This window comes from Desulfuromusa kysingii (genome assembly GCF_900107645.1).
GTDB lineage: Bacteria > Desulfobacterota > Desulfuromonadia > Desulfuromonadales > Geopsychrobacteraceae > Desulfuromusa > Desulfuromusa kysingii.
In genome coordinates, this window is the sequence record NZ_FNQN01000008.1 from 66,267 (window position 1) to 177,211 (window position 110,945).

Genomic DNA, 110,945 nt, shown 5'->3' on the forward strand with positions numbered 1-110,945 from the left:
GTTTCAATCCACGCTCCCGCGAAGGGAGCGACTGTTACTTTTTATCCGACTTTATTCATTGAGGTTTTTTCGGTATTTTTGCGAACCTCTGAAGATCGACACTCGGTTAACATGCCAAATTTATGGACAGGTCAATACCTGTTACAATCATAACGTGTTACATCCCCTGCGAACCTCCCTAGGTTTTAACCACCGCTTGGGGTTCGCTAAAGGATCAGTGGCCCTTCTTGGTCGATGCTCTCTTTTGCACCAACGTGCTCAATTCTTTTGTGCCAATTTGCACCAAGAAAATAAAAACGCAAACTATCCCGTTCTTCATCTATGGCATCCACAAGCTGCTTCTTCATATTCACCCACTGCCCTGGGTCGACAATACATTCAAAAACTGAATATTGTACCCGTTGACCGTGATTGGTACAGACTTTTGCCACGCGCCGTAGTCGCCGTGGTCCGCCGGGGTCAGAGGTTGCGACATCATAGCTCACCAAAACCATCATGGTGTTACCTCCAAATAAAGGGCGGGTAGTCGTCGGTATCTCCCCGTAAAAACCGACTTAGGAGCTGTGCTTGGGCAAATAGTAACATTCCTAAGGGCATTTTTTCTTGTAAATAGGGGTGCTCAATCTCTGTCTGTTTGCGCTTTTGATATTCGACTAAAAGTGTTTTACGGGTGTCATCACTCATGGTCACCGCACCCGACTCGGTGATAGTAAAGCCCTTTCTCTTAACCTGACCTCGGTTAATTAGCGATAAAGCTAAGCGATCAGCAAGAATTGGACGAAATTCTTCCATCAAATCTAACGCTAAGCTTAACCTCCCCGGTCGGTCTCGATGTAAAAAACCCACGGCAGGATCTAATCCCACGGATTCGAGGGCTGAGCGTGCATCGTGATAAAGCAATGAATACAAAAAAGATAATAGACAGTTGACTCGATCACGGGGTGGCCGTCGATTGCGGCCTTTAAAAATAAAATCGTCCTTTGCTGAAACAATCAGATGATCAAACACGTCAAAATAGTCATTAGCCGCTTTGCCCTCAACCCCGCGTACCACATCGAGGTCATCCTCTTTTAACAGCCGGCGAATATGGCTAGTCAGGTCGTCACACCGCCGCCGCAGCGCAATAACCTCAAGTTTATCGCCATGATCGCGCAACGCTCGACTGACAACGGTACGGCTATTGGCAATTTTGCCAGCAATAAACATCTTTGCAATTTGTGCTGAGGTATTCAAGTCATCTGCCCGGCGGTATTGTTCCCTGCGGAGCAAAACATTTCCAGCCACGGGGCCCTGTACACGCGCTAAAAATTTACCGTACTCAGTCATAAAACTGATCGACACATCATTGTTAACACAGTGACCGAGCAAAAAAGGGCTACACAGCACATTGCCAAAGCACACAACTGAACCGAGGGTATGCACAGGTAAACGGATCTTTACCTCGCGATCAACCTTAACCACAACCGTTTCACCCTCTTTGTGCAAATACGCTCCCTGCGTGGTCACATACAGAGTATTGAGCATTTTTCTCATAGTTGACCTTCCAACATGCGTTGCATATAGCGCTTAACAGAGCGTCCCTTAGAGCAGTTTTTCGGCAGGCAAATATTTATGAGTGAGCACTGATCACATTTAGACTCGTAGTTAGCGGAAGGGGTCATACCTGCAACAAGCAAAGAGTGAACGTGATAGATAACCTGCTCTGTTAGCTGACGCAGTTCCTCATCAAAAGTAACAACTGTTCTGCGGCGCCGTTTACCATAGAACAATGCCCCTTCATCTATTTGCAGGGTGAGCATCTCCTCTAAACACAGGCTTTGAGCGCACAGTTGTACCTCATCACAGCGATTTTTCTTTGGCTTGCCGCGCTTATATTCAACAGGAAAAACTGTTCCGTCGTAATGAAATTCAACGACATCGGCCTGACCACTCAACCCTAAACGATGTGAGCACAGCGGCAAGGTGCGCACAATGCGCACATCACCAGCCGTATCACTTTTATTACTATCCACCCGTTCGTGCAAGACTTGCCCTTCAGCAGTATAACGATTTTCAGCCCACTGTTGTTCTAGATGAATCAACGCGCATTGGCGCGGACAGAACATATAGTGCTGCAAGGCTGATAGCATGACGAAATCGGATTCGGCGTACATCACTCTCTACCTAGACGTTTTTGTTTTTCAGTCTGCTCAAGAAAGTTATCATTTGATACAACTTTGCGACCCGAGGTCTCTTCCAACTGCTGCCGTGCATCACCAGCAACCTTGCCACCTTTATGGGCAGCATCTCTATTTTCATCAAACCCTTGGGCATCATGCGCCTTGGTAATTTCAGTTGTAGCGGCTTCGCCAAGCATGGAAAAGATCAATTCAAGATCACCCATATGGTCGCGCAGATTTTCTCGATCTAACCCTTTAAGTTGTTTATATTCAGATGGTGTTACACCAAATGCCGCTTTAGATATCTCAGCCGTGAGGATGGCATATTCACGGCTTTCACCAACCTCGCGATTTTTCCACTCTTCGGTCAATTCTGCCCGAACAGCAATACCGCGCATCCGTTTTTCAATCCATGCTTCTGAATAGCCCTTAGCTTGATACAGTTCGCGTGTACGCTTGGTTGCCAGTTCAGGATCTTCAATCTCTTGTACGCGCTCGTAACCTACTTTAGCCAACCAGCGCTTAAAGGGTTCGGCCTTAGGGGATGGGATGGATTGAATGATGCGAAAGATGCCTTCGGTATTAGCGCAATTAAGTTTTTGTTTGCCGCCTGAAGTTTCAATTGCAAGGGGGGTGGCAATTTGCCCCCACCCTTTAGCTAACTCTTTGTCTCGTCTACGCATATCCTTAATATAACCTGCGGGATTAACCGAATCGGTTAATGCAGCAACGACATCTACGATCACAAACCACCACACATTATTGTGTAAAGTACGTCGAATCTCTTTACCTTTAAAGATTGCCAGTTTGTCAGTCATCGTCCCTCTTCTTTCAATTTATAGCGGGGTACAATTTGCACCCCGCTTGACAATACTTATAGTTTTTCAATTATTTCAACACCAGATGGTGCCGCTCCAACAGTTACCGCATAATCCTTAAATGAGCGTGCTGGCCCTTCTGAACCTTCTTTCCGCTTAATAGTGACCAAATCAAATAATTGGTGTGCAGGGGCATTGCCGAGTTTATTGTCATGTTTAAAGACAAATAGCTTGCGACTACTCATCATGCCACGCGCTGCAGAACGGTCGTGTTCAAACATATTGATCAGTGCATCCCATAATAACTCTAAGTCTTTGTCGCTAAAGCCTGTTTTAGCCGCTAAAGGTGCTGAAATAAATCCGTGTGCGACATATAAGCCGTAAGGGACGATATATTTACGTCCCATAGTACGCTCTTTTTCTAAATCCTTTTCATTGGTAACCGCCATACGCGTAATGGTTACCTCTTGGGGAACAACGGGTTCGACACTTTTGGCAAAGGCGAGCTGAATTGGACCACGCACTTGACCACAATTGACCTCCGTGGTCATTACCGCACCAAAAGCACGGATATCGTAGAAATTAGAGCACATCCAACCGGTTACCCGCTGCGCATCTTCGATGCTTTTGGGCAGTTTTTTAGTAACGGGTTTTAAATCAAACTCCTTATAGGCCAACTCATTGGTGCGATTGAGAACTGCTTTTTCTTGTATGTAGATATTGAAACCGTTCTCACCATCTTTTGCTAACGACACATGATTACGAATTTTGCGCTTTAAACATACATCGGTCACTAAACCATGCCCCGTTTCAGGATCAATGCGGGGCATGTTCCCCGCATCAGGGTCACCATTGGGGTTGCCATTTTCAACATCAAAAAGAAGAACGAATTCGTAACGATTGGTAATAGCTGACATGGATTAAACCTCCTGATTTTTTTTAGTGAAAAATGCTTTACGCTGATGGTAATAACCAACCATAAACAAACCTTGTTGCTCGGCAGTTTGCGTTTTTGGAAAGATATCAAAACCATCAACAATTTCTTGAATCATTCTCTCGTAATGAATTGCCTGCCCTGTGCGTTCAGTATCCTTGCGAAGCTTGGCAATATGATTGGCTGAATTTTTTAATAGCACATGAAAAACCAAACCTGGAGTTGCTGAGGCTGAACCGATATAACGATCTTTGATCGTTGCACTGGTTCCGGGGATAGCGTCCTCTTGCGCTTTTTCTAAAACGGCAAACAGCCGCCCAAGTAAGTAGGGTGAATCTTTACGTTGCGGATCAAGTGACATGGAAACCTCCATCTGCTCGTTATTGCGAACGAGGAATGCCTTTAAAAGGGCGGCTCTGAAATAGGTCACATCGTGTTCAGCACGAATGCGGCCTAAGACTGTGGCTAATAAACTCTGCGGGTAAGGTGTGCCAGTTAGCATGGCTCGCGCTAAACCGCCAGCCAGCACAGGGGAAATATTTTCACTTTTCCCCAATGTTGCCGTTTGACACAATAATCGCCACATAGGTGGGAATTCGGGTTCGTTATCAAATTGGCGTACGATCGAAAGATCGTCAAAGTAACGACCTATCTTCTTTAACAAATTACCTAGTGAATTTGTTTCCCAAAAGCGAATGGATAAGCGTGCGGCGTTAGGCGCCAGACCTAAAAGATAAAATTGTACTGATTCGTCTAAGTTTGGAACAATATCTTCAACTCGTTTGCCATCTCGCACTGCAGTTAGAAGGCTGTGAATTTTTTGGGTTGTTTGTTGGTCATCTTCACTGGTTATTTTTTTATCCGTGACGGAAGGTGGATCAAACAGATCCGCAAAAAAATCCTCAGCAGGGCTCGCACACTCGGCCCAAAAAGCGATGGTCGTTCCACCAATGGTGATTTTTTGCTGACTTCCATGCGCTAAAATATAATTTAAAGCTGTTGAGTAATTAAATGCAGCCTCATTGCTTACAGGTGAATTGTAAGATTGCTCTTTCCCGTATGATTCGAAAGATCCTTTGTTAAATGAAACAATTGAAGCGCCAGAAGACTGAGAACCTAAAACGCCTTTAATTGACGGATGCAAGCGGGCTAAACCCATGCTCTTTTCCCCAGTCAACAAACATTGTCCAGTTAACTCTACATCTCTATGTTTAAGAACGTTCTTCCATGCAAGCCGAGCAGCAGGGCGATCATGAATAAAACCAGCAACTCCATCTAGCCTAAAAACAAGATTGGTATCGCAAATATTCTTCCAATCATTGCGATCAAGTAAGTCTCTCCATTTTTTATTTTCAAAAAACATATGAAGTGCATTAAACCCTAGGTCTGTACTGTTAGTGTTATCATTAACGCATTTGATAAATGATTTAAGACACTTATCCGTTCTGTCTTGATTGCCCTTACTATCTAAACCCAGAACATAACTTGTTGAATCCCAAAGGAAATTTGCTTTAATCCCACTCGCTTTTTTTTCTGCTGCTGGCACAGCCATTTTACGTGGGCGCAATTTTTTCCCTTCGACAACACGTAAGTCTTCAACATCCTGTAACTCTCCCTCTTGGTTAATGACAAGCGCAAAGGAAATATTTTCTATGCTGGTTCCGTAGGGCGGCATTCCCGAATTTGGATCATCGAGCATGCGGTGATAATAACCATTGAGTGCTTGCAATATCATGCGTGAACCTCCTTCGAGAACCGTGAAGGGGGTGAAATAATGCCATTTTCCATTGTTGCTCTAAAAAACATCGGGGCCATGTCGTTATCAAAATCAATATCTAGCAACATATAACCAAGATCTTTAGATTCTCCGGCATAATGCGAGGGCGGAATTTCCTGTTGCCACAATTCAAATGAAACAGGAAATTCTCGACAGCCAAAACAGGGTTGATGGAAAAACTGACCGCTTTTTGCTCGTCGATTGAAAATATCCAAATGCTTGCCAACACTATCTCCGGCACCTGCTTTTTCGGTCATTTCAAAATGCGCTTCAATGACATATTCCACATCACGTAGCAGTGTTGTAGCGCGTTGCTGGCGGTTTTTACCGTCATCTACAATAAAAAATAGTGGTTTTTTATTTGCCATGACAGTTTTTGGATTAGGCTTGGAAATCTTCGAACTGACTTCGTTACGGCGCACATTGTCAAATTTGATCGGACGTTGAACGTGAATTTTATCGATAACCCAACGGATGGCAGGCTTCCAATGGATTGCCTCCAATATCCCCCGTGCCGCAGATGGGGTCATCACGTCGTATGAGACACGTTCAACTTTCATTTCAGGGCGGGTAAAACAGGCGTAATCACCCCAGACCCGCAGTTTGATACCAAATGCCATAATCTCCTCCGTTTTAATCTATTAAATCATTCGGATTCCAGACGTCACCTATATCAACACATAAGCCTACCCTTTCATCATAAGCAGATGGATTACTTAATAATGGAAACTGATCATCTATTAGCTCTAGTGCTCCAGTTTTTAATAACTCATGAAAATCAAGGGAGCGCACGCTTACTGTGTATTGCTGTAATTTTCTCAGAACAGATCGTGGATGTTCGCTATAGCGTAATTGTTGCACTAACTTTTGCGCTTCTTGTTCAGTTTCGATAATCACTCCAGTGTTATCATCTTCAATAAATTTGAACTGCTCCGCAATCTCTTTAAAAGGTAGAATTAGTTCTGACTGTAGAGGCCTATTCAACTTAGTCATGATCTCTTTTTTGTCTAACTCTTGAATGTCGTACAACAATTCAAAATAACGGCGCATGGCATTCAAGCCGATAGGGTCAGCATTAGGGAGTGCTCTCAGTGTTTCGCTAGCACGGGTAATACACCGCTTCATCCACGGAACGGAGGGTTGTTTTTCCGTTTCAAAAACAATCACTTTTCCTAGCTGTTTCAGTAGCCCTTCTCGATTACAACGGCCTGCGGCCTGTGCAATAGAATCCAAGCCAGCCATAGCACGATAGACGACAGGAAAGTCGAGATCGACCCCTGCTTCGACCAGTGAAGTTGATACAACACGACACATCTTTCCTGCCTTTAAGCGCTTTCTAACTGTAGAGAGAACATCTCTGCGGTGATTCGGATACATGTTGGTAGAGAGATGAAAAACACCATCTTGCTCTGACAATTGTTTAAAAACAGCTCTTGCTTGTGGTTTTGTTGAAACAATGCACAAAACTTGTTTTTCGCTATTAAGCCGTTGTGCTAAACATTCATCGGTTAATGTGCCAATAAAGGAGACGTCAGTTCTCTTAAGTTGTTGATATAAGAGATGTGGCTTGTGAATGATCTCTTGAATATTTGGCAGTGCCATTCGTAGGGAACTTTTATCATCGAGAGCTGGTTGTGTTGCCGTACACAAAACAACTGTGCAATGATAATGCTCAACCAGTTCACGTAAGGCGGCTAAGCAGGGTTCTAAATAATCGGCTGGAATGGCCTGTGCTTCATCCAAAATTATGACACTATGCGCAATGTTATGTAACTTACGACAGCGAGATGACTTATTGGCAAACAGCGATTCAAAGAATTGGACATTGGTTGTCACTACTACAGGCGCATCCCAATTTTCACTGGCAAGTCCCCGTTTGCGGTCATAGGCATGATCTTCCCTTTTATCTTTTTCTTTATAGTTACAATGGTGTTCAATCACATTTTCTTTGCCAAGAATCGATTGGAACACCTCAGCATTTTGCTCAATAATGGAAGTAAAGGGGATGGCATAAATGATGCGGTTCAAGCCATGAGCAACAGCATGATCGAGTGCAAAAGAGAGAGATGAAAGGGTTTTTCCACCACCAGTAGGAACCGTAAGAGAGAAAAAACCAGCAGGCAACGTTGCTGCGCTACGGCATTGAGCCAGAATATTTTGTCTGATGGAATTAACTGTGGTTGCTTTAGCTTGTATTTGCAGCCCCTGTAAATGGTGGTCTAGTCTATTTTTTAATTGTGTTAAGGTTCTCTCGGTCGACGGAGTAAGTCGCTCTTTCGATTTTTCTGGTGAACAGAACGCTTCTGTGTCTAAAAAATCGGCATCCGTTAAACATGAAAAAATCATACGTGTGAAAAAAGCGAGGCTGAATCCTGCTGAATCTCTTGCAATTTTAAAGGGTAACTGCACTTCTGGTGTGTTCTTACACATTGACAATAATGTTACATCGGCTGGTATTTTATCGTTTTTGAGTCGGAAATGAAGCTGGGTTTCCTGAGCACCACCATCTGGCAATCCACCGTGATGTCCTGCAATCACATAGGATAAAAGCAACCCGAGTTTCCCCATTGATTGCTGTGCCTGACGAGCGCCATAGGTTGAATGATTTACTCGCTTAGGACTCCCTTCCAAGCGTTTGACAAACTGCGAGGTCGCCTTTCCTGCATCGTGCAATAAACCCGCATTTCGCCCCCACTCTCCGGCTCCGAACACTGAAGCAAACTCTGCCGCCAGGCTCGCTACCCCAGCAAGATGTTCCTCCAACGACTGCCAATCTGATTTATCCAGATTGTCAGTCGAATGTGCATAAAATTGTTGCATCAAATTCCCTCCAGTTTTCTAAAAGACTACCATCACACCATGTCAAAATAAGTCACACACCACAGACAACAATCCAACATCTGCCAATAATCCGGGCAGGACAGGTATTAGGGCTGAGCTGACCTGCACCTTGAAGATCTGGGCGAACACATAGGTTCACACCTACGAAATCATCCGGAACCGGGCGCGGCGAGCAGCGCCCCTACGGTGCACTGTTCCTTTGGTTGGTTGGGTTTTCGTTGTCGTCGTCCCATTGCGCCGGATTGTTGCGAATATATTGACGGATATTGTGCAATTCGTTTTCATTACGAATGATCCGTTCGTAATAATTTCGTTGCCATAACGGTTGGCCTGATCGGTCGAGACTTATATTCACGTTGATTGCTGAAATTGATTTAAATGCCCTTATTACATCACCCAACGTAGGGGCGCTGCTTGCCGCGCCCTGATCTGTGGTGCCGTTTTTACCGTAACCGGGCGCAGCAAGCGGCGCCCCTACAACAACAGGTGGTTGTAAAATAATAATTCCGTGAAAATGGTTGGGCATGATCACGTGTTCATCAATCGCCATATCCGGGTATTTCGCTGGCAATTCCAACCAGCTATTTTCTACCATCCGCCCTGCATCATTCAAGGTGATCACACCATCTGCAATCTCACCCAACAATGATTCTCGCCCCTGCACACAAATGGTGACAAAATAGAACCCCGCTGAAGAATAATCGTAGTCGACCATTCGGATTGATCGACGCTCATGAATCTCAGGATTAAAATTCACCTTCTTCCCCATTCTGGACGCAAAAAAAGCGCACGGAATATATCCGTGCGCTTCGATATTTAATGTTAATAACAGGTTTACTCATGGTCCCCCCTCAGGAATGATAAATCACGGTCACATTATAACTTCATTCATCTGCATTGCAATGTCGCTGGGTAAACTGCATTAATAATCATGGGGGATACCCTGTATATGCAGGGTGAGGTGGTCGTCTTCATCGAGTCCAGCGACCCAGCCGTTATTGGCATCCCTTTTATTATCCAGGTCATGAATGTAGGGCTTGATATCGAGTAGCGGAGTATTGTTAAAAACATCAAGTCCCGTAGTATAGACTTTGTCACCTTGGATTTGTTTCACTTTGACAACACTGAGGCCAATCGGATTGGGGCGAGCTGGCGAACGGCTGGCAAACAGGCCGACCTGATGTCCGGCCGCCCACGGTGGGGTAACCTCCATTTTCGGCTCAGCTTTCAAACGATCAATGAAATAGAGAACATAAATATAGTGAAAGGAATCGAGATCTTTGAGTCCGGCAACATATTCAGTATCGAGCTGCAGGTAAAATTCCTGTTCATCATTTGCTACAGGTTGATATGGGGCGCTGTTTACGTAAGGGGTCTTGATCAGTCCAATAGGGGTAAATTGTCGATTCTCCATCATATTAACGTCGTATCCGCTTCATCAGTTTGTGGTAGGTTTCAGCAACTTTGGGATCTTTTTTGGCTTTCAGCTGTAGTCTCCGCACAGCGGAACTTAATGATGAGACATCACGTCCAAGTTGCTCTCCAAGGGCAGTCATGGTGCCACATCCTGTTTCTAAATAGAGCCACGCCAGATATGCTCGTGCTTCGGAGTTGTGACGATTTTTCCCTGCGGCGGCCAATTCTTCGGCTGTAATTTTATAGTGATCAAGAACAATCTGCATCACTTTCTGTGGATTCACTTTCGGTTGATATTTCTGGCGTGAAAGTTTCAGGACACCCCGGACAAAGTCTTCATCGCCAAGAATTCGCGGATCACTTTCACTGCCGCGATAAAAATCTATGTGCGCTTCTGCCTCCAGACCTTCATTGACATACGCATGAAATCGCATCAGAGCACGAACCCCGGTCTCTTCGATCTGCAGAAACGTTCGATCCGTTGTCAGCCAGAGGACCGTTTCCCGACCGCAATAACTGCGATGGCTACTCCAGCGGTAGCGCATCGGATCATTTTCGAGTCCTAACCGGAGCGGGGCCAGATGGAGTTCTCTGACCAGATCTAACAGGTACGTTTCGGGGTTGATGAGAATCGCCTTGTAGCGCCCTTGGAACAGGTGGCCCGACTGCTGGTGCCAATCATTGAACCAGCGGGTATAACGAAACCCCAGTTGTTGCATGATCCGCGCGAGGGGGACATCACCCACTTCGATCACCAGTTGTAATTGATCTGGCAACAGACAATAGGCATGCACCTTGTGACCAAACTTCTCAATCCCCTCCTGGATCAAGAGCAGGAAGCGGGTCCGGTCGGTCACATCAATAAAGACCTGTTGATGGCTGTTGCCGTGCAAGCTGACATGGTAAACAGCCCCCGGAAAGTGTAAACGTGGTTTTCGTGCCATCGCTTCCTCCAGATGTAATATTGCAAGCCTGCCCCTACTTGATCTCAAAAATAACAGAACTTGTGTTAATTACAACTTAAATTGAGGAGAATGGAGACAATTCAATCTTTTTCTTTACTGAAATAGAGGTTCACCAGAGCCAGACAAAATGTTCCGACAATCAGCAACAGAGAGATGGCGTTGATGACCGGTGTACTACCGTCCCTGACCTGAAGATACAGGTTGATCGGCAGAGTCGGCTTGGAACCAACCAGAAACAGAGTGGTATTGAAGTTCTCAAAGCTCATCAAAAACGCGACGGCTCCTGCACCAATGACCGCCGGACGGAGAAATTTGAGGGTGATGTGCCAGATCACTTCAAGCCGGGTCGCACCAAGGTTCATCGCCGCCTCTTCAAGGGTATGATCAAACTTGCGTAACCGGGCGGAAACGACTAAGGCGACAAAGGTGGTAATAAACGAGAACTGTCCCATGACCACAAGCCAGAAACTGGGCCGGAAAAGAGCGACATCAATCCCGAAGCTGTTCTCAACAAAAGTTCCTGCGGTATTGGCCGCCAGCAACAGTGAAATCCCCAGGATGACACCGGGAATGACCAATGGTGCCAGCATCAGAAAGTAGAGCAGGTTTTTAAACGGGAAGTCTTCCTGCTCAAACAGAAAAGCAGCACAGGTACCAACGATAGTGCTAAAAATAGCAACCCAGAATGCCGTCTGAAAACTGGTCAAAATAGCCCGCAGATTCTGACTGTCATTAAAGATACCGATCCGCTCTGGACCCGAGGCCACGAACCAATCCAGACTGAAACCATACCAGGGCAAGGAGGGAAAATCAGAGTTGTTAAACGCCAAGACACAGGTCACAAACAGCGGGGCAAACAGAAATACAAAATAACAGATCATGAAGGTGCCATAGGTGAAGCTATAACGTTTCGTGTTAGGAAGAGTTCTGATCATGACGCCACCTCCCCAAGCTTCTGGCGTGACAACTTCAAGCCAATCCAGATAATCAATGAACTGAGAAGCAACAACAGGAAGCCAAATGCGGCTCCCTGGTTCCAATTAAAGCTGGCGATAAACTGATTATAAATCTGTTCCGTAAACCAAAGAGAATTCTTCCCCCCCATCAGGTTCGGAGTGAGGTAGTTCCCCAACACCAGCATGAAGACCACGATAGAGCCCGAAGTTATCCCTGGCTTGCAATGAGGCAGGATGATCTTGTACCAGATCACCAGCTTGCCGCTGCCCAGGTCGTGTGCTGCTTCAATCAAACTGTCATCAAGGCTTTCCATCGCCGAAATGATCGGTACAACCATGAATAACATCGAAGTATAGACCAGTCCCATGATCATGGTCGCGTCGTTATAGAGCATCTCTACAGGCCGATCAACCACGCCGAATTTAAGCAGAAAGTGATTGATCACCCCCGACTCACGCAGCAGAATCATCCAACCATAAACCCGCACCAACTCACTGACCCAGAAAGGTAACAGTAACATCAACACCATTGCTCCCTGGAAGCGGGGCCTAACCACTTTGACAATATAAAAAGCGACCGGCATGGCTAAGAGAAAGGTGATAATAGTGGTAATGATCGAAAAGATCGCGGTACGCAAAAAAGTATTCCAGTAAATCGGTTCGGTAAAAAAGTTGCGATAGTTTTGCAGCGTCCAGACATGCTCGCCATAATCATTCTCACCACCAAAACTCATCCGCAGCAAATCTATATGTGGCAGAACAATGAGTAACAGCAACCAACACAGCACCGGGGTGAGAAACAACCACAGCGCTGCCTTTGAAGATTTTGAGATCACCATAATTAATCTCCCGCTGCAAAGCAGACACCTGCTTCAGGGTGCCAGCCGACTTCAATTGTTTGTCCCGGTTGAATATAATCGAAGCGCCGGTTTTGTGGTAAAGCAACCAGCAATTCGTGATCCTCTGGGGTCACCGTCAACAAGCGACTGTTAGCACCGTCAAAAAGAATCGTCTTTACTGTAACGTTAAAAATATTAAGCCCTTCTTTGTCCTCCGGTTGGATACGGAGAGTCTCTGGTCGAAGAAACAGATCGGCACGCCGGCCAACCGTGACCTCCCCCTGGACCCGGCTACGGAAGATAAATCCTTCATCAGTACGGATGATGGCATCGGCCCCTGACATTTCTGTGATCTCACCCGACCAGAGATTATTATCACCAACAAACTGGGCAACAAATGGAGTGAGCGGTTGGCCGTAAAGCTCCTGCGGCGTCCCCAATTGTTCAAACCGGCCCTGATTCATCACCACAACCCGGTCCGACATCACCAGCGCTTCAGACTGATCATGGGTAATATAAACAAAGGTGGTTCCCACTTTGGCCTGAAGCTTTTTCAACTCAACTTTCATCTGTTCACGTAGCTTCAGATCTAACGCTCCCAACGGCTCATCCAGCAGCAGCACCGATGGTTCCAACACCAGACTCCGGGCAATCGCCACTCGTTGTTTCTGCCCCCCCGAGAGCTGTCCAATCTGATGCTTTGCATAGTCTGGAAGCCCAACCCGTTCCAGGATCGCTTCGATCTTCTTCTTGATGGTTGCACTGTCGACTTTGCGGCGTCTCAGCCCGAAGGCGATATTTTCTTCAACATTCATCATTGGAAACAGGGCCAGATGCTGAAATACAAGATTGACTGGTCGCAGATTCGGCCCCACTCCGGCCATATCCTTGCCACGGATCATAATGTTACCCGACGTCGGTTCTTCAAACCCGGCAATCATTCGCAGCAGGGTGGTTTTCCCGCACCCAGACGGACCGAGGATCGAAAAGAAAGAGCCCTGTGGCACAGCAAATGTGACGTTATCGACAGCCGTAAAATCGCCAAATTTTTTAACCAGATTGGATACAGACAAATCGTTATTCATGGATGGCCCCACACATCCTCCCAAGCCAGATAAACATCAGCTTGTAAGGTAAAAAAGGGGTGACCGTGGCCACCCCAATAACAAAACAAAGATTTATAGACTATTTTGCAGCTTTGACCTTATCAAGAATCTTCCCTTCCATCCGTTCCAGTTGTGCTGGAACAGGTGGGTACCACTTGATGTTGTCAATTGCGGCCTGGGGGAAAGTCCGCTCAAAGTTATTGCGAACTTCTGGGGAGATGAACTCATTAGCACCCTGAGATGCCGTCCCATATTTTTCTGTGGTGGTGAAGTAGCCGGCATTTTCTGGTTTGAGCATAAAGTTAATCCACTTATAAGCGGCATCCAGATTTTTGGCTTTTGATGGAATCGCAAAGGTGTCTATCCAACCCAGAGCACCTTCCTGCGGAGCAACAAAATCGATGGCAGCGTTGTTGTCATGCAGCTTCCAGCCACCGGCATCCCAAGCCATAGCGATAAAAACCTCCTCTGAACGCATCGATTCAAGCAACGCATCACCATTTGCCCAATAGTTTTTCACCAGAGGCTTGGCAGCCATCAGAGTCTCTGCAATTTTATCGAGCATCGCCTTGTAAGCCGTTGCGTCTGAGTAGAGGGCAAAGGGGTCATAACCGAGGGCAAAACCCATGGCGATTAACGTTGGACGCTTCAAACGGTAGCTGACCCGACCGGTATATTTATCATCCAAAAGGGCTTTCCAACTGTTAACACCTGGTGCTTTTGCCGAGTTGACGATCATCCCGGAAGTCCCCCAGCAGAAAGGGGCAGCAAAGGAGTCGCCTCCGACCTGGGTATTCTTTTTCACTGCATTCAACATCGATGGGATAAAAAGATCAGCATCAATTTTTGAATAATCCATAGCTTGATAAATTTTGTACTTTTCTTGCACTGACGAAATTCGATCCTGACTGGGTTGTGCTAGGTCAAAACCAGCTCCGCGAGTCGCCCTGAGCTTCGCGATCATCTCTTCATTGTTTGAGTAGGTCACTTCGACCTTGATTCCGGTCTCTTTTTCGAACTTGTCAACTAAAGCCTGGGGCGCATATCCCTTCCAGGTCAACAAACTCAGGGTCTCAGCCTGGGAAAAACCGGCCAGGAAAAACACCGCAAACAGTGTCACTAACGCGACTTTCTTCATCTCATCTCTCCTTCAACAGTTTAGATTCAATTAACTCCCTGTGCTCCATTTTATACGTCTTTGTACTCAAGAATAACACAATATATCTCCAATGTTAGGGCTTGATTTTTTTTTACGATTTTTGACCACTGAGAATAAAATACCGTCCCAATACAGCATAGCTCACAAACAAGCTGGCCTTGGACGATCGATAATATCAATGCACCTCTTTTCAAAGCGCAGCAAACAAAACCCCTTGTGTTTCTCGCAATTTTCACTATCCTTTAATAACAACACGTCATTCCTGCCCTGAAGAGGTCGTTCATGTCATTTGTCAGCATATTTAAAAATCGCACTGGGATCGAAAAGGAAATCGACAGTTTTTTAAATCTCGCCAGTGAATCGGGTCTCATCTTTGTGCAGGGAATCGACTCCTATCTGATGAATAAAATCGATGCCTTTACTGAGCACCTTAACCATATTGTGCAAACCGAAAAGCAAGCGGACCTGTTACGTCACTCCATCGAAGATCTCCTTTACAGGAAGACTCTGATCCCTGAATCACGGGGAGATGTCCTCGAATTGATTGAGCGGATGGATGCTTTGCTGGGACGATTTAAAGGGGTCATGTTCAGGGTAGAAATTGAACGCCCGGCAATTGCACCAAAATTTCATGAGGATTTAAAGATCCTGGTCAATTGCGTTATTCAAGCGGTTGAAGCAGCAACGTTGGCGTTACGGGCCTATTTCAAAGATATTACCCAAGCGACGGACCATATCCATAAAGTTTCCTTCTGGGAAACTGAGGCAGACCGTGCAACAACCGCGCTGCAAAAAGCTATCTTTAACGATGACGAATTAGGACTGGATCTAAAGATGCAGCTACGCGATTTGTCAAAGAGCATTGACAAAATAGCTGATCAAGCTGAAGACCTGGGCGATAGCCTGGCCATCTACGTTATCAAACGTTCACTGTAAGAAAGTCACTATGTTTCTGTTTTTCCTCTCAAGCGGCATATTTCTGGGCTGGTCTTTGGGGGCTAACGATGCCTCCAATGTTTTTGGTACCGCTGTAGGTTCACGGATGCTCCAGTTTCGGACCGCGGCCATCCTCAGCTGCATCTTCATTGTTCTCGGAGCCGTCATCAGTGGCGCCGGTGCCACTCAGACACTGGGACAACTCGGAGCAGTCAATGCCGTTGCCGGCGCTTTTGTGGTCGCCTTTGCTGCCGCTACGAGCGTCTACCTGATGACTCTGGCACGTTATCCGGTCTCTACATCGCAAGCCATTGTCGGTGCAATTGTCGGCTGGAATATTTTTTCCGGGGCACCAACAGACAGTGACGCCCTTTCCAAAATCGTGATGACCTGGGTCGCTTGCCCGATCTTGTCCGGAATCGTCGCCGTACTTTCATATAAAATCGTCACCTTTTTCATCCTCAGATGGAAGATCCACATGTTCAAGTTGGATGAATTGACCCGTTACGGTCTCTTACTGATGGGAGCATTTGGCGCTTTTGCTTTGGGAGCGAATAACATTGCGAATGTGGTTGGGGTGTTTCTTCCTGTTTCTCCGTTTACGGAGATCAGACTCTTTGGCGGACTGAGCGTTAACCCGGCGCAGCAACTGTTTTTCCTTGGCAGCGTGGCCATTGCGATTGGCGTTGTCACCTATTCAAGACGGGTTATGGATACGGTTGGCAGCGGTATTTTTAAACTTTCTCCGGTGATGGCTCTGGTCGCGGTCTGGGCTCACTCGCTGGTTCTGTTCCTGTTTGCTTCACAGCGTCTGGAACATCTGCTTCTGCACTTAGGATTGCCGACTCTGCCTCTGGTTCCTGTTTCAAGTTCACAAGCAATTGTTGGCGCGGTGGTTGGCATGGGACTATTGAAAGGCGGGCACAATATTCGTTGGCGAACCGTTGGCGGAATCGCTGGGAGCTGGGTAACAACCCCGATATTTTCCTGTCTTATCTGTTTTATCTGTCTGTTTATTATGCAGAATGTTTTCCAACAGATTGTCTACCTGCCCTGAAAATAACCGGGGCGCAGCAAGCTACGCCCCGACAGAATTAACCGACAGAGATCTCAAATTGTTCGATATGAAATCCCGGACGGGGATTAATCGAAACCGTCCGGCCAAAGCGCTGTTCCAGATCATCCAGCCCACAACGCTCTTCATCTATAAGCAGTCCGGCGACATCTGGATGAGCCAGCAAGGTCACATGCCCAGCGGGTAGATCTGCCATTTCGCGGCGTAGTTCCCTGAGGATTTCATAGATAATTGTCAATTTCGCCTTCACATAGCCCTTCCCTTCACAATATGCGCAAGGTTCACAGAGCGTGCGACCGATACTTTCCCGGACCCTCTTCCGGGTCATCTCAACCAGACCAAGTTCTGAGATCTTGAGGATATTGGTCTTGTTCTTGTCCTGCTTCAACGCCTCTTCCAACGTAGCATGGACCTTCTCTCGATGGGCTTCCTTCTCCATATCAATGAAGTCGATAATGATGAGCCCGCCGATATTGCGTAACCGGAGCTGAAATGCGATCTCTTTTAGAGCTTCTAAGTTAGTTTTGAGAATTGTATCTTCAAAATTATGCTTGCCGACATAGCGTCCGGTATTGACATCAATGGCCACCAGCGCCTCGGTTTGTTCGATAATGATGGAACCACCACTCTTCAACCAGACTTTACGCCCCAACGCGCGGGAGATTTCTACTTCAAGCCCATAAGCGTCAAAGATTGGCTCCTCGCCTTTATAGAGCTCAATACAATAGTTTAAACGGGGCATGAAGGTCCGCAGAAAGCGGACAATCTTGTCGTACTCTTCGACATTATCGACGACAATTCTCTTCACATCTTCAGTGAGGATATCTCGCAACACTTTACTGGTGACGTCCAGGTCCGAATGAATCAGGCTGGGTGCGTTAACCTCATCAAGTCCACGGCTCAGGTTTTCCCAAAGCCCGACCAGAAACTCCATGTCATGGCGCAGATCATCTTCACTTTTGCCTTCGGACACAGTGCGGACAATGAAACCGGTTCCGGGAGTCCGCATCGAATCAATGATCTGCCGTAACCGCTCGCGTTCTTCCTCGCTCTCAATCCGTCGTGAAATCCCAATGTGGTCTACAGTTGGCATGTAGACAAGGTGCCGCCCCGGTAACGAGATATGTGAGGTTATGCGTGCCCCCTTAGTGCCGATGGGCTCCTTGGAGATCTGCACCAACAGCTCCTGACCTTCGGTGAGCAGATCTTCTATCGGAGGCAAAGATGACAGCTCAGTGTTCTCCTCCTGCTCAAGCAGATCATCCTCACCTTCAATCGTCCTTTCAACCTGCTCCATCTCATCCATGACATCGGCAACATAGAGAAATGCAGCTTTTGCCAGACCAATATCGACAAATGCCGCCTGCATTCCAGGCAACACTCGGATAACTTTACCTTTATAGATATTCCCTACAATCCCCAACTGCCGATCCCGTTCAATATAAAGCTCGGCAATGTGCCCCCCTTCGAGTAAGGCGACTCGGGTTTCGTGGGAGGTGGCATTGATAACCAACTCCTTTGTCATATTTTACTCCTGTTTAGTCTATATTTATGAATCTCATAAATTAAGTATTAATGTCTTTAACATTGCTGAATTCATGCAAGGCAAAATACCGCAAAATGGGCGATCCCATACTTTTTCAATATCAACCAGCAGAGTTTCATAGCCCGTAGACGCTTGAAACAGCCTCTCATTGATCAGGATCAGGATCAGGACCAAGTCTACTCCGTTTCAGCGTCAAAAAGGATTTTAACTCATATCTTTCAGAACAATCCCGGTTTTTCTCACCCCGTATCGGCGGATCGTTTCCATATCTGAGTTGAGCAGGTAAGCCGCAACTCGCAGCGGGCTGCCCTTGGTTAACTCAATTTGCAGTTCAGCCCCGACCTGACACAATTCCAGGACTCCGGGGCGAATATCCACCTCGACTTGCCGTTCTTTTTTGATCTGTGTCACCAGGATCTGATCAGCATCAAGAAAATCTACAATGCGCTGGTGCAGATCTTCCACCACCGTCTCTGGCAAAGGAACAGAATAACGACTGGAAGCCACAGCGGCAGACGGTGAAGGGGATTTCCAAGGGATAATCTCCCCTTCAATTATTTTGAACCCTTCCGGAAGTTGAACATTAAGAGCCTGAATAACCTCGTTAACGGGGACAAAAGAGAGCAACTCCAGGTCGACGAGCTCGGCTTCACTGGAAACTCCCATCGGTAACGCCTCTAAAAAAGAGATCTTCGGCATGGGATGAAACCCTTGTGAAAAACGGATCGGCAAGTTCGCCCGCCGGACTGCGCGCTGGAACATCTTCAGATATTCAAGATGGGCAACCATTCTGGCGCGACCCAGTTTACTCAAACGCAGTCGGACTCTGGTAAATTGCTCTGGATCACCATTTTGGCACCCTTCGTCACCGCTACGAGCAGCGGTTGAAACCGCCGGGGTCGACAATCGTTGTTGCAACCTTTCCCCGTCACAGATACCACAGCTGTGACAGATGCCACCGCGACAATCTTTGGTTTCGGCGCCAGCAAGGGCTTTTTGCCGCTCTCGCACAAAGAACTGTTTCGGCACCCCGCAATCAATATGATCCCAAGGGAGAACCTCATCTTCCTGCCGCTCCCGAAGATACCAGGAGGGTTCAATGTCACAATCGGCAAAAGCCTGCTGCCAGAGGTTGAAATCAAAACACTCCCGCCAGCCATCAAAGCGGCAACCAAGCTCCACGGCTCGCTCCAGAACCGCTGACAGACGTCGGTCTCCACGGGCAAAGACCCCCTCCATAAAAGAGGATTCCGCACCATGATATTTAAAGCGTAACTTTTTCTGCCTTAACCCGTCCCGCAACAGGCGTTGTTTCCTGAGGGTTTCGTCAATCCCGATCTGGGCTTCCCACTGGAATGGCGTATGCGGTTTGGGGACGAACGTTGAGACGGCAACATTAACATCATTGCCACCCGTCCCTTTACCACTCTTCTTCACCTGTGCGGCGAGGTCCATCAGCTCCTGCAAATCGGTGTCCGTTTCCGTTGGCAGCCCCAGCATAAAATAGAGCTTGATCAAGCGCCAGCCCAGTTGAAACGCCGTCTGCGTCGATTGCAGCAGGTCATCCGTGGTGATCCCCTTGTTGATCAGTTTCCGCAGTCGCTCACTGCCAGCTTCGGGGGCGAGGGTGAAACCGCTTTTACGGACCTTTTTAACCTCTTCCATCAGCGCCGAGGTCAAAGAACCTACTCTCAGGCTCGGCAAGGAAACGGAAACGCGATCATTCGTATAGACATCCATCAACTGCTGCATCAAGGGCTCGATACAGCTATAATCACCCGTCGACAGAGAGAGTAACGACACCTCCTCAAAACCGGAGTTCTGGAGTGATTCAGCGATCAGCCGCTTGATCGTTTCGGGGCTCCGTTCCCGCACCGGACGATAGATATAGCCTGCCTGACAAAAACGACAACCACGGGTACAGCCTCGGGTAATTTCCATAGCGACACGATTATGAACCGTCTGCATAAACGGGACAATCGGTTGCGTGGGGAACGGTGCTGTTTCCAGATCTTGAATAAACCGACGCCGAACTTTATCGTATCCGGGGTGCAACGGGGTAATTTTGTCGATGCTGCCACTGGCCTGATAGCTTACGGCAAAGAATTCAGGGACATAAAAACCGTCACTGGCGGCCAATTTTTGCAACAATTGTTGCCGACTCCATTTTTCCTGTTTCCCCTGTCGCACCAGAGTTGCGAGTTCAACCACCGCCTCTTCACCATCGCCAATCAAAGCGACATCAAAAAAATCGGCGAGGGGTTCTGGGTTAAAAGCGCATGGACCACCGACCACAATCAGTGGGGCCTGATCGTCACGCCGTTCTCGTCGCAGGGGAATTCCCGATAACTCCAGCATAGTCAGCAAATTTGTGTAACTGAGTTCATATTGCAGAGTGAAACCGATAATATCAAAACTCCCTAAGGTCTGGGAGGTTTCGAGTGAACAGAGAGGCTGGTGTTGCTCACGCAACCACTGCTCCATATCGCCCCAGGGAGAATAAACCCGCTCCGCGGCCGCCCAGTCAAGGTTATTGAGAATATTGTAAAGAATAGGAAAGCCGATATGACTCATGCCAACATCATAGACATCAGGAAAAGCGAGAGCCATCCGCACTTCGATGCCAGAATCCAACTTACAGATACTACCCAGTTCGCCACCAAGATAACGGGAAGGACGGCTGACCTGTATCAATGCTTCGGTTTGATCTATGTTCACGCGATAAATCCCTATGAGAGTTATGCAAAAAGTTGAAAATTTAACACAGTTTCAAGTGGAAAAAAATTTAAAACTGAAGAGAAGGGAAAAACGAGGATCACAAGTCGAGCAACATTGCAGAGAAGCACATTGCATCTAGATTTTATCATTCAATCGAGGTGTTCTGTCGTCTGAGAAATAGGTTGTGATTCTCTGTTAACCTTTTCCTCCCCATAACCCCACATCATAAAACTGTTCACGAAGTCTTTCTTCAGGATACTGTTCAAGAAAAGCATCCTTAGAAAAATCGAAATGATAGTTACTGAGGTATTCATTGAGAATCTTATACGCTGCATTGATACTTCTGATTTTATCATTATCGGCAACTTCACCGCTGTCTGGATGATATTTACGGACAAGCTGCCGGTGTCGTTTGCGGATTCTTTTCAAGGTCACCTGTTCCGGCAGGTCAAATTCATCCAGAGCGGCCCGCAGGTCAGCATAAAGCATAGATGTTATCCTTTATCAAAAATACATCAAAACACGACAGGTTGGTTAACTACCATGTCTATTTTATAAAAGGACAAAAAAGAATGCTACCTTTTCCCAAAAAAGTTCTCTCGGTTCTACTTGATTGAATAAATAGCTGCCCTTTCCCATCAAAATTTAATCTGGATCTCACCCATAATTTCGCTGGCACGCATACCAGGACGCATCTCTCTCTGGTATTTAAAAACAGCATCAATCCCGTATTTACTCATATAATTAACTCCGAATCCCAGCTTCACCCCATCTTCTTCAACCTCTCGACCCAAAACGGTAAAGGCTCCATTGGGATAACCGACAAAACCAGCGGTTACCGTCCGGTCATCGATTGCAAAATCATGATTAAAAACCACCGAAAATTCAGGTGCAATAATTCCCGAGGTCATGGTAAACATCCCAGACAATTTGACGCCTAAATCGGCCGTCAGACTGTTTGTTGACCGTTTTTCAACCCGTAAACTCAAAGCATCAGCACCTGTTTCCGTAAAAGCATCTTCGTTAAGATAGACGTAATTCAATGCCAGATTGGGTTGAAGCAGCCAGTTTTTAAATTTAAAATTCCGGCCAACCCCACCATAAAGGGACCAGACATCTCCTTCATGTTCACTGGTTGCAAAACGGTACTCCCCCATAACTCGGGTCAGTCGGCTATTGTCATAATCTTGCCGGGCATAAGAGAAAATCCCATCGACATAATATGGGGCAACATCGTGGCTGACATACATTGCCGTCTGATAATTCTCTATTTCCCCGTCCTGACTATGGTCGTCAACATTGAGGTCGGTGCGAGAATAGCCAAGGCTAAAGCCTGCCAATGTTTGGGAATTGATCATTTTATCGTAACCCATTGTCATAACATGAGTTTTTTGCTCATATCCGGCATAATTTGAGCCCGCATCCTGATGACTACGTCGGTCAGAATAGTTGAGCCAAAGTCCTGAATCTATGTGTTTATGTTCGTCACGGTATAGCAAACGATACAACTCTGCGTCAGAACCGTTGTAGGCCAGGTGAATTCTTTCTCCGGTTCGCCTAGAAGACATTGATTCCTGCACATCTGTGGCAAAATTTTTGGCGAGATGTCGAATCTGCTGGCGCTGGAGCACAATACTATTGAATTGGCGCGTCACGTCCAACCCAACACCGGTAAAATAATCATAGGAATCGGGATTCATGTAGGAGTAGGTTTCAGCGAGTGCAGTGGCATCCGCAAGAGTGAAAATATCTGCCACAATCGGATCCATTGCAGCGGAACCACCAGCTCGCTGGATCCGGTTAAAATACTCACCAATCGATACCAGATTACCGACAAGCTCATCTGGAGAAAAATCAATTTCCAGAGCCACAGCCAGATCCTGTTCATTAATCAGATGAAGTTGATAATCAACCACTGCGGATGGATCGACCAAGAGTTCGGTGTCATCATCACTGGCCTCCAGCCCCCCATGAACCATGACAACATCCTCTTTACCCGGTAATAGATCCTCAGGATGCAGTGTGTTCAACACGATACGACCGGAAACCTGTGCCTGGCCTGCGGCATAGATTTGATCGGCATGATTTCCGTTGAAGTCAAGGTCGACCAGAAAAACTCCCGTTTCTGTTTGCAGAAAATCACCATTCAGCGTTGTCGTTTGCAGGTTATACAGATCGCCAGGGGACAGTTGACCGGCATTGGTGAGCAGATTGCCTCGACCTAACAGCGCGATTGAGCCGGTCAGCAAAAGACTATCCTCATCATTGAAAAAACTGTTCTTTCCATCACCAAGATCAATGTTGCCGATCACGGTGCCGTAGTTTTCAACCTGCTCACCACCATCACCACCGAGCAACGCCTGACCGGCAATGCCATCAAGGGTCATCAAGGTAGCATGATTTATCAGGCGATTGTTTGCGCCACCATCAATTTGCACTCCGTTGCTGTCACCAGATCCTCCGGTGACAAAATCACTATTGAGGACAACATCAATGTCACCGTTGTCAGCCCCCTCACCGCCGTCACTCTGGACAAAGACTGCCGTGGCATCAGCGCCAAAGCTGATGATGTCACCGTTCACAGTCACACCGATGTTACCGCCACTGCCGCTGCCCCCGCTGCTGCCGGAAAAACGGGTATCAACCGCTCCGCCGCCACCACCCAGACTTTGAATCCAGACGCCATAAGCACGGTCACCTAAGGTTTGAATATCACCGGTTTGAGTTAATCTGATGTTTCCACCATCACCTTGACTGTCAGAGTTGAGGATCACATCAGCAGCAACTCCATCCAGATCGGTAAAGACCGCACCACCGCCACCACCAATGGATTGCAGAAAGATTCCATGCGACAATTCCCCCTCGGTCGCAACCAAACCGGTGTTACGCAGAGCTATCGAACCACCATCTCCCGTAGCGCCACCGGTACCACCCAATTGCAGCGCGACATCGTCAAAACCAGTCAAGCGCAGTTCACCACCGCCGCCACCGATACTCTGGACAAAAATCCCTTGAGCACGCTCTCCTTCAGTGGATAAATCACCAGACATTTCCAAAGTGACTTCGCCGCCATGATGATCAATCCCTCCATCGGCACCAATTTGACCGCTGGCGGTTGCAGCAGCAGTCAGCTCCCCTTCCGTACTGCGGACCAATAATTGATTCAGACTGCCGCCTCCCCCACCAATGCTCTGGACACTGACACCCTTCCCTTGTTCGCCACGGGTGATGACCTGACCAGCGCGATCAACATTGATATCCCCACCACCAACATTGGTGCTACCGGTTGCCCCAAGGGTCAGCTCCAGTTCGATTTCATCTTCAGGTCGCAGAACAACCTCAGACACAGCCGTACCACCGCCACCGCCGATACTTTGCACTTCCAATCCGGCAGAATAATCTCCCGTTGCGAGGATATCCCCCACATGAGAACTTTCAACCGTGCCTCCAGCATTATCACGATTACCCTCTCCACCTAGTCCAACCGTCTGCTTTAACACATGGACAAGGTCCTCGGTTGCAGAGGTCACTTCATCAATATCGACGATCTCCTGATCCAGACTGGAAGCATCCTGACTCAGATCAAGAAACATATTTATTTCACCACCGCCACTGCTGATCGCCTGGGTAAACACAGCAGAACTGTTGGCCCCATTGGTCATGATTGTTCCGGTCGAATTCACCGTCACATCGCCACCGATACCAGCACTGCCCTCCTTGGCACCCAGAAGGGTAGACAAACCATCAATTGCCATCCAGAAAGGGCTGGAAAACGATAGTGCCGAAGTACCACCGCCACCACCGACACTTTGAGCAAAGATGCCGTAAGTATCGGCACCATTTGTCACAATAGAACCACTATGGTTGACGCTGACATCACCACCTAGAGCACCGTTACCAGCTGATCCTCCTATTCCGATACTCAGTAACGTCGACTGAGAAGCAAACCCGGTCGTAATACTTGGATCAATCGATGCGGCGACGGCAACACCTCCATTACCACCACCGCCACCGATACTCTGAGCTAAAATTCCATACGACTTGTCCCCAAAGGTTTCAATCGCACCGTCGTTATCGACCAGAACATTATTGCCAATATTGCCATCACCACCCGTTCCACCGATGCTGACAGCACTATTGATACCACTGTTTTCCAGCTTGCCGATCAACAGGTTTCCAGCAATACTCATGCCGCCATTACCGCCACCGCCACCAATGCTTTCGGCAACAATTCCGTGGGCCTCATCGCCATAGGTCACAACCCGACCAGCGTTCTCAACCGTCACCACCCCAGCACGGCCACCATCGCCACCATTACCGCCAATACTCAAAGCCACCGCTGAAGAAGAACTGTTGCTTTCAGTCGCTGCGGTGCCTGTAAAGACAGTGCTACCAGTCCCACCGCCACCACCAATACTTAAAGCCATGATGCCGTGAGCACCATCTCCAGAAGTTTCAATGGTGCCACTGTATGGCTGATTTCCCTGTATCAGGTTCTTGATAGTGACGTCACCTCCGCTAGCGCCGCTACCGCCGCTGCCACCGAGACCCAGCCCAAGTGTCGTTCCCCCTCCCGACTTGGAAAAAGACCCAGTGATAACTGCGCTGCCGGTTCCACCACCACCACCAATACTTTGGGCAAAAAGACCGATAGCCTCTACTCCCGTAGTAGAAATAGCGCCGTCATTGACCACCTCAACCTGCTTGCCGATTCCACCTGAGCCTCCATCACCACCGACAGAAACAAACAAACGCGCCGTATCCTCATCATTGGTGTTGAGCAACCCGTTAACAACCAAACCGCCATCGCCGCCACCACCGCCAATGCTCTGCGCCAGAACCCCATGCGAGCGCTCACCAGATGTTAACAATATGCCACTGTTATCAACACTGACTTGACCACCATCGACACCATTGCCGCCGGAACCACCAACGGTCACCTGAGCACCGGCTCCAGAGGTCACAAACCCGCCACTGTATGCGGCACCGCCAGTGCCACCACCGCCACCAACACTCTGGGCAAAAAGGGCAACAGCCTTTTCACCTGTGGTTTCTACTACGGCGCTATTATCCAAAAACACTGTGCCACCGGTGCCGCCGGTACCCCCTTCGCCACCGACACTGACACTCGCAGCAGGAGCAGTTATCCCAGCGGTATTGGCATTGCCGCCGTTGCCGCCACCACCGCCGACACTTTGAACAAACAGCCCATGGGCCTTTTCACCGGCAGTCGTGACCACCCCCTCGGCACGAAGGGTGACATCTCCCCCTTCTCCACCTTCTCCACCAGTCAGACCAACAGAGACAGACGCACCTTGTTCCGAGGAGTTGAAGCTTGAAGAGGTCACACCGCCACCAACGGCCGAACTGTTGCCACCACCACCGCCGATACTCTGAGCAAGAACTCCATAGCCGTTGGAACCCGTCGTGGTCAAAGCTCCCAAAGAGGACAGATCCACATCACCACCTGCACCTCCAGTCCCACCGACACGTCCAAGCGAAACGGCTACCCCACCACCGGAACCTTTGTTAAAAATCGTATCAAGACCAGCATTCCCACCACCACCACCGATACTCTGGGCAATAATGGCAGCAGCATTTTCACCATCACTGAAAATGTCACCAGAGTGCAAGACACTGACATCTCCCCCTTCGCCACCATCACCAGTTGCACCGCCAACTGTCAGCTTGGCAATCTTATTGCTAGGGAGCCAGCCGAAACCGACATTAAGATTAGCATTACCACCACCACCGCCGATGCTTTGAGCCAGCAGTCCATGGCTCTGGGCTCCTGCGGTATTGATATCGCCAAAGTTGGCAACCGTTGTTTGCCCTCCATCACCGGATTCTCCACCGCCGCCGCCAATTCCGACCTCAAGAGCGTAGGAATCGCTTTGGGAGGTTTCATTACTGACCGCCAACATCAAGTTCATTCCAGCATCACCACCACCGCCACCGATACTGGATGCTTCAAGACCGACAGCCCCGCTGCCGTCTGTCTGAATCATGCCTGAGAAAGAATCCACCGTGCCACGGTCTACAGTGACATCCCCACCATTTCCTGCACTGCCTCCGGAACCACCGACCCCGACCATAATCGGAGTTCCGGAACCAAAAGCAGTCATATTCAAATTGAGATCAAGATTCGTGCCGCCCATACCTCCGCCGCCACCAACACTCTGGGCAAAAACACCCCGCGCTTCGTTGCCGAAAGTGACAATGTCACCACGACTGGTCAGGGTTACATCTCCGGCATCGTTGCCACTCCCACCAGAGCCCCCGACACCGATCGTCGCTACAGCACCACCATGTGTAGCAACAGCACTGACATTGACACTGCCACTAAAGTTGAATCCTCCATTGCCTCCCCCGCCAGCTATACTCTGGGCCAGCAACCCGTGACTCCACTCCCCTGCAGTTGAGATCTCTCCCTCATGCTCAACTTCAACATCACCGCTGGCAGCACCATCCCCAGCAAAACCGCCGACGCCAATAGTCACAGAAGGCAAGGTATTTTTCTTGCTCAATATTACGCTGCCACTGACATTGACACCCCCATTACCGCCACCTCCACCAATACTCTGAGCCACAACACCCGCACTGCGGGCACCTGTCGTCTCAACGATATCGGCAAGTGCTTGCAAGAAAACATCCTCAGACCAGCCACCATCACTACCGAAGCCACCAACACCAACCGTCAATGCACCATCCGTGCTGATACCGCCACTGACATTGACTCCACCATTGCCACCACCGCCGCCAAGGCTTTGGGCCAGAATAGCGGAGCGATCATCACCAATCGCCCGAGTCACTTGATTGTCAACATCGAGTGTAACTGCAGCAGACGAACCGCCATCACCACCAAAGCCACCAACACCAAGCGTCAATCCGGCAGATGCCCCCGTTTCTGCAGCAGACGTTGTGATACCGCCACTGATATTGACGGCACCGTTGCCGCCACCGCCACCAAGGCTTTGAGCAATAATTCCGTATGACCCATCTTCCATCGCCCAATAACTTGAACCACTATCGGCGTCTTCTTTCTCACCCTCAAACCCTAAGCCAGTCGCCACAACATTACCACTGACCGCAGCTGTTACATCCCCAGCATCTCCGCCATTGCCACCAAAACCTCCAACTCCAGCAGTCACCCCGAACGATGACCCGGTACTCGCAAAAGAGACGCCTCCACTGACATTGACACCTCCGTTGCCACCACCACCGCCAACACTTTGCGCAACAACTCCATGAGCATTGGCACCGTCAGTCCTGACTGAAGATAGGGAGCTCAAAACGACAGATTCTGCCGTCCCGCCACCGCCGCTAAAACCACCAACACCGACACCCACAGAAGCACTAACACCCCCGAGAGTTCCGGAGAGATCACCCGAAATATTCACTCCACCATTGCCACCGCCGCCACCGATGCTTTGTGCTCGGATCCCCGTTGATTCATCTCCATCTGTAGCCACAATTCCTGAAGTTGTAGCAACAACAGTCGAACCATCACCGCCATCACCACCCGATCCACCAATGCCGACACCAATAACACCTCCGGCATCTTTGGTTAAAGTCACGGCACCAGTAATATTTATACCGCCATCACCGCCACCACCGCCAACACTCTGGGCAACGATCGCTGAGGACTTCTTTTCGGAGGTGGTAATGCTACTGTCATTAACGCTCAAACTGACCTGGCGACCATCACCGCCGCCTCCACCACTGCCACCAACTCCGACGGATACAGAACCACTTCCTTCCGTCGACAGCCCCACAGCGCCACTGATATTAAAACTCCCGGTACCACCGCCGCCACCAACACTCTGGGCAACAACACCGGCAGATTCTTCTCCAGCAGTTTGAATCGTTGTGTTGACGATGGCATTGACAGATTCCCCATCACCACCGTCTCCACCGCTACCACCAACTCCGACAGAAACAGCTCCAGTAGCGCCACCCGACAGAGAGATTGTGCCATCAATGTCAAAACCGCCATGACCACCACCGCCGCCGGCACTCTGGGCGGTGATCGCTGTTGACTTATCACCCGTAGTGGAGATTTCTCCGCTTACGCCAACGGTCACAGTACCGGCATCGCCACCGGCACCGCCAGCACCACCGACGCCGACAGCGACCCCTCCATTGGCGGCTGTTGCTCCAGCAATGGTACCGGTTACATTGAAACCACCATGACCGCCGCCACCAGCAACACTTTGAACAATGATACCTTCAGATTTATTACCGCTGGTGCTGACATCAGCAGTAAGAGTTGCCATCACAGCACCGCTGTTGCCTCCACCAGCCCCGGCACCGCCAACCCCCAAGGCCAGCGCACCATTGGCACCACCGGCAACAGCCAGAGTTCCACTGACATTAAAACCGCCGTCACCGCCACCACCACCAATGCTCTGAATCACTGCACCAGCTGAATTTTCACCCAAGGTATTGATGCTACCACCAAAATTCCCGTGGACATCATCACCATCACCACCGATATCACCGCTGCCACCGACACCGATTCCAATAGCCCCGCCTGCAACTCCAGAAGCGTTTATTGTCGATGAGACATTGAAGGCGCCGTTACCGCCACCACCGCCGACACTCTGAGCCAGCAACCCACCAGAATCATCACCTTGGGTTTCAAGATGACCCTGAGCATCCAAGTCAACAGTGCTACCGCCACCGCCACCGCCACCGGAGCCACCAATCCCGACATTTACAGCACCGCTGCCACCAATCCCGACGGAGATACTCGAACTGACATTAAAACCACCATTCCCTCCGCCGCCACCAACACTCTGGGCAACTAAGGCATCGGCTTTATCACCGGACGTCATGATATCGCCACGCACCGTTGAATGAACACTGCCGCCGTCACCACCATCCCCACCGCTGCCACCGACACCGAGGGTTATAGCCCCACTACCGCCACCAGACCCGCTGATTGCTGTAGACACATCAAAACCACCATTTCCTCCACCGCCACCAACACTCTGGGCAAGGAGTCCTTCGGATAAATCCCCCAAGGTCGTTACTTGACCGGTCAGGTTAGCAATAACAGCATCAGCATCACCGCCGGAGCCACCGCTGCCTCCAACACCGATAGCAACAGCCCCACCACCCGCCGGGTTAAACTGGATACTGCCTGCCACGGAGAACCCTCCGCTACCGCCGCCACCACCAGTACTCTGGGCAACGAAGCCATCGGCATCTTCCCCTGCAGTTTCAATAACAGCAGCGGCATCAACAGTGACCTCACTTCCATCACCACCCAGACCACCGCTGCCACCGACTGCGACCGAAAGGGAACCGAAAGTGCCGACACTCCCCTGGACGGCAAAGCCCCCGTTGCCGCCACCGCCGCCAACGCTTTCGGCAAAGATGCCTCGGGAACGATCTCCCGCGGTTGAAATTGACGTGAAAACCTCTTCGCCATCAACCTCGTGGGTTTCTACGCTAACGCTGACACTATCCCCAGCACCACCAGCACCACCAGCACCACCAATAGCAACCCCAGCCATCACCGATCCAGAGGCCGCACTCCCAGCGTTACCACCGCCGCCACCGAGGCTTTGGGCAAACACCGCATCAGCATCATTACCCACAGTTCTTAGATTGTTACTATTGCTCACCTCAACCGCTCCGGCATCACCCCCGCTTCCACCGTTGCCACCAACTGTGAACAACACCCCTCCGGTCGTCCCTCCATTTCCTCCGCCACCACCGACGCTCTGGGCAAAAATTGCATTGGAAAGGGCACCACTGGTGCTGATCGCTCCGGAATTCTCTATTGTCACAGAATCACTGTCTCCGGCTCCGTCACCGCTCCCCCCGAAAGTGATCAATCCACCACTGGCAGCACCATTTCCTCCACCACCACCAACACTCTGGGCAAAAATCCCGCTAGCTTTTTTGCCAAAGGTTGTTAAGCTATCGTAATTTGTCACTTGGACAGCGCCTGCTGTCGCTCCACCGGAGCCGCTACCCCCTAAGGAAATTACTCCACCACTGCCTGCACCATCACCGCCACCGCCACCAACGCTCTGGGCAAAAATAGCTTCAGAATAATTCCCCTGTGTCGTAATCGAACCGCTGCTGGAGCCATCTCCCTGAACGACTGTGACGGCTTCGCCATGCCCTGCACTGCTACCGCTACCGCCAATGGAGATAGCTCCGCCACTGCCTGCACCATCACCACCGCCGCCACCAACACTCTGCGCATAAATCCCTTCAGCACTGATACCCTCTGTTACAATGGTGCCTAAGTGGGCAACATCTACAGCACCCGCAGCACCTCCACCATCACCACTGCCACCAAGACTGATGATTCCACCCGATCCGGCACCACTGCCACCACCGCCACCAACGCTCTGGGCAAAGATCCCCTCGGAATAGTCACCAAAAGTATAAAGCGAACTGGAGCTCGTCACCGTGACGGCATCGGCTGAACCACCGGCACCGCCAGAACCTCCCAGAGAAACGGCTCCACCACTGCCACCACCTTCTCCACCACCACCGCCGACACTTTGAGCATAAATGGCATCAGCAGATTGACCGGCCGTTGCAATGGTGCCTCCGGTCTCGGTAACTGTGACTGCTCCACCTTCACCACCAGTGCCGCCGCTACCACCAAGAGACACGGCGCCACCACTGCCGGCGCCGCTGCCGCCCCCACCGCCAACACTCTGAGCAAAAATGCCTTTGGAGTAATCTCCGCTGGTCTGAAGATTTGCATTGTTTTGAGTAACCGTGACAGCACCGCCATTGCCTCCGGCGCCGGAGTCTCCTCCCAGAGAAACAATCCCACCGGAGCCACCACCGCCACTGGTTCCGTAGCCACCACCGCCGCCGATACTTTGCGCCAATACAGCCGTGGAATGTTCTACCCAGGTTGTCACCGCACCGGTATTATGAACCGTTACCGTATCGCCATCACTGGCATGACCACTGGATCCACCCAGGGAAACGGCACCACCACTGCCGGCACCACTGCCGCCACCGCCGCCGACGCTCTGGGCAAAGATGCCGCTTGAACCTTTTCCGCTACCACTGAGTATTCCCGTCGTAATATTGCCACTATTATTGATTCTTACACTACCGCCATCACCGCCATCATTACCGTTGCCACCGAGGCTGACCAGCCCGCCACTGCCGGATCCACTCCCACCACCACCACCGACACTCTGAACAAAAATGCCTTCTGCTTCGTCGCCATGGGTTCTTATGTCGCCGCTGTTTTCCACCGTTACCCGAGCACCATCACCACCGCTGCCGCCATCGCCACCCAGCGAGACAACACCGCCGCTGCTGGATCCATCACCGCCACCACCGCCGACACTTTGGACAAACAGACCTTCCGAGCCAGTTCCCCAAGTTATAAGCTCTCCGCTGTTGCTGACTTCAACCTCATCGCCATCGCCGCCACCGGAACCACTGCCCCCCAAGGACACTCCGCCGCCACTACCTGCACCGCTGCCACCGCCACCACCGATACTCTGGGCCAACACAGCTTCAGAATTGTAGCCTCTGGTGGTAATGTCACCTTGGTTATCAACCGTGACCTCTCCACCGTCACCACCACCGCTACCACTGCCACCGATGGCAACCAGTCCACCAGCACCGGCTCCATCACCACCGCCACCGCCGATGCTCTGAGCTGAAACACCCCGTGAATGATCTCCACCGATAGAAATAGTTGCTGCACTATCGACACTTACAGATCCACCGTCGCCACCGCCGGAACCACTGCCGCCAATGGCAACAGCTCCCGCTCCAAAGCTGCCGGTACCGCCACCGCCACCAATACTTTGAGCCAGCAATCCATGAGCTTTATCGCCTGAAGTTGTAATTGCAGCTGCTGCAAAGGTGACATCGACACTGCCGCCATTGCCACCGCCAGAACCACTGGCTCCCAGCCCGAACAATCCGGCACCAAAACCACCAGAACCGCCACCACCACCGATACTCTGAGCAACAATCGCATGGCTGGAAGTCCCCTCGGTTTCAACACGTGATGCGTCCGCCAATGTGACCGTGACCTTCCTGCCATTGCCACCTTCCGAAGCATCACCCCCCAGGGCATAAATTCCACCGGAGTCACCACCGTCACCACCGGTACCACCAAGGCTCTGGGCAAAAATGCCATAGCTTGCTCTACCCTGAGTGAGAATATCACCATGATGGGTCACAGTGACGCTGCCTCCATGCCCAGCCGAAAGAGCATTCCCCCCCTCACCAACAATGCCCCAACTGTCTCCACCGCTGCCCGATGCACCACCGAGACTCTGGGCAAAAATGCCGTGAGCCCCATTTCCGGATGTGCTGATGAATCCGTGGTCTCCGGTGGTCACCTGAACCGTACCCCCTTTTGCGGTATCACCACTATCGCCACCGTAACTCCAGATATAACCGCTGCCTCCATCTCCAGCCACACCGGCACGACTCTGGGCAAAAATCCCATGCCCTTCCCCGCCGCTGGTATTAACCTCCGTATCCATAGTGACAGTGACCTTACCCCCATCGCCAGCATCGCCACCATGTTCAGCATTGATGTTTCCATAGGCATCACCGCCATCTCCTCCATCTCCCCCTATACTTATGGCGGTGATTCCAGGACGATCTCCTACTGTCGTGATCAAACCGTAGCTTTGTGGGGCATCCACTGTTCTTTTCGGTCCGGTAGAGCCGTCTTCGCCGGGGTGTGGGCTATAGGCAATAGTTGTACAAATATCGGTCGATGGAATACACGTCTGGACACCATAACCATCACGTCCATCATCACCAGAGCTCCCTTTGCGGACCTTATAAATAATATTATCGCTGTCACCAGTTGCCGGTGGTGGTGGCTCGATATCAAATTCCGCTTCACCCGGAGAGCCGGAAGGATCAATCGGATCTCCATTTTCATCAACGGGGTTGCTAACATCATAATCAACAGCAACAGTCAGAGTCTGTTCCTCATACACTGGATTTTCGTCATCATCGGTTACTGGGTTTCCATCATCATCCAGCTCCTGCCGTTGCATTGAAATTTCTGTCACATAACCTGAAATAGCATCAGAGGTCGTAGCTGTAACTGTCCAGTTATGATCACCATCACCAGGAAAAATATCATCAACTTCTATTGTCGTGTAAATACGTCTCTCAGTGTCAGTCGTCACGCCGTAGGTACTATAAGCGTCTTGCAGTAAACCGGTAACAATGACATCTTCACCGGTATCAGGATCGGTGACAGTATCACCCACTTGAGAATCAGGCGTAGGTGGGTCGGCCCATGCAGAGAATGAAAAGAGTGGAAGACAGGTCAGTAAAACAGCCAGAAGAATCCAGCGGAAGGAATACTTTCTGAAAACAAAATACGAATACGTTGATTTTTCCTGCACCATAGAACCCTCCCAAGAAACTCGCCCCAAGCAGAACCAACTAACAATGGTTTAATTTAACTAATGAATCATAATATAAAAACTTGCATATTCGTGCAAGTGCAATTTGTTCAAATAATGACATGACTCTCCACACGAGGATAATTGACAGCCCGATAGTGATCAGCATAGGATGTGCCGTTATTTTTTTATCAACTTCTTGGAGGTCCTGTGGCACGCCAGAAAACCATCTACAGCTGTCAGAACTGTGGCTTTCAAAGCCCGAAATGGCTTGGCAGATGTCCCGATTGCCAGCAATGGAACACGTTGGTTGAAGAGCAGCCCACGACAACTTCTTCTCATAGTCGTGCCCTTCCGCAACCGGGAAAACCGCAGAAGTTAGCAGAAGTCAGCAGCAGCGAAGAAGATCGCTTAAGTTGTGGCATGGCAGAGCTTGATCGTACCCTGGGTGGCGGAGTTGTCCCGGGATCGCTCATTCTTGTTGGTGGAGACCCTGGAATCGGCAAATCGACCCTACTCTTACAAGCCTTTGCCCGCTTAGCTCAAAACGGCACCGCCCTTTACGTCACGGCAGAAGAGTCAACACGACAGGTGAAACTGCGTGCGGACCGTCTTGGCATCAAAACCGATCACCTTTATTTGCTGGCGGAAACATCTCTGGAGCAGATCAAGCAACGGATTAAAGAGTTGCAACCGGCATTTCTGGTGATTGATTCCATCCAGACAATTTTCACCAGTTCTCTGGATTCGGCTCCCGGCAGCGTCAGTCAGGTACGAGAATGTACCGGACAATTGATGATTCAAGCCAAGGGAGATGGGCTGCCGACGTTTCTGGTCGGCCACGTCACCAAAGACGGCGCCATTGCCGGACCGAGAGTTCTCGAACATATGGTTGATACGGTCCTCTACTTTGAAGGCGATCCGGGGCACCCGTATCGAATTCTCCGGGCGGTCAAGAACCGCTTTGGCTCCACCAATGAAATCGGCGTGTTTGAAATGCAGGAACAGGGACTCCGCGAGGTCAGCAATCCCTCTGAACTGTTTTTAGCGGAACGGCCCAAAGAAAGTGCAGGGAGCGCTGTAGTCGCTTCTCTGGAAGGGAGTCGACCACTGTTGGTGGAGCTTCAAGCGTTGGTCTCTAGCAGTTCTTTCGGCACCCCCCAGCGGACAGCGATCGGCATCGACCACAAACGAATCGCGCTATTGATTGCAATTCTGGAGAAAAAAGTGGAATTATCACTGGCGGGGCAGGATATTTTTCTTAACGTCGCCGGCGGAGTCCGTCTTGACGAACCGGCTATTGACCTTGCAGCCATCGCTGCTCTGGCGTCCAGCCACCTGAATCGCGTTATCAATCCACACCTGGTGTTGTTTGGTGAGGTAGGTCTCACAGGGGAAGTCAGGGCTGTCTCTCAGCCCGAGTTACGCGTCAAAGAGGCGGCACGGCTCGGTTTTACTCAGTGTGTTTTACCGCAGGGGAATTTGAAAAACATTGATAGCCCCGATTCTATTAAACTGATCGGTGTCAGTCATGCCAGCGAAGCGCTGGAGGTTATTTTCGCATAACGAGAAGATACGGTCTGATGCTGAACCAAATAACATCAACATGGAGAACCACAAATGTCTAAGGAACTGACTCATTTTGATATGGAAGGTCAAGCCATCATGGTTGATGTCAGCAACAAAAAGCTGACTGTTCGTGAAGCTGTCGCCAGAGGTGCAATCCAGATGCAGCCCGAGACCCTGCAACAGATTTTGGCACAACGGATAAAAAAGGGGGATGTTTTTGCAGTTGCCAGACTGGCAGGAATTATGGCAGCAAAACAGACCTCGGCCCTGATCCCTCTTTGCCATCCATTACCGCTCAGCGCCGTGGAGATTCACTTTGAAAGTGACCCGGAACAAGGCAGAGTGACTATCACCGCAACAACCAAAGTCACCGGACAAACAGGAATTGAGATGGAAGCGTTGACTGCCGTTTCCGTTGCCGCGCTGACAATCTACGATATGTGTAAAGCAGTTGACAAAGAGATGGTGATTGACGGAATCTGTTTGTTAAAAAAAACCGGTGGCAAAAGTGGCACCTTCACCCGGAGTGCAGCTGTCCCGGAAATTGGTAACAACATTTAACCTATTAGATGATTCATTCATGCTTTTGGGAGAGGTCACAATGGAAGCGCCCACTTACACAATCCGGAAAAGTTTTCTGCTTCCATTAGGGCTGGTGGTATTGCTGAGCTTCATTTTGTTGTTCAGCGCTTTGTTTTTACACCTACCCACCGCAAAAATAATCATCCTCGGCCTCTTTTTATTGCCTGCTTGTATTATCTTTGTTGAAAGTGTTTTTCGCAGAGTCTCGCTTAGAAACGATGCGATCGAGGTGAACAAATTATTGCGGCGCAAACGTTTAAGCTATGCTGAACTCACCGCTATTGATACAATCCAGATCCGTAAACGGGCTTTTATCAGCCTCAGCAGTGAAGACGATTTTCTCATTTTATCAAATAGCTATAATCATTTTGGCCTATTGTTGAAACAACTACTGGAAAAGGTCCCTCAGAATATTGTGAGTGAGGAAATCAGGGCTCTGGCTGAAGCACCACCGCAAAAATGTAGCGACGTTTTTTCAGCTTGGCTTGCAGTTGCAGTTCTGACCTTAATTATCTATGTTCAGCTTAGAGGTTTATTCTGAGCATTGCTGATATTTGAACAAGGAGAGTGGGAGGATTAATCATGGATAACAAATCTTTAGAAGAGTTCAGAACCCTGCTAAATCAGCAGTTAGAATCATTGTTAAGTGATGTGGGGAAAACGGTCTCCGAGATGACCGAAGAAAATCCTAACTTTCCAGATCCGACCGATCGAGCGTCGCTGGAGTCCGATCGAAATTTTGAATTGAGAATTCGCGATCGCGAGCGGATGTTGATTAATAAAATTCGTCAGGCAATAGAACGGATCAACGACGGTACCTTCGGCCTGTGTGAAAATTGTGAGGAACCGATCAGCGCCGAACGACTACGCGCCAGACCGGTCACAACCCTCTGCATTGACTGCAAAACCGAACAGGAACGGCAAGAAAAGATCGGCTAAAAACCACATTAGACACCAGAGACAAAGATAGATTATATTTTTCTTGGCCAGGGAGCGCGTCGCTCTTGACCGTTATAGGCTTCGCGCTTGCGGTAATCTCTCAGGCTGGCATTCTGCCTCACAATATCAACCCAGCCATCAGAACGCTTAAAGCGAATGATCTTTTCTGTCGCAATGAGGACATCAAGGACATCGTTACTGACGCTGCTTTCCGTACCATCTAAATAGACTACATCAATCATGGGGCCTCCTCTAGGAACTTTTCCACTTATATTTTTTCCAGAGTCCCACTGTCAAGGTAAAAGCGGCACAACTGTGATTGTTTTTTGGCGATAACCAGTGTATGTTTATCAGTCTCTAACTGTTTTACAGTACGTCCTTTTTTGATACAGGAGAATAGTGATGTTTGGACTTGGAACACAGGAATTATTGATTATTCTGGTATTGGTCATGATCGTCTTTGGTGCAGGGAAAATCCCTCAGGTTGGTGGTGCCCTGGGTAAAGGGTTACGCAACTTCAAAAAGGGGATCAAAGATGTTGACGATGATATTGAAGAGGGGCAAGTTGAAGAGCTAGAAGAGAAAAAAAAGACCGACGATTAAATTTAGCTATTCAAGACCAATAAAGGGGGAGATTTCAACAGATCTCCCCACTCTTCGTCAAACAGTTAAAAAGCACTTTTAAGGTTATCTTGCTGGTTAATTTACTTTCCTGAACGCCCCCTTTTTCTAGGGACCAAATACCCAACAAACACGCAAAACAAGAGGAACACAGATGAGTAAAGCACTTGGTTTAATTTCCGGGGGACTCGATAGCAGTTTAGCTGCCATGACGCTCATGCGGCAAGGGATCGAGGTCACCGGCATCTCTTTTGTCACCCCCTTCTTCAATGCCGACAAGGCCAGAGCTTCCGCTGAAGCCATCGGTTACAACCTGATCCTTGAAGACATCAGCGATATCCATCTAAAGATGGTAAAAAAACCTAAATACGGTTATGGCCGGAATATGAATCCCTGCATCGATTGCCATGCACTGATGTTTCAACTGGCGGGAGAACGGATGCTCGCGGGTGGCTTTGACTTCCTTTTTTCCGGTGAAGTCCTCGGTCAACGGCCAATGAGTCAGAACGCCAATGCATTAAAATCTGTGGCGAAACACTCTGGTTTTGCTGAGCAGGTTCTCCGCCCTTTGAGCGCAAAACTGCTACCGATCACCGCTATGGAAGAGTCAGGGCTGGTTGACCGCACGCAACTCCTTGATATTCAAGGCCGTTCACGCAAACCACAACAGGCGCTGGCCAAGGAATGGGGATTATTGGATTACCCTGGTTCGGGGGGAGGCTGCCTGCTCACGGAGGCAGGGTTCTCCAACCAGCTACGCGACCTCTTCGAACACGATCAAGAGGCAACCGTTGCCGATGTTGAGCTTCTCAAAGTGGGGCGCCAGTTTCGCCTCTCAACCACGGCAAAGCTCATCCTTGGACGCCACCAGGCAGACAACGCCGCGTTGCAAAAACAAGCCAGGCCAGAACAGATAAAGCTCCGCTGCCAAAACTTCAGCGGTCCTCTAGGGCTCTATTGTGGCAACTTTAATCAAGTGGAGCTAGAAACGGCCGCCGCAATTGTCGCGTCCTACGGGAAAGGAAAAGAAGCAACCGAAGTCGACGTTCTCTGCATCACCTCTAGCGATGAATTCGTCTGCAAAGTCAAACCTATGTCGCGTGATTTATCGCGCGACATGCTGATCCGCTAAGGGGCACTTATTCACCACCGAAAAGCTCAGTCACAGAGAACGTCAACATCTAACTGGAGAAAGATTCGTTTTTCTCGATGCCGTTTGGTGAGAAGCTTAAAGCATAAAAAAAGCCCCCGCGGGAAATTCCCGCGGGGGCTTTTTCATTGTACCAGGAGCAGGAGGAAACTACATCATTCCGCCCATACCACCCATGCCGCCCATGCCACCAGGCATGCCGCCAGGCATTCCGCCAGGCATGCCACCATCATCAGCGGCAGGTTTATCAGCAATCATGGCTTCTGTGGTCAGCATCAAACCAGCAACGGAAGCAGCATTTTGCAATGCGCTACGAGTCACTTTAGTCGGATCGATAATACCAGCTTGGATCATGTCGCAATATTCGCCACTTGCAGCGTTGAAGCCGAATGCAGCTTCACCGTTGCAAACTTTATCGGCAATAACAGCACCTTCACCACCAGCATTAATAACGATCTGACGCAGCGGAGCTTCAAGTGCACGGACCACCAATTGCACCCCAAATTGCTCTTCACCTTCAAGCTCAAGCTTAGTCAGAGCTGGGAGGCAACGGAGCAGAGCAACACCACCCCCAGGGACGATACCTTCTTCAACAGCAGCGCGAGTTGCATGCAGTGCATCTTCAACGCGAGCTTTTTTCTCTTTCATCTCAGTTTCAGTTGCAGCGCCAACTTTAACAACAGCTACGCCACCAACCAATTTCGCGAGACGCTCTTGCAGTTTCTCACGATCATAGTCACTGCTGGTTTCATCAATCTGTGCACGGATCGCTTTAACACGGCCCTCAATAGCAGCATCATCACCAGCGCCATCAATGATGGTGGTGTTTTCTTTGTCAACAACAACCCGCTTGGCAGTACCAAGCATGTCAATGGTTGCGTTTTCAAGTTTGAAACCAACTTCTTCAGAAATCAGCTGACCACCAGTTAAGATAGCGATGTCTTCGAGCATAGCTTTACGACGATCACCAAATCCTGGAGCTTTAACAGCACAAACGTTGATGGTCCCGCGCAGTTTGTTAACCACCAGAGTAGCCAACGCTTCACCATCAATATCTTCAGCAATGATCATTAATGGACGACCTTGCTTGGCAACCGGCTCAAGAACGGGGAGCAGATCCTTCATAGTACTGATTTTCTTGTCATAAATCAGAATCAAAGGTTCATCCATCGCTGCTTCCATGCGCTCAGCATCAGAAACAAAGTAGGGAGAGAGGTAGCCACGATCAAACTGCATCCCTTCAACTGTCTCCAAAGAGGTATCCATGGATTTGGCCTCTTCAACAGTGATAACACCTTCTTTACCAACTTTTTCCATCGCTTCAGCAATGATGTTACCAATCGTCTCATCACTGTTTGCTGAAATGGTGCCAATTTGAGCAATCTCTTTGTGATCTTGAACCGGTTTGGAGAGCTCTTGCAGAGCCTCAACGGCAACTGTCACAGCCTTGTCGATCCCACGCTTGATACCCATGGGGTTGTGACCAGCGGTGACCAGCTTGATACCTTCGCGATAGATGGCCTGAGCAAGTACAGTCGCGGTTGTGGTCCCGTCACCGGCAATATCAGAAGTCTTCGAAGCAACTTCTTTAACCAGTTGAGCTCCCATGTTTTCGAATTTATCTTCCAACTCAATCTCTTTAGCAACGGATACACCGTCTTTAGTGATCAGTGGAGCACCAAAAGATTTATCGATGACAACGTTACGTCCTTTAGGACCTAAAGTGACCTTGACTGCGTCAGCCAGGGTATTGACACCAACAAGAATCTTGGTGCGGGCTTCTTGGGAAAACAAAATTTCTTTTGCCATATTTCTATATCCTCCGTTATTTATTATTTAGTTATGTGACTTGTAAAAATATAATTCCAGCCGCTGCGATTTTGTGCTGCAGTACGACGTGCATGACCCGGCAACGCCACCGAAGCGCAAAAGCGGAACTTGCTTTACTCAACAACGCCGAGGATGTCGTCCTCACGCATGATCAGATATTCAACCCCATCAATTTTGATTTCGCTACCAGCATATTTACCGAACAACACCCGATCGCCCTCTTTAACATCCAGAGGCAGAACTTTACCTTCGGGAGTAACTTTACCTTTACCAGCGGCAATAATTTTACCCTCTTGAGGTTTCTCCTTAGAAACAGTATCTGGAATGATGATACCGCCAGCCGTTGTTGTCTCTTCTTCAACGCGTTCTACGATAATACGATCTTGCAATGGTCTGATGTTCATTCTTAAGCTCTCCTTTTAACGTTCAATTCTGGGCCAATGGCCGTTACATGCTTTCTCCACCAGGGAAAAGACCGACAGCAACAATTTTGAATCTGCAGATACGGTCTCAACCTTTCCAACTGTTAGCACTCAGTTGTATCGAGTGCTAACAACGTGACAATAATAGTCGTCACATGAATATTGTCAAGTGATTTTTCTGCCGGATCAATCGGCAATTAATTTATAACCATCGACGCCTGAAATAATCGTCCTGATCTCCTTAAGTGAAACTAAATTGATTCCCCCAACAGGGCACCATCAGTTCATGCCTAAAAAAAGTAGAACAGCCTCAAAAGGGGGTTTTCTCTCCTCGATCTTACTTCAAAATAACGTTCTAAATATTATATTTTTTTATTGTTAATAAATAATTGCAATTGACAATTCTACTTCTGTCAGCTATACGGTTTAAAACAAACACTTTTTTAAACACTCCAATGAGACGCAGAAATCACTATGGAATTTAACATCGGTCAAAAAATTAAAACCCTGCGAAAAGAGCGCAAATTAACCTTGCAGGACGTTGCCACCGAAACAGGTTTTTCCCCTGCTCTGATTTCACAGATCGAAAACAATAACGTCTCGCCCCCTATCGCAACCCTGTCCAAGATTGCCCGTTTCTTCGATGTTAAAATGAGCTTCTTCTTCGAAGAGGGAGAAGGAACTTCGCATTATGAGATTGTTCGCCATAACGAGCGCCGGATTGTCAGCCGAGTGATTTCCAAAGATGGCAGCAAACATGGCTACACTTACGAAACCCTCTCTTATCGAAAAAAGAATAAGAAGATGGAACCATTCCTGCTCACTGTGACCGAACGAGCCACGGAGGAAACCCTCTACAACCACGAGGGGGAAGAATTTCTGTTGATCCTCAAGGGCAGTGCCGAAATCATTCTTAACGATGAACGCTACGCCTTGGAAGAGGGAGATGCGGTATATTTTGATTCAACGGTTAAACACCGTCTGCTGTCCAAAGAAGGGGAAATGGTGCAGGTTTTGGCAGTCGTCACCCGCTGATTTTTTTAACGCAGAGGCGCTGAGAAAGACAAAACCAGAACCTTTTTGAGGAATTAAAACCTAAATAAGGTCTTAAGCCTCCCTCCATCTCTCCGCCTCTGCATTAAAATTTTGCACTTAGTTCCAATAAAGGGAAGGAATAAACCTATGAGTTCTTTCGAAAAGAAAACCATCGCCGACTGGGAAGCACAGGCAAAAAAAGAAAAAAAGACTGACGACCTCTCCAATTTCAAATGGGATACTCCTGAAGGAATTTGCGTAAAACCACTCTATACAGCAGCAGACACGGACGGGCTGGAAACAGTTAACACGCTGCCGGGCCTGGCACCTTTTACCCGTGGCCCAATGGCAACCATGTACGCTGGCCGCCCATGGACAGTCCGTCAATATGCCGGCTTCTCCACCGCAGAAGAGTCCAACGCGTTTTACAAGCGCAACCTGGCTGCGGGGCAACAAGGGCTTTCTGTGGCTTTCGACCTGGCAACTCACCGTGGTTATGATTCTGATCATCCACGAGTTGTCGGGGATGTGGGTAAGGCCGGGGTGGCGATTGATTCAGTTGAAGACATGAAGATCCTTTTCGACAGCATCCCACTGGATAAAGTTTCCGTCTCCATGACCATGAATGGCGCCGTATTACCAATACTAGCCAACTATATTGTCGCTGCTGAAGAACAGGGCGTCAGTCAGGAAAAATTAGCTGGAACCATCCAGAACGATATTCTCAAAGAGTTCATGGTCCGCAATACCTATATCTATCCTCCAGCACCATCCATGCGGATCATCGGCGACATCATCGAGTTTACCAGCCAGAAAATGCCCAAGTTCAACTCGATCTCTATCTCCGGTTATCACATTCAGGAGGCGGGAGCAAACAATGCGCTAGAACTTGCATTCACCTTAGCTGATGGACTGGAGTATGTTCGTGCCGCAATTGATAAAGGTCTTGATGTGGATAGCTTCGCTCCACGACTCTCCTTCTTCTTCGCTATCGGGATGAACTTTTTCATGGAAGCGTCAAAATTACGCGCCGCACGCTTTTTGTGGTCGAAAATGATGAGCCAGTTCAACCCCAAAAATCCTAAATCTTCGATGCTCCGCACCCACTGCCAAACCTCCGGCTGGTCATTGACAGAACAGGATCCCTACAATAATGTCATCCGTACGACCATGGAAGCCATGGCAGCAGTCCTCGGAGGCACTCAATCATTGCACACCAATGCCCTGGATGAAGCGATTGCTCTGCCGACGGATCACAGCGCCCGGATCGCACGGAATACCCAACTGGTGATTCAGGAAGAATCCGGCATCTGTAATGTTGTTGATCCTTTGGGCGGTTCATATTATGTCGAATCATTGACCAACGCTCTCATCGAAGAAGCACAAAAAATCTTAGATGAAGTTGAAGCTCTCGGAGGGATGACCAAAGCGATTGAAACAGGGATGCCGAAACTGCGCATTGAAGAATCTGCAGCAAAAAAACAGGCCGCCATTGATAGTGGTCGCGATGTCATTGTCGGCGTCAATAAATATAAACTCGCAGAAGAGAGTGACATCGACGTCCTTGATGTTGATAATGACGCAGTTCGTGAATCGCAGATTGCCCGCCTCAAAAAAATGCGTTCCGAGCGGGATGAAGCAGCTTGTCAGCAAGCCCTTGATGCTTTAACTGCTGCAGCAGAAAGTGGCAGTGGCAACCTCCTCGACCTGAGTGTTAAAGCTGCCCGCTTACGCGCTTCTGTCGGAGAAATTTCTGACGCCATGGAGAAGGCCTTTGGCCGCCATCGGGCCGAAATCAAACTTGTCTCAGGAGCTTATGGATCAATCGTGAATAATGACAGTGACTTCGCCGAGTTAAAACAACGAGTTGACGACTTTGCCGCCAAAGAGGGGCGCCGTCCCCGCATTATGGTTGCCAAAATGGGCCAGGATGGTCATGACCGCGGGGCTAAAGTTGTCGCCACCGCTTACGCTGATATCGGTTTTGATGTTGATGTCGGACCGCTATTCCAAACCCCCGCAGAAGCCGCTAAAATGGCAGTCGAAAATGATGTTCATGTGGTCGGCGTTTCCAGCCTCGCCGCCGGACATAAAACCCTGGTCCCGCAATTGGTTGCCGAGTTACACAAACTGGGGGCAGATGATATTATCGTTGTCTGCGGTGGCGTTATCCCACGACAAGATTACGACGCCCTCTTCGCTGCCGGAGCAAAAAGGATTTTCGGCCCGGGAACTTCAATCATTGCCTCCGGGAACCAAACCCTGGATGCAATTGAAGGAAAATAGAACTTTTTTAACGGAGAGACGCTGAGCTGGAGAGACGGAGAGAAAGTTCAAGATCTTTTTTGGGTTTTAAAACCGAGAAGAAGCTTTTGATTGCTCTGCTCTCCACCTCTCCGCCTCTCCGTTAAATTGCTTTTTGTCATTAAGGTTTAGATTTTGTCTGATATTCAAAAACTTGCCGACGGTGTACGCACTGGCAACATTCGTTCTCTTGCCAAAGCAATCACCTTGATTGAGAGTCGTAATCCTGACCACTCTGGTGATGCCGCATCCTTGCTTGACCAGCTCTTGCCTGACTCCGGTGATTCGATCCGGATTGGCATTTCAGGAGTTCCCGGCGTTGGCAAGAGCACTTTCATTGAAGCGTTAGGGATGAATTTGTTACAGCAAGGATATAAAGTTGCTATTCTCGCTGTTGATCCATCCTCTCAGCTCTCTGGCGGTTCCATCCTCGGAGACAAAACCCGGATGGAAAACCTTGCCCGCGAAGCGAACGCCTTTATCCGTCCATCCCCGGCTGGCAGCAATCTTGGCGGGGTTGCCCGTAAAACCCGCGAAACCATGCTCCTCTGCGAAGCCGCAGGATACAACATCATCATCGTCGAAACCGTTGGCGTCGGTCAGTCCGAGATTGCTGTGGCTGCCATGGTCGATTTCTTTCTCTTACTCCAGTTGGCCAATGCTGGAGACGAACTTCAGGGGATCAAAAAAGGGGTCATGGAGATCGCTGACGCCATTCTGATCAACAAAGCCGAAGGGGAAAATCGTCCCCGCGCTGAATTGGCAAGACAACAATACGAAAATGCCTTGCATCTCCTCCGTCCCAAAAATGACCATTGGCAAGTCCCAGCGTTGCTCTGTAGTGCCCTTCATCATCAAGGGATAGATGAAGTCTGGAATCTGATTCTTGACTTCGTTGCCACCATGAAAAAAGAACATCAATTTACCAGCAAACGGCAACTCCAAGCGACCGACTGGATGTGGACCATGGTGATGGACAACTTAAAAGACCTGTTCCTGCAGGATAAAAATGTCGCTGCCATGATCGATCAAGTCCAAACCGGCGTCAGCAATGGGACAACACCACCAAGCGTGGCAGCAAAAAGGTTGCTAGAAGCATTTAAAAGGAATTGATTTTTAACGGAGAGGGGGAAAGATGGAGAGGCTCGCAGAGAAAAGCAACAGGCTTAATCTATTAAGCGGACAAATTCTTGATGCCGCCATTGAAGTTCATCAAGTTTTAGGTGGTCCAGGTCTTCTCGAGGCTGTTTACGAAGAAGCCTTGGCCTATGAACTTAGACTACGAGATATTGGCGTTGAAAGACAAATACCCGTCCCTATAATATATAAAGAGCACAGGCTAAAGAATCCTCTGTTCCTTGATCTTTTTATAAGCAAACAAATTATCGTTGAAGTCAAAAGCGTTGAAAAATTCAACCCAGTATTCAACGCTCAGCTATTAACATATCTACGCTTGATGAACATTCCACTTGGTCTGATTATAAATTTTGGTGAAAAATATATTAAAAATGGTTTCCATAGAGTCGTAAATAACTTTCCAGGAGAATAAAGATTTTCTCTCCGGCTCTCCCCCTCAGCGCCTCTCCGTTAAAAGGAGTCAAATATGCTAAAAAAAATCAACCACATCGGTATCGCCGTTAAAAGCCTGGAAGACTCTATCCCCTTTTACCGTGATCAACTCGGGATGAACTTCGAAGGGACAGAAGAAGTCGCAGAGCAGAAAGTCAAAGTCGCTTTTTTACAGATCGGTGAAAGTCGGATTGAGCTATTAGAACCAACCAGTGATGATTCACCCATTGCCAAGTTTCTGGCAAAAAAGGGGGAAGGTGTCCATCACATGGCTTATGAAGTCGATGATGTGGCTGCAGCTCTGGAACAGATGAAACAAGAAGGGGTTCGCCTGATTGACGAGACTCCCCGTCACGGTGCCCACAACAGTTTAATTGCTTTTTTACACCCGAAAGCAACCGGCGGGGTGCTGACAGAAATTTGTCAAGCAGGGAAACATTAAGCCAAAAGCCCGTATTAATGATCAATATCACCCATTCGTAATTCTGATGAGCAGGAGTGACCAACAACACAGAACAAGCTACCAATGTGCCATACCGATTCAAATAAACCTGTCAGAACAATCATCTATAAATTATTAATAATTTTTAAATTGACTAACTTTGACAAAAAAATATACTTATTTCGCAAAAAACGAAGCCAAGGATATACCCCAAAAAAACAGTTAAAATTAATATTGCAAGCAACGGCGAAAACTAACAAAAAAATAACACAAAAAAACCATGGATCAGTTTAAGGTTGCCCACGAAATCTTAACTACCGCATGAGAGTCACATTGGTTTTAAATTATAGTGATAGTTTGGTTAAGTTGTGGTAAAAGCAACACGCTGATGTGGCAACGAAACAACAATGAGCGCTGCTAAAAAAACAGTGAGTACATGGAAACAGATAATATTCAATAGTTTCAAGCAGTTAACAGCGAGGCGAGGGACCAACCCATTTGGCACAGTTTCTGCTTCACGTTAATGATTGCAGTAACAAAGATAATACTTAAATGAAAAGATAACCGGTAAAGACCCAATAAGTTTTCTAACGCCGAATTGTCGGCAATCTTCACCTACCTAAGGAGGTAACAAGAAATGAGCAGATTTCTAAAAGTTATGATCGTCCTGCTGGCGATCGCAGCAATGGTAACACCCGCTATGGCAGAAGACCGTCTTAGCCTGAACGGCGAACTGCGTGTTCGTGGATGGTACAAGGACAACTATACAAATTTTAACGATGAAATGGGGTCAAATCAATATATCGATCAACGTTTCCGTCTTGGTGGCACCATTGCAGTTTCCGAAGGTGTGGCTATCAAATTTCAATACGACCTATTTGACAGCCAGTGGAATGGCAACAGTCATGGCACCCAAGGCCTCAATGATGGTGACAACAAAGCGTATCTGGTAATCAACAAAGGCATGTTCACCCTTAAAGCTGGTGACCAGTACTATGGTATCGCTAATGCTATTGCTATTGATACCACCGGTACCGGTTTTGTTGTAGAAATGGCTGGCCCTGTCGGTGTTGAATTTGCAGCCTTCAAACGAGTAGAAGGTGACACAAGCGAAGATGATGATGCAGATCTGTACACCTTAGCAGTAAAACACGCAACTGACCTGTACTCAGGAACTGGTTTTGTAGGTTACTACCGTAATGGTGCTGCTTTAACTGGTGATGATCCTGAAACAGCCTACGTTTTAGGTGTGGCTGCTGACTTTAACCTTGATGCTGCTAAAGTTATGTTTGAAGCAAACTACTTTGACGGTGATAATGGCATGTCAGGTGCTAACGAAGTCGACTACAAAGGTCTGCAATTCTTCGTTGACGGTTCCGTTGCTGTTAGCGAAGCGGTTACTGTTGGTGGTATCTTCACCTATGCTAAAGGCTATGATGGTGCCGATGAAGCACAAATTACTGAGTTCACCGATGACGGGAGCTTCATGCCAGAAACCTATGGCACCACGGCAACCTTGTTTGACATCTATCCTGGTTCAACATTTGACCCAACAGGTGATAGACTTGGTACTATCGGCGTCCAAGGATACTCAGCCATTAAACTGTCTGATGACCTCAGCATGAAAGCGACTATCTTCTATGCCCAACCAGAAGAAGATTACGCTTCAGGTGACACCACAACATCCAATTACGACTCGTTCCTCGGTGGTGTTGTCTCCTCAACTTATGCAATTGCAAAAGGTGCCGCCATTGACACCAGCGTTGCCTATACAACTGTCGATGCAGGGAACTCCTACACTGAAGATGATCCATCTTTGACAGCTGGTTTCCGCCTGCGCGTACGCTTCTAGGATTTTCTTCTTAGAAACCTTAAAAGCCCGTTGCTAACGCAGCGGGCTTTTTTTTTCGGAGCTGACAACGTGGTAAAACTGACACAAAAGATGCCGCCCCGACGACTTCTTAAATTCAACTTTCCATTTACCTATAAACCAGTTAAAATCACCGTTTGATTCAGATAAAGTAAGAACATTTGATCCCTAAATATAAGGCAGGCACAAATATGAAACTAGTTGCTAGATTGAGTCTCATTCTTATCCTCTGCTTTCCGCTAACATCACTAGCTCAAATTCCAGAGCAAATTAAGAATGATTTTGCACCAGTGAGTGGAACGATCATCATGCCGATTGGAGAAGAATATCTAGTTGACCTTGATGCCTCAAGCAACTTACAAGTCGGCGACATTCTAACCCTGATTCAAAGTGGTGAGAAAGTTATCCATCCGGTAACAAAAGAAACCCTGGGAACCCTCGAACTTGCCAAGGGCTTCTTACAGGTGACTCAAATCAAATCAGGATATTCATATGTCAAGCTCCTATCTGCGGAGATGACCCCACAGAAAGGGGATCAACTTAAACGGTTTACGCAAACACCGACCCGATTTGAATTTTCACAGCCTGCTGACCGAATCGCTGCAGAGTTAAAGATGGCACTTCCCCAACTGAACTGGTTGAGCGATCACGACACAACAGAGCCAGAACTAATATTTCACCTTGCAGACGATAAGCTACAAGTGACCAACAGTGCTGATGTTGTGTTACGACAATACCCATATCGCGACGGCAAACTCACGTCTTCTCTCGCAGTCGCACCCCCAAAAAACAACTTGACCTTGCAAAATGAGGAAAAATCACTGCTCAACAAAACCGTGGGAAGCCTTACCAGTGCTATTGGCATCAAAACAAAGGATAAACGGCTCGAAAATCCGGGCATCGTTCAAAGCCAGAACAGCACTGATGGCTCTTGGGTCGGCGCTGATATTGATGGCAACCCGGTCGGAATAACAGTCGCGGATTTTGATGGTGATGGACTATTGGAGATTGCTGTCGCCACAGAAAAGCAGCTGCGCATCCTGCGGAAAACAGACAGCAACCTGACCCAAGTCGCAACCGTCAACTTCTCTGTTGGTGTCCGTCTGTTAAGCCTGGATTCCCTTGACCTTGATAGTGACGGCATCCCAGAACTCTACCTGACCGCCCATTCAGACACAAAACTCAGTTCACAAGTCGTTAAATATATAAATGGTGATTATCAAACCACCATCAATCAAGTTCCCTGGTTTTTCCGTGTTGTTAACCTTGCAGGCATGGGTAAGCTTCTCCTTGGGCAAACCTTGGGCGACCTCGACACCCCTTTTTCAGAGCAACCATTCCGCGTTGAATACTCAGAAGGAAAACTCGTCAAAGGTGACAATATAAACCTGCCAAACACATACGATCCCTTCAGCTTAACCACAATCAGTGGAATCAATGACGAACTATTCTATGCGGAAATTACGTCTCAAGATACTTTGCACATCACCAGCTTAGGCGGTGAAACTGCATGGAAATCTGATGATCATTACGGTGGTACGGAAACTTTTTTCTATAACGTTGAAGAAACTGAAAGTGTGCAATCAACACCAATCAATATTCAAAAAAGACTTATTTCTCTAACGACAGGGGAATTACTTGTTGTAAAAAATGAAGGATTCCGTTTGTTTGAACGATATCACGATTATGATCAAAGCCGTGTCATTGCTTTCACATGGGACAATACATCTCTGAATGAAAAATGGCGAACTCCTGACGTAAAAGGTTATATTGCTGATTTCAGCGTCGCTGATGCTGACAATGATGGTCAAGATGAATTGGTCACAGTGATAAACTACAAGAAGGATTTTTTCATACAAAATGGGCGATCATCCGTCGTCATTTACGAACTGAATCAATAATCCATTAAAACCTCCAGCGCTGAGGTGGAGAGAAGCAGAGAAAGACTAAATCGTCTTTACGATTACAAATGCTAACAAGGCTTTCTCTGCGACCTCTCCGTTCTTTGCGTCTCTCCGTTAAAGAACTGCGGCCATAAATTATGAACATCATCTCGCTCAACCAAGTCAGCCACGCTTTTGGTGGTCCTAAACTTCTCGACGCTGTCAGCCTGCATATTGAAGCGGGGGATAGAATCTGTCTGTTGGGTCGAAATGGTGCGGGTAAATCGACCCTGTTACATCTGATTAATGGTGATTATCCTGCCGATTCGGGTGAAATTATCCGCAACCAAAAGATTCAATCTGCTTATGTTCCACAGGAATTTCCAGATCACCTAACTGGCGAATTACAACATCATCTGCAACACGTGTTGTCACAACAGGGAATGGAACCTCATCAGGCAGACGTCCAGATTGAACAGACCTTAACACAATTAGAGATGCATCCGCAGACCAAGCTGGAAACCATGTCGGGCGGGCAGAAACGACGAGCGCTTCTGGCAACAGCGCTGGTCCAGAATCCTGACTTGATCCTCCTTGATGAACCCACCAACCATCTCGACATCAATGCGATCAGCTGGTTGGAAAACTTTCTGTTACGGTTACGCAAAACGCTGATTTTTATCAGTCATGACCGCACTTTTGCGCGAAACCTCGCCAATCGCATTATTGAATTGGATCGCGGGCAATTGCAGGATTATCGCTGTGACTATGCAACATTTCTGCAACGTCGCCAAGAGGTCCTCAATAGCGAAGAGCAGGCCTGGGCCCGTTTTGATCAAAAGCTGGCGGAAGAAGAAATCTGGATTCGCAAAGGGATCAAGGCTCGGCGCTCCCGCAATATGGGTCGGGTACGCGATTTGCTCAAGCTACGAGAAGAACGCCGCCAACGACGGGACCGAACCGGTCAAGTGAAGTTACAGTTAGAGACGGGACAACGCAGCGGGCAAATGGTTTTAGAGACCGAGAATCTTAGCTTTAAATATGGTGACGAAACCATCATTGCACACCTGAACTTACGCATTATGCGCGGCGACCGGATCGGCCTGATTGGTCCCAACGGTAGTGGCAAAACGACTTTATTGAAACTATTGACCGAAGTGTTGCAACCAAGTCAGGGGCAATTGCGTCTTGGAACCAATCTACAGATCGCCTATTTTGACCAACTGCGGCAACAATTGGATGAAGACCGGACTGTGAAGCAGAATATCGCTGATGATCACGATCAGGTCATCATCAACGGTAACCCTCGCCATATCTACGGTTACCTGCAAGACTTTCTTTTCACTCCCGAGCGTGCGCGGACTCCCGTCAGAGTCCTATCAGGTGGCGAAAAGAATCGCCTCCTTCTCGCCAAACTGTTCACCCAGCCAGCCAATCTGCTGATTCTGGATGAACCGACTAATGACCTTGATATGGAAACCCTGGATTTGTTGGAAGAGCTGCTCCTTGATTACAAAGGGACGGTGCTACTGGTTAGTCATGATCGGAGCTTTCTCAATAATGTGGTGACCAGTTCACTGGTTTTCAGCGGCAACGGTGTGATCGATGAGGTTATCGGGGGCTATGATGATTGGTTAGCAACCCAGCCAAAAACAGAAACGGCACCTAAAAAAGAGAAGGCAAAACCTGCACAACGCAAACAACGTGCACGAAAATTAAGCTTTAAAGAGAAGAAAGAACTGACAGAACTTCCTGAACAGATTGACGCACTGGAGACAGAACAAGCTGATATCCATGAAAAACTGGCCGATCCAGAAATTTACAAAGATGGAGATGGCTCTCAGATCAGCAACCTGCAACAACGCTTACAAAACCTTGAGATCGAACTGGAAAAAGCTTACCAGCGCTGGGAAGAACTGGATAAAATCCCTGAATAACTTTTTTAACGGAGAGGCGCTGAGACAGAGAGACGGAGAGAAAGTCAAAACCAGACGTTAGCCACCAAGGCACCAAGTCCGCCAAGACAACCAAAATCAAAAGCGTTTTTTAAGGTTTAAAACCAAAATCAAGTTATGCTTTTTCTTGGTGTTCTTGACACCTTGGTAGCTATCTTAAAGATTGTGGTTCCCCTCTCCGTCTCTCCAACTCTGCGCCTCTGCGTTAAAAAACTATTCAAGTAAAACTTCAACCTAAACCCTATCCACCAAGGTTCCAATCCCGTCAAGACAACCAAAACCAAAAGCGTTTTTTAAGGTTTAAAACCAAAAACAAGTTATGCTTTTTCTTGGTGCTCTTGGTGCTCTTGGCGTCTTGGTGGCTATATTAAAGATTGTGTTTTCCCTCCACCTCTCCAACTCTGCGCCTCTCCGTTAAAAAACGGCTCAAGTAAAACCTCAGCCTAAACCCTATCCACCAAGGTTCCAATCCCGTCAAGACGACTAAAGCCAAAGATGTTTTTAAGGTTTAAAACCAAAACAAATCCTGCTTTTTCCTTGGTGTTCTTGACACCTTGGTAGCTATCTTAAAGATTGTGGTTCCCCTCTCCGTCTCTCCAACTCTGCGCCTCTCCGTTAAAAAACGACTCAAGTAAAACTCCAGCCTAAACCCTATCCACCAAGGCACCAAGTCCGCCAAGACAACTAAAGCCAAAGATGTTTTTAAGGTTTAAAACCAAAAACAAATCCTGCTTTTTTCTTGGTGCTCTTGGCGCCTTGGTGGCTATATTAAAGATTGTGTTTCCCCTCTCCACCTCTCCAACTCTGCGCCTCTCCGTTAAAAAACAACTCAAGTAAAACTTCAGCCTAAACCCTATCCACCAAGGCTCCAATCCTGCCAAGACAACTAAAGCCAAAGATGTTTTTAAGGTTTAAAACCAAAACAAATCCTGCTTTTCCTTGGTGATCTTGGCGCTTTGGTGGCTATATTAAAGATTGTGTTTCCCCTCTCCGTCTCTCCAACTTTGCGTCTCTGCGTTAAGTCGTTACTTTTTATCCAGATGCAGATCCGCACCACAGAATTTACAATGCTTCGCATTAACATCATGCCCTTCTGCGCTACATTCTGGACAAACTTGTGTGGAGATATGTCTCTTGAACGTTAGTTCTGCCGTCACAATCCCGGTCGGAATAGCAATGATACCGTAACCAAGAATCATCACCAGTGAAGCGATCGCCTGTCCCAAACTTGTCTGTGGCGAGATGTCCCCGTAACCAACGGTCGTCATGGTGACAACAGCCCAGTAAATCGAACGAGGGATGCTGGTAAAGCCGTTTTCTGCCCCTTCGACCAGATACATCAACGAACCAAAAATGATCATCATGAGAAAAACAGAGAGGAGAAATACGGAGATTTTCCGCCTGCTGGCCCATAGGGCACGCTGTAGAAAATTCGATTCACCTACATACTGAACCAGTTTCAAAACCCGAAACACTCGCAACAAACGCAGGATACGGATAACTAAAAAATATTTACCGCTGGGGAGCAAGAGACTGACATACGAGGGGAGAATTGAGAGCAGATCAACAATGCCGTAAAAACTGGTAGCATATTTGGAAGGACGGCCAATACAACTGAGACGGAGCAGATACTCAGCGGTGAAAATAATGGTAAAAAACCATTCAAGAAAAAGAAACAGTTGCCCGTATTTTAGATTCAGATCAGCGACACTGTCCAGCATCACCACAATGACGCTAATGATAATACTGAAGATCAGCAGGAGATCAAATAGCTTACCCGTTGGCGTGTCCGCCTCAAAAATTATCGTGTGCAGCCGATGGCGCAAATTTTGATCTGAATCGAGTTTACGTTCGGGCATTTTACCTCCAGAGAAAACCTTTTAACGGAGAGACGCTGAGGGGGAGAGCTGGAGAGAAAGTCAAAACCAAACATTAGCCACCAAGACACCAAGTTCGCCAAGACAACCAAAATCAAAATCGTTTTTAAGGTTTTAAAACCAAAAACAAGTTTTGCTTTTCCTTGGTTCTCTTCGTGGCTCTCTTTAAGATTATGTTTTCCCTCTGCGCCTCTGCGTTAAAAAACAACTCAAGTAAAACTTCAGCCACTAAGGCACCAAGCCTGCCAAGACACCCAAAGCCAAAGATGGTTTAAGATTTAAAATCAGAAAAGAGGTTTTGCTTTTCCTTGGTGATCTTGGTGTCTTGGTGGCTCTCTTAAAGATTGTGCTTTCTCTCTCCGTCTCTCCAACTCAGCGTCTCTCCGTTAAAAATACTATTCTGGCAAAACTTCCGCGACAAGATCGAGAATATGGACCACACGTTGTTTTTCATCAGCATGATTAATACTATCTTGCAGCTGCATAATACAACCAGGGCAGTCGGTGGCGACCAGTTCCGCACCGCTCTCTTTGATAAATCCTGCTTTTTTTGCGCCGATTTTTTTACTGGTGTCATAGTGGTAGACAGAGTACGTTCCGCCCAATCCACAGCACGTCCCAGCATCTTCCATTTCGACAAAATCAACTTGCGGTAACGCCTTCAGGATCGCCCGTGGTTCGGCGGTAATGCCATGGTTGCGCAGATGACAAGGATCGTGATAAGTCACCTTCACCTGATCTTGTCGTTTCGGCAGTTGAGCCAACTTGTCAGCAAATCCCTGCTCGATCAAGAACACAAAAATATCTTTGACCTTGTCTCTGAACTCGTTGAACTCCTCCCCCATTCCCGGATAGATCTGGGTTAATCCCGAATGGCAAGAGGCACAGGCAGTGACAATATAATCGTATTTATTTTGCTGGAATACTGCCAAATTTTCTTCTGCAAGGGATTCAACCGTGTTGGCCGCTCCGGCTGAGACCGCTGGCAGACCACAACAAACTTGCGCTTTGGGGATGATCACTGTCACCCCGATAAACTTGAGGGCTTTGAGTAAGGCTTCGCCCGAATCAGGGTACATATAGTTGATACCGCAACCGGTAAAGAAAAGAACTGTCGGTTTGTCAGGATCACCAGGGATAACTTCAGGATGGCGTTCCCGAAACGGCTTTGACGTTAATGGCGGCAACGTTCGGTCTGAACTGATAAATGGGGCGGGAAACCGTAGCCTTAAACCACTCTGTTCAGGGATTTTTTTGAATAATAATTTGGAGAAAGCACCGCCACCTTTTGCCAGCAGATTCATCACCCCCTGATGCTTGAGGACGGTACCAACCCCTTTACCAAAGGTCGATAACCCTTTACGATTGGCAATTTCCCGCCGGGTCGCGGCAACGATATCCTCGGTATGGACTTTATTGGGACACTGAGAATAACAACTACCACACAGGAGGCACTGGGACATATCAAGGAGAAATTTTTCCTCCAATTCAACATCCCCCTTCAACAAGGAATCCGCCAGAGCAATCTTGCCACGGGCAACACGCCCTTCATGCTTCTCAGCACCGAAAGCAGGACAATGGGCACGACAGCCACCACATTTAACACACTGGTCAATTTCGTCACGATAATCTTCTAATTTTTTTAGCTTAGCCATATTTGAAACCTTTACTGACAATTTTAACGGAGAGCCGCTGAGGAGGAGAGGAGGATCAAAACCTTTGATTTGCCACCAAGGCACCAAGACCACCAAGGAAAAACACAAAACCTTTTTTACTTTTGGTTTTAAAACCTTAAAAACGCTTTTGACTTTGGTTGTCTCGGTGTTCTTGGCGCCTTGGTGGCTATCATCTGGTTTTGACTTTCTCTCCCTCTCTCCCCCTCAGCGTCTCTCCGTTAAAAAAAATCACACATCACTAGGAAAAATTTTCCCAGGATTAAGAATATTATTTGGATCGAGGGCCCGTTTAATCGTCTTCATGTAATCAATCGTATTCGCTTTGAGTTCCATATCCAAAAACGGTGCTTTCATAATTCCGACACCGTGCTCACCACTCATGGTTCCTCCGAGTTCCAGCGCACCCTGGAAAACTTCAAACACGGCTTTTTCAGCTTTCTCATGGTCGCCAGGAGTTTTCTCATCAACCATAATATTGACATGGATATTGCCATCACCAGCATGCCCATAATTAACAATCGGGATCTGATAATGGTCGGAGATACTTTCAATCTTGCGAATCATATCCGGCACCTTAGAGCGCGGCACACAGATATCTTCGTTAAACTTATCGGGGTTGACCTGGCGCAACGATGCGGAAATAGAGCGGCGCATTTGCCAGAGAGCTTCACTCTGTTCCGGCGTATCGGCAACACGCGTTTCAACCACTCCGAGAGGCTGAACAATGGAAGAGACTTTCGCGACCTGCTTATCTAAAAATTCCCGGTCGCCATCCACCTCAATCAGTAACACGGCCCGTGCCGCAGCGGGAACATCCAGATCGGTCGCCTGACGAATACAATCGAGAGTCCGCGCATCCAGAAATTCCAAGGTCGTCGGGATAATCTTCCCACGGATAATTGCGGAGACCGCTTGTGCGGCACCATCGATGGAGTCAAACAACACCAGCATGGTTTTCTTCGCCTCCGGTTTCGGTAAAAGCTTGACAACTATCTCGGTAATAATCGCCAGAGTCCCTTCACTTCCGCAGATCAATTTTGTCAGATCGTAACCGACCACACCTTTCATAGTTGGACCGCCAGTCTTGATCACATCACCAGTCGGAGTAACAATTTCCAGACCGATAATATAATCTTTGGTCACCCCGTACTTAACGCAGCGAGGTCCGCCAGCACATTCAGCCACATTTCCGCCCATGGTGGAGACCTTCAATGACGCTGGATCAGGGGGATAAAAAAGCCCGACCTTCTCGACAGTTTTTTGAAATTCAGCGGTCACAACTCCCGGCTCGATAGTCGCGACAAGGTTCTCTTCATCGATATCCAAGATCTTATCCAGCCGTGTCAGCCCCAGAACAATCCCCCCCGCGGTAGGGACACTGCCACCGGTGAACCCCGTTCCAGCACCACGCGGAAAAACTGGAATTTTATTTTCACTCGCCAGTTTCATGATTTGGCTGATCTCTTCGGCGCTGCCGGGATGGACAACGACATCAGGAAGATACTGTTTCTGAGTCGCATCGTATGAATAACAGATCAAGTCGGCCTTATCTGTTAAAACCTGGTCCTTACCGCTGATCTGCTGGAGCTTTGTGATGATACTTTGATCAAACATGAGTCATTTCCTTTTTTTAAAAAAATACCAAAAACATCTTTAATGGAGAGGCGCCGAGAAGGAGAGTTGCAGCGAAAAGACAAACTTAGAAATGAGACAGCAAGGCTCCAAGAACTCCAGGAAAACCAAAAAAATTGGGTTTAACCCCTTATAAATGCTTTTGACTTTGATCGTCTTGGTGAATGGTGGCTATGCTTAAGATTGTGTTTTTCCTCTCTATCTCTCCACCTTTGCGCCTCTCCGTTAACAGTTTTTTTCACTGAAGGGCTGATGGCTAATTCAGACCATATTATCAAATATAATACCAAATAAGTCTACTTTGATTTCCCGAACCAACCGGTCTTTTCCACAAAGGCTTCAACCCGGTTGCGTCCTTTTTTCTTCGCTGAGTACATTGCTTTATCAGCCTGCTCAATCAGTTCAGTCTTCTTCATTAGCTTCCCGGTTCCAGAAAAAACTGAGACCCCAAAGCTGCAGGTGACCCGGTAATCATCCCCCTCGTAACGAAAGGGGTGTTGTTCTACGGCACAGCGGATCTTTTCAGCAACCAGCAGAGCATCTTCCTGACTCGTTTCTGGGAGGATAAAGACAAACTCTTCTCCACCATAGCGGGCAATTAAGTCGTATTCTCTGATGACTCCGCTGCAGAGACTCGCAACTTCCCGGAGCACATAGTCGCCGGCTTGATGACCATGAAAATCATTGAACTTTTTAAAATTATCAATATCCGCCATGATCAGACTCATCTCGTTCTCCTGCCGGATTGTCCTGCTGATCTCCCTATCAAGTGACTCTTGAAAAAAACGGTGATTATAAATCATCGTCAGCCCATCCAGGTTGGCAATCCCTTCAAGGTAAGTATTCTTCTCTTCCAATTCAGTTGTCAACTTTTCCAGCTGGACCTTCGATTGCACTAATTCCCGGTTCATCTGTTCGTAGCTCATGTTGAGCAAACTTAGCTCAATATTGGCCTGTTGGAGAATCTCAGGGATAGAAGCTGTCCCCTCAATATTCAAGCCGAAGTATTGAGCGGCCTTGGCAACGTCGCCGTTGGCTTGTTCAAGAATTTCATCGATGCTGGCGGTATCCAGCTTAAACATCTTCTGAGCGCGTTCCCGAAACGGGGCGTGATAATCAATGGGGTGACCGGAGTACATAATATTGGCCAGTAAAGCTGCCAGATGCACCACCTTGATTACTGTTTTTAACTGAGCATTATCACCTGTATAACTGTCAGGGTCATGGTGGTAGATAATGGGAACCGCTAAACTCTCCGGAAAATTCCACCGCTTCGCCGCCTCTCCACCAATATAGGCGTGGTTAGCACCGAGCCGTTCATCTTCCAGTTCCAGCAGACGCTTTTCACTGCCGGCGGCCTCTTCCAATAATTGATCATAGGTATCACCATAAGCACAGGCAAGGATCAGTTTGCCCAGGTTTTGCAACAAACTGACAGTAAAGGCCTCTTCCGGATCCTGATCGGAGACCTTGGCCATAATCAGCTTGGAAGCAACGGCCGCAGCAAGAGATTCTTCCCAGAAACGGCCATAATTAAACCCTACGCCATGCTTGGGACGCTCCATATTCAAAAATGAGAACGATAACACCAAACTGCGTACGGCATTGGTGCCAAGAATGGCTACGGCTTGCTGGATGGTCCCGACTTCGTTTGGAAAGTTATAAAATGATGAGTTCACCACCTTCAAAATCTTCGTCGACAGCGAAACATCCTGGGCAATCAACTTGGAGATGTCATAGATGGTTGTCTCTTCCTTGCCGGTGATATTAATCAGTGTCGACGCAACAGTTGAGAGGGTCGGCAAAGAACCGGCTTCGATGACATGTTGAATGACATCTTCTTTTGTTGGCATATCAAGTTCCTTTGTTTACATTTCTTAACGACAATCCCAAGGGTCCGATGGAATTTACCAAGGATGCGTAAAACAGCTGATTTCTGACGAACAATTCAGGAAAAGGTTCTGTGTGAATATCTCTGACTGCGGGGAGGTCACGGCAAAAGGTGTATAGGCCAGACGTTAATTCGCTTGTTTTCATCACCTACAGTTCTCCGCGTAAAAGGGGCCATAAATATTCCCCCCTTACAGCCTGCATTCTAACGCGTTATCTAGTTGCCAACAATAGTTAAAAAAGTTCACCAAAAAAAGCGTAACAAAGAGATATTCTTGCAGCATCGACGCTGCTGTGATAAAAAAAATACCTACCTAATTTCTATTGTCGGAGCAAACATTATGGACATCCAAATCATACCTCTCACTGCACCCAAAGAAAAATACAAAGATGAAGACAAACTAGCTTTTGGAAGACAATATAGCGATCGCATGCTGATCATGGAATATGATAGCGGCAAAGGTTGGCATTCTGCACGAATACAACCTTACGGGCCTCTCTCTCTTGACCCTGCGGCTATGGTATTTCACTATTCTCAAGAAATTTTTGAAGGGATGAAGGTTTTCCGTCGCGCTGATGGCACCCTCTCCATGTTCCGCCCAGCGGATAATATCACCCGCTTTAACCGCAGTGCCGAGCGGATGTGTATGCCAAAAGTCGATGAAAAATTCTTTTTGGATGCAATTCTGAAACTGATCCGGATGGAAGCAGACTGGGTTCCTCACAGCGAAGGGACCAGCCTCTATATTCGTCCCACGATGATTGCGACAGAACCAATGCTTGGGGTCCGCCCAGCCAACCAATACCTTTGCTATGTTATTCTCAGCCCCGTCGGTCCTTATTACAAAGGGGGAATCGCACCGGTCAAAATCTGGATCTCCGATTTTTATGTCCGTGCCACTGAAGGGGGAACCGGTGAAGCCAAAACCGGTGGTAACTATGCTGCTAGTCTTTACGCCGCCAAGGAGGCCGCAGAAAAGGGCTACGATCAGGTGCTCTGGCTGGATGCCAAGGAAAAACGCTTTGTCGAAGAGGTTGGCAGCATGAACATGCTCTTCCTCTATGATGGAAAAATCGTCACCTCACCATTACATGGTACCGTATTGGACGGCATCACCCGACGCTCAGCATTAACCTTGCTCAAAGAGATGGGTTACGAAGTTGAGGAACGGGCTTTAAGTGTCGATGAAATTATTGAAGGGGCCAATAACGGTCGTCTGCAAGAAGCCTTTGGGACGGGAACCGCAGTGGTTATCTCCCCAGTTGGTTCCTTCTGCTATAAAGACACCTGTGTTCAATTAGGAGATGGCCAACCTGGAAAACTTACCATGGAACTCTATCATAAATTAACAGCAATTCAATATGGCAAGGAACCAGACAACCATAACTGGGTCACTCTTCTTTAGTATTGTTTCCCGACCTTAGACCTGTCTGTTAATGAGCATGTCTAAGGCCGGGACATTGGCATCAAATCATCCTGCCAGATCGTGATATTCATATTCCACCCTGCAACCTCTCCAACACCATCAACTGACCATCTTCATCTTCAAGTCCAGGGTATCCACCCCAAATCATCAGTTGCTCAATCTCCTCTGCAATTGAGGCCACCGAATCGCTCTCGATGCGGGTTAAAAGCTGTCGGGTTCGCAAAGCGTCAAACCAGTCATGAAAGGCTTTCAATCTCTGCTTTGATGAGGGATGATTTTTTTGCAACTTCATCCACACCTGAGCAAAATTCAACTCTGCCAAAAATTGGTGTAACGCAGGCGATAGCAACAAAGCATTCGCCATGATTTGCTCTGCGCTTTCATTGAGATGACCTGTAATCAGCGCCAACCATTCCTTGAGGACCCGAAACCCCCGAACCGGGACAAAATGGAAAAGATCCCCTCCCCCTTCAACCTGTTCCTGAACCACTTTTCCGGTTCCGAAAGGGACCCGCTCTGAAAAACGGGGGGAGGGATGAACGACGGTTCCATGCACCATCTGAACCTGGGAGGTCTTAGCCAACTGTTGGAGAAAATAGAAATCTTCGCCACCGCAGCGGCGATTCATCCCTCCCGCCTTCACATACGCAGTCGCCGAACAGGCAAAGGCACTGCCGATGCTGTGGTATGCGTAAGGGGAACCGGCCAACTGTAAACCGAACAGATAACTCCGCAGATAGAGTTCGTAGTGACGGATGGCTTGTTCTTGAACTGGGGCTGATCCGCTGCTATGACGAAAAGGGATCACTCCCCCCCCGGCCTTAGACGTGACAAAATGGGCAAAAATCGTCGCTAGATAATTTTTCTCAACCACAGTATCAGCATCCAACGATATCAGTAACGGCTCAGTTCTCCAGTCAAATCGCTGCAAGCTGGCATCAAAACCAATTTTTCGCGCTAAGCCAACACCATCCTTGTCGGAGATTTCCAGCCCTGTCGAGCTGGCATCAATCCAGCCAAGATTGAGTTGTGGGTAAGGATCTGATTGTAGCCAATCGAGAGTCATCTGATTTTCAGCCAACAACCCCGCAGCAACATCGACACGATTGTTGACAACCACAACCACCAGGGTGGGTGCAAGAGAGTCGACAGGGTTCAGACAAAGGCTCTCAAGCGTTGCCGGGAGACTATCTCGCTCCCCTAACGCCGGGATAACAACCGCAGCCGCAAAGTCGGTCCGGTTCGTTCCAGCGATCTTCCATGGAGAAATCGAAGCACGAGTCCTCAGGTATTTTAGCAGCTGTCTCTTCAAAAAAATCCTATTGCAGTAGCAAAGATATTGACCTGAAAGTTCGTGGTATGAAACCACAACTCCGCGACGGATGCTTCACATCAACGACTGACCTATTTTCTCACACAACTCCGTAAAAACATCCCCCTCCCCATCCAGCCAACAAATATTAACTCCATTCTTCTCCATACGCCGAAAGAAAGTATCTTGCCGCTTGGCAAACTGCCCGATGGCGCTGCGCAACTTTTGCCCCATGTCGTTACGATTGATTTTCCCTTGCAGGTATTGAGCAATCAGGCGGTATTCCAGACCATAGAACTCCAGTTTTTCCCAAGGCACACCAGAATCATGCAGTTGCTGAACTTCATCGATCATTCCAGCATCAAAGCGCTCAGTTAAGCGGATCGCAATCCGCTTACGGAGAATGTCGCGCGGCCACTTAATGCCAAATATCAGGGGAGAGATTTCAGGTGGAGCAGGCAGCTCTTTGGTGACAGATCGCTCACCGAGAGCTATCTCTATGGCCCGGATAAGTCGTTCTCGTTCCACCAGATTGGTCCGATTATGTTGTTCCGGTTTGAGTTTTAATAATTTTTCCCGCAGCACATCATCACTGAAAGGTGCCAACTCTTCCCGCAATTGTGGATTCGGGGGCACAGCAACCATACGGTAACCTCTCAGAACTGCGTCCAGATACATCCCGGTTCCACCACAGACAATCGGCAATCTTTGCCGTTGCCAAAGGGCTTCAATACAAGCAAAGCAATCCCGTTGAAACTGGAATACATTATATTCACTCCCTGGCTCAGCAATATCAATCAGGTGATACGGAATCGCTCCATATTCCTGCAGATCTTTCCCTGTCCCCAGATCCATCCCGCGATAGACCTGACGCGAGTCCGCAGAAATAATCTCCCCGCCAAACCGGGTTGCCGCTTTAACTGCCAGACCTGTTTTCCCTCCAGCAGTTGCACCCAGGATAACTATGAGGTTGTATTCAACTTCCATGTTCATAATCCTCTCAGCAAGAGAGTAAGACTACAGGAAAAATTCTTCATTGACTATGCATAACCTGCTATAGTCCTGCTGATTTTAACCTCATTGTTACGAGTCATCATGGACAAAAATACAGCAACGATCATCCCTCGCAGTCAACATTGTATCTCCAGAAAACAGATTGACACAGACAGCCTCAAGGTTCTTAACCGCCTGCATCGACATGGATACAAGGCGTATCTGGTTGGTGGCAGCGTCCGTGACTTACTGCTTGGCCGCCAACCCAAAGATTTTGACATAGGTACCGATGCCACCCCCAGTCAGGTGCGCAAACTGTTCCGCAATTGCTTTCTGGTAGGGCGGCGCTTCCGTCTGGCACACATCCGTTTCGCCGGCAACAAGCTGATTGAAGTTGCAACCTTTCGCCGGCAACCTGAACCCTCTGAACTCCCTGACAACGAAGAAGAGCATTTTCATTTTGTCCAGAATGTTTTTGGTTCTCCCGAAGAGGACGCAGCGCGGCGAGATTTTACAATCAACGCCCTGTTTTATAATATTGCCGATTTTTCTGTCATTGACTTCCTTGGTGGCCTAAAGGATCTGGAAGAAAAGCGACTGCGAGTGATTGGTGATCCACAAGTTCGTTTTGTCGAAGATCCGGTGCGGATGCTGCGGGCGATCGAATTTTCTGTTCGTCTCGGCTTTACCCTTGAAAACAACACCTATCAAGCGATCGAGCAGCACAAAGAACTGTTGGCAACAGCGGCACCGGCTCGAGTTCGCGAAGAAATTATTGAGCTATTTCGCCACAACATTGCTGGCCCGGTCTTGAAACAATGTCGTGAATTAAATATGCTTCCCCACCTTTTGGCTGGCTATCCAGGGACTGATGAGGGAATTGCCCTGTTGGCAAAACTTGATCAAAGAACCGCCGCAGGAATTCCCATTGAAGAGAGTTTTGCCATCGCTGCCCTCTACCTGCGTCTGTATATGGACAGTTTTTCTCCAGCACAAAAAAACAATATGGGCGATGCCTTGCGTCAGGCAAATGAGATTATCACCCCCCATTGCCGTTATTTCAGTATCGCCAGTGGTATTCGTCATCAAGCTCGCGAGCTGCTAATCGGCTGTTTTCGTCTCGCCCGAGGTCGTGGCTTCCGAGCCGAAAACCGTTTCTTGCAACACCCCCTCACCCCCAAAGCGCTAGAACTTTTTTCTCTTTGGTCACAAGTTCGACCTGAGCTGATGCCACTGGCTGAAAGCTGGCATACGGCCATGACAACCTCTGCAACCATCCCCAAAACATCAAAACGACCAAGGAAAAGAAACTTTCGCAAAAAAGTAAAAACACATTAATTACGCTCTCAATATATTTATATCTTTAAATTAAGTGACTCATATTAAATAGTTGCAATGATTTTTCTTGTTTGCTAGGATGCCTGCTAACACTCATCTTGGATTAATATTCAACGACGTATATTTCCTTTTTGAAGAGGTAACCATGAAATTGAGCAGCATCCAAAGTAAAATCGGCGGGGCCCTTATCTTAATTCTTGTGATTATTCTTGGTATCAGCTTTACGGTTGCCGCAATTCAATCGAGAAACCTGCTCCATGAACAACAAGAACATTCTCTCAACTCTCTACATTCAAGTGCCCTGACACAGGCTCGCAGTATCTTTTCCAGTTTAGAGATCGGTACAGAGGGATCACTCGAACGTGGTGAGATGGACGTTTTTGATGAACTCCTCACGGGTCTGGGTGCTGTCCCCGGTGTTCTTGAAGTCGGCTTAGTCGATCCATCCGGGACAATAACCTATTCAAGCCAAAAGGGACGACTGGGACAAACGCCTGAACAAATAAACATTACCAACAGTCACGAAAAAATCAACATTGAAAAAGAATCTGAAAACTCATTCTTTGTCGCCAATGCCCATATGTACGAAGAAAAATGTATGGAATGTCATGAGGATGTCGAACTTGGCAGTCTCGCCGGGGTCTTGTATGTTGACTTCAGCCTCGCCGATCTCAACCAGGAGAAAGCGCTTCAACACAGCGCCCTCGCCGCAGCCAACAGCAAGAGTATGATCAGTAATCTGGCGATGGGATTGATCAGTATCATCATCACCTTCCTGGCGCTATTCTTCATGTTACGTAGACTCATCATCACCCCGCTGACTAAAATTAAAACCTTTCTCACTGAGATTGGTCAGGGGCATTTGACAAAACGGCTCGAGATGCAGCAACAGGATGAACTCGGTGAAACAGCCCGTACCCTTGATGACCTTGCAGAAAGTTTGCAAACAGAGGTCGTTGGGCCGCTGCAACAACTCGCCAACGGCGACCTGACCTTTACGGTTAATCCTCGCGATGAACAAGATACTCTGCGTCATGCCATAAAAAAGCTGGGTGAAGACCTCAATAGAATGATTGCCGATCTTCAGGTTGCCGGACAGCAAATTGACAGTGGCAGCACACAAGTCAGCGATTCATCTCAACTTCTCTCTGACGGCGCAGCACAATCGGCAGCATCTGTGGAAGAAATTGGCAGTTCCCTGCAAGAGATTGGTAATCAGACGAATACCAGCGCGGAGCATGCTCAAGAAGCCAATCATCTTTCAGCCTCAGCACGTGACGCAGCGAACACTGGCAGCGCACGGATGACTGAAATGATCGCCGCGATGAGTGAGATTAATATTGCCGGGCAAAATATCAGCAAAATCATCAAGGTCATTGATGAAATCGCATTCCAGACGAACTTGCTGGCCCTAAACGCTGCAGTTGAAGCTGCGAGAGCGGGTCAACACGGTAAAGGATTTGCTGTTGTCGCCGAAGAGGTCCGTAATTTGGCCGCCCGAAGTGCTAAAGCAGCCTCTGAAACGGCAGAACTGATTGAAGGTTCAGTCGAAAAAACCAGCAAAGGGACTGAAATTGCCGAACGAACGGGTGAAGCCCTTGAAGAAATCGTTGGCTCGATTGGCAAAGTCACAGATCTGATTGCTGAGATTGCTGCCGCGAGTAGTGAACAGGCCCAAGGGATTTCACAGGTCAATATCGGTCTGCAACAAATTGACAAAGTTATCCAGCAAAATACCGCCAGCGCCGAAGAGAGTGCCGCCACCAGCGAAGAACTCTCCAGTCAAGCAGCTGAACTTAAAAGTCAACTGAGCCGCTTTGTCCTAAAAAATTCAGCAAACGCAAACTACTCCAGCAACCTGCAACCACAGTTACCAGATAGTCGTAGTTGGTAAAACAGTCTGCGTGACCACATTGAAACCAGCGGAAGGGGATTGTTCCCTTCCGCTTTTTTTTGGCTGACATTTAAAAGCACCAATAAGATCTTGAACATTGATTTTGTTTTATGTTAAAAGTTTCAAACGGTTTTTTTACGCTTTCAACTCGTAGATGAGGAATAGACATGTTCGATAATTTTAAAATTGGGACCAAGATGTTACTGCTTTCAGGATCGGTTCTTCTGCTCCTCGTTGCAACCGTTATCTGGGCTGCTCTAGGGCTATCCCTAACAGTCAAAAATGGTATCTCAGCCGCCGATGGTAACAAATTAAGAAGTGACTTGTTGCAGTTGGAAATCAAACATGATGCCTGGGACTCGAAAGTTAGAAATTTTATTGAAGATCCCACTATTAACGAACTCAATGTGCAGTTTGATCCCAAAAAATGCAGTCTGGGTCTCTGGCTCTACGGTGAACCAAGAAAAAAGGCCGAAGCATTACTTCCTGAACTGAAATCAGAATTTACAGCACTGGAAAAACCACACAGTCAAATGCACCTCTCCGGGAAAAAAATCAAGGACGCTTACAAACCGGCAGACCCCGACTTACCCGAAGTTTTAAGCAGCATCGAAACAAAGCATAACGTCTGGGTCAGTGCCGTTCAAAATGCCCTGCTTGCCAAGCACGGCAAAATTATGGCCGAAAAAGATCCCACAAATTGCGCCCTGGGAAAATTCCTTGGGACCGAACAAGCGAAACGAGCCAGCCGGATCAGCCCCGAATTTGCCGAGTTATTAAACGACATTGTCGAGCCACACAATAAGCTCCATCATGTCGTTGTCGATATGAATGCCGCCCTGGCAGCAGCAAATCCTGAGGAAGTACAGCGCCTCTATGAATACGAAATTATCCCCACCGCGTCTGAAGTCCGTTATCTGTTGCGTACCATGCAGAGAATGGCGGTTAAAGATCTTGAAGGCCAAACACTGGCCAAGAAGATCTATCACACCGAAACAGCTACAGCATTAAAACAATTAAAACAACATCTGACCAAGCTTGCAGAAATTGCCGACGCCAACATCATTTCTGACCAGGCGATGATCAACACGGCTGAAAAAACCCGGAACGGGACGATTGTCATCGGTGTCATCGCCCTTCTCATTGGGATGATTCTGGCGTTCCTGATCAGCCGTTCACTAACGACACCAATGAAAAAAGCCATGACCATGCTTGAAGATCTCGAAATGGGTCATCTCGATACGCGCTTGCATATGGCGCGCAAAGATGAAATTGGTCAGATGGCACAAACGATGGATAATTTTGCAGAATCATTGCAAAACGAAGTTGTTTCTTCCCTCCAGCGACTCTCAAATGGTGATCTCACCTTTGAGATCAACCCCCGCGATGAGCAGGATCAGATCCGTGGCAGCTTGAAAAAGCTGGGGGACGACCTTAACCAAATCATGATGCAGATCCTCAATGCCAGCGAACAGATTGATTCCGGCAGTTCCCAGGTCAGTGAGTCAGCGCAGAGCCTCTCTGATGGGGCGGCACAATCAGCTGCATCAGTTGAACAGATCAGTAGCTCTATGAACGAAATCGGCAACCAAACTAACACCAGCACAGAAAATGCCCAACAAGCCGATCAACTATCAACCAGTGCCAGCGCCTCTGCCAATACCGGAAGCGAGCGGATGGCCGAAATGATCAAGGCTATGGCTGAGATCAATGCCGCTGGACAGGATATTGGCAAAATCATAAAAGTGATTGATGAAATTGCCTTCCAGACCAATTTACTTGCCCTCAATGCCGCCGTTGAAGCTGCCCGTGCAGGACAGCACGGGAAAGGGTTCGCGGTGGTCGCTGAAGAAGTCCGCAACCTGGCCGCAAGGAGTGCAAAAGCCGCCTCAGAGACAGCGGAGCTGATCGAAGGTTCAATTCAAAAGGCCAGCAACGGTACACACATAGCCGAACGTACGGCTGCGGCGCTCGATGAGATTGTCGGTTCGATCGGTAAGGTTTCGACTCTCGTTGAAGAAATTGCCGCTTCCAGCCACGAACAAGCGCAAGGGATCTCTCAGGTTAACATCGGGATGCAACAGATCGACCAAGTCATCCAGCAGAATACAGCCAATGCAGAAGAGAGTGCCGCGACCAGCGAAGAGCTTTCCAGTCAGGCCGCGGAATTAAAACATCAACTCAGCCGCTTCAAACTCAAAGGGGACTTCAATCAGAGCTATTCTCAAGCGGTGATATCTCAGCAAGCACTTCCGTCACAACCCCAGACAAATGGGTGGAGCGATATGTCCACTCCAGCAATACCGAAACAGAGTAGCGAAAAGATGTTTCAATGGAAGGATGAGTACAACACTGGAGTTGCATTGATGGACAAACAACATCGGCGGCTGGTTGATTTGATCAACCAATTGTTTCAATGCATGAGAGATGGTGGCGACCGGATGGTCTTGGCAGAAGTCGTTGATGAACTGGTTGACTATACGGTCACTCACTTCCGGGCCGAAGAAGATGTGATGCGCAAATACAACTACCCAGATTTCGAAGCTCATCAGCAAATCCACAAGTCTTTCGTTGAAAAAGTCGGCGTCTATGCCAACAAACTCAAGTCGGGTGAACGACTCCCGCCAGCCGACATTTACAACTTCCTCAAGGATTGGCTCATCAACCATATTGAGAAACAGGATCGCGACGGCTATGGCGAGTATTTAAAATAGTTAAGTCGAACAAGTGCCCCTATAGATTGCGCATCGAACAATCTATAGGGGCACAATTGCCTGCATTCAAGCAAAGATATAAATTCAGCAAAAACTATTTTTCCCTTTGTTTTTATTTGTTTGTTTTATATAATTAATTTTAATTTTCAAGATAAGTCAGATCGCTAACTAATTATCATTTTGAGGATCAGTGATGAGTATCCCCCTCGACGACGACCAGATTGAAATCATTCAGGAATTTGCAACCGAAAGCCGTGACATGATTGAACAGCTTGAACCGGCGATCATTGAATTGGGTCAAAATAGCGACTCTGAAATTCTCAATGCAATCTTCCGTCTGTTCCATTCAATGAAGGGAAGTGCGGGCTTTCTGGAGTTTGATCATATGACCCGGGTGGCCCATGCGGCTGAAAACCTGCTGGACTTGATTCGCAACGGTGAGGTTGAACTGGTTCCCAACCATGTCACTCTGCTGTGCGCCGCTTGTGACTTCGCCAAAGAAGCTCTCGACATGGTTGAAAGCGACTACAACGATGACGCCATGGTTGCCCCTGCTGATGCAATATCAGAGCAGCTCCATCAGGCCATTGAAGTTGCGACCGATCAAGAAGAACCACAAGTAGAACCGGCCCCGGACGCTCATTCGCCAGCACCACAGAGCGATGCAGAACAACTGACTGACGATTTTCCAGGCATAGAAATTACCGATGAGATGCGGTTGAGCTTTGTCCAGGAAGGCAATGAACTGCTACAAAGTACTGAACAAGGTCTACTCGCCTGGGGAGAGCATCCCGAAAACAATGATTCTATCGGTGAAATCTTTCGCAATATCCATAGCTTCAAAGGCAATTGTGGTTTTTTCGGATTTTCAGATATTGAAAAACTCAGCCATCAGATGGAGAACATTCTAGACCGGGTCAAATCGGGCTCAAAACTCGCTGTCGAAAACCCTGCCGATCAACTCCTGGCCTCCCTTGATATCCTGCAAAGAGCAGTCAACAATATTGCTGATAACAAAGGAGAAGAGATAGAGAATCTGGACGATCATTTAAATGACCTACAAACCCTCATTGCACCATTACTGGGCGATTATCTTGTTGAAGAAGGGGTCCAGCAAGACGCCATTTTTCACGCAGTGGAAACACAGAAAAAACCTGTTGGAGAGATTCTGGTCGAACAAGGAACAGCATCAGCGGAGCAAGTCAATTCAGCACTACAAAAACAGCAGCATAAGATTGAACAGACCAAGGCGACTGCCAAGCCTGCTTCGCGGACGAAAACTCCCGCAAAACGTCAGGATATAAGGGTTGAACTCGGAAAACTGGACAGCCTGATCAACCTCATAGGTGAGCTGGTCATCGCTGAAAATATGTTAATTCACAACCCGGACCTGAAAGGTTTGGAATTAGAAAACTTTGGTAAAGCCGGCCAACACATGTCGAAACTGGTGCGGGAACTCCAGGAAATGGCCATGACCATTCGGATGATCCCCGTCTCTGGATTGTTTCGTCGCATGATTCGTCTGGTCCATGATATTTCGGTCAAAGCAGGGAAAAAAGTCGACCTGGTGCTGATCGGTGAAGATACCGAGATGGATAAAACCGTCATTGAAACCATTACCGATCCCTTGGTCCACCTGCTGCGAAATTCGCTTGACCATGGACTTGAACCTCCAGATGAACGTTTAGCCGCGGGAAAAAGTGAAAAAGGGACCGTTAAGCTTTCGGCCCGGCATGAAGAAGGTGAAGTCTGGGTCACGATCGAAGATGACGGTCGCGGCTTAAACAAGGAGAAAATTCTCGAAAAAGCCATCAGCAAGGGGCTGATTGAGGGTGATGGCTCAGACATGACCGACAAACAGATCAATAACCTGATTTTTGCTCCGGGGTTTTCTACCGCGGCACAGATCACCGATATTTCTGGCCGTGGTGTCGGCATGGATGTGGTGAAGAAAAATCTGGAAAAGATCAAAGGCAAAATCGATGTCAGTAGCACCCCCGGTCAGGGGAGTAAAATCGTCTTACGGATTCCGCTGACACTCGCCATTATTGACGGCATGATCGTCCGCGTCGGAACCGCTACCTGTATTGTTCCAACCTTATCCATGCTCGAAGCATTCCGCCCAGAGATGAATCAGATCACGATAACCCCAGACGGTGACGAACTGGCTAAGGTTCGAGATAATTTCCTGCCGATTGTACGGCTGCATGACATTCTCGGCAAGACACCTGACTCAAAAAATCTTTCAGACGGCATTCTCATTGTTCTGGAATATCAGGAAACGCGCTTCTGTCTCTTCATTGATGAAATCCTCGGCCAACAACAAACGGTTATTAAAGGTCTATCTGACTTTATTGGCAACGTCCCTGGGGTCTCAGGATGTACCATCCTCGGTGATGGTGGAGTTTGCTTAATCCTTGACGTCGGCACCCTGGTCGACTCGGCAGAAAACAAAAAAAATAAATACGAAAATACCAGAGACGCTATATAAAGGAGGATCACGTGGCTGAAAACACAACCATGACCAATATTGAAAATGAAGATACTCAAAAAGATAAGTATCTGACCTTCCATCTTGCTGGTGAAGATTACGGTATTGAGATCCAGTATGTTATCGAGATCATCGGCATTCAAAATATCACCGATGTCCCGGACATGCCGGCGTTTATCCGTGGAGTGATCAATCTCCGTGGTAAAGTTGTCCCGATTATGGATGTTCGTGCACGTTTCGGGATTAAAAACCGGGACTATGATGATCGTACCTGCATTATCGTGGTCAACATTGATAGCACCGAAGTTGGCCTTGTTGTTGATGAGGTCAGTGAAGTCGCAGATATCCCTGAAAAAAATGTGGAACCAGCGCCAAGAACCAGTAAAAATCATGGTGATAGCTACATCCAGGGAATGGGAAAAATCAACAATGACGTCAAAATTCTCCTCGATGTTCACAAGCTGCTTTTCAGCGGGGAGATGCAGGAATTAGTTGAAACGAGTGAAGAATAGGTAGAAAGTTACTAAAAAATGACCTTGTCTACTGGCCAACAGCATCAAAACAATAGCCTTATGGCTATCTCCGACCTGGAATTTACCCGGCTCAGAGATCTGATTTATCAGCGTTTCGGGATTAATCTTACCGAACAGAAACGCTCGCTGCTGGTTGGCCGGCTACAAAAGTTAATGCGGCGTCTCAACCTGCCATCGTTCTCCGCATATTTCGAATACCTTGACCAAGACAAAACCGAGGCGGGACTCAGCGAACTGGTTGACCTGATCTCGACTAATCACACCTACTTCAATCGCGAAAAAGATCACTTTGATTACTTCTCTGAGACAGCCTTACCCGCAGTCATTGAGCGACTTAAAAAACAACACCGTAAAGACCTGCGTATCTGGTGTGCCGGTTGTTCAAGTGGCGAAGAACCTTACACTCTGCTGATGTTGATGATGGAATATTTAGGGGCAGACTACAGCTCCTGGGATGCCGGGATTTTGGCAACCGATATCTCCGACCGGGCCCTAACCGTTGCCCGCCGCGGCACTTATGCGATGGATCGGGTGATGCAACTGCCGGAACAGCTACGGAGAAAATATTTCATCCCTGCAGGTCAAGGAGAAATGGCTGTTTGCGACAAAGTTAAAAAAGAGGCAACTTTCAGACGCTTCAATCTGATGAACACCACTTTCCCATTCAAAAAGCCGTTCCAGATGATTTTTTGCCGCAACGTCATGATCTACTTTGATCAGCCGACCCGTGAAGCCCTGGTCAGTCGCTATCACCAACATACTGAACCTGGCGGATACCTTTTCATCGGTCATTCAGAAACCTTGGGCCGAACTCAAACCCGCTATAATTATTTAAAACCCGCACTCTACCAGAAGGGAGAACTCTGATGGCACGGGCTATTCGTGTTCTTGTGGTGGATGATTCTGCTTTAGTCAGGAGTATTCTCTGCCAGGGACTCTCTGCTGATCCGGGAATAGAAGTGGTGGGGACCGCACCCGATCCCTATATTGCCAGAGATAAAATCCTCGAGTTACAACCTGACGTATTAACGCTCGATGTTGAGATGCCGCGGATGGACGGGGTGGCTTTCCTGCGCAAATTGATGCCGCAATATCCGATCCCAATTGTCATGGTCAGCTCTTTGACACAAAGAGGCAAACAGATCACCATGGAAGCTCTAGAAGCGGGTGCTGTTGACTTTGTCGCCAAACCAACCAGCAATGTCGCAACCGGCTTGAATGGCATGTTAATGGAATTACGCTCCAAGGTGAAAATTGCTTCGACTGCCAATGTTTCTCATTGGAAAGGGAAAAGACCCCTCACCGCTGCGACCAATACGACAACATCATCACTCGCTGAATCAACCGATAAGGTCATCGCCATCGGCGCATCAACCGGGGGGACAGAAGCTATCCGCCGGGTAATCGAAACTTTCCCAGCAAACACCCCAGGAACCGTGATTGTCCAGCATATGCCTGCTGGCTTCACGAAAATGTTTTCTGATCGTTTGAATCAGCTTTGCCAGATGCAGGTTAAAGAGGCCGAGCATGGTGATCGGGTGCGAACAGGATTGATTCTCATAGCGCCCGGTGGAAAACAGATGCAGGTTATTCGCTCAGGTGGATTTTATCAAATAGCTCTTGGCGGCGAAGAAAAAGTGAGCGGCCATTGCCCCTCGGTCGATGTCATGATGCATTCTGTCGCTAAGCACGTCGGTGCCAATGCGGTCGCTGCCATGCTGACCGGTATGGGACAGGATGGTGCGGCTGGAATGTTGGCAATGAGACAAGCAGGCTCTCGCTGTATCGCTCAGGATGAAGCCTCGTCAGTGGTCTTTGGGATGCCTAAAGTCGCCTTTGAAAAGGGTGGTGCAGAGCGGTTGGTTCCTCTGGAGAAAATATCAACGACCCTGTTGAGTCTGATTACGGAGAAAAAATAAATGGGACAAATTGTTCTTGGCGTCGGCGATTACGGCGCGTCAAATACTCCCGGCGATGATGTAAAAACCTTTGCATTAGGATCCTGTGTTTCTGTCATTTTTCTCGATCCGAAAACCCGCACGGTTGGTATGGCTCATGTCGCCCTCCCCGATTCATCAATAAATAAAGCCAAAGCAACTGAAAAACCAGGCTATTTTGCCGACACTGCAGTTCCAGCGCTGTTAGCACTGATGACAAAATTTGGTTGTCACCCCCGTGGCAAAGGGATCGTGGTTAAACTCTGTGGTGGAGCAAATGTCATGGATACCAATGACACCTTCCAGATTGGTAAACGTAATGCACTTGCGATCAAAAAAATCCTCTGGTCATATGGTATGGGTGCTGTTTCTGAGGATCTTGGGAAAAACTACAGTCGAACAGTTTCAATTTCCGTGTCAGCAGGGCAAATAACACTCAGCTCCCCTGGAAAGCCAAACTGGCAGCTTTAGGAAGGTGACTATGACAAAACAGATAACTCAAGAAGAGTTACAGAAGATTGTTCAATCGATTCCGATGCTGTCGGCAAGCGCCAGTCAACTGCTCCAAGTTGCGTCTCAGCCCGACCACGATCTGATGGATATTGTCAATCTGGTCAGAAACGATGCTCACCTGACCGCAAGGGTGCTGAAAATTGTTAACTCTGCCGCGTTCGGTCTGGTGAACAACATTGCCTCGATTGACCGTGCCGTCTCTTACTTAGGGGAACGCGTTGTTGTCAGTATCGCGATCGCTGATTGTTCCAGTAAAGTCTTTGAAAAAGAGCTCTCTGGCTATGAGTCTGCGGGCGGGGTGTTGTGGAAACATGATCTACGCACAGCGATTGCCGCACGCGAAGTCGTCATCCAAAGCGGTGCCGATATCAACTCGGAGCTCGCGTTTACTGCGGGACTGTTACATGACATCGGCAAAGCCCTTATTTCAGACTATCTACATGGAACGGTGACTGATGCGATAGAACTCCTTACCGCTGAAGAAGATCTTGATTATCTTGACGCCGAAGAAAAGCTGGCTGGATTTGATCACACCAGAGCGGGGTATGAGCTTGCCAAGGCATGGCAACTCCCTGACGAGCTCGCAGAAGTGATACGCCACCACCACGAACCTTCAAACGCCAAGGAAGAGTTCCGCGCCCTCGTTTATGCCGTCCACCTTGGTGACAACATTGCCATGCTGGGTGGATTTGGAACGGGATCTGATAGTATGCGCTACAAACTTGACCGGAAATACACCGATTATATTGATATCGGCCCCAAAACACTTGCAACTATTATGTTGAATGTCGATATAGAATTTGAAAAGTTGGAAGGATCATTCCATAGCTCGGGAGAAAAAAACTGATGAAACGGATCATTATCGCGGACGACTCGGCCACCGCCCGGATGTTTATCAAACGCTGCTTACAGATTATTGGTCTGGGAGAGGCTGAAATTATCGAAGCAGAACATGGAAAAGAAGCATTGACGGCCGCGAAGGCTCAGGATATAGACCTGCTATTGACCGACCTGAACATGCCAGTCATGGATGGTGAAACGTTGGTCAAATGGATCAAAGCAAGCCCTAAACTCTGTGGCCTCCCGATCATTGTGATTACCAGTGCGGGAAACCCGGCAAAAGAAGCAAAATTGCTGGAACTTGGAGCGCACCGCGTCTTGAACAAACCTGTCTCTCCGCCCGTCATGATGGATGCACTTGCTGAATTCCTGGACAAATAACCACCAAAGTTATCAAGGAGATGTTGATGAAAGAACATGATCCCTTCTACCTGGCCATGATCAAGGCAGCGAGTCAAACTTTCGAGAACATGGCGTTCATGGAAGTGATGGAACACTTTAATCCGGCTTATGAAATCCCGGCAGATGAGGTTGTCTGGAATAGCCTCCAGGTTAACGATCCAGTGCAGGGAGAAATTCGTCTGGCCGTGGCGAAAACATGCTTAAAAACCCTGACTGGAACCATCTTTGGCATCGCCGAAGATGAGATAACCTCAACACAAATGAACGATATTCTCAATGAGCTGCTTAACACCATTGTCGGCTTGTTCCTGACCAATCTTTGTGCTGATGATCAGGAATATAAAATGGGGCTACCGGCACTAGGTGAGGGTGAACTCCCGGAAGTTGATGCGCAGACTGTTAGTTGGAAACTGATGAGCAGCGAAGAGGATGCCCTCCATATTTTTGCCACCGGGACCTCACTGGTGGCCTTGAATAACCACTAAATGTCATTCTGTCATAAATTAACTATCAATTATTAAATAACTAGAGGAGATTTCACATGGGAAAAACAGTCTTAATTGTTGATGACTCAAACACAATGCGTAAAATTGTTTCTCGTTCACTGCGTCAAGCGGGAATCGACTTTGACCAAATCCTTGAGGCAGCAGATGGTCAAGAAGCACTAGATGTACTCGGAGCGAATAAAGTTGATGTCGTTCTCAGTGACATCAACATGCCGAACATGACCGGGCTGGAATTTCTCAAAGCCAAAGCAGAAGATGATGCCATCAAAGATATCCCTGTCGTCATGATATCGACGGAAACCGGAGCAGACATCATTGATGAGGCAAAATCATACGGAGCAAAAGGGGCCATCAAAAAACCGTTCACCCCTGATCTCATTAATGAAACATTAGGGCCACTACTCTGATCTTCGTACCAAGTTGCAAACTTAATTCCGGTGGTGCATATACTTATGGCCACCGCGTTTTAAAGGAACATTGATGAAATACGCTCAAGATATTGCCAATGCCACTCAGGAAATTTTTTCCAGTATGATTATGCTTGATGTTGTCCCAGGCGAACCCTTCCAGCGAGATGGCACAAAGTTACTCAACGGCATCTCCGGGATTATTGGCCTCGCCGGTGAAGTCAAAGGGCTTCTCTCAATTCACTTACCCAATAAAGCATCCTTAGATATCACCACCGCCTTTTTGGGGATGGATGTTGAAGAGGTCGATGAAGATGTCTGTGACGCCGTTGGTGAACTCGCAAATATGCTCGGTGGCAGTATTAAAACCATCCTTGATCCAAGCGGGAGCAAAGTGCAGATCTCTATGCCATCAGCCATCCACGGAGAAGAGTACGCCGTTGATTGCTTAACCGACTCTGAATCCGTCGCCGTCCCCTTTACATTTAACGATCAAACCTTCACCGTTGAACTACAAATCGGCCCAAAGAGTCTTTAATCAATCTTTCGACCACCGACTAAGGAAAAATAGTGGAATTTGCTAAAAAAATCGTAGAAACGACCGAAGAGATATTTAGCACTATGATTTTTATGGATATTGCTTCTGAACCCCCTTTCGAAGAGGGAAAACAGGTTCTGGGTTGTCATGTCTCAGCGATGATTGGCCTAACTGGCAGCTTTTCAGGGATGTTGGGGATTCATTGTCCAGAAAATGTTGGCTTGGCAATTTCCGGGGCGATGCTGGACATGGAAATTGACGAAATTAATGCCGACGTTAAGGATGCTTTGGGTGAAATTGCCAATATGGCTGCGGGTGGCATCAAAGAAAGATTCGCAGCAGAAAATATTGACCTGGAACTCGCCATACCGACAGCAATTTCAGGAAAATCATATACCATTTCGTCCCCAACAAAAAGTAACAGGCTCATTATTCCTTTCAGAGTTGAGCAAGGACGATTTTTTATTGAGATGAAGTATAATCTCAATTAATTTTCCAGCAGTTAAGAGGTTAATTTGGATCAGCGGGCTATAGTTGATGTCGTCTGTAAATCAGGGATGGGAAACCTGTCTGGAGAAATCGGCGTCCTCCTTGGACAAGAGCTGACCTGTTCGGATATCCATCTCGATATCACCAGTAAAGCTGATCTGTTCAGCGACCCTGCCCGGAAAAAATCAACCCTGACGCGGATGACCATTGAAGGCGACCGGGCTGGTGATTGTTATCTCTTGTACCCAACTTCCGCCGCCGCAGTCCTTGGCGGTACTCTGATCATGCTCCCCGAAGATGTCATTGAGGAGAGCGCCCAAAGCGAACAACTCGATGGGGAGATGGAAGATGCTTTTGGTGAAGTGGCCAACATTATTGCCGGTGTCTTCACCCAGGCGTTTGTTGATAAATACCCTAAAAATCTACGTTTCATTAAGAAAACCGTTGAAGATCTGATACCCACAAAAATTGATCTCGGCAGCGATCAGCCGTTTCCTGCTGGCAACTATCATGTCACCAGCTGCAATATATTAATGGGCGACAGGGATCTGGGTCTTTTGGAACTGATCGTCCCTGCTGCGATTTTTGATCTCGAAGAGACTCCAGAAACTAGTTCGAAGGAAACCGATGCCCCGATGCACAAGGACGAACCTGTTGCCGCCCAACCTGCTGTAGAAAAAACCGCTCCTGAACCGGTCCAAGAACCAGCTCCGCCCGTAGAGAAAAAAATCCCCTTTGCCGATGCTAAAAAGCTCGTTGATGTTGTCTTTAATGCCATTATTACTCAAATCGGTGAAGAAATTGGGGCATTGCTCGGGCAGACTCTGAAGTGTAGTGATATTCAGCTGGTCATGACCAGCAAGAATAACTTCTTTTCACATCACTGCGTCGAAAGTTCAGTGATGACCGACATGAAGGTCTCAGGTGATCATGAGGGGAGAGGTTTCATGATCGTCCAAGTTCCTGACGCTATTGCGCTGGGTGGAACCTTGATCATGCTTCCAGAAGATCAGATTGCAGAGCAGAAGGAGACCGGTCAATTCGATGGTGATGTGGAAGATGCCTACGGTGAAGTCGCCAACATCCTTTCTGGCAGTTTGACGCAGGTCTTTCTTGAACGTTATCCCAAGAAGCTCCATTTCGTCAAAACAACAGCAGAGACCCTTGTTCCGACAAAAATTGAGATGGCTTCAGATCAACCATTTCCGGAGACTGATTATTATCTGGCGTCTTTTGCCATTGAGATGGAAGGTCATGATTTAAATCGAATCTTCCTCCTCTTTCCGGCTGCACTATTTGATTTGGAAACACAACCCAGCGCCGAAATTGCTTCACAACCTGTCACCGCAGCGAATTCGGATGATCCGCAAGCTGATTTAGCGACGAATATTCACACCGACGAACCAGCTCCAGGACAATGGGGAGGGGCACCGATCACTGCAGAGACAGACGTTACCTCCGCTACCGCCCCTAGTGTGTCAGCAAACGAAACCACAGCAAAGAACAATCCGCAGACAACGACCACAACACCAACGGCACAATCTGCCGGGACACCCATCGTCTTATTGATCAGTGATAAAAAAGACGACGCGGATCCTTTTGTTGAGATTCTCTCTTCGGCACAGTACGAATGTCGAGTACTAACCTTTCAAGAGGGAGTCAAAGATCTCTTACAACAGCACAAAATCCTGGGGATCTTCTTGATTATGGAACAAATCGGTGAGAAGGGGTTCGCTGCCGCGATCAAGCTACAATCTGCGGGACAACCGTTACCTCCGATTATCTTTGCGGGGTCTGAATGGACCCGTTCGGCAGTGCTGCGTGCGGTCAAATATGGGGCAAAAGATATTCTGGTCACCCCTGCCAGCGGCGATGAGATTCAAGATAAAGTGGCTAAACACTTCAAGAAGGCCAGCTAGACAACAAGCTGTTATATCGGCAAATTTTTCTTTTTAATCTTTTCAATCAAAGTTGTCCGTTTCAAATTCAACATTCGCGCCGCCTCTTTTTTATTCCCCCCTGTTCGACTTAAGGCTTGCAAAATCAACCGATCCTCAAATTCACTGATCAAACTGTTAAAATCCAACCCGTCCTCCGACCATTCCGCTTCTGGTGGATTCAAAGACGGTGAAGATTGCCCCTCTCTTCGCTCCGCAAGCTCGATCTCCTCACTAGCAACACAACGATATTTTTCCGGTAGTTCTTTTAAGCTGATCCTCTTGCCCCGATGCAAGATGACCAACCGCTGCATCAGATTTTCCAACTCGCGAACATTACCCGGCCAACTGTAGTTGAGCAAACTTTTCATCGCCACAGGATCAATTGTTGTACGTCGATCATCCTTCCGCCGACTGAAGTGTTCAATAAAACTTTCAATCAATAATACAATATCATCCTTGCGTTCACACAAAGGGGGAGCGATCAGTGGGATCACGGCAAGGCGGTAATAGAGATCTTCGCGAAACTGACCACTAGCAACCAACTCTTCGAGATTCTGATGTGTTGCTGCAATAACGCGCACATCAACCTTAGTTGGCTTGACACCACCAACCTGTTCGACTTCACGTTCCTGCAATACCCGTAACAACTTCGCCTGTAAGCTAGGTTTCATATCCCCGATTTCATCAAGGAACAGAGTCCCACCATCGGCAAACTGAACCCGGCCAATTTTCGATTGTTGCGCCCCGGTAAAAGCCCCTTTCACGTAACCAAACAGCTCACTCTCTAATAACTCATCAGGAATCGCTGCACAGTTGACAGGGACAAAATGGGCGGTGTTACGCTGGCTTTTTTCATGAATTGCTCTTGCAATCAGTTCTTTCCCTGTCCCACTTTGCCCTTGGATCAAAACTGTACTTTCACCATCTTCGGCGACACATGATATAAGCTCGAACAACTCCAACATCTGCGGAGAGTGCCCGATCATCCCCCCAAAGCCACTTTTTATAGCCATACTTATTCGATCCGTTCTAAGAACAACATGTAAGATTTTTGACACCAAAATAACAAATATTGGCCAACAATAATCTATTTCCTATAATGTGTCAATATTTAGACACTTTATATCTGACAATAATCGGCTTAACAAATAAAATCGGTTCCGCAGTTATCAACAGGCAGGTTTTGTTCCTGTGGATAAAACCGATTAACATTTTGAAGTTACCAACAAAAGGGACAAATGTCTGGAATTTTTTTACCCATAAAACTGTTCTTTTTAGGTGTTTTAACCCTGTTTTTTGTTATGATCAACGACAACTTAACGTCTTCACAACCTACCGACTACATCTGCGACTTACAGGAGACAGATAATAAATGACTGTAAAGAATTTAACTTTCTTCATCCCCTCTTGTTTCTTTCTATTGTTGATCCTAGCTGGTTGTTCAAGCCTGCATGTTGACATGTTACCCACAGTCGATTGGTCTACTGTCCAGATCGTGGAATTTCAAGCTCCGCCTCAGGACCGCTGGAATTTAACCGAACCAATCCAAACGGAGCTTCTGGCTATGGACTTTCAGGTTGTCGAAGATCACCGGAACCCAGACCTGCTATTTAGCTACTTTACCCAAGAAGGCATTGATTTGACGGTTGAAAGTGAAAAAGTGTTGCGCCTGAGAAGTCTCCATGTGCAATTTATTGATCCAAAAACAAAAAATCTGGTTGCTGCTGCCGACTATTTTTATCCCGACAACGCCCAGCCATCTGATTTTCCACGGGGAATCAAAGAGTTATTTGCTGGCATCCGCCAACAATCTCAACATCAACCGGTGGTGACACCTGCAGCATCAGTCAAGGCGGTTGACGAGCCTGAAGCACTAACAACAGAGGCGACTATTGCCACGCCACAGCCTGAAGCAACATTAATCAAGCAACCAACACCCGAGACATCCGCAGCAAAAAATCAAACTGAACAGCGCATAACAAACCCTTCAGATCGATCTTCTGTTGCAGTTGAAACAGCCACCCAAAACGTCACTCCCGTACTCGACAAAGATGACGAGAAGATGCAACAAGCAGTGCAAAAAACCCGCTCTCCCTGGGTGCCAAAATTCCAATCATGGGGTTTTGAAAATTGGGGGGAAGAGTCGATGGATGATTATTGAGCCTGAGCGTTTGTTGAGTCCAGTCATTTTAAAAGGTGGATTTTGTCGCGCTCTGATGCTGTAGCTCATCACAGATTGCATCGAGTTCTTCTTTTTTTATTTCGAGCGGTGGCATCTGCGTGTAAGGACGAATCTTGCGCGGATTCTTCACCCATTTTTCTAAATTATCCGTGGTCCAACGTTGTTGATCGTCACCAAAATTCAGCAAGTAAAACTCGGAAAAAATTCCAGACAGATTGGGACCGATAAGCCCTTCCCCTAATCCACCAAAACTCGCGGTTAAAGCACGATGACAACTGCCGCAATGTTTCTCAAATTGAAACTCCCGGGTCACCTCTTCGCCTTCAAAATGGACCACTTCGGGCAACTCCTGCTCAGGGATTTCAACCTGCCTCCCTGCAGCCAGAATGGCATTAACAAGCTCGATCCGCTGCTGTTCATTGAAATGAAATTCAGGCATAAATAATGCCGGTATTTGAATCGCTGTCTCCAGCTCTTCTGCAGATTTCTCCAGCTGGGAATAATCAAGATTAGCCGAAAGGCTGTTGCCTTTCACTTCGCTGACGTGACATCTACGGCAAGCGTACTCCTGTAAACGCCGTTTACCCGATTCCGTCGTCGGATCAGCCACGAGTGTAAAGGTAGAGAAGCGTGCAGGAATCAATCCCCCATGGGCGATGTTAAAGCGGGCAGTACCAGCAAACCCGCGATGACAACTGACACAAGAGCCCCTCTCAGCATAATGGACGGGATGACACTCGAGACAATAATTTTTCGCTGGTGGAATCTCTGCAGCACAGAGTTCGACACTTAACAGCAGGATTAAAAACCAAAGACGAAAGACCAATTTTCACCCCGGAAATACATCGCAATCACGGTCAGCACAACAATTCCGATAAAGCTGAACAGTGTCATCAGGTTAACAATTTTTTGATCTTTCCCGAACCAGCGAGCCTCTTCAGCAGGAGGGCTGACAGGCAGCCACGGCAACAAAATAAACACCAGCCCCAGAGCGAGGATCAGATAAACCATCAAGCTGGAATAACTGACCAGTTCCTGCGTCCACATCAAAAACCAAGCGGACTTGGACGGATTGGGAACATGACTGATATCAGCCGGTCCTTGCAACGGCGCAGGGATAAACCATGCGAAAAGCAGAAGAACAAGAGTTAACGCAACAAAGGAGATTTTAATAATGCGAAAAAAGTAGGGAGAAGACTTTATATAGTCGCTCATAGATAAGGCAAAACTCCCTTCTGCTTACGAATCTGGTAAAAATGCAGCATACACAACACCAACATACTTAAAGGGATCAGAGCAATATGCATCACGTAAAAACGGATTAATGACATGGGTTGACCGACATCATCAGGAACAAGAAAACTGCGTAGCAGTTCACCAAAAGGGAGAGTGCCGAGTAAGTTCATCCCCGTTTGCGTCGCCCACAACGCCAATTGATCCATCGGCAACAAATAACCGGTATAGGCTTCAAACAGAGCCAGACACAAAAGCCCAAAGCCGATCAACCAATTCAACTCGCGGGGTTTTCGATAGGCTCCCGTCAGCAGCACCCGTAAGGTATGCAGAAACAGGAGGATAAGAAACACATTGGAAGCTAACCGGTGCAGGTTACGAATATACCAGCCACCGGGGACCGAATTTTCAATGTAGAGGATTGATTCAAAAGCGCCATGGGTCGCTGGCTGGTAATAAAACAGCATCAAAGCACCTGAAGTCATCAGTATCAGAAAAGCGGTAAAAGCCAACCCCCCCAGACAGAACGTATAAGTCAGGCGCAAATTGCCGCGCAACACCACCCGGGGGAAAAGATGCTTGATGAACTCCTTGACGAAATCATCATCCCGCTTCATACCAGCACCACCAGTTTCTCACCCCGCTCTTCAACTTCCAGCCGTTCCAAAGGCCGATCGGACGGTCCCTTAAGGACGTTACCTTCACGGTCAAAGACACTGCCATGGCACGGGCAGAGAATATTTTCTGCTGTGACATTAACAGTACAACCAAGGTGGGTACAAACCAAACTTAGAGCATAGATATCCGTTTCGCTTCGGATAATAACCACCCGGGAGCGTTTATAAACAAGTGCACCACGTAATGGGATGTCATTTTTATCAACCTCAAACAGGACCTTCTTACGAGCTTTTTTAGAGGGCACCAGAAAACGCCATGCCAGTCCACCAAAAACGCCGATTAAAGCTATTCCTTTGAGGAACTTTCGTCTTGGCCAAGCAGTTTTTTCCATCGTTTTACATAAGCCTTCGTATAAGCTGCATCTTTTTTGTTAATTTGCAAGAATTGCTGCGGGCTAATAAAAGAGCCGTCCTGAATCGTTTGCCCTTGCTGATTCCAGAAAGATATCAATCCCAAACCATCCAGGTCAATTCTATAGAGCCGCTCCTCTTCGTTTTCAAGCAGGTAGCGGCGACGGTCATCATGACAACTATCGCACATAACCGTTCCGGTACGGATCGTATGGGGGAAAAAAGCATTCCATTGCGCGGCAAGAAGTTGGTTTTCCTGTAGCGGAAAATCGCCGCCACGCAGATCTGAATAATAAGTTATAAATTGTGGCCGAATCGGACTATAACGCTGTCGCTGATTCAGCCCCAAAGGGGGCGCATCCTGTTTGCGCAAATATGTCCGGACAAGATATTCACCCTTTAAAGGTGGCGTATTAAATGCTTTTTCAGCTTCGCGGTTTCTTTTTCCTAACCGCAAGTAAAAATTCCCGTATTCTTGCGGTGCCCAGGCCGAATGACAGGCATAGCACTCCATCTTCTCCATATGGGCGACAATACTGTGCTCTATGACACTGAGATCAGGTTGATGGCATTCCTCACAGGTTTGCGCTGCTTTCTGACCGGCAATCAAACTCTGCATGGAATGGCAATCCTTGCACTCCATACCCAGTTCGGAATGGATATCCGGGCGCATTTTCAATGCGCGTTCTCCAAGATGTTGCGGGCCGCGTTGATAACGAGGATGATCTTCTCTTGGAGCCCAACCTAGGTATTCTCGGCCGACAAAATAGCCACTGTGACAGCCGAGACACTCTTCCTGTGTTGCGCTGGCAATCTTGTGCCCATCGCCACCATGACAATCAAGACAATCAGACACATGGCAACTGCTACAGTTGTTGGCATAGAAGTCAGGATCAACATCGCTAAAGGTATGATCCACAAACGTCTTTTCTGCCTCTCGTGTGGTCATGGCCTGATCAAAGATCTGATCATACCCTTGATGACAGCCGGTACAACCGTTCGCCCGTACCGCAAGAGAAGAAGGTCGGGGAGTCAGAGAAGGATCACCTCCGTGACAATCCCGACAGGTCAATTCAGCATGGACCCCCTCTAGCGATATCGGACTGTCAGCCGCAACAGCACTCGCAGGGATCTCACTGCACAGTAGAGACAGAGCGCTTAATACAATTATCCAAAACATTATAATCAAGTTCTTTCTGATAAATTGGATCCTTAGGGTCATCGTGACACACCAAACATAAATTTACTGCCATGATTTTTTTAATTTCAGCGGTTTCAAATGGACGAGAGTTTTCGCGGGTAATGGCTGAAAACCCTTTGACATCCCCAGAATTCATTGTGATGAAACCATCCAGCGGCTTTTCTGCTGATTTCTCACAGATCAAAGTCGCTTCAATATTATCACCCTCAACAACATGCTGGCCAAATCCAAGAAACGCCGGATTAGCGTGACACTCACGGCATCCAATCACTTTTGCTCCAGTATTATGACCAAAAAATGGGGCAAAACGTAATTGCTGCTTCCCTTTAAACAGGGTCACGTATTCATCCAGAACTTTTTCCCCCTGCGGATTAATCACACTGACGAAGGTCTGACAACCAGGGGTCACGGGTGAAACTTTACCGCGCTGGTTAAGCGCCAAAGGGAAAGGATAGATCATCCGATAATCTTCAGTTTCAGTGAATTTTCCTGTTGTTTTCACCCCCTTGATATAATCCATAGCCAACTCTCTTTGGTCATATTCGGTGTGACAACCGTAACATTGTGTGACCGTTCGTGAATGACAGGAATAGCATTCCATCCGTTCATGTCCGATAATGGAATGCTCAGGTGTTTCAGTGATCACTTTGCTTTCGTGCAATTTACCTGTACGTTTGCTTTGCACCCAGATTTTTTCATCTTCAAGAAACACATTTGAATATTTACGACCTTTGGATGTCAGCACCATACTATCGCCTTGCTGCATCTGTTTCTTATAATGTGCAGATTCACGCAAGACCTCATCATTTTCCCGGCTTATCTGTTCCACTCTGGGGCGTTCGGCAGGGCTGCCGTGACAATCCTCACAGGTAATTTCTGTTTGTAAGTACATATTTTCATAAGCATAACCATCACCCATGAGATCACGTGAAGTATGACAGTCAATGCATTCCATCCCCATCTCATGATGAATGTCGGGAGGAATCCGGGTCACATTACGTGGACCACCGATAATATCAGGGCCAGGACCACCATTGCGAGTCGGAACCAGGCTATTGTTGCCGTCATTGCGACCTTCATAAGACAGAGCAATTCGACCACTGCGATTATGACAACGAACACAGACTTGATTTGGTGGCAGACGTTCCATTTTGTGACTTGCAGAGTGAGGCCACTTCCCTTTAACGGTTTGATCTTCGCCTTGATATGTGCCATTTTCATTATATGGAAAATGGCAAGCCGCACAGCCAGACGCGTGACTTCCGCGCCAAACCCAACGGTTTTGAAAAGCAACGTGACACCCACTGCAACCCTTGCGAAATACCTCTCCCGCGAGATTATCCAGCAGAGCCACATCATTCAACTCAAGTGAATTTCCAGCGGCATCGTTCAGCTTACTTGGACGGCTCGCGTATAGTTTGCCATCTTCCCCTTCCCAAGTTGCCTGCGTATTTTTAATCATTCCCGTCGCGGTAAACATCAGATTGGACCTGACCCGATCTAGTTGATAAGGATGACATTTTCCACAGGTTTTATCCCAATATTTAGGATCAGCGGGGTTTTTAGGTCCGTACATATCTTTATGGGATGCTTTTTCCTCAGGCTCGTCAGGGTCACCACCATGGCACGAAACACATTCCAGATGGGTCTCAGAAACCAACTCCAACCCCTGATGACAGGCGGCACAGGTTGATCCATCTCCGGTCTTCTGACTGCAACCTGCAGCAGTCAGCAACAGGAAGAGTATGAGAATATAGCTTTTTTGAATGGTTCCCATAAGTAACTTTTCAGACTCCCTGATAGTGGTTTTCTGAGTCTAACATGGATGGAATTTGGAACAAAAAAAATACGGCTGTCGATCCAAGATAAAGACAAATAGGGGATCGACAGCCGTTGAGCAGTGTTCATTAAGTCAGCAATACGAGATTATTCGCTCACTGTCACTTTCTGCGTATAATCCTGCCAGATAAATGGATCACTTTGCTTATTGCCATACGGCAGGTACCAGAGTTTGACGTTGATTTCCAGTTCGTTGTCCATCAACTTACGGTCAATAACCCGATCGTATTCGTCGTAGACATCTTCGGTGTAAAATGGAATTTCAAAATGTTCCTCAACGGTTTTTCCTGGTGGGAGACCGGTATCATTGATAATACCGCTTTTTTCGTAAGGACCACGGCCCATTTCATCGCCACGCCCCATTTTTTGTGGCATGGGCATATAGATCTTTTCCTGACTGAACAATTCATCACCTTCGCTATCAACTGCACTTACCGACAGAACCAGTCGGTTAGGAGTCGGTCAGCCATCAGGGATTGCATGTCCGGTGCGATTGGTCATTTTCACTTTGACAATCGCTTTCGGGCTCATAAGGCTACCATCCCGCCACTTAGCGCCATAAGCTTCAACTTCAAAGTCGACAGCAGCATCTGACATAACGGTGGAACGATAGCTTTGCATGTCATGACCCAAACCACTTTTTTCCATGTGGCATTCCTGACAGGTTTCAGTTCCACCTTCTGCGGTGTAGGCCCAAAGATAACTGCCGTAAGCTGTTGCACATTGGGTTGGATTGTCGAGCTCAAAGTTCGGTCCGAGTCCGTGGCATTGGCCACAGAAGATTGATTCGCTCATGATCGGACTAACTTTAGCATGTGGAAATGCTTCATCGTCGTGCTCACCATCATAAGAACCATAGACAGCCCCATCCTGAGGATAGCCGTCGGTCCACTTATGGGTGATCGCCATGCGATTGTGACACACCAGACAGTTGATGTTCAGACTCAATAAAGTGTCCTTCATTTCGTCAAATTTTTCTTCATCATCATTCCGGTAGGCGTCCATCAATGCATAGATGTCAGCAATGAATTCTTTAGCAACGGCATCTGTCGCATCTGCAAGCTGTGGTAAGTGGCATTTAGCACAGCCCATCAGGTGATCGACTTCAACGTCTTCAGGTTTTGTTGCACCAGAATAGGCCCAGGACAGGACCCCGTTTTCCAGTGCGGTTTTCATCGTGGCAGCGGTCCGTCCTGTACCATAGACAGAACGGGCATGGGCAGAATTTGCCCACTCGTCATGGATGTCTTCGTGGCAGTCAATACATCCGGTTGAATCATACATGGCTACGAGTTCAGCAATAGTCGTGGCCTTCCCTTTTTTTGCAACGATAGTTCCGTCTTTACCCACCCCAGCGGCAAAAGACGTGGTTGCAATCAAAGCAAAGGACGCGAGGCAAGCCAATACAGCCATCATCGTGATCTTTGTCTTTGTCATGTTGTCATCCTCGATATCCTCAAAATGTTTAACCCCGCCGCAAGCAGCGGGGTCAAAATATTTGTTGCTTTAACCCTGATTACCGACCCCGGTAATCAGCTTGTCGCGATTAGCAACCTTGCAGCATACTTCCGCCACCTTTTTTAGGTGCACCTTTTGACTCGTCAGCTTCAATTTCTACCTTGGTTCCTACTTTGAGCTTGGAGGCTTTCCCTTTGGTGATCTCGATGGTCACGGTTTTTCCTTTGACCTTGGTCACTTTTCCTTTGAAATCAGCGGCAAAGGTGGTGCCTGAGATACTGATGACGAAGGCAAGTGCGGCAATGAGTGCGAGTGTTTTTTTCATCTTATTCCCCTTTGGTTGATGAGTATAAAAATACCTCCCTGAAAGTGATTTTCCAGGGAGGCGGTTGGACAGTTAGCGGTTTAGAAGATCACCTGGACTTGAGCAACGACAGTGTCAGAATCTTCAGCTGTGGAGCTACTGTCATAATCGCAGTTGGTGTACTCAACGGTGACTTTCAGGTTTTGACCACGGACATAGTAATTGAGTCCGAGACCGAGCAATTCAACTTCATGATCCATCACGCCATACAGATCGGCAAAGGACCAGCTCTCTGAACGACCGAAGAATTGTAGTGGCAGGTTGGGAAGCATGTAACCGGCTTTGACATAACCACCGTTTTTCTCACCGGTCATCCCTGTTACTCCTGCGTCTGGATTGGCTCCTTGATAGGCATCATCCAGATCATAATCGACATAGGCAGCGGAAAGAGTGATGGCACCCATCCCTTCGATGGGATACTCGAAGAAAGCATCAACGGTCCAGGCGCTATAATCAACGGCGTCTCCAGTGACGGAATCAGAATAGGCGACATCGTTTTCCATCTGGTAAGCGGCACCGAAGGTGAGGACTTTTTTCTGTCCCATGTAGGTCCCTTTGTAGCCGTAACCTTTTTCTGGATCAAGCAAACTGACATGGACACGAGCGGAATAACGGAGGTTGGAATCAACTTCTGAGTCATTGCCATTCATCGCATCAACCCGATACTGGATCATGTCATTAGCCAGGTTACCCCAAACGGCGATCCCTTTATCGCGGGTGCTGACAAAAGGTGCGCGGATCATACTGGAACGATCCAAAGTCAGTGGCATTTCACAGGCTTCGAGATTTTCCCGGGTGAGGTTGTATTTGAACTTACCCATCCACAGGTTCAAGCTGTTATTGAATTTGAAGCGGAGAACAGCATCCAGCAGTTGGAATCTATCGCCATCTGAGGAGCTGTAGTCGTTGTCTTCAGTGTATTCGGTCTGCACATACAAACCAAAGCTTTCACCATAAGCACCCATCAAAGCAATACGGTTACGACGGAAGTTGAATTCCAGTGAATCGTCATCACCATTGTCTTGATTGACCAGTTGGAATTGACCTTTATAGTCCAGCTTCAACAGCCCTTGATCTTCATCACCAAAGGACCAGATGGGGCCGGCGAAGGCGCTACTTGCCAGCAGGCAGAAGCCTACAGCAAAGGTGCAGAGCAATGCGGCTTTTTTATATAATGTCATGCGAATTTCTCCTTATAAATTGTAATTAGAAATTTATTCCCCATCCTTAACACTCAGAAGCATCTGAAGACAGCTCGCTTGGAGCATCTTCTTGACCGGCAGACATATAATCGTTGTCTTCATTTTCAATCTGGTTAGCGCGTGGGTCATCAACTTCTTGGAAACTGGTGTTATTTTCAGGGATGATCACCGTATTTCCAACATAAACGGTTCTGTCGACTGAACCATCATTCACAACTGCAGTGCTATATGCAACAGCGTTGGTACGATCATTAAGATCAGTTCGCCATGCATCGTTGACTACTAACAACCAAGCATCTCTACCATCGTCATCGTCAGCGTCAAATGACTCGTAGCCTGTCGGGCTGCCATTCTTGTCTACAAAAAGTTCCCCACCAGCAGCATTGACATCTGCCACTGCTTCAGCCTCGGTCGGGCGATCCATATAGGCATACCATTGGTTTCTCGATCCATCCCATACCGCTGCATCCCAACCTAAAATCGCATCCAAAGCAAAAAAGAGCGGTGTACAACTCATCCCGGAGCTGCAATGAGTGATAGACAGTTGTCCGGGGGTAAAGTCACCAACACCGGATAAATCTCCATTGGGGAGTTCATTATTCAAGAAGATGGCTTCAAGCTCTGCTTTTGGCCTGAAATAAGTAGCACCATCAGTATCATCATCTTCAAACATATCGCCATATGGACGGGCAATCGATGATTTAAGGTTCGGGGCTTCATCAGCTTGTGCAATAATGTTGATGTTCTCATCGTCATCAAATTCGTTGTTGGCATCTACAACTTGAATTATTTCACCAATCGAATAGCGCAGATCATCACACAGATAACCATTATCAGCGACACTGAACGTATTGGTGGTATCTTCCAAGGGCCGCTCGGTCGTCAAAGCATAAGAACTATCCCAACCATTTTCTGCGATAGCAGCTGTCCAGCCGGCATTAAAACCATTCAGAACTTTAATACGGTCTTTCGGGAAACCCCAGTAGCGCAAGGTATAATAAGCTCTTGGAACATAGAAAGTCTTACTATTGCTTGAGGAAAGAACGATAGTTGTATACTCATTGACACCACTGCGTTGCAGGACGGTATCCATAACATCACCTGGAGGGACTTCGCTGTCTACCATTGCTAGCCCTTCCTCGCGTGAGTATGCCAGCTCAGAAGTATTCCAGTAATAAGCCCCAGGAATCTTTGTAGCATCAGGTGCACCGATATCCAGAATCACGACATTTTCAAACTCATCGGCATTGACCAAGCCATCATCCATCCAACCTTTCAGCGTTTCAGCATCAATAAGTGGTGTGGCAGTTTGAGTTGAAGTGGGCGTGTCATAACTACTTCCACCACCGCCACTACAACCCCAGAGCAGAAATGCTGCGGTAACAACCAGCAGCAACAGGCTCAGCTTTCTAAAATTTTTCTTGACCTCTCGAAACATAATACCTCCTTTGGCAATTAACAGGATGTGACCTGTGTGTTTGATTACGTATCGAAACCAAAACACATGAAAGAGCGACCATTCTTTCTCAAAAGAATATTGACAAATTACAGAGATTTGAATGGGAGATCAAGAGATAATTTCATAAAGTATACGGTTTTTTTGTGGTGCAAATACTCCTGTAAAAACATATAGTTATATGCTATTCCATATTCTATATGGTTAAATATCTATAGAGTTATATACAAGCATATTATGCCTTTATGGCTAAAAACTACCATATCTGTATCAACCAACTAAAACATCTCAGAAGGCGGCAAGCGGTTAACAACAAATCTTATTGAATATATTAATGGCAGAGATTCAATCTGCAGATATGAACACGACTGAAACGTTTAACTGGCGGCGATACTGGACCAAGCGTTGTCAATGAGTTCGTTGGAGATCTCTTGCAAGGGGATCTCAAGGACACCCTGCATCCGCAACTCAACACCACGAAGAATGACACCTGTGTATGATACAGCTGCAATGAGAGGAGTTCCGGATTTGATTTCGCCTGAGCTAATACCATCGCCGATAATCCCCTGCACTTCCAAAAAGGCGGCGCTGGAACATAGAGGAAAAAGCATCTTTGAACGGATTTCTTTACGTACAGACAGAATATATTCCATCATTTCCGGATCTTCTTCAGTCAGCTCGAAGATCAGTTCAGCAAATGCTCTTAACTTATCTTTCACACTGTCTTTATCTGTTATCCGTTCTAAAAACAGATTCATAAACTGTTGCAGGGTCTTCTGATAGACAGTCTCTGCCAATTTTTCTTTATTGCCGAAATGGAGATAAATGGCTCCGACGCTGACTCCGGATTCCTTGACAATTTCAGGGATGGCCACACCACGATAACCCTTTTCCACAAACAGCTTGCGGGCGGCACTAATGACTTGATCCATTTTTTTCTGTGGGTTTATTCTACGTTTTTCCATCATTGAATTCCTGTTGAGAAAAAATAGACCAGAGGTAGATTTAATCGGCGAACTCCTTTATCATCATCGATGAAAGAAGGAACGATCGCTCTTTTATGTGCAATTGCTGAGCAAATTAACACCCCTACTTGTCGTTGTCAACGTTGGCACGCTATCCGTGTGGGTTTATTGTTGCGATTTAGAGGTTTTTTTTCCTCAAGACACAGGGTATGCTGACATCTTTTACGAACATCACGGATGAGCTCATGCTGCTCCCCATACACAGTTGAAAACTGGAGAACGCATTTGTACGCTGAATACTTCGGGCTCAATGAGAAACCTTTTTCAATCGCTCCAGATCCGCGCTACCTGTACATGAGCAAAAGTCATCAGGAGGCGTTGGCCTACCTCCTTTACGGGTTACAAACCGAAGGTGGATTTGTTCTCTTGACCGGTGAAATCGGCACTGGTAAGACCACCGTCTGCAAATCGATGTTTGAACAAGCACCCGATGAAATCAGCTTTGCCTTCATTATCAATCCTAAAGTCACAGCCCTGGAACTGTTGCAGACGATATGCGATGAATTACTCATCAAAAGAGCGGCAGAGGCGTCTAAAAAAGACCTGATTGACCTGATTAATCAGCACTTGTTGCAAGCCAATGAACAAGGCAAGAAGACAGTCATCGTTATCGATGAGGCCCAGAATCTAGCCACTGAGGTTCTGGAGCAGCTCCGTCTCCTGACCAACCTTGAAACCAGTCGCCATAAATTACTGCAAATTATTCTCCTTGGCCAACCGGAACTCAGAGATTTGATCCGCAAGCCTGAGTTGCGGCAGTTATCGCAACGGATCACCGCCCGGTATCATCTGGGTCCCCTCAACAGAGAAGATACTGCTATCTATATTTTGCACCGCATCAGTATCGCTGGCGGAGAGCGGGCTCTCTTCACTGATGGCGCCATCCAGCAAGTCTATAAAATAACAGGTGGCGTTCCCCGATTGATCAACTTGCTATGCGACCGAGCACTTCTCGGCGCATATACAGAGTTGCAGGATCGAGTGACTCCAGCGGTTGTCAAGCAGGCCAACAAAGAGACTTTTGACCTCCGCTTGAAAGGCGCTAAGGGACGCTGGCTGATTGCAGCGGGATTGTTCCTCGTTATCCTCGTTGTCAGCGCCCTCCTGAGCATGCAAATTTCTGAATCCCCGACACCAAAACTAGCAAGTGCAACAATCGAGGAGCAAAGCCCGGCAACAGAACCTGTGCTACCGGAACCATTGCCATCCGCACCCCCAATCGTTGAACCGCGGCAGGAGCCTCAACAACTCACCCTTCCAGCCCTGTGGCCGGAAAGTTTGGGCTTTGGAAATAGCTTTGATAACGCATTTAAAGATCTTGCGGCGTTGTGGCTGCTGGACTACTCTGATGTACAGAATGAGGCCTGTAATTTTGCTGCCAGCAACGGGCTCAGATGTCTTAAAAAGAGTGGTAGCCTCGAAAGTTTACAAAACCTGAATCGGCCTGCGATCTTGACCCTTTATGACAATGACGGATTGCCCTTCTATACCCTTCTGGCAACGGCGGATGGCGATGAAGCCTTATTTATTCTTGCTGGTCAGCAAATAGCACTGCAGACTGACGTCTTGGAAAATCGTTGGTTTGGAGAATATTTTCTCCTATGGCAACCCCCCGCCGGATATTCCGGGTTACTTTATCCGGGACAATCGTCACCGCTGATAAACTGGCTGGCATCTTCCCTCGCGCAGCAAGGGCTCTATCAACCAACAGGGACAGAGGAAAAACTGGAAGGAGCACTATTGGGAGCATTAAAACGTTATCAGTTTACTTCTGACCTGGTTCCTGATGGTGTTTTAGGAGCTCAAACCATCATCCAGATCAACCGCAGCAACAATATTCCGGGGCCGAGACTCTACAGCGGAGGTGTTGACTGATGTCTTATATCCTCAATGCGCTAAAAAAAGCCGAAAATAAAAGTTTTGAGGGGGAAAACTTAAAAGTTAAAAAACAGATTCTCATCTTGAAACGACAGACCCGAGGGGGAAAATTAAAAATCTTATTGCTGGTTTCTGGATTGTTGGGCACCCTGCTTCTGGGTGGCTGGTTAGGCTACATGCAGACAGGAAAAACGGCAAAACCTGAGGTCGCAACCAGAGCCCAACCGACGACAAACAATGATCTCATGACAACAACCGAAAAACGGCCCGCTACTGTGACAACGGCACTGACACATGCGCCGCAAAGACACGAAAATGTTCGGCCCGAACCGATGCAGCAAAACCACATCAACGACAGTGACAGTGTTGTCAGAAATACAGATATCGTCAATCCCCCTATTCCGGTCAGAGCAGTGCCAATGCCGAACCAGGCACGACCAGAAGAAGTAACGCAACCCGTGACAGTAGAAGAGCCCGCAATAGAGACTGAAACTAGCACCCAAAGCTATGCAGATATCCCCTTGAAGATCAAACAGCAACTGCCATCATTAAAAATATCGTTACACTTTTACAACTCAATCCCCGAGAAAAGATTGGTTCGCATCAATGGCAGAAATCTCCATGAAGGGGACAGAGTTGAGGCTGGGTTGACAGTTGAAGAGATCAAACCGACGGCAACTGTTTTGAATTATGATGGATACCTATTTGAGCTCAATGCGCCCGGCGGTTCGTGAGAGAAGAGAGATGGGATGGTTGAAATCACACAGGAAAACGGTCAAGCAAAAAATTAGTTATCTCCTAGTAATTTGATATGATAAGCTACCGCTTTTTTACCATGTACAGGCAGACGCTATCTGGCCAGAAAGAAACATCTTTTTTCTGGATTAGAAGATAAAAAGGTACAGGCAAAATGCTTACATTTTACCAAAAATACTATATCCATATTAACTTGCTCCTTGTCGTTATTTTAGGGCTTTGCTGTGGCTTACTCGCTGGAGCATGGATGGATAAAAGCCTCAACTGGACACAAAGTCACTCTCAAGATGCGGTCTCGTCACAGCTGACAAAGGTCAAAGCATTTGCAGCAACGGACCTTAATCTGATCCTACAGCGCAACCTGTTTGACCCCTCAAGCCGTTCTAACTCTGCCACCATTGATCTGGGGATAGATGAAAACGTACCTCGTGAATCAGCGACGAGCAGCCGGAGGACGACTGGAACGAAGCGAATTTTACTGGGTACGGTCGGTGCCGGTGAAGACTCATTGGCGTTAATGCAGTCAGAGGGCGAATTCACCATCTTTCATCTCGGCGATGAACTGCCAGACGGTGGCATCATCGAAAATATTTTCAGAAATTACATCCAGATCCGAGAGCGTGACAAGAGCTTGACGGATGTGCTGGTCGCTGAAGACACCAAGACTAGTACCGGACGCGCGATCGCGGGAAAAGTCCCGGCAACCAGCGGGATAGAGAAGATTGACGAAACCCATTGGGTCATCCCGAAACGAACTGCAGACGCCACCCGGGAGAATCTCTCTGCCGAATTGCGTCTGGCACAAATGCAGCCACGGATCACAAATGGCAAAACCGATGGTTTTATCGTGCGCAGACTTAAACGTACGTCTATTTTGAACAAGTTGGGATTGAAGCGCGGCGATGTCGTCCTGAATATTAACAACATCCCCTTAGATGGTCCTGAGTCCGGGCTACAAATTTTTCAGCAACTTCGGGAGGCAAGGCAGATCAGTCTGGCTGTCGAACGCAAGGGCGAAGCAATGACCTTTTCTTACGAGTTGAATTAGGAGATTTCCTTGAGAATCCACAATATTCTAATCTTGTTGGCGGCACTGACCTGCCTGTTTGTCACCCCTGTCCTCATTGACACCCATGCTGCGACTCCGCCGGATGATCGTATTTCATTGGATATCAAGGATATCGAAATAACAGAGTTAATCAAAACCATCAGTGAACTGACTGGGAAGAACTTTCTTTTCGATGAGAGCGTCAAGGGCAAGGTCACCATTGTCACTCCCGAAGTTATGACTCTGGATGAAATTTATCAACTTTTCCTCACGGTTCTTAATGTCAAAGGCTACACCCTTATCCCCTCAGGAAAAGTGAATAAAATTGTTTCAGTCAAAAATGCTCGGCAGGAGAACCTCCCCTTACGTTATTCAAGTGCGGGCTCCAACTCGGAACAGTTCATTACCCGCCTGGTGCGACTCGACTATCTTGATGTCGATACAGTCGCAAACTCGGTGCTGGCGCCATTAATGCCAGCGACGGGGAACATCATTGCCTATCCAAAAACCAACACCCTGATTCTGACTGAGAGCGCCGCCACCATTGAGCGGCTGGTGAAAATCCTCAAGCAACTGGATCAACCCGATCTCGCCGGCGACATGGTCTCTTTCCAACTCAAGTATGCCGACGCAACTGAAGTGGCACAAATCTGTACCGAGATTCTGGCGGAAAAAGCCACTTCAACCAGGTCATCCAAGAAGAGTAATCTGTCTATATCAGCGGGAACCAGCAGCAAGATCATCCCCTATACTCGGACAAACTCACTCATCGTGCTGGCAGATGAAGAAAGTCTGGAGCGGATTAAAAACCTGCTACCCTTGCTGGATCGTGAACTTTCTGAAGAGAAATCCAACATCAACATCTATAGCCTTGAAAATGCGGATGCGGAGACTCTGGCAGAAACCCTGAACCAGATTTTAAGCGGGATCAAAGCAGAAACAACGACGAAAGCTGCAGGAACAAAAAACAATACGACTCCACTTTCCTCTACTCCGGTCTCAATTACAGCCGATACACCGACAAATTCGCTCATCATTAACGCCCAATATGCCGACTACAATGTCATCAAGAACATCATCAAAGGTCTCGACATCAAGAGAAAGCAAGTGTATGTCGAAGCCTTGATTCTTGAAATTTCCATGGATGCAACGCGCGAACTTGGGGCCTCGCTTTCCGGCGCAGTTGATCTTGGTAATGATAGCCTGCTCTTAGGCACCAGTAATCTCAATAGTGGATCAACATCTTTAAGTGACCTCTCCAGTTCCAGTGACAGCAGCCTTCTCTCCAGCGCCATTGACGGCCTTTTACTGGGTGGACTGTTCAATCCAATCACGGTCACAGGCACCGATGGTGAGGATTTTTATGTTCCCGCCATTTCGGCTTTGATAGACATTTCAGAGAATAATGATGATGTCAATATCCTTTCAGCACCACGACTTTTAACCTCAAATAACAAAGAAGCGACTATTGTCGTTGGTGCCAATGTTCCTATTATTACCGAAATTTTAACCGATAGTAGCAGTCTATCCCAGTCTGTTTCAGTGGAGCGACAGGATGTCGCATTAACCCTGCGCTTCACCCCACAGATTATCGAGGACAATCTGGTTAAACTCGATATTTTTCAAGAGATAACCGGGCTGATTTCAACAAGTGATGAGCTTGGTCCGACGCTGAGCAAACGACAAATCCAAAACACCATTCTCGCACAAAGCAATCACACGGTTGTTCTTGGCGGACTCATTGGCACGGACTCACAGGAAACCGTATCAAAAGTTCCAATTCTCGGAGACATTCCCGGCTTAGGCTGGTTATTTAAACACACAAACAGAACTGACCAAAAAACCAATTTATTGATTTTTATCACTCCGTCAATTATCAACAGTCAACAGGATCTGGTGAAAATAACCACAAAAAACAAGATCGCAGCACAGAAGTTTATCCCTGAAGACATGCAGGAATCGTTCTCTGAACAAATTTCAGAAGGGGATAAAACTGAGATAAAAAGCCTCCCCAGCGAGTGATTATTGCCAGAGTTACGAAAGACAATAAATCCATTTGAAAGCAACGAACGAGGAGGATAACAGGAGTGGAGTTCAGGTTTGATAAATAATAATTGGCAGCAATTGGGAGAAATATTACGGCAAGACTTCTCCGTTGCGGATGCAGATATTGAGACAGCACTGAACGATCAAGAGCAGAATGGTTTGCGTCTGGGAGAAATCTTGGTCAGCAGAAAAGTCATCACCGACGCGATCCTTGCGCAAGCACTGGCCACTCAGCTTGACCTTCCTTTTTATAAAGAATTGCCTGCACAATCAGGGTTGGAAAACCTGCTTGCGCTCATCCCCATTGGCTATGCCAAAGACAAGAGGTTCTACCCGATCAAACGGACAGAAGAGGGTCTTCTGGTTGCGTTGTCTGACCCCCTTGATTCGACCTTACTCAACGACCTAGGGACATTAACCGGGGAAGCTGTAGAGCCATGCCTGGCGTCGGCGACTGAAATACTCAAAGCCATAAACAAGAGTTACGAAGGCAAGGTTGGTGAATCCAACAACGTGATTGAAGAAATTGAAGGTGACCGCTCGACAGATCTGGTGCAGGATTTTGAACCGGAAGATCTGCTGGACACCACTGATGAGGCGCCTATTATCCGCTTTGTCAATAGCTTGATTACCCAGGGCTATAAAGAACGTGCCAGTGATATTCATATTGAACCGTTTGAAAATGAGTTAATGATCCGCTACCGGGTTGACGGCATCCTTTACAATATCCACAACCCCCCTTTTAAAGCTCACGCCGGGATTGTTTCCCGGATCAAGATCATGTCGCAGCTGAATATCGCGGAGAAGCGTCTGCCCCAAGATGGCCGCCTTAGAGTTCGGATTGCAGGTCAGGATATTGATGTCAGGGTTTCAACCCTGCCGACCGCATTTGGTGAACGGGTGGTGCTTCGGTTACTGGACAAATCGTCCAGCGTTCTGTCTCTGGAAGAGATTGGTCTGAAAGAGAAGCAGTTGCAGCGGGTCGAGCATATGATCAACAAATCTCATGGGGTTTTTCTGGTAACAGGACCAACGGGTTCAGGGAAAACTACCACCCTCTATTCGGTGCTCACCCGGCTGGATCGACTGGAGAAAAATATCATTACTGTCGAAGATCCGATTGAGTATCAACTCTCGGGTGTCGGCCAACTTCAGGTAAACTCTAAGATCGATCTCACCTTTGCCAATGGTCTCAGATCGATATTACGGCAGGATCCTGATATTATCATGGTCGGAGAAATCCGAGATCAGGAAACCGCTGAAATTGTTATCCAATCGGCGCTGACCGGACATATGGTATTTTCAACCCTGCATACCAATGACGCCGCAGGAGCGCTGACTCGCTTGGTCGAGATGGGAGTCGAACCGTTCCTGGCAGCGTCCAGTATCGTCGGCGTCATGGCTCAGCGATTAGTGCGCAGAATCTGTCCTCACTGTCGTGAAGAAATTGTTCCCCCTGCTGAACTGTTGGATGAGTTAAGAGATGAAGGTTTACCCAACAATCCTGTATTCTTCAGTGGTCGCGGTTGCGAACGTTGCATGCAAATCGGCTATTGGGGACGCACAGGGATTTACGAACTCATGGAGATGGATGACGACGTACGGGATCTGCTGTTAAAGAACAAAGATGCCGCAAGTATCCGCAAAATGGCGAAACAAAAAGGGATGCAGACTCTCCGTTCAGCGGGTCTGGCAAAAGCCTTACAAGGCGAGACAACGCTTGAAGAGGTGCTTCGTGTAACCCAAGAGGAGAACTGACCTTGCCTTTTTTTGAGTATTCAGGATTTGATACAAAAGGTCGCAAAGTCTCGGGTAAAGCCGATGGGAGCGGGCGTAAAGCCGTTGTGAAGAAACTCTCACAACAGGGGATCTACATTACCAATCTCAGTGAGTTAGCTGAATCATCGTCATCGGGATGGTTTAAGTCCTTCGGTTTCAAGCGCAAAATTTCTTCGGCAGATTTAGCAGCAATGACACGCCAGTTGGGAACCCTCTTAAGTGCGGGGATCTCTCTTGATGAAACCTTACTAACTCTCGGTGAGCAAACGGAACACGCCATCGTTGGCAATACCCTGATGGCGATCCGGGAAAAAATTCTTCAGGGGTCATCCCTGCACGAGGCGATGAGCGGACATCAACAGGTCTTCCCCAATCTTTATATCAACATGATTCAGGTCGGTGAAAGCAGCGGAACGTTGGACCAGGTAACCCTCCAGCTTGCAGACTTTCTGGACGAACAGGCACGCATCAAGTCCCGTATCCAGGCCGCTACCGCCTATCCTATTTTGATGGTTCTGGTCGGCTCCGGGGTATTGGCGTTTCTTTTTGTCTTCGTGGTTCCCAAGATCACTCTAATGCTGACTGAAATGGACCGTGCCCTGCCATGGCCGACGCAACTGCTGATCTCTTTAAGCGAAGGGGTTAAGAGTTGGTGGATGGCTTTCGTTGTTATTATCATTGCCGCAGTCATTGCACTGAAACGTTATCGCAATACCCCGGCAGGAAAAACTAAAACCGATAGCATCCTGCTGAAGATCCCGATCTTCGGTCGCCTGAACCTGTTGATCGCAACCGCTTGGTTTTCCCGTACCCTCGGCACCCTGTTACAAAGCGGAGTGCCACTTTTGAAGGCCCTTGATATTTCCAAGGGGCTGTTACGCAATAGTGTTCTGAGTCATGCGATCGATGATGCTCGTCGTCAGGTTCAGGAGGGCGGCTCGCTGGCAAAAAGCCTCAAGGAATCGGGAGTTTTCCCGCCGATGGTCGCACAAATGACCGCTGCCGGTGAAAAAAGCGGACAACTCGAACCGATGCTCACCCGCTTGGCAGATACGTACGATCATCAAACTGATTTATCGATAACCAGCCTCCTTTCCCTTCTGGAACCAATTTTGATTCTGGTCATGGGGGGAGTGGTTGGATTTGTTGTTCTGGCGATACTGCTTCCGCTTTTTGAAGCAAGCCAAGGATTCTAAACCACAGTAAAGGAACTTCAATGAAAAAGAGATGCAGAAATAATCAAGGTTTTACGCTGATTGAAATTATGGTCGTTGTTGTCATTCTGGGGATATTGGCCTCCATTGTCGTGCCAAAACTCCTCGACCGTCCTGACCAGGCAAGGGTCACCAAGGCTCAGCTCGATATTAAAGGGTTGGAGGAATCATTGGGGATGTTCAAACTCGATAATGGTTTTTACCCAACCACAGATCAAGGCCTCAGCGCCCTCGTCACGATCCCGGACAGCGGCCGGATTCCATCCAAGTATCCCGAAGGTGGTTATCTGAAAAAAATCCCTAAGGATCCATGGGAAGGCGATTACCTTTACCTGTCACCTGGGGCACATAGCAAAGATTACGATCTAATTTCGTACGGTGCCGATGGGGAACCGGGGGGCGAAGGGATTGATGCTGATATCAATAGCTGGGAGCTCTAAAAAGGCGTCTGGGTTCACCCTGCTGGAGTTGACCATCGTCCTTTTTTTGATGGGACTGTTTTCCGTCATTGTCATTCCCCAATTTTCTCATATCGGGGAAGGCGAGTTACATCACTCTGCCAGAAGATTGTCATGGACGATTAAATACTTGTTCAATGAGGCAGCCCTCTCATCGCAGGAACATCGTATCATCTACAATCTGAGTGACAACACTTACCGGAGTGCGGTTCTAGAGACAGATGGGAACCTCTTTAGTGTAGAAAGGATTCCAGAAGATATACAGCTAGAGCAGAATATCGAGTTTATGGATATGACCATCTCAGGGCGAGGCACTTTCAGTCAGGGTGAAGTGACGGTAAGGATATTGCCTTCGGGATGGATAGAGGCAAGCACGATCCACCTGAGGAGTGCAGACAAGCAGACTCTGACGGTAGTGGTTAACCCATTGACGGGGCATTGTGAAACGTTTGATGGCTACCGGGAATTCTGACTTTGCCCGACAGTTGAACCAGACCTTGCAGTGAAAGAGACTTATGGCGTTACGATCCGCTTATATTAACAATAGGTCCAGAAGCAACAGCGCAGCGGGGTTTACTCTGCTTGAAGTGATGATCGCCATTGCCATCATCAGTATTGCGCTGATTTCCCTTCAGGCGCTTAATATTCGGACCATTGCAATCCATGAGCGCTTACAGCGGATTACCCAGGCAACCCTGTTGGCTCAGCATAAATTGAGCGAAGTGGAATCTCTCGCAGATGGAATAGCTCTACAGGATGAAGACCAAGGAGTCTTTGAGGAACCATTCGAGCAATATAAATGGCAAACCAGCTTCACCGACACACCATTGGATTCGGTACGGATGGTGACGGTTGACGTGACATGGGGAGATGGAGAGAAAAATGAGTCGGTATCCATTGATTCCTTCATTTTCTGATAGATCGCTCTGGGAACAGGCCAAAGGCTTTACACTGGTTGAGGTTCTGGTTGCCATCAGTATTTTTACGATTGCGATCACATCAATATACGGGGTCTTCACCTCCATCAGCGCGTCAAAAGACAAGCTCGACCTCAACAGTGAGACCTACCATCTAGCGCGTGTTGTCCTGGACAGAATCGGTCGTGAAGTGCACGGCATTTATGACCATAGCAGTGACGATGCCGCGGTCCTGGAAGGCGGTTTCAACGATAAAGGTCTGGTCTATCTTGAGCTCAGCACCACGGCGACAGTGTCTACAAATATTGAGGGAAAGGGATTTGCCTCTGTCCGTTATGAGTTAGTGGAAGATACTGAGAGCACAGATGGGAGCTATGTTATCATGCGTACAGAGGAACCGCTGTTAACAGATATAAATCTGGACAATTTTCCAGCGATGCGGATGGCAACCGGAATTAAAAGTTTAACTGTGCGTTATTTTTCTGAAAGCACCTGGTCAGATAAGTGGGATCAAAGTCTGCAAGGCTTCCCGGATATGCTGGAAGTCATGATCACCGCATATGACAAAGAGGGTGAAGAGATCCCGTTTTTGACGGCATTCAAGCTCCCGGTGAACGGTTCTTGATGATGAAAAGCAAAAACCAGGAACAGGGGATGGCCTTACTTCTCGTTTTAATTATTGTCACCTTGCTGACTGCAATTATGATGGAACTCTCCTATTCCACATTAATTGAGCAGCGATTAACGGAAACGTTTCGAGACAGTACCAGAGCCTACTCTCTCGCCCGTGGCGGCATCACGGCCGGGCAAACGTTGATTACGTCAGATAACAACGCCTATGATGCACCCTCTGAATCCTGGGGCAGTGGGATTTCCAGCTATCCCGTTGGAGAAGGTTTTATCTCGCTGGCAATAGAAGATTTAGGTGGAAAAATTGCTATCAACACATTGGTGGTCGGCAACAATCCACAAACGGTTGCGGTCGATCGCTTCTACCGCTTGCTGGCTGCACTTGAGGTTGAGGATCCAGGCGAATTAACCGCAGCCGTTATTGACTGGCTGGACTCTGGAGACACTCCGTATCAGCAAATCCAGACGGATGATCTGGAGTTGACAGTCTCTGGAGCTGAAAACATTTATTACCAAAGTCTGGCAACGCCCTATACGTGTAAAAATGGGTCTATGGATTCACTTGAAGAGCTGTTACTGGTCAAAGGTTTTACGCCAGAAGTTTTTAAGCTTGTTAGCCCATATTTATCCGCAGATGGTATCGAACTGGTCAATATCAATACTGCTGAGGCTCCAGTGCTGATGTCTCTTAGTGCTGACATGAGTGAGCAGACCATAGAACTTATTATTGATAGTCGAGGCAACAGCCCGATCACCACGATTAGCGCATTGCAGACTCTGCTGGGGGAAGATCAGTTCAGTTTGATAAAAACCTTAGCCAATCAAGGTCTTCTTGGAACCACAAGCAGTTTTTATAAAATTACCGCGGAAGCCTATATCAACGACGGAAGATGTGCTCTTGAAACTCTGTTCGACAAAAGCAGCAAATCCTTGTCTTACATAAGGACAATCTGAATACGATGAAAAAACGATTTCTTGGCTTAGACATTGGAAGCACCAACTGTTATTTGACTCTCTTAGAGTACGATAAAAATGAATTGAAATCCGTTCGTTTTTTTAGCAGTCAGGGTAATGAATTAGAAGATCAACTGGCAGAACTATATGCCCATGTGGGTCGTCATCTTGGTATCAGCGATCGAATCGCTGCCGCTTTACCAGCAAAAACAGCCTATGTTCGCAAGCTGGAGCTCCCCTTTCGCGACAGCAAAAAAATCATGGCGGCGGTCCCCTTCTCGTTGAGTTCACAGATACCTGTCTCGATTGACGACTGCCTCACCAGTACGATCATCAACAGCAAATCAGCCAAGGGGTTATCTCAGGTAACGGCAGCCGCAATTCCCAGAGATACCGTAGAAAAGGTTCTCAATTCTGCAGCTGAAGCTGAAATACCTCTACATATCCTCGACCTACCACCATTTTCGTTGCTGCCGCTGGTAGCACAAAGCACCCAAGAAGCGATCCTGATTACCATCAACTCTCAGGAGACTCTTATCAGCTTCATCCACGCTGGACAGTTGCAGGATTATCAACTGTTACCAAAACCGATACAGCCAGCAGTAAAAGGGGATATTCAAAGTATTTCCCGGGCGATCAAGACCCTTGCAGCTCATGACAAAGAGATGAACCTGCCAGTGCTTATCGTTGGTGACGGCGACATTGAAACGTTAGCAACCAACCTGAAAGATATCGGCTATGATGCAAAAGAACTGGCCCTGAATCTGGCTGGTGAAATTGTTCCACCAGCCTACTTTCACGCCACTTCACTCGCCTTTCGTGCCTCTGGAGCAAAAGAGCAGAAGTCATTTAACTTCCGCAGTGGCCAATATGCCCTGAAAGGGGAATGGCAAAAACTTAAGCGCGCATTGTGGCTGACTGCCAGTCTCACTATCATCAGTGCCTTGATTGTCGCAACCACGGCGGTTATTCAATATCGGACCAGAGCAAACCGACTGAACAGTCTCCAACAAGAGATGACTCAACTGTTCCAACAGACCTTTTCAGCAAAAACCGCGATTGTAGATATCCCTCTACAAATGAAAAGCAGTATCAGAGAGCTTCGCGAAAAAATGTCATTTATCGGCGGCTCTAAGTCACAAATTTTACCGCTGCTGAAGCTCCTTTCTGATGCCACGACAAACATCGCATTCGAAGTCGAAGAACTGACCATCGGATCTGGTGAGGTCAAGGTCAGTGGTAGTGCTCCCTCTTTTGATGCGATCAATAAAGTCACCGAAGAATTAGAGAAATCGCCCCAGATTCAAAGCGCTCAAGTCGCTGAAGCACAGATGGCACTCAAAGGCGAAAAAATCAACTTCCGCCTTACTTTGAACCTTGTCCCAAACTAACTAGGATAACAACGTGCTCAATCGTATTGATCAACTGGAAAAGCGTGAGAAAATCTATCTACTTGTCGGGATAGTTGTCATTCTTGCAACCATCCTCTTTTATGGGATCTATCAGCCTTATCATGAACGCTTAATGCTGCTCGATAAAAAGATCGCCAGCAAACAATCTCAACTGCTGGAAGTCAAAGATCTACAGGTGGAGTATCAAGCACTGCAAAAACAACTGGAATACACGCAAAAGTCCATGAGCAGCAGTGGTTCAATGTCACCATTAGCTAAAATGGAAGAGCTTGCGTCCAATGTTGTCGGTCGGGAAAATTTAAGTTACATCCGCCCGCAGCCATCACAGGTACAAGGAGAGATCCGGATTGATAACCTCGATATAAAGCTCGAGAAGTTATCCCTCGAGCAGATGTTACAGTTACTCTGGAAGATTGAGGCCCCAGAAAGCCAGATGCAGATTAAAACTTTTCGCAGCAAGAAAAGATTTGATAACGCCTCAGAAGTCGATCTGACGATGACAATCTCTGTCTATGGTAAGAACTGAACATGAAATATTCCGTATCAATGCTATTCAATAAATCGAAAATAACTCTAGCTACACTTATACTGTTTTCTCTGGGGTTGTTTGCAGGAATTATTTTCTCTTTCCCGGAAGCCAAGGTTAAACAGATAATTATCTCTACACTGGAAACGCAGGGCCAGTTGTCTGTGACCCAAGGGGACATCAACATCTCTTTATTCGGAATTGATGCGGCCAATGTCCAAATTCAACCGGATAATCCTCTTCTGCCAACGATTCCGATTCAATCGCTAACCATAACCCCACGTTGGCTCTCTTTGTTGTCAAAAAATCCCGGTGGACATCTGGATATGCGATTGCTTTCCGGAACCATGACAGCAGATATGTTTCGTGATGGATCCTTAAATCTGGACGCATCTCAACTTAATCTCGCCCCTTTGTCTCTTACCGATCAAACGTTGATAATCTCCGGTCAACTAACGGAGATGTCCCTATCAAGCGTAGTGCCATTACAGAAAAATTCTGCCAGTCTCATCCGTTTGACTCTCAAGGATATCAATGTCGCCAGAAATAGTGACTTAAAATTAGCAATCAATCTTGGCGATATTGTCATCAACGGTTCAGGCCGTGGTCACGCGTTCAAGATCACCTCTCTTCAGGCCAGCGAAGGAGATTTATCCATTTCAGGACGTGGAAACATTCTTTTGGGACGGGATATCAACACCACGAAAATCAATATGAAATTGGAGATTCGCCCACAGGAAAGCGCTGATCCCATGATTGTAGAACTACTACAGTTAGGCTCACGAAAGACAGCCAACGGCAGCTATGAATTAACCCTCTCAGGTTCTCTTGCTGATTTGTGATGCAAGCAAAGATCGTGGGAATGGCAGAACTAAAGAAGCAGGTGTCAGTGGTCTTGGAGTCAACCTGCCAGAGAATGAAAGTTTAAAAAAACAGAGGGTTGTCGCCTCCCCTCTTTACCGCATGGATCATCTCCTTCATACGTTCAACATCATCAGGAAGTCCGCTGTGTAGACACAGCAGAACTTCCCCATGAAACCGCAGGTGACCAATGAAACCTGCGATTTCATGGGAAATAAAAACGCTTAATCCAACAATTCAGGATATGGCCAACCGGCTTGCCCTTTTTCTAAAATATAGACCCGATCTTCAGCAACACCCGATTTCAGAAGCAAATCATATGCCCGTTTAGCACCGCCACCACCCCGAGGACAAACAACAACAGCGAGATCATTGTTGCTGAGGAGAGGGGTGATAACTGGTGTCATTTTATTCCGATCAGCATCACTTTTAACAGGATAAGCGTAGGTCGCCTGAGCACCGATAATATGATGTTGGTTAAATTCATCTTCGACCTGAATATCAACCAGTGTCATCGGCGTTTTTGCAGCAATGTTTTGTTTGACTTCAGCAGCAGTCATGTACTGATAGGCAAAAGCTGAAACCGACGTGGCGAGAGTTAACAACAGAACCATAGTGGCCATTTGAAGCATTTTTTGCATCTTAAACTCCTGGAATTAATAGTGGTTTTAATATGTCGTGACATCCTCAATGCTCATAAATAGAGGATTGGCCAAGGCAAGTCAAACAGGTTATTTAGATAACAAAGTGTATTTGGATTGGAAAATCAAATAATATGGTCGGCGGTTAATACCGTTACTGAAACAACTTTAGTCACTCCCCGTCCGTGCTCAATCAATCCATTTTTACGTGGTTTTCTGACACAAAAAACCCAAAGTTAAGAATAATTAGCCACAGAAGTAAGTAAACTCAAAATACCAGCTCTCTCTGAAAAACGGGTAATGATACTTGAAATTAATACATTATAAATGGGAGGCCCCCGCGTGATCCTTTAAATAGGGGCCTTGGAATGCAGTGCTAAACCATCTATATGAAGGCTAAATAGAGACCACTGAGCGCAACGACACCACCGGCAAATCGTGTGGCTGTTTGTAGATTAGCTTTTTGCATGAGTCCCCCGATCCCCATACCAGTAACATGGAGGATTGCAGTAGCCAAAGCAAAACCAATAGCGTACGAACCGGCGCCCAGAGCAACTGGCATCTCGGCACCATGAGCATGACCGTGGAGCAGCGCAAAAAAACCGACAATTATAGAACTATAAAGTAGAGGAAATCGAAAAGCCCCCGCGATTAAAACACCAAAAATAAGAATTGAAACCAGAATCCCCTCTTCAATGAAAGGCACAGAAACACCTGAAAAACCAAGCACTCCACCCAACAGCATAACAGCAACAAAGGTACTGGGAACAACCCATAGACTACGACCACCCATTTGTACCGCCCACAATCCGACAGCAATCATTGCCAGCAGATGATCCACACCACCGATGGGGTGATTAAATCCATAAATAAAACCTGTTGCCTCACCAGCACCAGTATGCGCTAAAACCAAGCTGGGGAGGACAAGCAATAATAAAAGTGTTTTCCCTATTAAGTGTTGCATCGAGCTTCTCCTAAAATACAAATAAGTCATCGAGATGAGAGGACATCGTTAATGGAAATCCAACTGCAGATCGCCCTTATCATCGAAAGGAACCGGGATTGGTTGGCCAATTTTTTTGACGCTGGCAGATGCGGCTTCATCAAGCAAATTCGTCGATATATAGAAGGTCTTCATATTCTTTGTGCTTTCGATGATCGCCAGCCTGACATTTTTTTCGTCCATAATGTTTGCTGTTTTTATCGCCGCCTGAATAACCTGTCTATCGTTCTTCAAAGTCATCGGGATCTTTACACTGACAACTGTTGTTGCCGTAAGGGCATTGGGATAGGTCTGCGCAAGATCAATCTTTTTATACATCTTCTCGGTAATAAAATCGGCTAGACCAACACCGTTGGCGTTCCCCTTGCTCTTGTCTGCTAAATCGAGGATGGCTAATTTGCTCACTTTTATATCGCCGGTGAAAAATTCATTATTGAATCGACCGGTCACATTGGAGTCCATTCCCGTGCCGCTGATGTTCTTACCAATTTCTTTGACGATGAGTACGTCAAGTTGCTGCATAAATAACTTGGGCAAGTAGCTATTTGCTGTCATCAGCAATTGTTTTTCCTTCTCAATAATCTCATCACTCTCCAGAATCTCTATAGCAGCAATTTGACCATAGCCGTTCTCTACAATAGCGACACCAAAAAGGATATTTTTTTTCGCGAGGACAGCCTTCCCTGCAGCTTCAATAATGCCGGGCATGGTACTAAATCCGGTCTTATGATAGGCCTGCGCACCCTGTTGCTTACCGAGACCAATGGCCATCATCTTCATCAACCCACTCTCATAAGGTCCTCGAAAAGACGTATGCGCCTTAACCCGATTGATAAGCACGATGCCATCGGCGCCATCAGCGTGCTGATCAAGAAAAACCGGTCGACCATCGGCGATGTTGCCGAGTTGAACAACGTCCATAGACGCCCGTATCTCTGCACCCATGGTCTCTTCAGTAATCCCCAGAGTTTCCAGAACTTTTCTCTGCCCTGGAGCCGTCGCTCCACCATGGCTTCCCATAGCAGGGACAATAAAGGGACAGGTTGATTTTTGCTTGAGCTGATCAATAATGATTTTGGTAATGGTGTCGATCGAGCAGATGCCACGACTGCCTGCCGTGACTGCGACAGTCTGCCCAGACTTCAGTTTCTGGTATCCAGCCGATTTTTCTAACTTCTTTAAAATCTCACCATGGATATCGGTTATGTGTTCCGCGCATAGCTCTTGATTGACTTTTACAACCTCAGGGACAGGAATATCCTTGAGTAAATAATCCATGTTGTCCATTGTTGCGCTCCCTTCGTTAGACATCAGTTAGACTATCGCATCAACTCCGGAAAAACCAGTATGATGGAGGGAAAAATGGCTCTACCTCAAAGAAGGGGGATAAAAAGATCCTGACCTGAAAAAAGGCATACCAAAGAATTATGGTATGCCCCATAAATTGATCAAATTTCCAACCAAAGAAAGGAGATCAATCTATGGAAAGATTATTAACAGGATTAGTCGATTTTTCAATCAAAAAGGTCATCAGCGTCAGGCCTGCTCGATTGGAAGTTGTTTACAACAGAGAAACCTGTTGTCCCCAATGCGGGAGTTTGAGAAAAAGAATCAAGGCGAGTTTCTGGCGAAAGATTAACAGCACCCCACAGCAGGGGCACCCTGTTACCTTGCTTGTTTATTGCCA

Annotated in this window: 90 protein-coding genes and 1 pseudogene; 48 read left to right on the forward strand and 43 right to left on the reverse strand. The window is 47.6% G+C overall.

Going from position 1 to position 110,945, the window contains the following annotated elements:
* Positions 1-206: 206 nt before the first annotated feature.
* The 15 genes from cas2 to BLU87_RS13060 all read right to left on the reverse strand — a co-directional run bounded on the left by cas2 (position 207) and on the right by BLU87_RS13060 (position 14,949).
* Positions 207-497 carry a CRISPR-associated endonuclease Cas2 gene (gene cas2, locus BLU87_RS12990; RefSeq protein WP_092349370.1) on the reverse strand — a complete coding sequence of 97 codons (291 nt, stop codon included), beginning with the start codon at positions 495-497 and terminating at the stop codon, positions 207-209.
* 4 nt (positions 498-501) lie between these two features.
* Positions 502-1,533, reverse strand: coding sequence for a type I-C CRISPR-associated endonuclease Cas1c (cas1c, locus tag BLU87_RS12995; protein WP_092349373.1), 1,032 nt, complete (start codon positions 1,531-1,533; stop codon positions 502-504).
* A complete protein-coding gene (gene cas4 / locus BLU87_RS13000) occupies positions 1,530-2,153 on the reverse strand; it encodes a CRISPR-associated protein Cas4 (RefSeq protein ID WP_092349376.1) in 624 nt (207 codons plus the stop codon). Before cas4 ends, cas1c begins: the two co-directional genes overlap by 4 nt.
* On the reverse strand, positions 2,153-2,977 hold the full coding sequence (locus tag BLU87_RS13005; protein ID WP_092349379.1) for a BRO-N domain-containing protein: 825 nt from the start codon (positions 2,975-2,977) through the stop codon (positions 2,153-2,155). Before BLU87_RS13005 ends, cas4 begins: the two co-directional genes overlap by 1 nt.
* A gap of 56 nt (positions 2,978-3,033) precedes the next feature.
* Positions 3,034-3,894: a type I-C CRISPR-associated protein Cas7/Csd2 gene (gene cas7c / locus BLU87_RS13010; protein WP_092349382.1), complete on the reverse strand. Its 861-nt coding sequence runs from the start codon at positions 3,892-3,894 to the stop codon at positions 3,034-3,036.
* 3 nt (positions 3,895-3,897) lie between these two features.
* Entirely contained in the window at positions 3,898-5,646 is a 1,749-nt protein-coding gene (gene cas8c, locus BLU87_RS13015; protein WP_092349385.1) for a type I-C CRISPR-associated protein Cas8c/Csd1, read from the reverse strand.
* Positions 5,643-6,308 (reverse strand): type I-C CRISPR-associated protein Cas5c, encoded by a 666-nt coding sequence (gene cas5c / locus BLU87_RS13020; protein ID WP_092349388.1) that lies wholly within the window; start codon positions 6,306-6,308, stop codon positions 5,643-5,645. The genes cas8c and cas5c overlap by 4 nt, the downstream gene beginning before the upstream one ends.
* Positions 6,309-6,321: 13 nt before the next feature.
* A complete protein-coding gene (locus BLU87_RS13025; RefSeq protein WP_092349391.1) occupies positions 6,322-8,508 on the reverse strand; it encodes a CRISPR-associated helicase/endonuclease Cas3 in 2,187 nt (728 codons plus the stop codon).
* Between the two features lie 202 nt (positions 8,509-8,710).
* Entirely contained in the window at positions 8,711-9,286 is a 576-nt protein-coding gene (locus BLU87_RS13030; protein WP_092349394.1) for a transposase, read from the reverse strand.
* A 165-nt stretch (positions 9,287-9,451) separates the two neighbouring features.
* Positions 9,452-9,946: a tRNA (N6-threonylcarbamoyladenosine(37)-N6)-methyltransferase TrmO gene (gene tsaA, locus BLU87_RS13035; protein ID WP_217637515.1), complete on the reverse strand. Its 495-nt coding sequence runs from the start codon at positions 9,944-9,946 to the stop codon at positions 9,452-9,454.
* A 1-nt stretch (position 9,947) separates the two neighbouring features.
* Positions 9,948-10,889, reverse strand: coding sequence for a transposase (locus BLU87_RS13040; protein ID WP_092349397.1), 942 nt, complete (start codon positions 10,887-10,889; stop codon positions 9,948-9,950).
* Positions 10,890-10,990: 101 nt separating this feature from the next.
* Positions 10,991-11,845 (reverse strand): ABC transporter permease, encoded by an 855-nt coding sequence (locus BLU87_RS13045; protein ID WP_092349400.1) that lies wholly within the window; start codon positions 11,843-11,845, stop codon positions 10,991-10,993.
* On the reverse strand, positions 11,842-12,705 hold the full coding sequence (locus BLU87_RS13050) for an ABC transporter permease (protein WP_092349403.1): 864 nt from the start codon (positions 12,703-12,705) through the stop codon (positions 11,842-11,844). Before BLU87_RS13050 ends, BLU87_RS13045 begins: the two co-directional genes overlap by 4 nt.
* Positions 12,706-12,707: 2 nt before the next feature.
* Complete coding sequence (locus BLU87_RS13055) at positions 12,708-13,790, reverse strand: ABC transporter ATP-binding protein (protein ID WP_092349406.1); 1,083 nt, start codon at positions 13,788-13,790, stop codon at positions 12,708-12,710.
* 100 nt (positions 13,791-13,890) lie between these two features.
* Positions 13,891-14,949 carry an extracellular solute-binding protein gene (locus BLU87_RS13060; protein ID WP_092349409.1) on the reverse strand — a complete coding sequence of 353 codons (1,059 nt, stop codon included), beginning with the start codon at positions 14,947-14,949 and terminating at the stop codon, positions 13,891-13,893.
* A gap of 303 nt (positions 14,950-15,252) precedes the next feature.
* Here BLU87_RS13060 and BLU87_RS13065 point away from each other — a divergent pair, with 303 nt between their 5' ends.
* Positions 15,253-15,906: a DUF47 domain-containing protein gene (locus tag BLU87_RS13065; RefSeq protein ID WP_092349412.1), complete on the forward strand. Its 654-nt coding sequence runs from the start codon at positions 15,253-15,255 to the stop codon at positions 15,904-15,906.
* Between the two features lie 10 nt (positions 15,907-15,916).
* Positions 15,917-16,963 carry an inorganic phosphate transporter gene (locus tag BLU87_RS13070; protein WP_092349415.1) on the forward strand — a complete coding sequence of 349 codons (1,047 nt, stop codon included), beginning with the start codon at positions 15,917-15,919 and terminating at the stop codon, positions 16,961-16,963.
* Between the two features lie 37 nt (positions 16,964-17,000).
* Here BLU87_RS13070 and BLU87_RS13075 read toward each other — a convergent pair whose 3' ends face one another.
* From BLU87_RS13075 to BLU87_RS13090, 4 genes are all read right to left on the reverse strand, one after another.
* A complete protein-coding gene (locus BLU87_RS13075) occupies positions 17,001-18,506 on the reverse strand; it encodes an Rne/Rng family ribonuclease (protein WP_092349418.1) in 1,506 nt (501 codons plus the stop codon).
* A 225-nt stretch (positions 18,507-18,731) separates the two neighbouring features.
* Entirely contained in the window at positions 18,732-21,245 is a 2,514-nt protein-coding gene (locus tag BLU87_RS13080) for a TIGR03960 family B12-binding radical SAM protein (RefSeq protein ID WP_245706498.1), read from the reverse strand.
* Between the two features lie 195 nt (positions 21,246-21,440).
* Positions 21,441-21,734 (reverse strand): J domain-containing protein, encoded by a 294-nt coding sequence (locus tag BLU87_RS13085; protein ID WP_092349420.1) that lies wholly within the window; start codon positions 21,732-21,734, stop codon positions 21,441-21,443.
* A 149-nt stretch (positions 21,735-21,883) separates the two neighbouring features.
* The gene (locus BLU87_RS13090) at positions 21,884-34,630 is read right to left on the reverse strand and encodes an autotransporter outer membrane beta-barrel domain-containing protein (protein ID WP_092349423.1); all 12,747 of its coding nucleotides are present in this window, start codon (positions 34,628-34,630) and stop codon (positions 21,884-21,886) included.
* Positions 34,631-34,837: 207 nt separating this feature from the next.
* Here BLU87_RS13090 and radA point away from each other — a divergent pair, with 207 nt between their 5' ends.
* Genes radA through dksA form a run of 4 tightly spaced genes read left to right on the forward strand, consistent with a single transcriptional unit; the run spans position 34,838 to position 37,717 of the window.
* Entirely contained in the window at positions 34,838-36,193 is a 1,356-nt protein-coding gene (gene radA / locus BLU87_RS13095; RefSeq protein ID WP_092349426.1) for a DNA repair protein RadA, read from the forward strand.
* A 54-nt stretch (positions 36,194-36,247) separates the two neighbouring features.
* Positions 36,248-36,757 (forward strand): cyclic pyranopterin monophosphate synthase MoaC, encoded by a 510-nt coding sequence (gene moaC / locus BLU87_RS13100; protein WP_092349428.1) that lies wholly within the window; start codon positions 36,248-36,250, stop codon positions 36,755-36,757.
* A 40-nt stretch (positions 36,758-36,797) separates the two neighbouring features.
* The gene (locus BLU87_RS13105; RefSeq protein ID WP_092349431.1) at positions 36,798-37,319 is read left to right on the forward strand and encodes a hypothetical protein; all 522 of its coding nucleotides are present in this window, start codon (positions 36,798-36,800) and stop codon (positions 37,317-37,319) included.
* 41 nt (positions 37,320-37,360) lie between these two features.
* Entirely contained in the window at positions 37,361-37,717 is a 357-nt protein-coding gene (gene dksA, locus BLU87_RS13110) for an RNA polymerase-binding protein DksA (protein ID WP_092349433.1), read from the forward strand.
* Between the two features lie 32 nt (positions 37,718-37,749).
* Here the strand turns inward: dksA and BLU87_RS13115 are convergent, their stop codons facing one another.
* Positions 37,750-37,959: a GSU3473 family protein gene (locus BLU87_RS13115; protein ID WP_092349436.1), complete on the reverse strand. Its 210-nt coding sequence runs from the start codon at positions 37,957-37,959 to the stop codon at positions 37,750-37,752.
* 160 nt (positions 37,960-38,119) lie between these two features.
* Here BLU87_RS13115 and BLU87_RS13120 point away from each other — a divergent pair, with 160 nt between their 5' ends.
* Together BLU87_RS13120 and BLU87_RS13125 are read left to right on the forward strand one after the other, a co-directional pair.
* Positions 38,120-38,320, forward strand: coding sequence for a twin-arginine translocase TatA/TatE family subunit (locus tag BLU87_RS13120; RefSeq protein ID WP_092349439.1), 201 nt, complete (start codon positions 38,120-38,122; stop codon positions 38,318-38,320).
* 172 nt (positions 38,321-38,492) lie between these two features.
* A complete protein-coding gene (locus BLU87_RS13125) occupies positions 38,493-39,470 on the forward strand; it encodes a thiamine biosynthesis protein (RefSeq protein WP_092349441.1) in 978 nt (325 codons plus the stop codon).
* A 168-nt stretch (positions 39,471-39,638) separates the two neighbouring features.
* Here the strand turns inward: BLU87_RS13125 and groL are convergent, their stop codons facing one another.
* Positions 39,639-41,297, reverse strand: a complete 1,659-nt coding sequence (gene groL, locus BLU87_RS13130; protein WP_092349444.1) for a chaperonin GroEL — start codon at positions 41,295-41,297, stop codon at positions 39,639-39,641.
* Positions 41,298-41,431: 134 nt separating this feature from the next.
* Positions 41,432-41,722, reverse strand: coding sequence for a co-chaperone GroES (gene groES, locus BLU87_RS13135; RefSeq protein ID WP_092349447.1), 291 nt, complete (start codon positions 41,720-41,722; stop codon positions 41,432-41,434).
* Between the two features lie 492 nt (positions 41,723-42,214).
* Between groES and BLU87_RS13140 the strand changes: the two genes are divergently transcribed.
* From BLU87_RS13140 to BLU87_RS13180, 8 genes are all read left to right on the forward strand, one after another.
* Positions 42,215-42,775 carry a helix-turn-helix domain-containing protein gene (locus tag BLU87_RS13140; protein WP_092349450.1) on the forward strand — a complete coding sequence of 187 codons (561 nt, stop codon included), beginning with the start codon at positions 42,215-42,217 and terminating at the stop codon, positions 42,773-42,775.
* 147 nt (positions 42,776-42,922) lie between these two features.
* Complete coding sequence (gene scpA / locus BLU87_RS13145) at positions 42,923-45,061, forward strand: methylmalonyl-CoA mutase (protein WP_092349453.1); 2,139 nt, start codon at positions 42,923-42,925, stop codon at positions 45,059-45,061.
* Between the two features lie 153 nt (positions 45,062-45,214).
* Positions 45,215-46,192 (forward strand): methylmalonyl Co-A mutase-associated GTPase MeaB, encoded by a 978-nt coding sequence (gene meaB, locus BLU87_RS13150; protein ID WP_092349456.1) that lies wholly within the window; start codon positions 45,215-45,217, stop codon positions 46,190-46,192.
* A 22-nt stretch (positions 46,193-46,214) separates the two neighbouring features.
* Positions 46,215-46,628: a GxxExxY protein gene (locus BLU87_RS13155; protein ID WP_092349459.1), complete on the forward strand. Its 414-nt coding sequence runs from the start codon at positions 46,215-46,217 to the stop codon at positions 46,626-46,628.
* 54 nt (positions 46,629-46,682) lie between these two features.
* The gene (gene mce, locus BLU87_RS13160) at positions 46,683-47,090 is read left to right on the forward strand and encodes a methylmalonyl-CoA epimerase (RefSeq protein ID WP_092349462.1); all 408 of its coding nucleotides are present in this window, start codon (positions 46,683-46,685) and stop codon (positions 47,088-47,090) included.
* Positions 47,091-47,727: 637 nt separating this feature from the next.
* Entirely contained in the window at positions 47,728-48,942 is a 1,215-nt protein-coding gene (locus BLU87_RS13170) for a hypothetical protein (RefSeq protein ID WP_092349467.1), read from the forward strand.
* 209 nt (positions 48,943-49,151) lie between these two features.
* The gene (locus BLU87_RS13175) at positions 49,152-50,861 is read left to right on the forward strand and encodes an FG-GAP repeat domain-containing protein (protein WP_092349470.1); all 1,710 of its coding nucleotides are present in this window, start codon (positions 49,152-49,154) and stop codon (positions 50,859-50,861) included.
* 140 nt (positions 50,862-51,001) lie between these two features.
* Positions 51,002-52,780, forward strand: coding sequence for an ATP-binding cassette domain-containing protein (locus tag BLU87_RS13180; protein ID WP_092349473.1), 1,779 nt, complete (start codon positions 51,002-51,004; stop codon positions 52,778-52,780).
* A gap of 1,043 nt (positions 52,781-53,823) precedes the next feature.
* On the opposite strand, the gene BLU87_RS13190 is transcribed toward BLU87_RS13180, so the two are convergent.
* From BLU87_RS13190 to BLU87_RS13205, 4 genes are all read right to left on the reverse strand, one after another.
* Positions 53,824-54,657: an ion transporter gene (locus BLU87_RS13190; RefSeq protein ID WP_092349478.1), complete on the reverse strand. Its 834-nt coding sequence runs from the start codon at positions 54,655-54,657 to the stop codon at positions 53,824-53,826.
* Positions 54,658-55,070: 413 nt separating this feature from the next.
* A complete protein-coding gene (locus BLU87_RS13195) occupies positions 55,071-56,330 on the reverse strand; it encodes a (Fe-S)-binding protein (protein ID WP_092349635.1) in 1,260 nt (419 codons plus the stop codon).
* Positions 56,331-56,579: 249 nt separating this feature from the next.
* A complete protein-coding gene (locus tag BLU87_RS13200) occupies positions 56,580-57,965 on the reverse strand; it encodes an FAD-binding oxidoreductase (protein WP_092349481.1) in 1,386 nt (461 codons plus the stop codon).
* 314 nt (positions 57,966-58,279) lie between these two features.
* A complete protein-coding gene (locus BLU87_RS13205) occupies positions 58,280-59,836 on the reverse strand; it encodes a sensor domain-containing diguanylate cyclase (RefSeq protein ID WP_092349483.1) in 1,557 nt (518 codons plus the stop codon).
* A gap of 378 nt (positions 59,837-60,214) precedes the next feature.
* Between BLU87_RS13205 and BLU87_RS13210 the strand changes: the two genes are divergently transcribed.
* Entirely contained in the window at positions 60,215-61,279 is a 1,065-nt protein-coding gene (locus BLU87_RS13210; RefSeq protein ID WP_092349638.1) for a branched-chain amino acid aminotransferase, read from the forward strand.
* Positions 61,280-61,367: 88 nt separating this feature from the next.
* On the opposite strand, the gene BLU87_RS13215 is transcribed toward BLU87_RS13210, so the two are convergent.
* Both BLU87_RS13215 and miaA read right to left on the reverse strand, forming a co-directional pair.
* Entirely contained in the window at positions 61,368-62,612 is a 1,245-nt protein-coding gene (locus tag BLU87_RS13215; protein ID WP_092349486.1) for a glycosyltransferase family protein, read from the reverse strand.
* Between the two features lie 75 nt (positions 62,613-62,687).
* Positions 62,688-63,599, reverse strand: coding sequence for a tRNA (adenosine(37)-N6)-dimethylallyltransferase MiaA (gene miaA, locus BLU87_RS13220; protein ID WP_281242556.1), 912 nt, complete (start codon positions 63,597-63,599; stop codon positions 62,688-62,690).
* 108 nt (positions 63,600-63,707) lie between these two features.
* Between miaA and pcnB the strand changes: the two genes are divergently transcribed.
* From pcnB to BLU87_RS13295, 15 genes are all read left to right on the forward strand, one after another.
* Positions 63,708-64,943, forward strand: coding sequence for a polynucleotide adenylyltransferase PcnB (pcnB, locus tag BLU87_RS13225; RefSeq protein ID WP_092349492.1), 1,236 nt, complete (start codon positions 63,708-63,710; stop codon positions 64,941-64,943).
* A gap of 145 nt (positions 64,944-65,088) precedes the next feature.
* Positions 65,089-66,837, forward strand: coding sequence for a methyl-accepting chemotaxis protein (locus BLU87_RS13230; RefSeq protein ID WP_245706517.1), 1,749 nt, complete (start codon positions 65,089-65,091; stop codon positions 66,835-66,837).
* 167 nt (positions 66,838-67,004) lie between these two features.
* Positions 67,005-69,551 carry a bacteriohemerythrin gene (locus BLU87_RS13235; protein ID WP_092349498.1) on the forward strand — a complete coding sequence of 849 codons (2,547 nt, stop codon included), beginning with the start codon at positions 67,005-67,007 and terminating at the stop codon, positions 69,549-69,551.
* A 193-nt stretch (positions 69,552-69,744) separates the two neighbouring features.
* The gene (locus BLU87_RS13240; protein WP_092349501.1) at positions 69,745-72,042 is read left to right on the forward strand and encodes a chemotaxis protein CheA; all 2,298 of its coding nucleotides are present in this window, start codon (positions 69,745-69,747) and stop codon (positions 72,040-72,042) included.
* Positions 72,043-72,053: 11 nt separating this feature from the next.
* Positions 72,054-72,554, forward strand: coding sequence for a chemotaxis protein CheW (locus BLU87_RS13245; protein WP_245706518.1), 501 nt, complete (start codon positions 72,054-72,056; stop codon positions 72,552-72,554).
* Positions 72,555-72,572: 18 nt separating this feature from the next.
* Positions 72,573-73,442 (forward strand): CheR family methyltransferase, encoded by an 870-nt coding sequence (locus BLU87_RS13250; protein WP_175498393.1) that lies wholly within the window; start codon positions 72,573-72,575, stop codon positions 73,440-73,442.
* Entirely contained in the window at positions 73,442-74,494 is a 1,053-nt protein-coding gene (locus BLU87_RS13255; RefSeq protein ID WP_175498394.1) for a protein-glutamate methylesterase/protein-glutamine glutaminase, read from the forward strand. The genes BLU87_RS13250 and BLU87_RS13255 overlap by 1 nt, the downstream gene beginning before the upstream one ends.
* A complete protein-coding gene (locus tag BLU87_RS13260) occupies positions 74,495-74,983 on the forward strand; it encodes a chemotaxis protein CheD (RefSeq protein ID WP_092349506.1) in 489 nt (162 codons plus the stop codon).
* Positions 74,984-74,993: 10 nt separating this feature from the next.
* The gene (locus BLU87_RS13265; protein ID WP_092349509.1) at positions 74,994-75,872 is read left to right on the forward strand and encodes an HDOD domain-containing protein; all 879 of its coding nucleotides are present in this window, start codon (positions 74,994-74,996) and stop codon (positions 75,870-75,872) included.
* Entirely contained in the window at positions 75,872-76,246 is a 375-nt protein-coding gene (locus BLU87_RS13270; RefSeq protein WP_092349512.1) for a response regulator, read from the forward strand. The genes BLU87_RS13265 and BLU87_RS13270 overlap by 1 nt, the downstream gene beginning before the upstream one ends.
* Positions 76,247-76,272: 26 nt before the next feature.
* Complete coding sequence (locus BLU87_RS13275) at positions 76,273-76,752, forward strand: chemotaxis protein CheX (RefSeq protein ID WP_175498395.1); 480 nt, start codon at positions 76,273-76,275, stop codon at positions 76,750-76,752.
* A gap of 56 nt (positions 76,753-76,808) precedes the next feature.
* Positions 76,809-77,180, forward strand: a complete 372-nt coding sequence (locus tag BLU87_RS13280; RefSeq protein WP_092349518.1) for a response regulator — start codon at positions 76,809-76,811, stop codon at positions 77,178-77,180.
* 73 nt (positions 77,181-77,253) lie between these two features.
* Positions 77,254-77,718, forward strand: a complete 465-nt coding sequence (locus tag BLU87_RS13285; RefSeq protein ID WP_092349521.1) for a chemotaxis protein CheX — start codon at positions 77,254-77,256, stop codon at positions 77,716-77,718.
* Between the two features lie 32 nt (positions 77,719-77,750).
* Positions 77,751-78,209, forward strand: coding sequence for a chemotaxis protein CheX (locus BLU87_RS13290; protein ID WP_092349524.1), 459 nt, complete (start codon positions 77,751-77,753; stop codon positions 78,207-78,209).
* A 24-nt stretch (positions 78,210-78,233) separates the two neighbouring features.
* Entirely contained in the window at positions 78,234-80,126 is a 1,893-nt protein-coding gene (locus BLU87_RS13295; protein ID WP_092349527.1) for a hypothetical protein, read from the forward strand.
* An 11-nt stretch (positions 80,127-80,137) separates the two neighbouring features.
* On the opposite strand, the gene BLU87_RS13300 is transcribed toward BLU87_RS13295, so the two are convergent.
* A complete protein-coding gene (locus tag BLU87_RS13300) occupies positions 80,138-81,160 on the reverse strand; it encodes a sigma-54 interaction domain-containing protein (RefSeq protein ID WP_092349530.1) in 1,023 nt (340 codons plus the stop codon).
* Positions 81,161-81,519: 359 nt separating this feature from the next.
* Between BLU87_RS13300 and BLU87_RS13305 the strand changes: the two genes are divergently transcribed.
* Positions 81,520-82,308, forward strand: a complete 789-nt coding sequence (locus BLU87_RS13305; RefSeq protein WP_092349533.1) for a DUF4136 domain-containing protein — start codon at positions 81,520-81,522, stop codon at positions 82,306-82,308.
* 28 nt (positions 82,309-82,336) lie between these two features.
* Here BLU87_RS13305 and extS read toward each other — a convergent pair whose 3' ends face one another.
* The 11 genes from extS to BLU87_RS13365 all read right to left on the reverse strand — a co-directional run bounded on the left by extS (position 82,337) and on the right by BLU87_RS13365 (position 93,078).
* Positions 82,337-83,155, reverse strand: coding sequence for a selenite/tellurite reduction operon c-type cytochrome lipoprotein ExtS (gene extS, locus BLU87_RS17135; protein WP_139167564.1), 819 nt, complete (start codon positions 83,153-83,155; stop codon positions 82,337-82,339).
* Entirely contained in the window at positions 83,131-83,544 is a 414-nt protein-coding gene (extQ, locus tag BLU87_RS13315; RefSeq protein WP_092349539.1) for a selenite/tellurite reduction operon b-type cytochrome membrane protein ExtQ, read from the reverse strand. Before extQ ends, extS begins: the two co-directional genes overlap by 25 nt.
* Positions 83,541-84,179, reverse strand: coding sequence for a cytochrome b N-terminal domain-containing protein (locus BLU87_RS13320; protein WP_092349542.1), 639 nt, complete (start codon positions 84,177-84,179; stop codon positions 83,541-83,543). Before BLU87_RS13320 ends, extQ begins: the two co-directional genes overlap by 4 nt.
* Complete coding sequence (locus BLU87_RS13325) at positions 84,176-84,571, reverse strand: QcrA and Rieske domain-containing protein (RefSeq protein WP_092349545.1); 396 nt, start codon at positions 84,569-84,571, stop codon at positions 84,176-84,178. Before BLU87_RS13325 ends, BLU87_RS13320 begins: the two co-directional genes overlap by 4 nt.
* Positions 84,526-85,770, reverse strand: coding sequence for a selenite/tellurite reduction operon b-type cytochrome iron-sulfur cluster-binding subunit ExtO (gene extO / locus BLU87_RS13330; RefSeq protein ID WP_092349548.1), 1,245 nt, complete (start codon positions 85,768-85,770; stop codon positions 84,526-84,528). Before extO ends, BLU87_RS13325 begins: the two co-directional genes overlap by 46 nt.
* Entirely contained in the window at positions 85,724-87,568 is a 1,845-nt protein-coding gene (gene extM / locus BLU87_RS13335; RefSeq protein ID WP_092349551.1) for a selenite/tellurite reduction operon c-type cytochrome ExtM, read from the reverse strand. The genes extO and extM overlap by 47 nt, the downstream gene beginning before the upstream one ends.
* Positions 87,569-87,717: 149 nt before the next feature.
* Positions 87,718-89,067 (reverse strand): multiheme c-type cytochrome (seleno)protein ExtKL, encoded by a 1,350-nt coding sequence (gene extKL, locus BLU87_RS13345; protein ID WP_350297504.1) that lies wholly within the window; start codon positions 89,065-89,067, stop codon positions 87,718-87,720.
* 109 nt (positions 89,068-89,176) lie between these two features.
* Positions 89,177-89,413, reverse strand: coding sequence for a selenite/tellurite reduction operon protein ExtJ (gene extJ, locus BLU87_RS13350; RefSeq protein WP_092349554.1), 237 nt, complete (start codon positions 89,411-89,413; stop codon positions 89,177-89,179).
* An 80-nt stretch (positions 89,414-89,493) separates the two neighbouring features.
* Entirely contained in the window at positions 89,494-90,633 is a 1,140-nt protein-coding gene (gene extI / locus BLU87_RS13355) for a selenite/tellurite reduction operon porin ExtI (protein ID WP_092349557.1), read from the reverse strand.
* Between the two features lie 46 nt (positions 90,634-90,679).
* Positions 90,680-92,092 (reverse strand): selenite/tellurite reduction operon rhodanese-like protein ExtH, encoded by a 1,413-nt coding sequence (gene extH, locus BLU87_RS13360; protein WP_092349560.1) that lies wholly within the window; start codon positions 92,090-92,092, stop codon positions 90,680-90,682.
* A 395-nt stretch (positions 92,093-92,487) separates the two neighbouring features.
* Positions 92,488-93,078, reverse strand: a complete 591-nt coding sequence (locus BLU87_RS13365; protein ID WP_092349563.1) for a TetR/AcrR family transcriptional regulator — start codon at positions 93,076-93,078, stop codon at positions 92,488-92,490.
* Between the two features lie 282 nt (positions 93,079-93,360).
* Here BLU87_RS13365 and BLU87_RS13370 point away from each other — a divergent pair, with 282 nt between their 5' ends.
* The 14 genes from BLU87_RS13370 (at position 93,361) to gspN (ending at position 107,595) form a co-directional block, all read left to right on the forward strand.
* Positions 93,361-95,010: an ExeA family protein gene (locus tag BLU87_RS13370; protein WP_175498396.1), complete on the forward strand. Its 1,650-nt coding sequence runs from the start codon at positions 93,361-93,363 to the stop codon at positions 95,008-95,010.
* Positions 95,010-95,747: a general secretion pathway protein GspB gene (locus tag BLU87_RS13375; RefSeq protein ID WP_092349569.1), complete on the forward strand. Its 738-nt coding sequence runs from the start codon at positions 95,010-95,012 to the stop codon at positions 95,745-95,747. Before BLU87_RS13370 ends, BLU87_RS13375 begins: the two co-directional genes overlap by 1 nt.
* A 269-nt stretch (positions 95,748-96,016) precedes the next feature.
* Positions 96,017-96,817 (forward strand): hypothetical protein, encoded by an 801-nt coding sequence (locus BLU87_RS13380; protein WP_092349572.1) that lies wholly within the window; start codon positions 96,017-96,019, stop codon positions 96,815-96,817.
* A gap of 9 nt (positions 96,818-96,826) precedes the next feature.
* The gene (gspD, locus tag BLU87_RS13385) at positions 96,827-98,839 is read left to right on the forward strand and encodes a type II secretion system secretin GspD (protein WP_175498397.1); all 2,013 of its coding nucleotides are present in this window, start codon (positions 96,827-96,829) and stop codon (positions 98,837-98,839) included.
* Between the two features lie 78 nt (positions 98,840-98,917).
* Entirely contained in the window at positions 98,918-100,621 is a 1,704-nt protein-coding gene (gspE, locus tag BLU87_RS13390; protein ID WP_245706525.1) for a type II secretion system ATPase GspE, read from the forward strand.
* Positions 100,622-100,623: 2 nt separating this feature from the next.
* Positions 100,624-101,838 carry a type II secretion system inner membrane protein GspF gene (gene gspF / locus BLU87_RS13395; RefSeq protein ID WP_092349578.1) on the forward strand — a complete coding sequence of 405 codons (1,215 nt, stop codon included), beginning with the start codon at positions 100,624-100,626 and terminating at the stop codon, positions 101,836-101,838.
* A gap of 20 nt (positions 101,839-101,858) precedes the next feature.
* Positions 101,859-102,296, forward strand: coding sequence for a type II secretion system major pseudopilin GspG (gene gspG, locus BLU87_RS13400; RefSeq protein ID WP_092349581.1), 438 nt, complete (start codon positions 101,859-101,861; stop codon positions 102,294-102,296).
* Entirely contained in the window at positions 102,268-102,786 is a 519-nt protein-coding gene (locus tag BLU87_RS13405; RefSeq protein ID WP_092349584.1) for a prepilin-type N-terminal cleavage/methylation domain-containing protein, read from the forward strand. Before gspG ends, BLU87_RS13405 begins: the two co-directional genes overlap by 29 nt.
* Positions 102,787-102,829: 43 nt before the next feature.
* A complete protein-coding gene (locus BLU87_RS13410; RefSeq protein ID WP_092349587.1) occupies positions 102,830-103,231 on the forward strand; it encodes a prepilin-type N-terminal cleavage/methylation domain-containing protein in 402 nt (133 codons plus the stop codon).
* Positions 103,197-103,856, forward strand: coding sequence for a prepilin-type N-terminal cleavage/methylation domain-containing protein (locus BLU87_RS13415; RefSeq protein ID WP_175498398.1), 660 nt, complete (start codon positions 103,197-103,199; stop codon positions 103,854-103,856). Before BLU87_RS13410 ends, BLU87_RS13415 begins: the two co-directional genes overlap by 35 nt.
* Complete coding sequence (gene gspK, locus BLU87_RS13420) at positions 103,856-104,815, forward strand: type II secretion system minor pseudopilin GspK (RefSeq protein WP_092349593.1); 960 nt, start codon at positions 103,856-103,858, stop codon at positions 104,813-104,815. Before BLU87_RS13415 ends, gspK begins: the two co-directional genes overlap by 1 nt.
* 5 nt (positions 104,816-104,820) lie before the next feature.
* Complete coding sequence (gspL, locus tag BLU87_RS13425) at positions 104,821-106,206, forward strand: type II secretion system protein GspL (RefSeq protein ID WP_092349596.1); 1,386 nt, start codon at positions 104,821-104,823, stop codon at positions 106,204-106,206.
* A 13-nt stretch (positions 106,207-106,219) separates the two neighbouring features.
* Positions 106,220-106,753: a type II secretion system protein GspM gene (gene gspM / locus BLU87_RS13430; RefSeq protein ID WP_092349599.1), complete on the forward strand. Its 534-nt coding sequence runs from the start codon at positions 106,220-106,222 to the stop codon at positions 106,751-106,753.
* Between the two features lie 2 nt (positions 106,754-106,755).
* A complete protein-coding gene (gene gspN / locus BLU87_RS13435) occupies positions 106,756-107,595 on the forward strand; it encodes a type II secretion system protein GspN (RefSeq protein WP_092349602.1) in 840 nt (279 codons plus the stop codon).
* A 243-nt stretch (positions 107,596-107,838) separates the two neighbouring features.
* Here gspN and BLU87_RS13445 read toward each other — a convergent pair whose 3' ends face one another.
* The 3 genes from BLU87_RS13445 to BLU87_RS13455 all read right to left on the reverse strand — a co-directional run bounded on the left by BLU87_RS13445 (position 107,839) and on the right by BLU87_RS13455 (position 110,545).
* On the reverse strand, positions 107,839-108,255 hold the full coding sequence (locus BLU87_RS13445) for a rhodanese-like domain-containing protein (protein ID WP_092349608.1): 417 nt from the start codon (positions 108,253-108,255) through the stop codon (positions 107,839-107,841).
* Between the two features lie 385 nt (positions 108,256-108,640).
* Positions 108,641-109,219 (reverse strand): HupE/UreJ family protein, encoded by a 579-nt coding sequence (locus BLU87_RS13450; protein ID WP_092349611.1) that lies wholly within the window; start codon positions 109,217-109,219, stop codon positions 108,641-108,643.
* Positions 109,220-109,267: 48 nt separating this feature from the next.
* Positions 109,268-110,545 carry a nickel pincer cofactor-dependent isomerase, group 22 gene (locus BLU87_RS13455; RefSeq protein WP_175498399.1) on the reverse strand — a complete coding sequence of 426 codons (1,278 nt, stop codon included), beginning with the start codon at positions 110,543-110,545 and terminating at the stop codon, positions 109,268-109,270.
* A 194-nt stretch (positions 110,546-110,739) separates the two neighbouring features.
* Between BLU87_RS13455 and BLU87_RS17460 the strand changes: the two are divergent.
* A pseudogene (locus tag BLU87_RS17460) lies at positions 110,740-110,945 on the forward strand (hypothetical protein); the annotation flags it as partial.

Excerpts from the sequence above, each read along its gene's own strand:
- gspL (WP_092349596.1), top strand. The coding sequence starts at position 104,821 with ATGAAAAAACGATTTCTTGGCTTAGACATTGGAAGCACCAACTGTTAT.
- cas8c (WP_092349385.1), bottom strand. The coding sequence starts at position 5,646 with ATGATATTGCAAGCACTCAATGGTTATTATCACCGCATGCTCGATGAT.
- BLU87_RS13240 (WP_092349501.1), top strand. The coding sequence starts at position 69,745 with ATGAGTATCCCCCTCGACGACGACCAGATTGAAATCATTCAGGAATTT.
- cas2 (WP_092349370.1), bottom strand. The coding sequence starts at position 497 with ATGATGGTTTTGGTGAGCTATGATGTCGCAACCTCTGACCCCGGCGGA.
- cas1c (WP_092349373.1), bottom strand. The coding sequence starts at position 1,533 with ATGAGAAAAATGCTCAATACTCTGTATGTGACCACGCAGGGAGCGTAT.
- groES (WP_092349447.1), bottom strand. The coding sequence starts at position 41,722 with ATGAACATCAGACCATTGCAAGATCGTATTATCGTAGAACGCGTTGAA.
- BLU87_RS13170 (WP_092349467.1), top strand. The coding sequence starts at position 47,728 with ATGAGCAGATTTCTAAAAGTTATGATCGTCCTGCTGGCGATCGCAGCA.
- BLU87_RS13230 (WP_245706517.1), top strand. The coding sequence starts at position 65,089 with ATGAAATTGAGCAGCATCCAAAGTAAAATCGGCGGGGCCCTTATCTTA.
- gspG (WP_092349581.1), top strand. The coding sequence starts at position 101,859 with ATGAAAAAGAGATGCAGAAATAATCAAGGTTTTACGCTGATTGAAATT.
- tsaA (WP_217637515.1), bottom strand. The coding sequence starts at position 9,946 with ATGATGGAGAATCGACAATTTACCCCTATTGGACTGATCAAGACCCCT.
- BLU87_RS13175 (WP_092349470.1), top strand. The coding sequence starts at position 49,152 with ATGAAACTAGTTGCTAGATTGAGTCTCATTCTTATCCTCTGCTTTCCG.
- cas4 (WP_092349376.1), bottom strand. The coding sequence starts at position 2,153 with ATGTACGCCGAATCCGATTTCGTCATGCTATCAGCCTTGCAGCACTAT.
- scpA (WP_092349453.1), top strand. The coding sequence starts at position 42,923 with ATGAGTTCTTTCGAAAAGAAAACCATCGCCGACTGGGAAGCACAGGCA.
- mce (WP_092349462.1), top strand. The coding sequence starts at position 46,683 with ATGCTAAAAAAAATCAACCACATCGGTATCGCCGTTAAAAGCCTGGAA.
- BLU87_RS13455 (WP_175498399.1), bottom strand. The coding sequence starts at position 110,545 with ATGGACAACATGGATTATTTACTCAAGGATATTCCTGTCCCTGAGGTT.
- BLU87_RS13105 (WP_092349431.1), top strand. The coding sequence starts at position 36,798 with ATGGAAGCGCCCACTTACACAATCCGGAAAAGTTTTCTGCTTCCATTA.
- BLU87_RS13415 (WP_175498398.1), top strand. The coding sequence starts at position 103,197 with ATGAGTCGGTATCCATTGATTCCTTCATTTTCTGATAGATCGCTCTGG.
- BLU87_RS13280 (WP_092349518.1), top strand. The coding sequence starts at position 76,809 with ATGGGAAAAACAGTCTTAATTGTTGATGACTCAAACACAATGCGTAAA.
- BLU87_RS13205 (WP_092349483.1), bottom strand. The coding sequence starts at position 59,836 with ATGCCAACAAAAGAAGATGTCATTCAACATGTCATCGAAGCCGGTTCT.
- extJ (WP_092349554.1), bottom strand. The coding sequence starts at position 89,413 with ATGAAAAAAACACTCGCACTCATTGCCGCACTTGCCTTCGTCATCAGT.
- gspN (WP_092349602.1), top strand. The coding sequence starts at position 106,756 with ATGAAATATTCCGTATCAATGCTATTCAATAAATCGAAAATAACTCTA.
- BLU87_RS13235 (WP_092349498.1), top strand. The coding sequence starts at position 67,005 with ATGTTCGATAATTTTAAAATTGGGACCAAGATGTTACTGCTTTCAGGA.
- BLU87_RS13140 (WP_092349450.1), top strand. The coding sequence starts at position 42,215 with ATGGAATTTAACATCGGTCAAAAAATTAAAACCCTGCGAAAAGAGCGC.
- BLU87_RS13210 (WP_092349638.1), top strand. The coding sequence starts at position 60,215 with ATGGACATCCAAATCATACCTCTCACTGCACCCAAAGAAAAATACAAA.
- BLU87_RS13125 (WP_092349441.1), top strand. The coding sequence starts at position 38,493 with ATGAGTAAAGCACTTGGTTTAATTTCCGGGGGACTCGATAGCAGTTTA.
- BLU87_RS13285 (WP_092349521.1), top strand. The coding sequence starts at position 77,254 with ATGAAATACGCTCAAGATATTGCCAATGCCACTCAGGAAATTTTTTCC.
- BLU87_RS13305 (WP_092349533.1), top strand. The coding sequence starts at position 81,520 with ATGACTGTAAAGAATTTAACTTTCTTCATCCCCTCTTGTTTCTTTCTA.
- extH (WP_092349560.1), bottom strand. The coding sequence starts at position 92,092 with ATGTTTCGAGAGGTCAAGAAAAATTTTAGAAAGCTGAGCCTGTTGCTG.
- moaC (WP_092349428.1), top strand. The coding sequence starts at position 36,248 with ATGTCTAAGGAACTGACTCATTTTGATATGGAAGGTCAAGCCATCATG.
- miaA (WP_281242556.1), bottom strand. The coding sequence starts at position 63,599 with ATGGAAGTTGAATACAACCTCATAGTTATCCTGGGTGCAACTGCTGGA.
- BLU87_RS13375 (WP_092349569.1), top strand. The coding sequence starts at position 95,010 with ATGTCTTATATCCTCAATGCGCTAAAAAAAGCCGAAAATAAAAGTTTT.
- gspK (WP_092349593.1), top strand. The coding sequence starts at position 103,856 with ATGATGAAAAGCAAAAACCAGGAACAGGGGATGGCCTTACTTCTCGTT.
- BLU87_RS13025 (WP_092349391.1), bottom strand. The coding sequence starts at position 8,508 with ATGCAACAATTTTATGCACATTCGACTGACAATCTGGATAAATCAGAT.
- BLU87_RS13120 (WP_092349439.1), top strand. The coding sequence starts at position 38,120 with ATGTTTGGACTTGGAACACAGGAATTATTGATTATTCTGGTATTGGTC.
- BLU87_RS13040 (WP_092349397.1), bottom strand. The coding sequence starts at position 10,889 with ATGGCACGAAAACCACGTTTACACTTTCCGGGGGCTGTTTACCATGTC.
- BLU87_RS13405 (WP_092349584.1), top strand. The coding sequence starts at position 102,268 with ATGCTGATATCAATAGCTGGGAGCTCTAAAAAGGCGTCTGGGTTCACC.
- BLU87_RS13450 (WP_092349611.1), bottom strand. The coding sequence starts at position 109,219 with ATGCAACACTTAATAGGGAAAACACTTTTATTATTGCTTGTCCTCCCC.
- extM (WP_092349551.1), bottom strand. The coding sequence starts at position 87,568 with ATGGGAACCATTCAAAAAAGCTATATTCTCATACTCTTCCTGTTGCTG.
- BLU87_RS13200 (WP_092349481.1), bottom strand. The coding sequence starts at position 57,965 with ATGTTTGATCAAAGTATCATCACAAAGCTCCAGCAGATCAGCGGTAAG.
- BLU87_RS13045 (WP_092349400.1), bottom strand. The coding sequence starts at position 11,845 with ATGATCAGAACTCTTCCTAACACGAAACGTTATAGCTTCACCTATGGC.
- BLU87_RS13115 (WP_092349436.1), bottom strand. The coding sequence starts at position 37,959 with ATGATTGATGTAGTCTATTTAGATGGTACGGAAAGCAGCGTCAGTAAC.
- cas7c (WP_092349382.1), bottom strand. The coding sequence starts at position 3,894 with ATGTCAGCTATTACCAATCGTTACGAATTCGTTCTTCTTTTTGATGTT.
- BLU87_RS13065 (WP_092349412.1), top strand. The coding sequence starts at position 15,253 with ATGTCATTTGTCAGCATATTTAAAAATCGCACTGGGATCGAAAAGGAA.
- BLU87_RS13070 (WP_092349415.1), top strand. The coding sequence starts at position 15,917 with ATGTTTCTGTTTTTCCTCTCAAGCGGCATATTTCTGGGCTGGTCTTTG.
- BLU87_RS13060 (WP_092349409.1), bottom strand. The coding sequence starts at position 14,949 with ATGAAGAAAGTCGCGTTAGTGACACTGTTTGCGGTGTTTTTCCTGGCC.
- cas5c (WP_092349388.1), bottom strand. The coding sequence starts at position 6,308 with ATGGCATTTGGTATCAAACTGCGGGTCTGGGGTGATTACGCCTGTTTT.
- BLU87_RS13050 (WP_092349403.1), bottom strand. The coding sequence starts at position 12,705 with ATGGTGATCTCAAAATCTTCAAAGGCAGCGCTGTGGTTGTTTCTCACC.
- BLU87_RS13250 (WP_175498393.1), top strand. The coding sequence starts at position 72,573 with ATGACCTTGTCTACTGGCCAACAGCATCAAAACAATAGCCTTATGGCT.
- groL (WP_092349444.1), bottom strand. The coding sequence starts at position 41,297 with ATGGCAAAAGAAATTTTGTTTTCCCAAGAAGCCCGCACCAAGATTCTT.
- extO (WP_092349548.1), bottom strand. The coding sequence starts at position 85,770 with ATGTTTTGGATAATTGTATTAAGCGCTCTGTCTCTACTGTGCAGTGAG.
- BLU87_RS13075 (WP_092349418.1), bottom strand. The coding sequence starts at position 18,506 with ATGACAAAGGAGTTGGTTATCAATGCCACCTCCCACGAAACCCGAGTC.
- BLU87_RS13320 (WP_092349542.1), bottom strand. The coding sequence starts at position 84,179 with ATGAAGCGGGATGATGATTTCGTCAAGGAGTTCATCAAGCATCTTTTC.
- BLU87_RS13005 (WP_092349379.1), bottom strand. The coding sequence starts at position 2,977 with ATGACTGACAAACTGGCAATCTTTAAAGGTAAAGAGATTCGACGTACT.
- BLU87_RS13055 (WP_092349406.1), bottom strand. The coding sequence starts at position 13,790 with ATGAATAACGATTTGTCTGTATCCAATCTGGTTAAAAAATTTGGCGAT.
- BLU87_RS13275 (WP_175498395.1), top strand. The coding sequence starts at position 76,273 with ATGAAAGAACATGATCCCTTCTACCTGGCCATGATCAAGGCAGCGAGT.
- extQ (WP_092349539.1), bottom strand. The coding sequence starts at position 83,544 with ATGAGCGACTATATAAAGTCTTCTCCCTACTTTTTTCGCATTATTAAA.
- BLU87_RS13410 (WP_092349587.1), top strand. The coding sequence starts at position 102,830 with ATGGCGTTACGATCCGCTTATATTAACAATAGGTCCAGAAGCAACAGC.
- extI (WP_092349557.1), bottom strand. The coding sequence starts at position 90,633 with ATGACATTATATAAAAAAGCCGCATTGCTCTGCACCTTTGCTGTAGGC.
- BLU87_RS13325 (WP_092349545.1), bottom strand. The coding sequence starts at position 84,571 with ATGGAAAAAACTGCTTGGCCAAGACGAAAGTTCCTCAAAGGAATAGCT.
- BLU87_RS13380 (WP_092349572.1), top strand. The coding sequence starts at position 96,017 with ATGGATAAAAGCCTCAACTGGACACAAAGTCACTCTCAAGATGCGGTC.
- BLU87_RS13195 (WP_092349635.1), bottom strand. The coding sequence starts at position 56,330 with ATGGCTAAGCTAAAAAAATTAGAAGATTATCGTGACGAAATTGACCAG.
- BLU87_RS13445 (WP_092349608.1), bottom strand. The coding sequence starts at position 108,255 with ATGCAAAAAATGCTTCAAATGGCCACTATGGTTCTGTTGTTAACTCTC.
- BLU87_RS13155 (WP_092349459.1), top strand. The coding sequence starts at position 46,215 with ATGGAGAGGCTCGCAGAGAAAAGCAACAGGCTTAATCTATTAAGCGGA.
- BLU87_RS13270 (WP_092349512.1), top strand. The coding sequence starts at position 75,872 with ATGAAACGGATCATTATCGCGGACGACTCGGCCACCGCCCGGATGTTT.
- BLU87_RS13085 (WP_092349420.1), bottom strand. The coding sequence starts at position 21,734 with ATGCTTTATGCTGACCTGCGGGCCGCTCTGGATGAATTTGACCTGCCG.
- pcnB (WP_092349492.1), top strand. The coding sequence starts at position 63,708 with ATGGACAAAAATACAGCAACGATCATCCCTCGCAGTCAACATTGTATC.
- dksA (WP_092349433.1), top strand. The coding sequence starts at position 37,361 with ATGGATAACAAATCTTTAGAAGAGTTCAGAACCCTGCTAAATCAGCAG.
- BLU87_RS13090 (WP_092349423.1), bottom strand. The coding sequence starts at position 34,630 with ATGGTGCAGGAAAAATCAACGTATTCGTATTTTGTTTTCAGAAAGTAT.
- BLU87_RS13300 (WP_092349530.1), bottom strand. The coding sequence starts at position 81,160 with ATGGCTATAAAAAGTGGCTTTGGGGGGATGATCGGGCACTCTCCGCAG.
- BLU87_RS13365 (WP_092349563.1), bottom strand. The coding sequence starts at position 93,078 with ATGATGGAAAAACGTAGAATAAACCCACAGAAAAAAATGGATCAAGTC.
- BLU87_RS13180 (WP_092349473.1), top strand. The coding sequence starts at position 51,002 with ATGAACATCATCTCGCTCAACCAAGTCAGCCACGCTTTTGGTGGTCCT.
- BLU87_RS13190 (WP_092349478.1), bottom strand. The coding sequence starts at position 54,657 with ATGCCCGAACGTAAACTCGATTCAGATCAAAATTTGCGCCATCGGCTG.
- BLU87_RS13265 (WP_092349509.1), top strand. The coding sequence starts at position 74,994 with ATGACAAAACAGATAACTCAAGAAGAGTTACAGAAGATTGTTCAATCG.
- BLU87_RS13260 (WP_092349506.1), top strand. The coding sequence starts at position 74,495 with ATGGGACAAATTGTTCTTGGCGTCGGCGATTACGGCGCGTCAAATACT.
- BLU87_RS13255 (WP_175498394.1), top strand. The coding sequence starts at position 73,442 with ATGGCACGGGCTATTCGTGTTCTTGTGGTGGATGATTCTGCTTTAGTC.